General features: G+C 54.6%; 69 protein-coding genes, 4 tRNA genes and 1 pseudogene. 4 read left to right on the forward strand and 70 right to left on the reverse strand.

All coding sequences use genetic code 11. From position 1 onward, the window contains the following. The 45 genes and pseudogenes from GCWU000341_RS10130 to GCWU000341_RS10350 all read right to left on the reverse strand — a co-directional run. Positions 1–279: helix-turn-helix domain-containing protein (locus GCWU000341_RS10130; RefSeq protein ID WP_009215894.1), on the reverse strand; the 279-nt coding region annotated here is incomplete at its 3' end. A 49-nt stretch (positions 280–328) separates the two neighbouring features. Further along, positions 329–679 carry an AAA family ATPase gene (locus tag GCWU000341_RS12770; RefSeq protein WP_207635071.1) on the reverse strand — a complete coding sequence of 117 codons (351 nt, stop codon included), beginning with the start codon at positions 677–679 and terminating at the stop codon, positions 329–331. Between the two features lie 10 nt (positions 680–689). Next, entirely contained in the window at positions 690–2,771 is a 2,082-nt protein-coding gene (locus GCWU000341_RS10135) for an AAA family ATPase (protein WP_050761994.1), read from the reverse strand. Positions 2,772–2,798: 27 nt separating this feature from the next. Continuing rightward, complete coding sequence (locus GCWU000341_RS10140) at positions 2,799–6,518, reverse strand: sacsin N-terminal ATP-binding-like domain-containing protein (RefSeq protein WP_009215897.1); 3,720 nt, start codon at positions 6,516–6,518, stop codon at positions 2,799–2,801. A 14-nt stretch (positions 6,519–6,532) separates the two neighbouring features. Next, positions 6,533–10,105 (reverse strand): SNF2-related protein, encoded by a 3,573-nt coding sequence (locus tag GCWU000341_RS10145; RefSeq protein ID WP_040654224.1) that lies wholly within the window; start codon positions 10,103–10,105, stop codon positions 6,533–6,535. Between the two features lie 13 nt (positions 10,106–10,118). Continuing rightward, on the reverse strand, positions 10,119–12,071 hold the full coding sequence (locus GCWU000341_RS10150; RefSeq protein ID WP_155812833.1) for a hypothetical protein: 1,953 nt from the start codon (positions 12,069–12,071) through the stop codon (positions 10,119–10,121). Between the two features lie 41 nt (positions 12,072–12,112). Beyond that, positions 12,113–14,635 carry a BREX-1 system phosphatase PglZ type A gene (pglZ, locus tag GCWU000341_RS10155; protein ID WP_009215900.1) on the reverse strand — a complete coding sequence of 841 codons (2,523 nt, stop codon included), beginning with the start codon at positions 14,633–14,635 and terminating at the stop codon, positions 12,113–12,115. A 22-nt stretch (positions 14,636–14,657) separates the two neighbouring features. Beyond that, positions 14,658–15,131, reverse strand: a complete 474-nt coding sequence (locus tag GCWU000341_RS10160) for a hypothetical protein (protein ID WP_009215901.1) — start codon at positions 15,129–15,131, stop codon at positions 14,658–14,660. 210 nt (positions 15,132–15,341) lie between these two features. After that, positions 15,342–15,905 (reverse strand): annotated as a pseudogene (locus tag GCWU000341_RS10165) (IS256 family transposase); the annotation flags it as partial. Between the two features lie 104 nt (positions 15,906–16,009). After that, positions 16,010–16,246, reverse strand: coding sequence for a DUF6462 family protein (locus GCWU000341_RS10170; RefSeq protein WP_009215904.1), 237 nt, complete (start codon positions 16,244–16,246; stop codon positions 16,010–16,012). Further along, the gene (locus GCWU000341_RS10175; RefSeq protein ID WP_009215905.1) at positions 16,236–16,559 is read right to left on the reverse strand and encodes a DUF6462 family protein; all 324 of its coding nucleotides are present in this window, start codon (positions 16,557–16,559) and stop codon (positions 16,236–16,238) included. The genes GCWU000341_RS10170 and GCWU000341_RS10175 overlap by 11 nt, the downstream gene beginning before the upstream one ends. Positions 16,560–17,008: 449 nt before the next feature. After that, on the reverse strand, positions 17,009–18,979 hold the full coding sequence (gene lysS / locus GCWU000341_RS10180; RefSeq protein WP_009215907.1) for a lysine--tRNA ligase: 1,971 nt from the start codon (positions 18,977–18,979) through the stop codon (positions 17,009–17,011). A gap of 14 nt (positions 18,980–18,993) precedes the next feature. Further along, on the reverse strand, positions 18,994–19,482 hold the full coding sequence (gene greA, locus GCWU000341_RS10185; protein ID WP_009215908.1) for a transcription elongation factor GreA: 489 nt from the start codon (positions 19,480–19,482) through the stop codon (positions 18,994–18,996). A 664-nt stretch (positions 19,483–20,146) separates the two neighbouring features. Next, positions 20,147–20,950 carry a hypothetical protein gene (locus GCWU000341_RS12775; protein WP_009215911.1) on the reverse strand — a complete coding sequence of 268 codons (804 nt, stop codon included), beginning with the start codon at positions 20,948–20,950 and terminating at the stop codon, positions 20,147–20,149. Between the two features lie 29 nt (positions 20,951–20,979). Continuing rightward, a complete protein-coding gene (locus tag GCWU000341_RS10195; protein ID WP_009215912.1) occupies positions 20,980–21,798 on the reverse strand; it encodes a metal ABC transporter permease in 819 nt (272 codons plus the stop codon). After that, positions 21,798–22,502 carry a metal ABC transporter ATP-binding protein gene (locus GCWU000341_RS10200; protein WP_009215913.1) on the reverse strand — a complete coding sequence of 235 codons (705 nt, stop codon included), beginning with the start codon at positions 22,500–22,502 and terminating at the stop codon, positions 21,798–21,800. Before GCWU000341_RS10200 ends, GCWU000341_RS10195 begins: the two co-directional genes overlap by 1 nt. A 1-nt stretch (position 22,503) precedes the next feature. Further along, the gene (locus tag GCWU000341_RS10205) at positions 22,504–23,619 is read right to left on the reverse strand and encodes a metal ABC transporter substrate-binding protein (RefSeq protein WP_009215914.1); all 1,116 of its coding nucleotides are present in this window, start codon (positions 23,617–23,619) and stop codon (positions 22,504–22,506) included. Between the two features lie 65 nt (positions 23,620–23,684). Further along, entirely contained in the window at positions 23,685–24,098 is a 414-nt protein-coding gene (locus GCWU000341_RS10210) for a Fur family transcriptional regulator (protein ID WP_009215915.1), read from the reverse strand. A gap of 214 nt (positions 24,099–24,312) precedes the next feature. Next, positions 24,313–26,961, reverse strand: a complete 2,649-nt coding sequence (alaS, locus tag GCWU000341_RS10215; protein WP_009215917.1) for an alanine--tRNA ligase — start codon at positions 26,959–26,961, stop codon at positions 24,313–24,315. Positions 26,962–27,028: 67 nt separating this feature from the next. Next, positions 27,029–27,574, reverse strand: a complete 546-nt coding sequence (locus GCWU000341_RS10220; protein WP_009215918.1) for a lysozyme inhibitor LprI family protein — start codon at positions 27,572–27,574, stop codon at positions 27,029–27,031. A gap of 55 nt (positions 27,575–27,629) precedes the next feature. Further along, on the reverse strand, positions 27,630–28,343 hold the full coding sequence (locus GCWU000341_RS10225; RefSeq protein WP_009215919.1) for an ABC transporter ATP-binding protein: 714 nt from the start codon (positions 28,341–28,343) through the stop codon (positions 27,630–27,632). A gap of 10 nt (positions 28,344–28,353) precedes the next feature. After that, on the reverse strand, positions 28,354–29,112 hold the full coding sequence (locus GCWU000341_RS10230; protein ID WP_009215920.1) for an ABC transporter ATP-binding protein: 759 nt from the start codon (positions 29,110–29,112) through the stop codon (positions 28,354–28,356). A gap of 1 nt (position 29,113) precedes the next feature. After that, positions 29,114–30,190 carry a branched-chain amino acid ABC transporter permease gene (locus GCWU000341_RS10235; protein ID WP_009215921.1) on the reverse strand — a complete coding sequence of 359 codons (1,077 nt, stop codon included), beginning with the start codon at positions 30,188–30,190 and terminating at the stop codon, positions 29,114–29,116. 9 nt (positions 30,191–30,199) lie between these two features. Beyond that, a complete protein-coding gene (locus GCWU000341_RS10240) occupies positions 30,200–31,081 on the reverse strand; it encodes a branched-chain amino acid ABC transporter permease (RefSeq protein ID WP_196794843.1) in 882 nt (293 codons plus the stop codon). Positions 31,082–31,206: 125 nt separating this feature from the next. Continuing rightward, positions 31,207–32,388, reverse strand: coding sequence for an ABC transporter substrate-binding protein (locus GCWU000341_RS10245; protein WP_040654234.1), 1,182 nt, complete (start codon positions 32,386–32,388; stop codon positions 31,207–31,209). A 232-nt stretch (positions 32,389–32,620) separates the two neighbouring features. Beyond that, on the reverse strand, positions 32,621–33,646 hold the full coding sequence (locus tag GCWU000341_RS10250; protein ID WP_040654236.1) for an NAD(P)H-dependent glycerol-3-phosphate dehydrogenase: 1,026 nt from the start codon (positions 33,644–33,646) through the stop codon (positions 32,621–32,623). Positions 33,647–33,671: 25 nt separating this feature from the next. Then, positions 33,672–34,328, reverse strand: a complete 657-nt coding sequence (gene plsY, locus GCWU000341_RS10255) for a glycerol-3-phosphate 1-O-acyltransferase PlsY (RefSeq protein WP_009215925.1) — start codon at positions 34,326–34,328, stop codon at positions 33,672–33,674. Continuing rightward, positions 34,325–35,650, reverse strand: a complete 1,326-nt coding sequence (der, locus tag GCWU000341_RS10260; protein ID WP_009215926.1) for a ribosome biogenesis GTPase Der — start codon at positions 35,648–35,650, stop codon at positions 34,325–34,327. The genes plsY and der overlap by 4 nt, the downstream gene beginning before the upstream one ends. Before the next feature lie 286 nt (positions 35,651–35,936). Further along, entirely contained in the window at positions 35,937–39,470 is a 3,534-nt protein-coding gene (gene nifJ / locus GCWU000341_RS10265; RefSeq protein WP_009215928.1) for a pyruvate:ferredoxin (flavodoxin) oxidoreductase, read from the reverse strand. 208 nt (positions 39,471–39,678) lie between these two features. Beyond that, positions 39,679–41,742, reverse strand: coding sequence for a VanW family protein (locus tag GCWU000341_RS10270; RefSeq protein WP_081443193.1), 2,064 nt, complete (start codon positions 41,740–41,742; stop codon positions 39,679–39,681). Positions 41,743–41,883: 141 nt separating this feature from the next. Continuing rightward, entirely contained in the window at positions 41,884–44,304 is a 2,421-nt protein-coding gene (leuS, locus tag GCWU000341_RS10275) for a leucine--tRNA ligase (RefSeq protein WP_009215932.1), read from the reverse strand. A gap of 85 nt (positions 44,305–44,389) precedes the next feature. Then, positions 44,390–46,288, reverse strand: coding sequence for an excinuclease ABC subunit UvrC (gene uvrC, locus GCWU000341_RS10280; RefSeq protein WP_009215933.1), 1,899 nt, complete (start codon positions 46,286–46,288; stop codon positions 44,390–44,392). 84 nt (positions 46,289–46,372) lie between these two features. Next, positions 46,373–47,737 carry a putative glycoside hydrolase gene (locus GCWU000341_RS10285; RefSeq protein ID WP_242651673.1) on the reverse strand — a complete coding sequence of 455 codons (1,365 nt, stop codon included), beginning with the start codon at positions 47,735–47,737 and terminating at the stop codon, positions 46,373–46,375. A 250-nt stretch (positions 47,738–47,987) separates the two neighbouring features. Next, positions 47,988–49,208, reverse strand: coding sequence for an FprA family A-type flavoprotein (locus GCWU000341_RS10290; RefSeq protein ID WP_040654192.1), 1,221 nt, complete (start codon positions 49,206–49,208; stop codon positions 47,988–47,990). Between the two features lie 6 nt (positions 49,209–49,214). Beyond that, positions 49,215–49,379, reverse strand: coding sequence for a rubredoxin (rd, locus tag GCWU000341_RS10295; protein WP_009215936.1), 165 nt, complete (start codon positions 49,377–49,379; stop codon positions 49,215–49,217). A 251-nt stretch (positions 49,380–49,630) separates the two neighbouring features. Further along, positions 49,631–49,813 (reverse strand): 50S ribosomal protein L32, encoded by a 183-nt coding sequence (rpmF, locus tag GCWU000341_RS10300; protein WP_009215937.1) that lies wholly within the window; start codon positions 49,811–49,813, stop codon positions 49,631–49,633. 147 nt (positions 49,814–49,960) lie between these two features. Continuing rightward, complete coding sequence (locus GCWU000341_RS10305; protein ID WP_009215938.1) at positions 49,961–51,157, reverse strand: acetate/propionate family kinase; 1,197 nt, start codon at positions 51,155–51,157, stop codon at positions 49,961–49,963. A 30-nt stretch (positions 51,158–51,187) separates the two neighbouring features. Next, positions 51,188–52,192 carry a phosphate acetyltransferase gene (gene pta, locus GCWU000341_RS10310; RefSeq protein WP_036600188.1) on the reverse strand — a complete coding sequence of 335 codons (1,005 nt, stop codon included), beginning with the start codon at positions 52,190–52,192 and terminating at the stop codon, positions 51,188–51,190. A gap of 34 nt (positions 52,193–52,226) precedes the next feature. Next, positions 52,227–52,559 (reverse strand): cyclic-di-AMP receptor, encoded by a 333-nt coding sequence (locus tag GCWU000341_RS10315; protein WP_009215940.1) that lies wholly within the window; start codon positions 52,557–52,559, stop codon positions 52,227–52,229. A 422-nt stretch (positions 52,560–52,981) separates the two neighbouring features. Next, entirely contained in the window at positions 52,982–54,133 is a 1,152-nt protein-coding gene (locus GCWU000341_RS10325) for a tRNA(Met) cytidine acetate ligase (RefSeq protein ID WP_009215942.1), read from the reverse strand. A 9-nt stretch (positions 54,134–54,142) separates the two neighbouring features. Continuing rightward, on the reverse strand, positions 54,143–54,940 hold the full coding sequence (locus GCWU000341_RS10330; RefSeq protein WP_009215943.1) for an MBL fold metallo-hydrolase: 798 nt from the start codon (positions 54,938–54,940) through the stop codon (positions 54,143–54,145). After that, entirely contained in the window at positions 54,882–55,490 is a 609-nt protein-coding gene (gene coaE / locus GCWU000341_RS10335; RefSeq protein ID WP_009215944.1) for a dephospho-CoA kinase, read from the reverse strand. The genes GCWU000341_RS10330 and coaE overlap by 59 nt, the downstream gene beginning before the upstream one ends. Then, a complete protein-coding gene (locus tag GCWU000341_RS10340; RefSeq protein ID WP_009215945.1) occupies positions 55,484–55,795 on the reverse strand; it encodes a hypothetical protein in 312 nt (103 codons plus the stop codon). The genes coaE and GCWU000341_RS10340 overlap by 7 nt, the downstream gene beginning before the upstream one ends. Positions 55,796–55,813: 18 nt before the next feature. Beyond that, positions 55,814–58,417 (reverse strand): DNA polymerase I, encoded by a 2,604-nt coding sequence (gene polA / locus GCWU000341_RS10345; protein ID WP_009215946.1) that lies wholly within the window; start codon positions 58,415–58,417, stop codon positions 55,814–55,816. Between the two features lie 14 nt (positions 58,418–58,431). Then, on the reverse strand, positions 58,432–58,821 hold the full coding sequence (locus tag GCWU000341_RS10350; RefSeq protein WP_009215947.1) for an anti-sigma factor family protein: 390 nt from the start codon (positions 58,819–58,821) through the stop codon (positions 58,432–58,434). Positions 58,822–58,890: 69 nt separating this feature from the next. Between GCWU000341_RS10350 and GCWU000341_RS10355 the strand changes: the two genes are divergently transcribed. Continuing rightward, positions 58,891–58,969 (forward strand) — tRNA-Leu (locus tag GCWU000341_RS10355). 49 nt (positions 58,970–59,018) lie between these two features. On the opposite strand, the gene upp is transcribed toward GCWU000341_RS10355, so the two are convergent. The 9 genes from upp to GCWU000341_RS10400 form a co-directional block, all read right to left on the reverse strand. After that, complete coding sequence (upp, locus tag GCWU000341_RS10360) at positions 59,019–59,660, reverse strand: uracil phosphoribosyltransferase (RefSeq protein ID WP_009215948.1); 642 nt, start codon at positions 59,658–59,660, stop codon at positions 59,019–59,021. 74 nt (positions 59,661–59,734) lie between these two features. Next, on the reverse strand, positions 59,735–60,568 hold the full coding sequence (locus tag GCWU000341_RS10365; protein WP_009215949.1) for a hypothetical protein: 834 nt from the start codon (positions 60,566–60,568) through the stop codon (positions 59,735–59,737). Beyond that, positions 60,565–61,263, reverse strand: coding sequence for a UDP-N-acetylglucosamine pyrophosphorylase (locus GCWU000341_RS10370; protein ID WP_009215950.1), 699 nt, complete (start codon positions 61,261–61,263; stop codon positions 60,565–60,567). Before GCWU000341_RS10370 ends, GCWU000341_RS10365 begins: the two co-directional genes overlap by 4 nt. A 24-nt stretch (positions 61,264–61,287) precedes the next feature. Continuing rightward, positions 61,288–63,222, reverse strand: coding sequence for a DNA topoisomerase (locus tag GCWU000341_RS10375; protein ID WP_009215951.1), 1,935 nt, complete (start codon positions 63,220–63,222; stop codon positions 61,288–61,290). Continuing rightward, entirely contained in the window at positions 63,219–64,283 is a 1,065-nt protein-coding gene (locus tag GCWU000341_RS10380; RefSeq protein WP_009215952.1) for an aldose epimerase family protein, read from the reverse strand. Before GCWU000341_RS10380 ends, GCWU000341_RS10375 begins: the two co-directional genes overlap by 4 nt. Further along, complete coding sequence (locus tag GCWU000341_RS10385) at positions 64,280–65,632, reverse strand: HlyD family secretion protein (protein WP_009215953.1); 1,353 nt, start codon at positions 65,630–65,632, stop codon at positions 64,280–64,282. Before GCWU000341_RS10385 ends, GCWU000341_RS10380 begins: the two co-directional genes overlap by 4 nt. Before the next feature lies 1 nt (position 65,633). Further along, complete coding sequence (locus GCWU000341_RS10390) at positions 65,634–67,985, reverse strand: ABC transporter permease (RefSeq protein WP_009215954.1); 2,352 nt, start codon at positions 67,983–67,985, stop codon at positions 65,634–65,636. A 3-nt stretch (positions 67,986–67,988) separates the two neighbouring features. Beyond that, positions 67,989–68,723 (reverse strand): ABC transporter ATP-binding protein, encoded by a 735-nt coding sequence (locus GCWU000341_RS10395; RefSeq protein ID WP_155812835.1) that lies wholly within the window; start codon positions 68,721–68,723, stop codon positions 67,989–67,991. A 159-nt stretch (positions 68,724–68,882) separates the two neighbouring features. After that, positions 68,883–69,407, reverse strand: coding sequence for an NUDIX hydrolase (locus GCWU000341_RS10400; RefSeq protein ID WP_009215957.1), 525 nt, complete (start codon positions 69,405–69,407; stop codon positions 68,883–68,885). 787 nt (positions 69,408–70,194) lie between these two features. Between GCWU000341_RS10400 and GCWU000341_RS10405 the strand changes: the two genes are divergently transcribed. After that, complete coding sequence (locus GCWU000341_RS10405) at positions 70,195–70,623, forward strand: hypothetical protein (protein ID WP_009215960.1); 429 nt, start codon at positions 70,195–70,197, stop codon at positions 70,621–70,623. Positions 70,624–70,637: 14 nt separating this feature from the next. On the opposite strand, the gene GCWU000341_RS10410 is transcribed toward GCWU000341_RS10405, so the two are convergent. The 7 genes from GCWU000341_RS10410 to GCWU000341_RS10440 form a co-directional block, all read right to left on the reverse strand. Then, positions 70,638–71,939 (reverse strand): UvrD-helicase domain-containing protein, encoded by a 1,302-nt coding sequence (locus tag GCWU000341_RS10410; protein WP_009215961.1) that lies wholly within the window; start codon positions 71,937–71,939, stop codon positions 70,638–70,640. Positions 71,940–71,992: 53 nt separating this feature from the next. After that, positions 71,993–72,934: a DNA-directed RNA polymerase subunit alpha gene (locus tag GCWU000341_RS10415; protein ID WP_009215962.1), complete on the reverse strand. Its 942-nt coding sequence runs from the start codon at positions 72,932–72,934 to the stop codon at positions 71,993–71,995. Between the two features lie 212 nt (positions 72,935–73,146). Further along, positions 73,147–73,413, reverse strand: a complete 267-nt coding sequence (locus tag GCWU000341_RS10420) for a helix-turn-helix domain-containing protein (RefSeq protein WP_009215963.1) — start codon at positions 73,411–73,413, stop codon at positions 73,147–73,149. A 168-nt stretch (positions 73,414–73,581) separates the two neighbouring features. Then, positions 73,582–73,654, reverse strand: a tRNA-Thr gene (locus GCWU000341_RS10425). 26 nt (positions 73,655–73,680) lie between these two features. Next, positions 73,681–73,763, reverse strand: a tRNA-Leu gene (locus GCWU000341_RS10430). 45 nt (positions 73,764–73,808) lie between these two features. Beyond that, on the reverse strand, positions 73,809–75,275 hold the full coding sequence (locus GCWU000341_RS10435) for an aminotransferase class I/II-fold pyridoxal phosphate-dependent enzyme (RefSeq protein ID WP_009215964.1): 1,467 nt from the start codon (positions 75,273–75,275) through the stop codon (positions 73,809–73,811). Beyond that, on the reverse strand, positions 75,241–75,702 hold the full coding sequence (locus GCWU000341_RS10440) for a winged helix-turn-helix transcriptional regulator (protein WP_081443194.1): 462 nt from the start codon (positions 75,700–75,702) through the stop codon (positions 75,241–75,243). The genes GCWU000341_RS10435 and GCWU000341_RS10440 overlap by 35 nt, the downstream gene beginning before the upstream one ends. 156 nt (positions 75,703–75,858) lie before the next feature. On the opposite strand from GCWU000341_RS10440, the gene GCWU000341_RS10445 reads away from it, so the two are divergent. Next, complete coding sequence (locus GCWU000341_RS10445; RefSeq protein ID WP_009215966.1) at positions 75,859–76,656, forward strand: amidohydrolase family protein; 798 nt, start codon at positions 75,859–75,861, stop codon at positions 76,654–76,656. Here the strand turns inward: GCWU000341_RS10445 and GCWU000341_RS10450 are convergent. Next, positions 76,634–78,310, reverse strand: a complete 1,677-nt coding sequence (locus tag GCWU000341_RS10450) for a M3 family oligoendopeptidase (RefSeq protein ID WP_040654254.1) — start codon at positions 78,308–78,310, stop codon at positions 76,634–76,636. The genes GCWU000341_RS10445 and GCWU000341_RS10450 overlap by 23 nt on opposite strands. 175 nt (positions 78,311–78,485) lie before the next feature. Here GCWU000341_RS10450 and GCWU000341_RS10455 point away from each other — a divergent pair, with 175 nt between their 5' ends. Continuing rightward, a complete protein-coding gene (locus GCWU000341_RS10455; RefSeq protein ID WP_155812837.1) occupies positions 78,486–79,253 on the forward strand; it encodes a hypothetical protein in 768 nt (255 codons plus the stop codon). 229 nt (positions 79,254–79,482) lie between these two features. On the opposite strand, the gene GCWU000341_RS10460 is transcribed toward GCWU000341_RS10455, so the two are convergent. From GCWU000341_RS10460 to GCWU000341_RS10495, 8 genes are all read right to left on the reverse strand, one after another. After that, positions 79,483–80,880: a trypsin-like peptidase domain-containing protein gene (locus GCWU000341_RS10460; protein WP_155812853.1), complete on the reverse strand. Its 1,398-nt coding sequence runs from the start codon at positions 80,878–80,880 to the stop codon at positions 79,483–79,485. 320 nt (positions 80,881–81,200) lie between these two features. Next, a complete protein-coding gene (locus tag GCWU000341_RS10465; RefSeq protein WP_040654196.1) occupies positions 81,201–82,901 on the reverse strand; it encodes an alpha-glucosidase in 1,701 nt (566 codons plus the stop codon). A gap of 15 nt (positions 82,902–82,916) precedes the next feature. Further along, positions 82,917–84,608, reverse strand: coding sequence for an alpha-glucosidase (locus tag GCWU000341_RS10470; RefSeq protein ID WP_009215972.1), 1,692 nt, complete (start codon positions 84,606–84,608; stop codon positions 82,917–82,919). A 43-nt stretch (positions 84,609–84,651) separates the two neighbouring features. Beyond that, complete coding sequence (locus GCWU000341_RS10475) at positions 84,652–85,755, reverse strand: LacI family DNA-binding transcriptional regulator (protein ID WP_196794844.1); 1,104 nt, start codon at positions 85,753–85,755, stop codon at positions 84,652–84,654. Between the two features lie 285 nt (positions 85,756–86,040). Then, positions 86,041–86,910, reverse strand: a complete 870-nt coding sequence (locus GCWU000341_RS10480) for a carbohydrate ABC transporter permease (RefSeq protein ID WP_009215974.1) — start codon at positions 86,908–86,910, stop codon at positions 86,041–86,043. Beyond that, entirely contained in the window at positions 86,910–87,956 is a 1,047-nt protein-coding gene (locus tag GCWU000341_RS10485; RefSeq protein ID WP_009215975.1) for a carbohydrate ABC transporter permease, read from the reverse strand. Before GCWU000341_RS10485 ends, GCWU000341_RS10480 begins: the two co-directional genes overlap by 1 nt. 92 nt (positions 87,957–88,048) lie before the next feature. After that, positions 88,049–89,422, reverse strand: coding sequence for an ABC transporter substrate-binding protein (locus GCWU000341_RS10490; RefSeq protein ID WP_040654198.1), 1,374 nt, complete (start codon positions 89,420–89,422; stop codon positions 88,049–88,051). A 419-nt stretch (positions 89,423–89,841) separates the two neighbouring features. Beyond that, positions 89,842–89,915: transfer RNA gene (locus tag GCWU000341_RS10495), tRNA-Asp, on the reverse strand. Between the last annotated feature and the right edge of the window lie 128 nt (positions 89,916–90,043).

Here is a 90,043-nt window from a genome sequence, read left to right on the forward strand (position 1 = left end):
GCACTTGCCGCAGACAGAGCAGTAACGAACCCGCGCTTTTTCCGGTGAACATGCCTTGCAGACGCCGGAAATCCGGCATCCCTTGCGGTTGATGCAGTCATTGAACGGCCTGCCGTAGGCTCCGCTTTTCTTAAATACCAGGTGAGAGCGGACCTCTTTCGAGACGGTGGAGCAGTCCTTACCGATCCTCTCGCCGATGCCCTTGAAGGAATTCCCCTCCTTGAGACCAGCCTCGATCAAGAGCCGATCATCAAGGGTAAGCTGCTTATATTTAGTCATGGATCCTCCTGTTCTGGTCGGAGCAACAGGTGGTGGACCAAGACCTCCATTATAATACTTTTTCAGAAGAATTAACTTCCATCCCATTCTTCGGAAGAATTAAGTTCCACCTTTCAGATTTCCAGGTGGAACTTCGAATAGCAATTAACATAAAGATATTCGCAAGCTCCAGGATCCCATTTCCATTGCCGTCCACCCGGTTGACCAGCTGGCGGATGTTGTCTGTCAGAACACCAACATTCTCCGGATATTCTGCCTTCAGCCAGGCAATGGTATCCGCAAAGACACGACCACGTCCAATCGGCGGCAGCTGATTCGGATCTCCGATCAGAATCAGACGCTGTACACTGTTCCAGTTGATCGCCCGGAGAAGTGTCGCAAACAGATTCAGGTCGATCATGGAACACTCATCAACAATGATCATCAACAATGATAGTGTTGACATCCTGGCTGAGCTTTCCCCCGGATCTCTTCAGAGTGAAATTGTTATTGATCCATCCGTTGGAAGCCAGGAAAGAGTGGATTGTAGTAGAACGCTCACCGGTCTGTGTTTTGATGCGTTCAGCAGCTTTGCCTGTCGGGGCCATAAGAAGAAAACCTGTGCTCTCTCCATGGACACGCTTGATATTTTCCACAATAGCCCGGATAACCGTGGTCTTGCCGGTGCCCGCCGCACCAGAAAGAACGCAGAGAGGTTTGGTGAAAATCTTCATACAGATTTCGGCCTGTTTGTCCAGAATCGCCTCATACTGTCGTCCTGCCTTGGATATCAACTTTGAATCCTTCTTCTTCAGGCGCTCCTTAAACTTCTCTGCACTGATTGCCCGTTTCAGGACAATATCCGGCCGATCCGTCAAAGCTTTGAAGGCGTCTTCAATGCACCGCTCATCTTCATAGACGGACCGCAAATACAGATACAGCGTATTATTCTCATCACGACGCAAATATAGAGCTTCTTCCAGTACCTCTGTCTCTATATCAAAATTTTTCAGCTTGTAGGTATATCTTTTCCACTCCGGCATCCGATCCAGTCGATGATTAACAGACTCCAGAATGGTCGCTGTCTTTCCAAAAGAATGTGCTGCGATGCGGTTCAGCTCATCCACGCAAAAAGCGCGGAGACGCTCGGTTGAGCCCTCATCCAGCAGGTTATCCAGTCCAAAGTCTGGCGATGCCAGAATACCGTTATCGATCTTATAAAACGGTATGACATCATCGACATCATAGCCCTGGTACTGTTCAAAAATGATATACGGATCTGCCAGTATTTCTTCGAGAGAAACTGTGATTGATACGTTTTCCCTGTCCTCACTGAGGATAGCCTGCATCTGGCCTGCCGTAAGAGCAAATCTCGGCAGGATATCAAGTAAAAGCTTCTGTTCAGGCTCCTCTCGCAGTTTATATTCCCGGCGGATCTTCTTCAGCTCTGCTGCAGGTAATGCCTGTCCCCATACGTCATCGCGTTCTCCAACCAGCAAATCACATACCTGGTCCCGAAACGCTTTCATATCACTTTCATTTGTAAGGCGCAGATATGTGGCTTCAATGCTGCCAAGTCCAAGGTTTTCCAGCACAGAAGCAAATCCGGGATACGGCCCACGGGCAATCCATAACTCATTAAGGACGCTGCCCAGCCAGTCGCGGCGCAGCTTCCAGTTTTCTGTGGTGTCTCCTATCTCTATCAGCACTTCAACTGCGTTTACCAGCTGATTTACGATCTCTATAGCATCATCGTCCGTGATCTCCCTGGATCCGTACTTAAACGGTGCCCTGTGCAGCGGCTTGATAACCAGCCTCTCCAGAACATCTTCATTATCCATGTATTTCCAATAGGGGATACAAAACCCCTCATCTGGGTATGCTGAAGTAACCGCCTTCTGCCATACGATGCCGCCGGCATATTTCTTCCGTATTTCTTCAGAGATATTCTGGTAATAATGAAAATCTCCCATCTTCTTCAGCCGGGAAATACCAGCAACCACATAATTGTTTTCTTCATTTTCCGAGAAGGGATTGCTGTAACCGGCATAATAAAAGACCAGGGATTTTCCCTCTTCAAACTGAGCAAAGTACTGCTCTGCCTTCCGGCTTCGCTCTTCATAATCATATTTCTGAGCTGTCCCGGACTTATTCAGGACATCATCGCTGTACATGAATTCATAGCACCAGGTACACGCTGTAGATGGCGGCAGTGTAAGCAGCGCAGGGTCTGCATCTCCCTTTCCCCACCAGCTTGGAGGATCAATCTGAATCTGAATGGTATCTTTGCCAAAAGCATTCACACTGCATCCGCACGCAGCCTTACAGGGATGAGAAGAGCATGCCTCTCCGGCATGTTTCGTCTCATAGTCCAGATCCCTGTTTTCTGCAATCAATGTTCCGGGATAAGAATACTGCCCTACACAGTATGTATTGCCGCAAGGGTTCTTACAGATATGACCGTTCCACCCATCGCTATGCCATGCAAGGCGCAGGCTCATATGCATTGCCATGCCACCATCTCCTCCGAAAATGTATTATCAAATCAAAGTCAGAAAACCCTTTTTAAACGCATCCGGAAGTGGAAATTTCTTCTCTCCTGCTTTTGGGAAACTAACACCCATATAAGGGCCGTCTATGTAAGTAATCACACCGTCTCCAAATGCCTTATGACGGACTTTTGCGCCAACTTGCGGCTTTGACTGCGATGCTGGTTTCTGACCATTTGTTATATTGCTTCTCTCCTCCTGTCGCGGAGGCTGCGGAACCATTGGCTTCCGCTCCGGCAGGGGCCTTTCAACAGGTCTTTCCCGCCTCTGGTCGTCTCTCCTGTGATCAACGATATATACCTGTTTTCTCTCACGCTGCGGATGAGCCAAGGGGCCAGTAACATTCTCCCGAATCTGAGATACAGGCTTTGCTACCGGTTCCGGATCTTCCTGACCGGGAATCCCATACTGCTCTAGGAGAGAAAGTATTTCTTTCACCTCCGCCAGATGCGTCTGGGTAAAGTGAACCGTAGCGTCAGAAGAAAGCTCGATTTCATAATCTTCTGCCGGCGTTCCGATGTCGATATTCCGAAGTGCTCTTGTCATTTCTTCCTTGAACTTCTCTTTGCTTCCATCGCGGAACTGCTTATATCGCGAAGAACAGTTTTTGCAGAGGCAGAGGTTCAGCTGCGGCATCTCGATCCCGTAATTCGCAATTTCGGTCACATCCACATACGGTGCTGCCTTTTTGCACATCTGACAAATCTGTGTATCGCTCTCATTCACATACATACCCAGCGTATAAGCACGAATTGTTTTCGGCGACTTGCTGGTTCTGATCTGCCGGAGCACTTTCTGATAGCGTACCGGATCTGCACAGAAGAATTCCTGACGAACATGCTCGATTAAGCTGTCCAAATTTCGCACCCTGCGCTGAGGAAACTCTTCCGACTGCCAGGCATTCGGATCAAATGTCCCTCTGTCATCCTCATCTTCCGTAGGCTGAATCCTGCCAATATCTGAAATATCAAATCCGAGTTCTTTAGCCAGCTGACGGAACATGATCGTCTTATCACGCCGGTCCAGGGCGCCGACCATTTCAAAAGTATCCGCCTTGGCATCTGCCTCTTTCTCCACAAAGCCAAGAACTGCAAAAGCTTCCTTCTTATTCGGCAGCTCACTATAAATCTCTTCATCCAGGTCATAGCGAGATATCTGCGAGGGCCGATGCAATTCCCCATTTTTATCAAACAGCCAGTCATTATAGCTCAGTCTCCATAAAAAGCTGGCATTTTCATGGCTATCATAGGGATTATTCTTCCGCTTCCTGACAACGCCGCTCAGTTTTCCGCTGATAGAAAGCAACAGTTTCATCAGTTCTGCAGACTTTCTCTTAGCCAACTCCTCCTTGGGATGATATTCAATATACTCAATATTCTCATCCAAGCCATCGATTTGCATGTTCGGACAGAATTCACCCAGCGCTCTCCAGTAACCATCACCAGTTCCGCTGTAGTCCGCCCGCTCTCCCTCGATCACCGGCGTAGTGATCAATCCAAGCTTCTTCAGTTTCGACAGGGATATTCCATGGTCCTCATAAAACTCCCGGTCTATCTGATAATGGTCGAAATTATATGGATCCCCATCCTCCATAATCGGCCTGTCGTTTTCTTCGTCATAATCCACTTCATATGCTTCACATACCGGCGCATAGTAGGTCAGGAGGTCTATGCCCTCATCGGAGGTATCTACATATACGGCATGGGGGAAAGCAAAGGAATTATTCCCGTCTTCTGTCTTGATCTTGATGATATAAGCATTCCGCAGAAGAGCCATAACTTCTGCCGTATTCCCAGATTCTTCGATCAGATCCAGAAGCTGCTGGATGTCTTCAATATATTCCCGTTCAAAGTGAGCATCGTCTTCGAAATGAATCTTCTCATCATCGCCCTGAATATACTTTTTAATGATCTTTTCTTTGACGAACTGATAGTTATCAAATTCTGCGATCTGAAAACCATCCTTGAAAAGAGACTCATAGTCCTGCGCCACCTTCGTACTGACAATGGAAGAAGGCCGAAGGGTACGATACCGGCTGGAGGCATTCAGATATACGGATAACGCATTCTCTTCATATGTCGGCACCAGATCATTTTCTGCATTCAAAATCACAGGCGCCTTGCGAAGATGCGGCCAGGCTTTTGGCAGGCAGGCTCGAATGGCCAGTTCATATGCTCCACCTCTGGTATAGGTCAAATTGGACCGATACAAGCTTTCTCGATAGTCGGAAAGGAAACTATACAGAGCTTTCAGGGATTCCAGATACATCTCCGAAGTAGAAATGCTCTGCACCGGCAGTTTCCCAAGTTCGATTGCCCAGTGAGATAAGTCGAAGGTCCGGATGCAGAGATCATCCCGGAGCCAGGAAAAATACTCGGTAAAGTTCCTTTCTCTCTCATTGTTAAAGGCAACAAAATGATCCACTGCATAGAATGATTCCTTCCAAAGGACGGAATCCTTTAAATCGGCCATCTGAAAAGGAACAGAAATAGCCAGTTCATTTTTATTGCGATAGTCTCCGAGGCGGTCAGGTAAGATGCTTTCCTCCGAAAACACCTTTGTAATCTTATCCTTCAGCCCCCTGATTGTCCCATTCTTTGCTTCATCCTGAAAGGCAGAAAGAACGACGCGGCGCAGAAACACCTGAGTGATCAGGTTTCTTTTTGCAAGATCCATCATCGATTCTGCAATCAAATCTCCCAGCCTGCCAAACAGACTGTCATTGAAGGTGGACGGCGTCATCAGTTTTTCTCGGGAAACAGCTGTCTCGAAGCTGCCATGAATCAGGAACGGCAGATCTGTCATATCCCGTGTAGGAAAGTACACCCACACCGGTGTATGCTCCATCTCATTGATATTCCTTGCCTGAACATTCAACCTGTATGCGACCGCCACCTCTGCGGACTTCATATCAGGATGGTCAAATACCTTTTTGTAGCGGAGATAACGGGAAATCTCTTCTTTTCCATCACTTTCGGATCCGATAATCCTGCAGGTCAGGAGCTGATCATCTCCATTTGCATGGCTCAGCGTAATGTGGACGTATTTCCCGTTTTCTTTATTGATCCAGTACAGGTTACGTATATAGGTCAGAAACAGCAGAATCTCGCCGGACAAGCTGTTTAGTTTGTCCAGGACATCCTTACCGCTGACGGCAACCAGCTCTCCTTTTTCATTGCGTTTCTTGAACGGGATGACGATTTTTGTCAGGTGCTGCGTATTGGCAAATGGAAGATATTTCGTTCCATCTCCGTCCGGATAAGCCAGGGTGCTCTTCAAACCCTGAAAGTCCCAGTGGCTGTCATTTTCCACAGGAAGCAGATAATTCTTGATGATAAAGGCTTCTTCATCCGAATAAATCTCCGGCTGATAGGTGTATTTGAAAACAGATTTAAAGCCCATGCCGAATCTTCCGATGGTCTGAGCATCGTTTCTGTCTTTTGTTCCCATCAGCATAGATGACACACCACGCACATCATCTTCATCGAAAGGATCCCCATTATGATAGAAAACGAGCTGATCCTTATAGAATTCAATGACGACCTTTGTCGCTTTTTCATCCTCTGCATTCTGCAAAAGTTCATAGACAAAATGATTGCTGTCCGAATAGTGCCCGGCCAGAAGAGCCTCATATTTCTGGGGCTCTCTGGTTAGTGCTTTCCACTCATCCTGATTCGTCGCATAGATCTTCTGATAATCTATTCTGCCCATTCTCCTGCCGCTCCTTAATCGACGTGAAGAACTCCTCTGACAAGAAGGTTGGTATGGATATCCACCTTTGCCACGGTCTCATCGACTTTTTTAGTCTGTGCATTGTACTTCTTTGTGATATTCTCCAGCTGGGCGATCCTCATTCGCTTGATCTTATCATCTGTAGCAGATTCGACCTGCCCGCGGACAATCGCTTCCTGCTGATGGAAGGAGTGTGCCAGCTGCTCCTTCCTGTATTCACACTCATCCCGAACATCTGCGGAATACTGCTCCTTAGAATCCTGCCAGCGCTTATAATGCAGGTCATCCATCTGGTCCCAGCTACTTTGATGAGTACCGTCATCCTCGTAATACTCGGATGCATACTGGATGAAATTCAGGATATTCTTCTCCACAGCAGGATTGCTGCTTACTGCTACCAGACGGATATCCGGCCGCAGGCCAACATATCTCCATGCATAGATCAGGAATTCATAATCTCCCGGTTCCACTTCCGGATCCGCAATCCGAACTGCAAGGTCGCAGGGGAAATTCCTGCTTTCATAAGCGGCCGCCTGTGCGACAAACGGATGCATCTGTGTGAAAAATGTCACATCCCGGTTGTCCTTCGCATACTGGCTTTCAAACGTCACGGAAAGTACAGGTTTATCCGATTTCAGATAAGCCTTCCAAAGCTTCGTAGCATGGTTATTTGTAGAAAGCGGCATCTTCATCAGGTCATCCAGCAGAAGCTGACGCTTATCGGCAGCCAGCCGGAGTGTCTTTCCATCCTGCTTTCCTCTCAGGTATTCTCCCTGTCCGAGGTAGTCATCCATGAAGATGTTCAAGAGTTCATTGAGACTCTGCGGATTGATCCAGGCATTTTCTGCATCCTGGACATCCTTATCCATCATGTATTTCGACAGATCAAATCCATACAGAGACTTCTCTTCCTGTTCCAGGCGATGCAGCTCCTGTACCTTCATGACTTCGTTATCCGCCATCTGCTCGATCTTCATCTGACGTTCTTCGTCCGTCAGCTCCGGATCAAACATAATCTTGAAAATCTGGTCACTGATATCACCAAGGATTTCAGAACAGTCACCGATACTGGCTTCAAAAACGCCGATCTTTGACAGACACCGGTCATAGATAACCGCATCGATGGTCCCCTGCGTAATCATGTTATAGATCTTCACGGTATCGCTCTTCTGTCCGCGACGATCGATTCTGCCGATTCTCTGCTCAATCCGCATCGGGTTCCAGGGCAGGTCATAGTTGATCATCGTGTCACAGAACTGATAGTCAAGACCTTCACAACCCACTTCACTAAAGAACAGAACATCGACAGCATTCACGTTATCCCGGTCCAGAAGGAACCTCTGGCGAAGCTTATAGCGTTCCTCATCCGGTACAGAACCATCCACCTGGCCCACACGGATTCCCTGCGCAGTCAGCTTTTCCCGAAGATAGGAAAGCGTATGCCGGAAAGAACTGAAAATGATGACACGGTTATTATCCGTCGTCTGCTTCTCCTGAATCACTTCCAACATCCGGTCGAATTTCGGGTCATCCTTGGGAAGATCTCCGGAAAGCTTATCAATCTCGTCTGCCAGTTCAAACAGGGAGTTTTCCTCGTCACTGTTCAGTTCAAAATCATATTCGTAAAGCTCTCCATCTTCCTGAATCTGTGAAAGGCGGCGCTTTACAATATCATTCATAAACGGTGCAAGACCGTAGATGCAGCTAGCAGCCTGCCGCATAATAGTGCACATCATAAACCGCACACTGCGGCTACCATGAAGCTGTGCCAGCGCTGTGCTTTCAAATTCGATCAGTGCATCATAAAGATCCCTTTGTACGCCGTTGAACGGCACCTCTACCGTTTGTGTTCTTCGGATACAGAAGTCTTCAATGTCCTTCCGCCTTGTACGGTTGATCATCGTATGGAAGGAATGCAGGCCCTCTATCTTCCCGATCATCTCGATCCGTTCATCACGTGTGACCTCTGTCCTGTCCAGGAAGGTAAAGATCTTCTCAAACTCAGGATTGTGCTGAATGACGTTCCTTCCCCATGTCGTGCTAAGAATATTCGCTATCTCGGCCTTCCCTGCTTCCTGCCATCCTTCCTCCTGGTTCCGGACAATCCGGAGGAGATTGTTGATGAACGCATTGGGTTCAGACATGGTTTTGAAGGTATCTTTATCAATAATCACATCCGGACGAAGCAGGTTCAGCAGGGTATACAGGTCATTGTTGCTGTTCTGCAGCGGCGTTGCCGTCAGGAAAACTACAGCATCCGCATTTCTGCAGAAAAGTTCCACTCCACGATAAGCCCAGGTATTGGCGTTCCGGATGTTATGGGCCTCATCCACGATGACCAGGTCAAAGTGCGGAAGCGGGTCCAGTTCAGATAAACCGATATCCTTGTGTTTTTTGCCGGATCTGGATCCCCTGCCCATGATGGAATCCTCTCCAAACAGGGAGTACGGAATAATTGTTTTGCTGTGCCGCTCCGGCCACTCACCATCACGGTCTGTCTCAGAAATACACTCGGCAAGCATTCTACCGTCCAGCTGGGTAAAGTCTTCGTCGAAGCGCTTCATTTCCAGCTGCCACTTGCGCTCAGCGACCAGCGGTCTTGGGCAGATAACAAGTACAGAGGTAAGACTCGACCTTGCCTCCAGTTCCTTCAAAATCAGTCCGGCTTCGATTGTTTTACCAACACCGACATCATCCGCCACAAGGACACGCGGGCTGTCTGCCTGGATCATCCGGAGCGCCGGCCGGAACTGATATGGAACAAAATCGATTCTGGCAGAGTTCAGAGAATACAGATTCGAAGAGCCGGGGTTATGTATCTGATAAGCAGTCAGAGCAGACCGAACCTTCGGAAGGGATAAATATTTATGCTCTTCCTTAGCATTCTGAAGCTGGATCTGCTCCTTGTAATAAGACTGCACTTTTCCATTGACCAGTACAGAATACTTGTTTCCGCTGACTCCGATCACTGCGCCGATCACTGACGGATCACTGACGAGGACAACAATGCTTCCAACAGCGATTCCTTCCGGCTGCCCGACAGAGGCAGGGCTCTCTGCAGCAGGCGCGGCTTCCTTCACAGGTTCTTTCGCCGGAGTTGCATGGATATCCTTATCTTCTTCTACGTCAAAGATAAAGTTCTCCATATCCCTGGTGTCTTTCATGCTGGCATCAAAAGCCTGCATGAGGGCAATGATGACATTCACATCATCAATCACCTTGGCTTTACTGATATCGTTCGGCGTAATATGAGCCCAGGTATTCCTGATCTCCTGCATGGTCCTGATATTGCCCCGCTCTTTGTTATTGATAAAGAAGGTGCTTGTTATCACGAACCAGTTTCTGTCCAGCACGCGAAGAAGGGCTGCAAGATCCAGCCCTTTGATCTCGTGAATATCATTCCGAAGTACAGTCTCCCGCTGAAGCGGGCTCAGGTTGTTGAACACCAGATCCTGCCACCAGTCATCAGTGATCTTGGGCAGCTTCTTCTCAAGCCACCCTCCAATCTGCTGGTTCAGCCGGAACATGTACTCATTCATCTTACTGATGATATAGGAAGTATCCATATCTTTATCCATTCTATTTCAAGATTTGTAAGTATTCATGAAGCTTCTTTTCATAAACTGATGTTTCATAGTGGTTTGCCTTCTTGTCTATCCATCTTCCAATAAACTTCCCACGCGATGTAAGCGTATCAATAATTGAAAGTACAGAAACAATTACAAATGCTATAAGGAAGAGCGATTTCGGTGTGGAAGACAACGATCGAAATAGTCCAATTATACACAGTACAGCAATAACAACAAAGGCAATGACTACAGGTATTCTTCTTGTCTTTATGAACTGATTCTTCTTATCACTTGCATATGTATGAGCTTTTTCTTTTGCGTCTGTTATCTTTTGCTTTTTATCTTCTTCTGCTTTGTTCCTATATATTCTTCGGATTTCTGTTTCTGTATCGCCTATTAATTTCTGTTTTTGCCTTTGTTGAAGCTTTTCTATATACTTATCGTCAATACTCTCGACAGTGGGAAAATATTCAATCCAAAGCTCTCTTTGGGTCACTCGATCGGCTCTTAGCAACACAGCCTCTTCTTTTGTAATCTTTCCTTCGTTTTCCAATTGACCTAAAATGACTCTGCACTTTTCAATTATTTCCGGTGCTGGTTGCATTGCAGTATATGAATTGGTTAACAATTGTCTTTCTGGTATATCCGCCCTGACTTCCCCGCCTTTAACCCATGCTATGGCAGATAAGTCAAAGGACGTTATTACCGGCATTACTCTGTCACCGCCGAAATTCTCTCGGTAAAAACTATTAAACGCATTCGTAAAATCCACATTTGTTGTCACAAAAATAGCCTTGCATTTTTCTATTTCTCGACTTACCACCCCGTTTCGTATTCTGTGAATTGCTAGTGCAGATGTAACATCGGATCTCAAATTATCATCTGTATAATGCCTTGTATGACCTCTAACATAGTCCATGGCTTCAACTTCCGATATGTCGATGCTATCCAAATCAACACATCCATCCTCTTTAGTCGCGTATCCCGGCGTATTACATAGTTTTATTCCAAACTGTTCTTCTAACGTGTTAACAAAAGTCTTTTTTATTCGAGTAACACCGTCAAAATCGTATCCTTTACTGTCCAAACCTTCTAACGTACGGGAAGACCGTTGTTCGCCAATCAACGAATGCTGATAAGCGGTTAGAATAGACAGCATTTCTCTCTCGTTTTGTTCAAAGAAGAAAAACTTAGCACCTTGTTTTTTCAGAAGCATGTGAAGGGTAATTGCAGAATCTGTCTCCTGTTCGCTCTGATACCCAAGCAGCTGAAGTAAAATAGGAGTGTCATAGTATATATCTGTGTTTTTATACGATGCGGCTTTAATGTTTGCATTATCCACCTGAAGATAGATAGCGGATCTCAAAAAGTAACCTTTTGTTAAATCAAGAAATACAGTATATTCAATACTTTCCTTTCTCTTTTGTTCAAAAATATATTGTGCTATAAAATAATTAATTTCATCATGGTTTAATGAAATTGTTTCCGCTTCAAGTGTATCGAACCCCACTTGTAAGGCAAAAACAGAAAAAAACTCTTGAAGAAACGCTATGCATTGCTCCTTTGAAATAATTCGCGTTCTCTTACAATGATTTTTCAAGTATTCGAAAAGACTCTCTCCTATTCTGTCGATCTTCTCCGCGCATTCCTTCTTTCTTAGAGTGAATCTCTCAACCTGCTCATCTAAAGACTTTGTTAACCTATATTCGCGGTTCTTTTTATCGAAGTGAACTTTATCTCTTGATAAGATCTTTGCAATAACAGATTCCGGGATGTCTACATATCCAAAATCATGTCGAATAATATTGGTAACTTTTTGAATATCAATGTTTTCGTTAGGAGATGTAGTCTGTGCTACAGCATAATGAATAAACGGTGTGATGAGATCTATCATATCCTTTCTTCTGGAAGACCAAAAAGCTTCAAGAAGTACTGTACCTGTTAATGCTGATTGATTCTGCATATATCTAACCGCCTCTTTAACAATTCCTGATTAATATCTTGTCACATTTCTGCAATATCGATTGTGAATTTGTACTTCTGGTGGATCTGAGATTCATCATCCATATCCGCCAGCACAAGATAATAGTCCTGACCGGTCCGGTACTTCCCACTTCTTAGCGTGAACTTCTCCGTAATCAGGCGCTTACTTGCCTCTTTATCCCGGATATTGGCGATGATCGGTACATCAAAAGATATCTTCTTTCCGGTCTCATCCACAAAGAAGGCTACCAATTTTCTCGGTTTATCCTTGTCTGTTACCGGCGTCATCTGCATGAAATCCAGTTTGAATTCGGTGTTCGTAATTCTGGAGATGAAGGAACTGATCTCCACGTTCACATAGCCGGTATCCTGCTTTCCTTTTGCCGTAATAACTTTCACCACCGGAACGATCATCTCCTGCAGGGAAGAACCGCCATGAACATAGTTCATACCTCCAGCCTGTTTCTTGATAATATCCGTTCCCATGGGGGTCGTGACAAAGATACGGTTAAAAGCACTGAGGTAAGCCAGGGATCTGCTGATAAGAGCATCATTCTGATACTCACTGTTGGAGAGCAAATACCTGTAATTGGTCTTAGGAATATCTGACTTATCAATGGAGATCTTATCGCTCTCCGTCAGCTTATCCCGCTTATAAATAAATCCATGGTCCGAAGTCACCAGGAACCTTGTGGCAGATACATAGCCTGTGAGCCGGTGGATCAGCGTCTGGATCTCCTTGACTGCCTCTTCGCAGGCATTGAAGGCTTCATTTTCGGATCTTCCGCCTTCCCCTCTCTGGTCGATCTGGTTCTGATAAACATAAACCACATCCTTATCCTGTAGGAGATCCCGGATTTCGCTCTGTTTTGCTGTCATCAGGCGGTCAAAGTCCACACAGATAGAGCGCGGAATCTGGCTCTGCAGGATCTTCTGCCGATCTAATGTGCTATTGCCGCACTTCATTCCATCCACTGTAATATTCAGTTCTGCATCCACCTGAATATCTTTATTTGGCAGCAACGATGCCATACCAAGCGTAGTTTCTGAAGGAAGAACACTCAACATATGGTTCATGCGGACCGTGCACTTTTCATCTAACTCCAGGTTTTCGAACAGTTCCCGACCACATTCATAACGCATACCATCGGAGATGATAACGATCACACGGCCTTCTCTTCCATCCTCTCTCATGAACGGACGGACAAAGTCCGCATAGAACTGCTCCTGCCTTCTTCCTGCATAGTCCTTATAAGCTTCATCCGTAAGAATCTGATTCCACTTAAAGGAGAAATCTGTCAGGAATTTGTTGGTATAGATATTTTCGACCAGATCCCGGAGCTTTTCTGTCTCCACCGTCATGCCAACCGCATCCATGTAGTAATAAAATTTGCGATAGTTCCGGTCGATCTGATAGGTGTTTTCGGTATAGTCCTGGACAACCTCCGTAAGCGTGGGCTTGAAGGAGTGCAGCGACACTCCCTTTAACACATGCCACGCATGATAGATCATCTTGTAGCGTTCGCCGTACCGTTCATTATAGTGATAGCAGGGCTTTATCCGCTCTTCACAGATCTGCGGGATGGAAAGGCCGGCAATCTTTTCATCCAACATGCCGTCTTCAATCTTTGCGATCATCCAGCTCAGCAGGTTTTCATCAAAATCAGGCAGCGCATCACACTCCAGGATATCCTCCAGGCGGATCTGTCGGATCATGGTGGGAGCCTTCAGTTCTGCGGAAACTTTCTCGGCAAACCCATCATAGAAAGCCTTGCTCTCATCGTTATTCATCAGGTTCTTAACGAATACGACTGCATCATTCTGTCTGGCGGAAAGGAACGTTTTCCACCCTTTCGGGATATTCCCGCCCGTGACGGTATCCATATAGGTCACGATCATCGTGCAAAGGAGCTCGGATATGGTCGGTGTCAGATCCTTATATCCCAGATTCTTCTCGCAGAGATCCCAAAAGATCCGGTCAAGTCTCTGACTTTCCATTCTCTTCAGAATGGTGTTATCCTCTGCCCCTGCAAGGACAGTCTTTTTCAGAAGTTCATCAAAACTCAACGTCTTCACGCCGGCAAGGACGCACAGCATGCCAAGATGCAGCCTTTCCTTCGTAATATCCTCGATGGAAAGCTTCCGGAATTTATCGATATTACCGCTGGTCCAGAATTTCCGGAAGCGCTTGACCTCGTCCTGGCACTCCGTGGGAATTCCGAGTTCTCCCATGATCTGCACCAATTTGTCGGAGTAAAAATGCTGCGAATAATAGAAAATATCCGCCAGGAAATTCTCCCTGTCATCCGGACGGGAAAATGGTGCATAGAGCAGGTAATTACCCTCCGGATCCCGCTCTTCAATCTGAAGCTTTGTCTCAAACCAGTTGGATTCTGTGACGATCCAGAGCTTTATGCCTTCTGCCAGCGCAAAATCATGGATATTCTCCTCATATGAGCCATCATCGTCATACCAGAAAACGAGTTTCCTTCCCATTCCGGTAAGCATGGCATTCAGTTTTTCCTGTATTTCTGTCAGATCCATTCCGTCAACCTCTTTCAGGCTTTTAAATCTTTGCCAACAGGTCTATCGTCTGCTTCTTCTTTCCTTCCGTCGAAACCTCCACGCCCTGGAACAGCTGATAGTTCTTCTTCACGCCATCATCCAAATCCATCGGAATCCGCTGCAGTGCAATATGGGATAAGGCCTGATAATACGGACGCAGCTCGTTCAGCTGTTTCACATACTTATCCTTCTTTCTGATCTCCCGTGCCCGTTCCGTCGCGCTGGTAGTCGTGGAAATAATGTACTCCGAATTCTGCAGGGAATTCTGGATTGCCGCCTGTGCATTATGCAGGTACACTGAACGGATCAGGCCAACGGTGTCCGGTGTGTAGCGATGGATATAGATCAGCGCCTTAAATCCATTCTGCTTGCCAGAATCAAAGAGCCAGTAGATTGGACGCTTGCCGGATCCCGTAACAGAATAGGTGTTGCAATGATCCTTGTAGAAATCATTCAGGAAATAATTCCGGATCACTGCTCGCGGTGTATCGCCTTTGTTTCCAAGTGCATCTGCGATGAACTTCAGGTTCTCCTCCAGTGTCTCCTCTCCATAGACGACGCGTATGAAATCAATAAACCTGGCTACAATATCATCCTTGAAATACTCTTCGTAGTCAAGTCCAAATTTGTGTGTAAATTGCCTTCAGGTAAAACTGTTGATAACTACGCTGCCAGGAGCGCCGCCTGTACCATAGGCGATCATCAGCGCCTTTGAAACAACGCGGCTGTTCTCTCGTACCTTGAAATACGTGGCATCGACCGTGAGGAATGGATAATTTCCCTCGATCGGCCGGTTCCGGAATGTCTCGACTTCCTGATCGAGATCCTTGCAGACAGCGGACACGGCAGATTTGGAGATCGATGTGCCGCAGAGTGTTTCTACGACCCTTGCGACTTTTCTTGTAGAGACACCGCTTACGACCATTTCCACCATGGAGGCGACCAGAGCGGCCTCGCTGCGGGAGTAGTTCTCGAAGACCATTGTATGGAACAGTTGGTTCCGATGCCTCGGTACGTTCAGTGTGATCGTTCCGATTCGTGTCTTGAGATCTCTGCTCCGGAACCCGTTCCGGCTGTCTGTACGGACGTCTGAACGCTCGTATGGGGCGGCTCGGAGCTGCTCCTGCGATTCGATCTTAAGGATCGAATTCAGGCTGTCCTGAAGGAGGATCCGGAAAGCGTCCTCGCGGTCGACGGAAAGTAACTGTAGAATTTCGTCCTGATTCAATGTAATATTGAGTCGAGCCATTGGTTCTCCTTTCGGTACTATGTTGAATGTTGCGATTCTCATTATACCTAAAGGCTGAGCCGCTGGCTCTTTTGAATTATCGAATTTACACCATTATATGGGCATTACCGGTTCTCCCTTCTGTACTGATCTCTTAAATACGCATCAAATAAATCCCTCCGGACCCGATAGGTAGTTTCGATCTTATAAAGAGCTCCTGCTTCCCTCGCCATGCGAAGAATCACCTTTTCCGTCAGTCCGTAATACTCATATCCCGATCTCAGATCGAAGAACTGTTTCTGTGCAAAGCGAATGTCGGTTTCATCCAATCGATCTGAAATCTTCCATAAATTACCCTTCATCCTTCGCCTGCTCCCAGCGGTTTCTCACCTTACGAACCTGCCCTTGGGTGAGAGGCTCCTGCCGGAACTTCTCCAGATAGGCATCAAAGATATCCCGGTTGATGAGGACAACCCCATCGAAGCGGTAGATCGCCCCGCACTCATCAGCCAGCTTCAGAAGTTTCCTGTGCTGCAGGCTGTAGACTATCTCGCATTCCCTCCAGGTCAGGAATTTCTTCTTCAGCCGCCCTGCCTCCGCCTTGATATCTGTCCTTCGTTCCAGATCGTAATACTCATCCGTCATCAGTTCCTCACCAATCCTGGTCTTACTCATTGCACTTCTCCTTTCGCTTTGGATTTGTGGTATCCCTTGTCTTGGATTCTGTAGTTAACAGTTACTTCGGGGCCATCTCGCATCAAAGATGCTCGATGTCGCGCTGGTCTACGCTCCGCTTCGGTCCGCGCAGAACCGATGTCCACTGGACATCGTGCGCCGCGCTATCATCTGTGCCCATAAAGCATCTCGCCATGCAAGCATGGCTCCCTGCTTTCTGTGCCCATCTGACCCCGCTCGTAGTTCCGCGCAAAAAAGGCACTTTCTTCAGAATCTCTTCTAAAGAAAGTGCCTCAATGGGTACTATATGATTTCTGTCTTGCTACATGTCAGAATCTGTAATTTTTTATCAAAAACTGCGGATTCGTTGCAACCATGTTGCAATTCATGTCCGGGAATTTATCTGGGTCTGCAACTTGTTACACAAATCCAAGTACTTTTCGGCCGGATCAGTACAGCTTCGCGCCTGCCGGGATGTGGTTGTCCACCATCAGAAGGTGAAGCTCTTCTTCATCGCTGTCCTTCTTGTTATTGACAGCGGAGAGAAGCATTCCGCAGGAATCGATGCCCATCATCTTTCTCGGAGGGAGATTGGTGATGGCGATCAAGGTCTTTCCAACCAGCTCTTCCGGCTCATAATAAGCATGAATTCCGGAAAGAATGATTCGGTCGGTGCCAGTTCCGTCGTCCAGAACGAACTTCAAGAGCTTCTTTGACTTCGGAACTGCCCCGCAGGCCTTGACCTTAACAGCTCTGAAATCAGACTTACTGAAGGTATCGAAGTCTACTTCTTCCTCAAACAAAGGCTCGATCTTCACATTAGAGAAGTCGATCTTGTCATTCGGGGTGAAGAATCCGTTATTATCAGATGCTGCTTCCTCGTCCTTTTTGTCCTCATGTACTTGAGTGTTATCCTTGGACAAGCTCTTGAGTGTCGGGAAGAGAAGCACATCGCGGATCGCAGGCGTATCCGTGAAGAGCATGACCAGACGATCGATGCCGTAGCCGATCCCGCCTGTGGGGGGCATGCCGATCTCCATCGCATGGAGGAAATCCTCATCCGTGTGGTTGGCCTCTTCATCACCGGCGGCAGCCAGCGCATCCTGTGCCAGAAAGCGCTCCCTTTGGTCGATCGGGTCGTTCAGCTCGGAATAGGCATTGCACATCTCTCTGCCGTAGATATAGAGCTCAAAGCGCTCGACCTTCGAGGGATCCTCTGGCTTTCTCTTTGTGAGCGGAGAGATTTCGACCGGGTGATCCATGATGAAGGTGGGCTGGATGAGCTTCTCCTCGCAGAACTCCTCAAAGAAAAGATTCTCGATATCCCCGATTCCGTGGCGCTCCTCAAAGGGAATATTTCTCTCCTTTGCAAGTCTTCTGGCCTCCACCAGCTCCTTTATCTCATCAAAATCAATGCCGGTGGCCTCCTTCACCGCCTCTGTCATCGTGAGTCTCTGAAAGGGTTTTCCGAGATCGATCTCCGTCCCCTGGTAGGAGATAAGGCTTGTCCCGCAGACCTTCTCTGCGATATGACGGAAGAGAGATTCCGTAAGCTCCATCATTCCGTTATAGTCGGTATAGGCCTGATAGAGCTCCATCAGCGTAAACTCCGGATTATGGCGGGTATCGAGTCCCTCGTTTCGAAAGACTCTCCCGATCTCGAAAACCCGCTCCAGTCCGCCGATAATGAGACGTTTCAGGTAGAGCTCAAGAGAGATCCGAAGCTTCACATCCTCGTCCAGCGCATTGTAATGCGTCTCAAAGGGTCTTGCGGCCGCTCCGCCCGCATTGTCCACAAGCATGGGAGTCTCGACCTCGATAAAATCCCGGTCCGCGAGAAAGCTGCGGATCTCATGGATGATCCGGGAGCGCTTCACGAATACCGCTCGGCTGTCCTCGTTCATGATGAGATCCACATAGCGCTGACGGTAACGGACATCCGTGTCCTGCAGGCCGTGGAATTTCTCCGGCAGCGGATAGAGGGACTTGGAGAGGAGCGTGAGCTTTTCCGCATGAATGCTGATCTCCCCCATTTTCGTGGTGAAGGCAAAGCCCTCCACGCCGATCAGATCACCGATGTCCAGCTTTTTAAAGCCGCGGTACCTGTCCTCCCCGAGGGAGTCCCTCGTGACATAGACCTGTATCTTCCCCTCCCGGTCCTGGAGATGCAAAAAGCTCGCCTTTCCCATGACTCTCTTCGAGAGGATGCGCCCCGCCACGGAGACCGTCTTCCCTTCAAAGGCTTCCGGGTGTTCCCGGATCTCCAGAGAATGCTCCCTCTGGTCGAATTTTGTGATCAAAAAGGGGTCCTCTCCCGCTCCCTGAAGCTCCGAAAGCTTGTCGCGGCGAGCCCTTAAGATATGATTCATATCCACCGGCTCCGCGCCCTGCCCTTTTAATTCCTTCTGCTTCTCTCCCATCTCCCCTCCTGTCTTCAGTCCTCCAGATTTGCCTTTTCCACGCTGAGGACAGTGAATTGAAGGACACCATTCTGCGTCTCTACCTCCACGGTATCCCCCTCCCTGTGATGGAGGAGCGCCTTCCCCACCGGGGATTCATTGGAAATCTTCCCCTGCAGCGAATTCGCCTCCGTGGATCCGACGATGGTATATTCCACCTCCTCGTCGAATTCCTTATCGAGAAGCTTCACATGGCAGCCGATATTGATACTGCCCTCTTCCGTGTCGTCCACGACCTCCGCATTTTTCAAAAGCAGCTCGAGCTGCACGATGCGCTCCTCGATCTCCCGCTGCTCATCCTTTGCCGCATCGTATTCCGCATTTTCAGAGAGATCTCCCTGTTCTCTTGCTTCCTTGATCTTTCCCGCGATCTCCTGCCGGCGATTCACCTTTAAATCATGGAGCTCCGCCTCATACTTGTTGAGACCGGCCCTCGTCAGTAAATTTTTCTTCCCCTCAGCCACGTCGATTAGTCCTTTCGATCCTTTTCCCTATTGAACTTTTTTCTGTTGATCTTTGATCTGTTTCCGAAATCCCCGGAAAAAGTCCGCTTCCGTTCTGTCCTTGTTCCTCGCTGATATCATAAAACAGGCGAGAGCATACTCTGCCGGGCGGATAAAACGGCAGACAAAGCGGTATCACTTTTGCCTCACAGCGCTTGTCCCGCCAGATGCCGGAACGGACGCTCGTGCAAACACGGCGTCCATTCTGTCGCCCGGCGGGGACTTATACAGTAAAAGCCCGGCTTCCAGGTTTCTGGAAGCCGAACGGAATCAGGAGCTTTTTACAGTAAAAGTATTCTACCCATCTCCGCAGGCTTTGTCAACTGCCGGGCGGGCGAAGAAGCCTGCTTTCAGACAGATTCCAGCTGTCCGGCGAAGAAGTCTGCTTTCAGGCAGATTCCAGCTGTCCGGCAATGAAGTCTGCTTTCAGACAGATTCCAGCTGCCCAGCGAAGAAGCCTGCTTTCAGGCAGATTCAAAGTGTCCATAAGTGCTTTTCTCGGAGAAATGCTTCTTCCATGAAGCCAGGTTCCGAACAGGGAAGTCTGCCTTCTGACAGGCCTGACAGACTCGGAGCGATCCTTCTGTGCCGGTGACATCAGGATCAGGGTGCGAAGAAGACTTTCTCAGTCTGTCACAGTATCCAAGCCGACCTCCGGTAGCTCTGTGAGCTCAAGTGCCTCTATATAGTATATCTTCTGCGTCGCATTCTCCGTGAGATAAAAGGTTCCCTCCCGGAGGATACCCTTCACCCGGATCCAGGATTTTTCGGAGCGGAGCTTCGAGAGATCCTGATCGGATTTGAATTCGAAATTCACATAGCCCCCGGTGCAGTAGGGACAGCTCGGGCCGCGGCGTCCCACCAGGGTATAACCGCCAAAATCCATGTAATAGCCCTCGATCTCCACCGTCTTTCCGTCATAGTCCTTGAAATTCGTATAGAAGTCGTTGATCTGCGTCGCGTAGTGGTGATCACCGATCCGGATATCGATCTTCCCCGGGTCAAAACTTTTTCTGTCCTTTTCGATGTCATAGGGATACTCGTCCCGCGGATAAACCTCTCCGTTCGCCCCGATCGAGGTCTCGATCGTCGGGACCGGAGGAAGGCTCGCGCCGTCATTTCCCGCTGCCTTGGAAGTCTCGATCGACTCTCCGGATGCCGCCGCGCTCTCCGCCCGGGAGGCGTCCAGGCTCGACTGCTCCTTCGCTTCCAAAGAGTCCAGCTCCGCGGCCATCGATGCGGCCTCCTTTTCTGAAACAGCGCCCTCTGAGGAAGCTGCGGCCTCCGAGATCGACTTCCGGGAGGGGGCGGCCCCCGGTACCGTTCGGACGTCACTGCTCTTTTTGCAGCCGCTCAGCGCTGAAAGGGCGAATGCGGTCAAAAAAACAAGAAGACAGCTGCGCCGAAACGGCGCTCCGCTTTTCTCCATTTCCACTTCTCCTTTCCGTCTCCCTCTGTCTACTTCCTCTCCCGCAGCATTTCCACCGCGGAGAAGAAAAAGAAGAGGAGGATGTCAATCACAACGATGGACGCCCCGGTCGGAATCGAGTAGAGGTAGGACAGAATAATTCCCACGAGAAAGCCCGAAAGCGAGAAGAGTGCCGACATCAAAACCGTCCAGCGAAAGGTCCTGCAGATCCTCATCGCCGTGAGAGAAGGAAAGACGATGAGGCTTGAGATCAGGAGAGTTCCCATCATCCGCATTCCGAGTACGATCGTCACCGCCGTGAGCAGCGCGATAACCATGTTGTAGAGCCGGGTATTGGTTCCGCTCGCTTTTGCAAAGCTTTCATCGAAGGTCACGGCGAAGATCCTGGGATAAAAAAGAAGGTAGAGGAGCAGTACGATGATGCTGAGCACCACGGAGAGCTCCACATCGGAGGGGCTCATGGCGAGGATGCTTCCGAACATATAGTTGCACACATCGGTATTCATCCCCGTCGTGAGAGAGATCGTCATGACGCCGACAGCGAGTGCGCCGCTGCAAAGAAGTGCCGTCGCGGCATCCCCCTTGATCTTTGCATTCTCTTCCAGCTGCAAAAGAAAAAAGGCGGCGATCACGCAGACCGGGATGGACAGCGACATCGGCGCAAGATTCAGGGCATAGGCGATGGCGAGAGCCGCAAATCCCACATGGGACAGTCCGTCCCCGATCATGGAATAGCGCTTCAGCACAAGGCTCGTCCCAAGGAGGGACGCGCAGAGCGAGACGAGGCAGCCCACGATGAGCGCCCGCACGAGAAAGGGGTAGGACAGCATCTCCAGCAGTGTTTTCATTACTCTCCTCCCTTCAAAAATCCTTTCCCGAGCTCTGTCTCGAGATACTCCTCCCTGCCTCCGAAGAAGAGCTGCTTATGGGCGAGGTGCAGGACCTTGTTCGCATAGGGAAGCGCCTGCCTTACGTCATGAGAGACCATGATGATCGTGATGTGGAGCTTTCGGTTCAGCTCCCTCACGAGCTCATAGAGCTCCAGCTGAGCCCTCGGGTCAAGACCGGAAACCGGCTCATCCAAGATCAATAGCTTGCTGGTCGCACAGAGCGCTCTCGCAAGAAGCGTCCTCTGCTGCTGTCCTCCCGAAAGATTCCGGTAGCAATGCTTCCGGAGTCCTGTGATCTTCAAATACTCCATCGCCTGCTCCGCCCTCTCCCTCTCCTTTCTTCGGTAAAAGGGGAAGAAGGAGAGACGGTTCAGGCAGCCGGAGAGGACGACCTCCCACACGCTCGCAGGAAAGTCCCGCTGGGTCTGCGTCTGCTGCGGGAGGCATCCGATCTCCGAATTCGAAAGTCCGTCCCCGAATAAGATCTGTCCGCCGGAGGGCTTTTTCAGGCCGAGAAGGCCCTTTAAAAGAGTGCTTTTTCCGGCTCCGTTTTCTCCGACGACGCAAAGGTAGTCGCCGTCGGAAAGCTCGAAGCTCACACCCGAAAGAACCATTCTTCCCTCATAGGAAAAGCTTACATCTTTCAGGGAGATCAGACTCATCTTAGTTTAATGCCTCCTTCAGCGCTGGCACATTCTTCTCCATAAGATCCACATAGGTCACGCCGGCCTTGAAATCCTCGTCCGTGACATTGTGAATCGCGTTCAAGAGCTCCTTCTTCGCACCGGTATCCTTGCAGATCGCGTCCGCCATCTGCTCATTGCTGAGCTCAATGTGGAAGACCACGGGGATCTGATCCTCCTTCACCTTGTCCTGGAGGAAGGCGATGGTCTTCGCGGAAGGCTGTGTATCCGTTGAGCAGCCCGGGAAAGCGGCGTAATAGCTGAGCCCATATTCCTTACAGAAGTAGGTAAAGGGGAAGCGGTCTGCAACGATGATCTCCTTCCGCTTTCCGCTGTTCACAACGTCCCGGAACTCCTGATCCAGCTTCTTGAGCTTTCCGATATAGTCCTCGGCGTTCTTCGAAAAGCTCTCCTTCTTCTCCGGATCCAGCTTCTCCATCGTCTCCGCGAGCTTCTCTACGATCTTTTCCGCATTCACGGGAGAGGTCCAGACATGCTCATCCATCTCTGGGCCCTCTTCCTCCTCGGACTCCGCCTCTTCGGAAGCGCTCTTCTCCGAAGCGGACTCCCCTTCCGAAGCGGCGCTCTTCTTCGCGGCAGGCTCCTCTTCCTCCTTCTCCGGCTCCATGCCCTCGGAGTGTCCCTCCTCGATCAGATCCACCGCGTCCATGAGCTTAAAGATCGTCATATTCTTCGTATCCATGGACTTCAGCATGCCGGCGACCCACTCGTCGGAGTCCCCGCCGACATAGAGAAAGAGATCGCTCTTTTGAATCTTTATGATATCCTCCGGCGTCGGCTCATAGCTGTGGCTCTCCGCCCCCGGCTTTAAGAGCATCGTGATATCCGCCTGATCCTTTGCGATCGCCCGGACGAAATCATACTCCGGGAAATTGGTACAGACGATATTCAGGCGTTTTCCGCCCTCCGCCTTCTCCGTTTCCGCCTTCTCCGATTCCTTCGGAGCCTCCGTCTTCTCCGGGGAGCTCTCCTTCTTCGCCTCCGTGCTTTGTGTTCCGCCCTGGGTGCAGGCTGAGAGCAGAGCCGCTCCGGAGCATGCGATAACAAATGCAGACAGCAATTTCTTCAGCTTCATCTTGACCTCTTTCTTGAAAATATCAGCTCCTTCGATGCTCCCGCTAAAATCCCGGGAAAGGAAGCCTAATCCCGGCAGTCCCCGCAGATCCCGTAGAAGACCGTGCGCATCGGATTCCAGGAAAAGCCATGCCGGCTGAGAAGATGCTCTTCGATCAGCTCCATCTCCCCGCAGTGAAGGTGGATCAGCTTCCCGCATTTCTCGCACTTACAGTGAAAGCAGCTGCCGCTCTCCCCCCTCCCGCCTCCGACGTACTCGAAGCAGGCCGGGCTATTCTGATCGATCACATACTTCTTTACAAGACCCGCATCGATCATGCGCTCGAGCTGCCTGTATATGGTGCTCGTCCCGATGGGCCTTCCCTGCTCCCGAAAATGGGCGCAGATATCCGCCGCCGTCATATGCTTTCCCGGGACTGACTCCAAATAGGCGTCGATCTCCGCTCTTTGCTGGGTCTTATATCTTGTCTTTTCGCTCATGGCTCACCTTTGGATTTGAAAACCATTTTCATATTCTAGCACGATTCCGTAAGAAGTCAAGGGAATCCGAAGAGCCGGCTCCGGATCCATCCGGCAGCAGCTTTGGATCTGGTGCCGGATGCATAAAGGCACAGCCAAGATCTCTCATGGCTGTGCCAAAATCAATATTAGCTTCGCTAAAATCAGTATCTCAGGGCCGGGCAAAAGATGGCTCCTAGGCCTTCAGCTGCTCCTTCGCAATTTCCCGGGCCTTCTCCAGAGCCTCCGGGATTCTGCTCGTATCCTTTCCGCCGGCCTGCGCCATATTCGGGCGTCCGCCCCCGCCTCCGCCGAGGATCGGGGCCACAGCCCGGATCAGTGCCCCGGCATCCGCGCCCTTCTTCACAGCCGAGTCCGCGGCAGTTGCCATGAGGCAGGGCTTTCCCCCCTTGTCCGACGCCAGGACGATAAACGCATCGGGATAGCGCTCCTTCAGCTGGTCTCCGAGCTCACGGAGAGAATTCCCGTCGGCGCCCTCCAGCGCCTTTGCGAGGAAGCTGACTCCGGAGATCTCTTCGACCGAAAGCTCTCCCATAGACTCCTTTGCAAGCTTCGCTCTGAGGCTCTCCGCCTCGGCCCGGCTGTCCTTTAACTCCTTTTCCAGGGCCAGGATTCTCTCCGAAAGATGCTTCGGCTCGGTCTTCAGAAGCTTTGCCGCCTCCCGGAGAAGCTCCTCCTCCTCCGAAAAATATGCCATGAGGTTTTCCGAGGTGAGCGCTTCGATCCTCCGGACACCGGAGGCGATCCCCTGCTCGGAGAGGATCTTTAAGCCCTGGATCTCCGCGGTGTTTGCGACATGCGTCCCGCCGCAGAGCTCCTTTGAGAAGTCGCCGACGGAGACCACGCGGACCCTGTCTCCGTATTTCTCTCCGAAAAGCGCGACCGCACCGGATTTCTTCGCGTCCTCCAGGCTCATCTCCTCCGTCTTCACCGGGGTGAGCTTCGAAATCTCCCGGTTCACGATCTCTTCGACCTTCCGGATCTCCTCCTCCGTCAGAGCTTCAAAATGGGTAAAATCAAAGCGAAGGCGCTTGTCGTCGTAGTAAGCTCCGGCCTGCTCGACATGATTTCCCAGCACCTCCCGAAGCGCCTCATGGAGAAGGTGTGTAGCCGTGTGATTTCTCGCGGTCCTCTCCCGGCGTATAGGATCGACCCGGAGCTCCGCTTCCTCTCCCGCCTTGAGCATTCCGGAGCGCATGGTACCAATCTCAGCGATCTTCCCCCCCTGGAGATGAATCGTCTCCTCGACGGTGAAGTCTCCCTCTCCTCCCAAAATCGATCCCGTGTCTCCCACCTGTCCGCCCATCGTCGCGTAGAAGGGGGTCCTCTCCGTGAGAACCGCTCCTCTCTCCCCGTCCGTCAGGACATCCACGATTTCATCCTCCCCATCCTCCGGGGCGAGGCGCACAAGCGCGGTGATTTTCGATCGCTCCGTGAGGCTGTGATAGCCTGTAAACTCTGTCCGGAGCTTCGGGTCAAGCCTTTGATAGATATCGTCTCTCCCCATATAATTCGTGGATTTCCGGGCGGCCCTTGCGGTCTCCCGCTGCAGCCGCATCGCCTTCTGGAAGCCCTCCTCATCGATGCTCTGCCCCTTGTCCGAGAGAATCTCCCTCGTAAGATCCGGCGGAAAGCCGAAGGTATCATAGAGGCGGAAGGCGTCCTCACCGGACAGAACCTTCTCCCCCCTCTTCTTCATCTCTTCCTGAAGCTCTGAGAGAATCTCCAGCCCCTTGTCGATCGTATTCTGGAATCTCTCCTCCTCCTGCTCGATGACGCGGAGAATCATCTCCCTCTTCTCCTCGAGCTCCGGATAACCGTCCTTTGAGAGCTCGATCACCTTCTGAGAGAGCGCGGCCATGAAGCGGCCCTTGAGTCCGAGGATCTTTCCGTGTCGGGCGGCCCGCCGAAGCAGTCTCCGGAAGACATAGCCCCGTCCCTCATTGGAGGGCAGGATCCCGTCGGAGGCCATGAAGGTACAGCTCTTCACATGGTCCGCGATGATGCGGAAGGAGACATCCTTTTCCGGATCCTCCTCGTAGCGGCAGTGCGCGAGCGCTCCGATCTCCTCCATCATCGCCCGGTTCGTATCGACATCAAAGAGGGAGAGCACGTCCTGACAGACGACCGCAAGCCGCTCCAGTCCCATGCCCGTATCGATGTTTTTATGCTCAAGCTCGGTATAGACGCCGTGTCCGTCATTATTGAACTGAGAAAAGACGATGTTCCAGACCTCCATAAAGCGGTCTCCCTCGCCTCCCATGACATCCTCCGGTCCCGTGCCGTATTTTTCCCCGCGGTCATAGTAGATCTCCGAGCAGGGGCCGCAGGGGCCCGCTCCGTGCTCCCAGAAATTATCCTCTTTTCCGAAGCGGTAGATGCGCTCCGGGGCGATGCCGATCTCCTCCTTCCAGATCCGGAAGGCCTCGTCGTCATCCAGATAGACGGAGGGATAGAGCCGGTCCGCCGGTATCCCCACCCTCTCCGTCAGAAACTCCCAGGCCCAGTGAATCGCTTCCTCCTTAAAGTAATCTCCAAAGGAGAAATTGCCCAGCATCTCAAAGAAGGTGCCGTGCCTCGCGGTTTTCCCGATATTCTCGATATCCCCTGTGCGGATGCATTTCTGACAGGTAGTGACCCGCTTCCTGGGCGGGATCTCCTGCCCCGTGAAGTAGGGCTTCAGGGGGGCCATGCCGGAATTGATCAGAAGGAGGCTTTTATCATTGTGGGGGACCAGAGAAAAGCTCTTCATCCTGAGGTGCTGCTTCTCCTCAAAAAATTCAAGAAACATCCGCCTCAGCTCATTGACGCCGTATTTTTGCATTTCCCAATCTTCCTTTCCATAGACATTCCATGGGGATTATACTTTTCCGGGAGATCCTGCGCAAGCCCTAGTCTGAAAGCTTGTCCAAAATCTCATAGCAGCGCTCCCGCGTGAGCTCCGTGTACTTCTTCAGGTAGTCGATATTCTCGGTGCTCCCGCTCTTTTTCTCGCTGAGCTCCTTCTTTGCATCCTGCGCGCGCTCGAGGAGGAAGCGGCTCTGCTCGATCTGGAAGTCCTCCCTCTCCTTGCCGTAGAGCTCTCCGGAGACATCGGAGGCAATCTGCCGCATCTTGGCGTCCCAGATTTCGGAGATCCTCTGCCTCCTCTCCCGGAGGGATGTCCCTCCCTTTTGGGAGAGAAGCTCCTCCGTCTCCCGATCCAGCTCAAAGAGCTCCCGCTGAAAGCGCTTCTTCGGGCTCTCGCGGGGATCGGACTCCCTCGTCTCCTCCCCCGAAAGCATCAGCGGTGCCGTCCCCTCCTCGCCCTGCCTCCCCTGTGCCCCTCTCTCGTCGTAGCGGCGGAGCTGCTCTCTGAGATAAAGGCGGAAGAAAAGACTCGACAGCACGCAGAATATCATTAAAAGCACGATTCCGACCGCCGCTTTCCTGTTCAAGCATCCTCCCTTCCGCTCCCCGGGAAAAGCATCCGAAAAAACGATCCGGAAAAACTCACTCCGAGAGATAAGCTGCCTTTACCCTCTCATCCCGGAGAAGCTCCGACGCCTTCCCCTCGATCGTGATCCTCCCCGTCTCGAGCACATAGGCGCGGTCTGCGATCGAGAGCGCCTTTGCGGCATTTTGCTCGACGAGAAGCACCGTCACCCCGGAAGCGTGGATCTTCTCTATGATCGAAAAGATCTCATTGACATAGATCGGGGAAAGGCCCATCGAGGGCTCATCCATAACGAGCATCTCCGGCTTTGACATGAGTGCCCTTCCCATCGCGAGCATCTGCTGCTCCCCGCCGGAGAGCGTCCCCGCCATCTGCTGCTTTCGCTCGAGAAGCCTCGGAAAATGCTGATAGATCATCGAAAGACTCTCCTCGATCTCGGATTTCTTCTTCCTTGTATAGGCGCCAAGCATCAGATTCTGATAGACGCTGAGGCTCGAAAAGACGCGCCTCCCCTCGGGGACGTGGGCAAGTCCCTGCCGAACGAGCGTATAGCCCGGGGCCCTCGTGATCTCCTTTCCCTTGTAGAGCACCCTTCCTCCCCGGGACGGGATCAGTCCCGTAATGGTCTGAAGCGTGCTCGTCTTTCCCGCGCCGTTTGCGCCGATCAGGCTGACGATCTCGCCCCTGTTCACATGGAAGGAAATCCCCTTCAGCGCCTGAATCACGCCGTAGCAAAGCTCCAGATTCTCCACCTCCAAAATCGCGCTCATCTCTCCTCCTTCATTCCCCAAGATATGCCTTCACAACCTCGGGGTCGTGGAGAACCTCCGCGGTCTCTCCCTGCTTCAGAACCTGCCCGAAATTCAGGACGGTCAGACGGTCGCAGATGCCGCTCACGAGCTTCATGTCGTGCTCGATCAAAAGGATGGTCATGTCGAAGCGGTCCCGCACGAGACGGATCGTCCCCATAAGCTCCTCCGTCTCATTGGGATTCATGCCCGCGGCGGGCTCATCCAGAAGCAGAAGCTTCGGCCCCGTCGCAAGCGCCCTTGCGATCTCGAGCTTTCTCTGCTTCCCGTAGGGGAGATTTCCCGCACGGCAGTCCGAAACCTCCGAGAGCTCAAAGACGGAGAGAAGCTCCTCCGCTCTTTTGTCCATCTCCTTCTCCTGCCTGAAGTAGCGCGGCGTATGAAGAACAGCGTCCAGGAGGGAATAGGGAAAATGATGGTAAAAGCCCGCCTTGACATTATCGAGCACGCTGAGCTGATGGAAGAGCCGGATATTCTGGAAGGTCCTCGCGATGCCCCTTTGATTGATCTCGACACAGCTCTTTCCGGCGATGTTCTCGCCGTCCAGGAGGATTCTGCCGCTCTCCGGACGGTAGACACCGGTCAGAAGGTTGAAAATCGTGGTTTTCCCCGCGCCGTTTGGCCCGATCAGGCCATAGAGCTCCCTTTTCTCGATCTCGATATGAAAATCATCCACGGCCTTCAGTCCCCCGAAGGAGATGCCGAGCGCCTCTGCCTTTAAAACCGCCATATCAGGAGACCTCCCTTCCGTCCTTCCCCCTCCCGCGAAGCCGGAGAAGAAGCTCCCTCCGGAAGGAAAGAAAGCTTGGAGAAGAGGTGAAAAGCATCATGAGAATCAGGACAACCGCATAGATCAGCATGCGGTAGTCGTTCAGGGAGCGGAGGAGCTCCGGAAGCAGGGTCAGGAGCACGGCGGCAATGACAGAGCCCCGCATGTTTCCGATCCCGCCGAGGACCACAAAGACGAGAATCATGATGGACTGATTGTAGCCGAAGTTCTTCGGAAGAGCCTGCAGGGAGCTCAGATTATGGGCATAGAGCACCCCCGCCGCGCCGGCGATAGCCGCGGAAATCGTGAAGGCAAGAAGCTTAAGCCGCGCGGCATCGAGACCGATGGATTCCGCGGCGATTCGATTGTCCCGGACCGCCGCAATGGCCCGGCCGGTCCTGGAATTCATGAGCCGGAGCACAAGAAAAAGCGAGAGGAGGAGCAGGATGATCCCGACCGTAAAATTCGAAAGCTTCGGGGTCCCGGTGATCCCCTGCGCTCCCTTAATGATGATCCTCCCGCCGCCTGCAAGCTTAAGCGCAGCTCCATCCTTCAGGGAAAAGTGTGCCCCCCTCTCGTCCACGCCGAAGTAGAGGGCATTGATCAGGTTTTTGATGATCTCCCCGAAGGCGAGCGTCACGATCGCGAGGTAGTCTCCCTTCAGGCGGAGCACCGGGATTCCGATCAGAAAACCGAATACCGCCGCAGAAAGCGCGCCGATCACGATCGCAAGGAAAAGGCAGAGCCCGTTTGGAAGCCCCTGTCCCTTCATCAGCATCGAAAAGCTCGCCGAGCTGAAGGCCCCGATGCACATGAAGCCCGCGTGCCCGAGGGAGAGCTCCCCGGAGATCCCGACCACAAGATTCAGGCTCAGCGCCATGATGGAATAGATGCAAAGGGGCACCAAAAGTCCCTTAAAGAGGGAGCCCGCCGCGCCGCTTCTCAAAAAAAGCTCCGCCGCGAGATAGGCAGCGAGAATCATGGCATAGCTCGCCATATCGCTCTGAAAGATCTTTTTTCTTCGACCGTTTCCGTTCATCGCTGCACCCTACACCTTCTCCGTGATCTTCTTCCCCAGGATTCCGCTGGGCTTCACAAGAAGCACCAGGATGAGGACGGAAAACACAATCGCATCGGAAAGCTTGGAGGAAATATAGGCCTTCGAGAGATTCTCCAAAATCCCCAGAATCACTCCACCGAGAAAGGCCCCGGGTATGGAACCGATCCCCCCCAGCACCGCGGCGACAAAGGCCTTGATTCCGGGCATCGCCCCTGTCGTCGGTGTCAGGCTGGGATAGGCGGAGCAAAGGAGGATGCCCGCCACTGCGGCGAGGGCCGAGCCGATCGCAAAGGTCATCGCGATCGTCGCATTGACATTGACGCCCATGAGCGTGGCTGCCCCCTTGTCCTCGGAGACCGCGAGCATCGCCTGTCCCGCCTTCGTGCGGTGGACAAAGAGGAGAAGTCCCGCCGCGACGATAAGTCCCGTCAGTATCGTCGCTATGGTCTCTCCCGGAATCGTGAGCGCGCCTCCGGCAAGATGCAGAGGCTTAATCGGGATAAAAGACTGGAAGCTCTTCGGATTCGCGCCAAAGATAAGGAGGGCGAGATTTTGCAGGAGGTAGGAGACGCCGATCGCCGTGATCAAAACGGCGAGAGAATTCGCCCCGCGAAGCGGCTTATAGGCGATCCGCTCCGTCAGAATACCCGTGAGCGTACAGACGATGACGGCGAGAAGCGCCGAGGCCGGAATCGGAAGGCCGAGGCTGTTGAACGCGATAAACGCTGTATAGGCTCCCAGCATAAGGATGTCGCCGTGCGCAAAATTCAGCATCTTCGCGATGCCGTACACCATCGTATAGCCGAGTGCGATGATGGCATAGACCGCTCCCAGGCTGATGCCGTTCAGCAAATAAGAAAAAAAACTCATCATGGATACGTCCCCCTCCGATGCACTCTGCCGCGCCCCCGGAGCGGGGCAGAGTCTGAAAAAAAGGGCAGCCACTTAGCAGCCCTTTTCTCCCTTTTCATAAATCCGCAAAAACTATGCCTTTTTTATTCCGCAGAGACATAGCTTCCGTTTTCGACCCGCACAGCCTTCGGCTCCTTATCCACATCCCCCTCCGCGCTCCAGCGCATTCCGGATCCCGTGAGCCCGTCGAGCTGGATCTCCGTCATCCCCTTCTCCAGCCCGTCGCCGATCTCGGAGACAGACAGGGAGGGCTTTAAATCCTCCTTCTCCGCCGCCGCCTTGATGGCATAGACCGCGTCATAGGCGTCTGCCGCAAACTGAATCGGCGTATCTCCGTACTGCGCCTCATAGCTTTTTACGAAATTCTTTGTCCGCTCATCCTCCGCGTCCGCCGAATACGGAGTGAGGAGCATCAGTCCCTCCGCGAGGGAGCTGTCAAAATTCTCGACATCCAGAAGTCCGTCCATCCCGTCGCAGCCGAAGAAAATCGGCTTGTAGCCCATGGTATTCGCCTGCTTCAGCACGAGAGCCGCCTCGGTATAGTAGAAGGGCAGGAAGACGAGATCCGCACCGGCATCCCTCAATTTCTGGAGCTGCGTGGAAAAATCCTTGTTGGAGTCCGCCGTGAACTGCTGATCCTCCGTGAGCTCTATTCCCTGCTTTTTGGCCTCCTCCACAAAGGCATCGCGGATGCCGGAGGAGTAGACATCAGAGGAATCATAGAGGACGCCGACCTTCTTCCCCAGCTTATGCTCTCCGATATACTGTGCGGACTTCGTGCCCTGCGCCGGATCCGAAAAGCAAACCCGGAAGACATTCTTCGGCGCCGTGCATTCCACCGCGGAACCGGTCGGAGTCAGAACAAAGAGATTATCGGCCTCCGCCTCGCTGCCGACCGCGATCGTGGGGGCAGAAGTCGTCGGTCCCACCAGGACCTGCATGCCCCAGTCCTTTAAGCTGTTGAAAGCATTGACCGCCTTCTCCTGATCATGCTCATCATCGGCCTTCTTGAATTCAATCTGATAGCCGTTGATCCCGCCCTTTTCATTGATTTCCTTCACCGCGAGCTCCGCGCCGTTTGCAACGGCATTGCCGTAGACGGCCGCCCCGCCGCTGAGAGGTCCCTCTGCACCGATCTTCCACTTCGCGCTTCCGCCCGCCGCCTTCTCCGAAGCTGTGCTCTCGGACTTTGCGCCGGAAGAAGCGCAGGCCGTGAGCGACAGAAGCATCGCCGCCGCAAGAAGCATACTGCTCTGCTTTTTCATACTCTCTATCCCTCCGCTTATCTCCCGCATCCCTCCCCGGGATGCCGCTTCTTCGCCGGGGCGTAAAGAGCCGCCCCGCTTAAGTCTTAAGGTATTATAACAAAGCGGCGGGCCCTGTCAATTCTTTTTATAACCAAATATGAATTTATATTGAATATATATAACTTTCAGGAATATCAGCTATTTTTCGGAGCCTCGTCCATCGTCGAAAAAAGGCGAAGACCAAGCTTTCCTATATACTGTCCTCCAGGCGGATCGAATAGGAGACACCATGGCTCTCTGCCCGGCGGTCCCGGAGCATGAGCTCGCGGACGGCGAGCTTTGGGGCCTTCCCCTGGAATAAAACCGCGTTGACCTCCCCGACGATGGGAAGCCTGACTTCATATTTCTTCCCCAGCTCCTCCCCCGCCCTCGCGGCGTAAACTCCCTCCACGACCTGTCCGACCTCCCGCATGGCCTCCTCGGCGGAGGCCCCCCTTCCGATCAGGATGCCGGCCCTTCGGTTCCTGGAATGCATGGAAGCGCAGGTGACGATGAGATCCCCGATGCCGGAGAGCCCCGCAAAGGTCTCCAGCTTACAGCCCATCCTGACGCCGAGACGGGCGATCTCCGCAATTCCCCTTGTGATGAGAGCGGCCTTCGTATTATCGCCGTAGCCAAGTCCGTCCGCGATGCCCGCGGCGAGAGCTATGACATTCTTCAGTGCGGCCCCGATCTCGATGCCCAGCATGTCGGAGTTCAGGTAGACGCGGAAGCTTTCATTCATAAAGGCATCCTGTATCCTCTTTGCGCTCTCCTCGGAATGGGCGCCGACGACGATGGTGGTCGGAAGAAAACGGGAGACCTCCTCCGCGTGAGAGGGGCCGGAGAGCACCGCCGCATCCGCCGCGGGAATCTCGCTCTCGACGACCTCCGTCATGGTGAGAAGCGTCCCCTCCTCGATCCCCTTCGAGGCGACGACGATGAGCTGCCCCTCCCTCACGAAGGGGGCCATGGCCTTCGAGAGAGAGCGCACGGCGATGGAGGGGACTGCGAGAAGCAGAAGCTCATTCTCCGTAACCGCCTCCCTGAGATCCGTTCCCGGGCGGATCTCCTCCGGGAGTATGACCCCCGGCAGATTCCTGTGGCGCCGCAGACTCCGAAGGGACTCCGCCTCTGAAATAGAGCGTGTCCAGAGCGTGATTTCATGATGATTCCGGGACAGATTGACGGCGAGGGCGGTCCCCCAGGTTCCGGCTCCGATTACCGCGATCTTCATGCTCTCCTCCTTCAAAATATCCTCTTTATCCGTCCTGTTTTTTCTTTTCTCCGATCTTGTTTTCCGTGCCGTTTAAAAGCCTTCCTATATTGGAGCGATGCTGGAAGACGCAGAGGCCCGATATCAGAAAGCTGAGGATGCAGCATTCCCTATAGATCGCGGAACTCATGGGGAGAAAGCCTGTCTTCCCAAAGAAAAGCACAGAAAGGAAGAAGCAGGAGGCCGCGATCATGGAGCCAAGGCTCACATAATGCGTGAGCATCACGATCAGGATAAAAAGGGCGAGCAAAAGGAGCGCGAGCCTCCAGTCAAAGGCGAGAAGCAGCGCCCCCGTGCAGGCGACTCCCTTCCCCCCCTTGATCCCGGGGAGCAGCGGATAGTTGTGCCCCAGCACCGCTCCAATCCCCGCAAAGAGGGTGATGAGGCTCTGCATATCCTCCGTCTCCGGCTTCCAGTAAAGACTCAGGAAAAAAATCGGAAGGACCGTCTTCGCGATATCCATGAGCAGTACCGTCGCCCCGGCCTTCTTCCCGAGTGTGCGGAGAACATTGGTGCTGCCGGGATTTCCGGAGCCCGCATGGTAGATGTCGACGCCGTGGAGCTTCGCGTAGAGATAGCCGCTCGGAAGATTTCCGAAGAGATATCCGACGAGGAGACAGATCAGCATTCTCACAGGGCTCATTCCTTTTCCCCCCTCTCCCGGATGATAAAGCGAAGCGGCGTTCCGCGAAAACCGAAGGCCTCCCGGATCCGGTTTTCGAGATACCTTGTGTAGGAAAAATGCATGAGCTCCCGGTCATTGACGAAGATCACAAAGCTTGGCGGTCTGACGGAAACCTGCGTGATATAGAAAAGACGGAGGCGCTTTCCCTTGTCGGAGGGCGGCTGCTTCATCGCCGCCGCCTTCATCAGGATCTCATTTAAGAGTCCCGTCTTCACGCGGAGCATCTGGTTTTGGTGCACCATGTCGATGAGCGGGAAGAGCTTTGTGAGTCTCTGCCCGGTTTTCGCGGAGAGAAAGAGGTACTCCGCATAGTCCATATAGGACAGCTTTTCCCTCAGCTTCTTCGTAAAATCCCGCATCGTCCTGTCGTCCTTCTCCACCGCGTCCCACTTGTTCACGGCGATGATGACGCCCTTCCCGGACTCATGCGCGATGCCCGCGATATGGACATCCTGCTCGGTGATTCCCTCTATGGCATCGATCAGTACGACGCAGATATCGGCCCGGTCCACGGCGGAGACCGTGCGGATCACCGAGTATCTCTCGATCTCATCCGTCACTCTTCCCTTTCGCCGAAGCCCCGCGGTGTCGATGAAGATGTAGCGCTCTCCATCGTGGACGATCTCCGTGTCGATCGCATCTCTTGTGGTCCCCGCGATCTCGGAGACAATGACGCGGTTTTCCCCGAGGAGCTTATTGATCATAGAGCTCTTCCCCACATTCGGCTTTCCGATGAGGGCGACCCGGATCCGATCATCCTCCGCTTCCTCCTCCAGACCCTTCGGGAAATGCTTCAAAAGCTCATCCAGCAGATCGCCGAGCCCCAGCTGATTCACGGAGGACACACCGAAGGGATCCCCGAGCCCCAGCTGATAGAACTCATAGATCTCATTCCCCAGCTTCTGGAAGGAATCCACCTTGTTCACACAGAGCACAATCGGCTTATGGGATTTCCGGAGCAGCTCCGCGACCGCATAGTCCGCGTCCGTCACACCGCTTCGCACATCGACGACAAAGAGGATGACATCGGCCGTCTCGATCGCAAGCTCTGCCTGTGATCTCATCTGGCTGAGAAGAACGTCCCGGGAGTCCGGTTCGATCCCCCCCGTGTCCACCAGGGTAAAGGGATGGTTCAGCCACTCACAGTCTGCATAGATCCGATCCCTCGTCACCCCCGGTGTGTCCTTTACGATAGAAATCTGTTTCCCCGCAATTACATTAAAGAGAGTCGATTTTCCGACATTCGGTCTCCCTACAACCGCCACGATTACCTTTCTCATTCCTTACTCCCCGTCAAGTCCCGCCCTATGGCGCAGTGCTCCCCTTCCCTTCTCTCCCTCTGCGAAGCATTTCACACAGCTTTCAGGCAGTCTGTCTCTTGATCGACACAGGCTTTTCTCAAGAGGGAGGCGGCGTTTCCTCAGCTTCTCCCCTCTTTAGGGAATGCGAAAAGCCGAAAAAGGGAGGCGATGACAGCCTCATCGCCTCCCTAGTGTAGCATCTTTTTTCGCTTCTGAAAAGCCGCGCTCCGCCGCCCCAAATTTCGGGACGGCCTATAAGCTTAGCTTAATTGTTGTAGAGCTCGGCGAGCTTTCTCAGGTGCTCGTAGCGCTCCCTCGCCTCCTTCTCGTTCTTCTCGTCCAGAGCAGCCGCTCTCTCCGGATTCTTCAGAGAAAGGGAAAGATAACGGACCTCGCCCTTCAGGAAGTCCTGATAGCCCTCGTACTTCGGCTCCTTGGAGTCGAGGCTGAACTTCTTCTCCGCGAGCGGATTAAAGCGGAAGTTGTTCCAGTAGCCGGCCTCCACCGCGAGCTTCTCCTCGGTCTGCGCCTTTGCCATCCCCTTCTTGATGCCGTGGTTGATGCAGGGAGAGTAGGCGATGATGAGGGAGGGACCCGGATAGGCCTCCGCCTCCGAGAGCGCCTTCACGGTCTGTGCCATATCGGCGCCCATCGCGATATGCGCGACATAGACATAGCCGTAGGACATCGCAATCCCCGCGAGATCCTTCTTCTTCGTATCCTTGCCTCCCGCGGCAAACTGCGCCACCGCACCGGTAGGCGTCGCCTTGGAGGACTGTCCGCCCGTATTAGAGTAGACCTCCGTGTCAAAGACCATGACATTGATATCCTTCCCGCTTGCGAGCACATGATCCAGTCCGCCGAAGCCGATATCATAGGCCCAGCCGTCTCCGCCGAAGATCCACTGGCTCTTCTTCGCGAGGAAATCCCGGTTCTTCAGAAGATCCGATGCGATCTCATCCGTCCTCCCGGCCAGAGCACTGAGGAGACGGTCCGTCGCATTTCCATTCGTCGCACCGACGGAGAAGGTATCGAGGTAGTCCTTCGCGGCGGCCTTCACGGCCTCATCTCCGTCCCTCTCCAGGAGTCTCTCGACCTGCTTTTTCAGCCGGTCGCGGATCGCATTCTGCGCAAGCAGCATGCCATAGCCAAACTCCGCGTTATCCTCGAAGAGGGAGTTGTCCCAGGCCGGTCCCTGCCCTCTCGCATTCACTGTATACGGCGTCGAGGGAGAGGAATTGCCCCAGATGGAGGAGCAGCCCGTCGCATTGGAGATGTACATCCTCTCTCCGAAGAGCTGGGTGATGAGCTTTGCGTACGGCGTCTCGCCGCAGCCGGGGCAGGCGCCGGAGAACTCGAAGAGCGGCTTCTTGAACTGAGAGCCCTTGACCGTATTTTCCTTGAACTTCGCAATGACATCCGCCTTCTCGGGCAGCTTGACCGCATAGTCGAAATAGCCCTGCTTCCCGAGATTTTCCGCGATCGGCGTCATGGTGAGCGCCTTCTGTCCCTTCATACCCGGGCATACATTCGCGCAGGAGCCGCAGCCGACGCAGTCCATGACGGAGACCTTGATGCCGAATTTATAGGCGGGCATGCCGGTCATCGGCTTTGTCACATCCCCCTCCGGCGCCTTGGAAGCCTCTTCCTCAGTATAGGCGAAGGGGCGGATCGCCGCATGCGGGCAGACGTAGGAGCAGAAGTTACACTGGATACAGTTGTCCGGGTTCCAGCTCGGAACATTGACCGCAATCCCCCGCTTCTCGTAGGCCGCGGTTCCGGAGGGCGTCGAGCCGTCCGCATAGGGCAGGAAGGCGGAGACAGGCAGGCTGTTCCCCTCCTGCGCGGAGACTGCGTTCTGGATATTGTTTACAAAGTCCAGCACATCCTTCGCGCCCTCGGTCTTATTCTTGAACTCGAGGCCCTCGTCCCCGCAGTTCTTCCAGTCCTCCGGCACGGGGATCTCCTCAAAGGCATTGGCCCCGGCGTCGATCGCAGCCCAGTTTTTCTTTACGACGTCCTCTCCCTTTCTGCCGTAGGTCTTCTGCGCGGCGTCCTTCATGAGCTGGTTCGCATGCTCCTTCGGGATAATTCCGGTCAGGGTGAAGAAGGCGGACTGGAGGATCGTATTGATCCTCGTCGGCCCCATGCCGGTCTCGATTCCGATCTTCACGCCGTCGATGATGTAGAAGCGGATATGATGCTCTGCCATATACTTCTTCACCTGCCCGGGAAGATGCTCTGCGACCTCATCCTTGCTCCAGCTGCAGTTTAAGAGGAAGGTTCCCCCGTCCACAAGCTCCTGCACCATGTTGAACTTCGTCATATAAGCCGGATTGTGGCAGGCGACGAAATTCGCCCTGTGGATGAGATAGGTGGACTTGATCGGAGACTTTCCGAAGCGGAGATGGGACATCGTGACGCCCCCGGACTTCTTCGAGTCATAGTCGAAGTAGGCCTGCGCATACATATCCGTATTGTCTCCGATGATCTTGATGGAGTTCTTGTTCGCTCCGACCGTGCCGTCCGCACCGAGTCCCCAGAACTTACAGTTGACCGTGCCCTCCGGAGTGGTGACGAGGGAGGGGCCGGTCGGAAGGGAGAGGTGGGTCACATCATCGTTGATGCCGATCGTGAACCTCTTCTTCTCCGTATTCCGGAAGACGGCGACGATCTGGTTCGGCGTCGTATCCTTGGAGCCGAGGCCGTAGCGCCCGGACAGAACCTTCACAGAGGAGAAGGCGCTTCCGGCCAGAGCGGCCACCACATCGAGATAGAGCGGCTCTCCGATGGAGCCCGGCTCCTTCGTGCGGTCGAGGACGCTGATGGTCTTCACGCTCTTGGGAAGAGCGGAAAGGAAGGCCTCCGTCGAGAAGGGACGGTAGAGTCTCACCTTCACGACGCCGAGCTTCGCGTTCTCCGTCTTCTTCAGATAATCAATGGTCTCCTCAATGGTGTCATTGACGGAGCCCATCGCGACGATGACATGCTCCGCGTCCGGCGCGCCGTAGTAATTGAAAAGCTTATAGTCCGTGCCGATCTTCGCGTTGACCTTGTCCATATACTCCTGGACGATCGCGGGCATGGCATCATAATAAGGATTGGAGGCCTCCCTCGCCTGGAAGAAGATATCCGGATTCTGCGCGGAGCCTCTCTCCACCGGATGATTCGGGTTGAGAGCATTCTTTCGGAAGGCATCAATAGCGTCCCAGTCCACCATGTCCTTCAGGTCCTCGTAGTCCCACTGCTCGATCTTCTGAATCTCGTGGGAAGTCCGGAAGCCGTCGAAGAAATTGATAAAGGGAAGGCGTCCCTTCAGCGCCGCAAGATGCGCGACCGGAGTCAGATCCATAACCTCCTGGACGGAAGACTCACAGAGCATCGCGGCACCGGTCTGACGACATGCCATGACATCGGAGTGATCCCCGAAAATGGAGAGCGCGTGACTTGCGACGGCACGGGCAGAAACATCGAAGACACCGGGCAGCTGCTCTCCCGCGATCTTGTAGATGTCCGGAATCATCAGAAGAAGACCCTGAGACGCGGTGAAGGTGGTGGTCAGAGCTCCGGCCGCCAGAGCCCCATGCACGGCGCCGGCCGCACCGGCCTCGGACTGCATCTCCGTCACCGAAACCGTCTCCCCGAGGATGTTCTCTCTGCCCTCGGTCGCCCACTCATCGACATGCTCCGGCATGACGGATGAGGGCGTAATCGGAAAGATTGCCGCCACTTCAGAGAATGCATAAGAAGCATGCGCAGCAGCCTGGTTTCCATCCATAGTTTTCATTTTTCTTGCCATAAAAATCCCTCCTGGAAAATGAACGGTATTTTGGATGCGTTACCCCTATGAAAACCCCTTTTTTCCGGGGATATCATACCGAAATTCAGTATAGCATTCTCCCTATGAATTGCAAAGAAATTCAAAGGCGTATCCGATTTTATACAAAAATCCACCCTCCGCCAAAGGGCGGGGAGTGGATCTTCTTTTACGGGAAAGAGGCGGCTTCTCAGGCCGGCGGGCCGTCACTTATGATGCTGTCCGAGCTGGACGATCCCACTGTGGGGCCGTCGTTCGAAATGATATCCGAGCCGGGACCGACCGTCCCCTTGTTGTCGGATTTCGTCTCCGCCTTGCTCTCGGACTTTGTCTCCTTTCCCTCCTTGCTCTCTTTGCTCTCCTTCTCGCCCTGCTGGGTCTGCTTCTTGCTCTCCTTATCATCCTGCTGGCTTGTCTTCTCGGAAGCGGAGCTCTCGGAGCTGCTCGGACTCTCTGACGCGCCCTGGCTCCCGGAGGAGGCCTTCGCGGCACTGCCCGCGTACTGCTTGGGCGGATGCCCCTTATAGGTGACGGAGTGATCCTTCACCTTCTCCGTCTTTCCATCCTTTGTGATGATTTTATAGGCCTGCCATTCGGAGCCGGCGGTTCCCTTGCTCTCCGAGCCCTGATCCGGCGTGATGATCTGGGGGTTCGGGACCGGGAGATCCTTCAGCTTCTCCGAGGTAAGCTCCCAGCTGACGCCGTCCGGGAGGACGGGAATGCCGTAGACCTGCACCGTAACCTTCTGATCGGAATACGAGGCACGGATCCCTATCGCGTGCCTTGAGCCATTCACAAAGCGGTAGTCCGGTCCCGGCCAGGAAACCGTCGCATCCATTCCGGGGGTGACATAGTTCGGGGCAAAGGTGTGTGATCTCCGATAGGTGGTAGTGAGTCCGGAGCGAAAGACCGCATTATAGAGCGTCGTGGAAACCTGACAGATGCCTCCTCCGACCTCCTCCACGACCTCTCCCGCATTGTAGGCGGGAGCGCCGCCGTAGCCCTTCTCCTCGGTCCTCTGCCCGACCGTTCCGTTGAAGGAAAACTCCTGCCCGGGCTTTACGATCGTTCCGTTCACCGTCTGCGCCGCAAGCTTGATATTCTTATTCCGGACCGCGTTTGCAGTGGTCTTTGTGGTATAGCTCCCGATGATCTTATACTTATCCTTGATGGAGGAGAGCGATGCCGGAACCGTCTCCCCGTCCGCGTCGACCGCCTCGGAAAAAGCCTTCCGTTCGATGGCATCCATAAGCTTCGCTGCGGTGCTCTGTGCATTCACGGAATAGCCGTCCACCGTGCCGCCAAAGACAAATTCTCCGCTGTTTGCATCATAGGAGACGATATCTCCGTTCTCCGGCGCCATATTCCATACGAGCGCGAGCTGATTCATATAGTCCGTGATCCGGGCGCTGAAATCCGGAAGCTGGAGAACGTAGTCCGCACTCGGAGCGCTGCTCGACTCGGAGCTCTCCTCCGTGCTGCCCTTCTTCTTTTTCTTCGCCTTCTTTGTCTCCTCCGTGCTGCTCTCCGAAGAGCTCTCCTCGTTTTTCTTCGTATAATCCTCGAAAATCTGAGCGACAAAGCTAGAGATATTCTCCTCGATGAGATCCGGAACCAGGAACTGTGTCTTGTCCGGCTGGATCGTGATGCCGGAGAGAGAATCCTTGACCTTCACGACCTCCTCCGTACCCTCATTATCCGCGCCGGTCTCTCCGGCGGAGGCCGCTGTCGTGGTCTCCGACGGCAGGGCGGGCATGGTGAAGGATTTCAAATTCGGATTGGAATTCTTTACGACGAGCCCCCAGCTGTAGGATTTCTTCAGGGTATCCTCCACCTGCTCCTTCGTCATCCCCTTCATGTTGAGAAGCTCCGCATTGGGAGAGAAGGCGCTGTAGTCCAGGTAGAGGTCCTCGTGGATGATATTCGGGTCAAAGGCGGTCGTCTCCGCCGTCGTACTCTCCCTCTTCCCCGCGTGAGAGAAAAGTCCCCGGAAGAGAACGCCCGCGACGCAGAAGACGAGGATCGCGGCGAGGGCTCCCAGAATCATCGGGCCCTTTCCTCCCCCCTCGGATCCCCTCCTTGCGGACAGCTTCCTCCTCTGCGCGGAATCGTAGGTCTTGGTATGCCTTCTCGTCCCTCCGCTGCTCTCTGAGTATGATGATGCCGGGGAATATCCGGATCCCGTTCTCCCTCTCGAGCTTCCCCTCGCCCTGGAGCTTCCCCTTCCGCTTCTGTCTCTGTCCAAACCGCTCATTCTGGCATCCCCTGTCCTGCTCTGTAAGCTCTATAAAATAGAAAGCACTGTATCCCGCAGTGCCTTCTATCTTAACATATCTTATGAAATTTGCTATCGTTATTTTAATTAAATCTTTATAACCCAAGGTAAGAAAAGATTTCAGTTTTGCACAACTAAATTGAGGATCTTGCCCGGGACATAAATTTCCTTTCGGACGGTGCCGCGGAGCCTGTCGCCGAGCGCCTCCTTTCCGAGGGAGATGATCGCCTCCCGGGTCTCATCGGCCGGGACGTGGATCACGAGCTTCGTCTTCCCGTTGATCTGGACCGGAATCTCCAGCTCCTCCGATTTCATGGCCTCCTCATCAAAGGCGGGCCAGCCCGCGGAAAAGACCGTGCCCTCTCCTCCGAGATCATGCCAGCACTCCTCCGCGATATGCGGGGCAAAGGGGGCGAGGAGAACGGAAAAAATGCGGAGCGTCTCCCGGTCGATGCCGCCCTCCCTCTTCGCAAGCTCGATGAGCGAGTTGTTGTGCTCCATAAAGCCGGAGACCACGGTATTCAGAGAGAAATTCTCAAATCTTTGCTCAATATCATGGACCAGCTGGTGTCGGATGCGAAGCATCTCCCTCGTGGGAGAGAGCTCACCCTCCCTGGACTCCTGGACCAGATTATAAAAGCGGTTCAGGAAGCGGTAGACACCGTCGATCCCCCTCTCATCCCACTCCGCATCCAGCTCCGGCGGCCCCACAAAGAGCTCATAGAGCCGAAGCGCATCACAGCCGTAATCCCTGACCAGAGCATCGGGGGAGACGACATTCCCCTTCGACTTCGACATCTTGATTCCGTTCTTTCCGGTGATCATCCCCTGATTGAAGAGCTTCCGGAAGGGTTCATCGAAGCCGATCACGCCGATATCATAGAGGAACTTCGTCCAAAAGCGCGAATAGAGAAGATGCAGAACAGCGTGCTCTACACCGCCGATATACATGTCCACCGGAAGGTAATGGTCCGCCTTTTCCCGGCTCACAAGCTCCTTGTCATTGTGGACATCCACGTAGCGGAGGAAATACCAGGAGGAGCCCGCCCACTGCGGCATCGTATTCGTCTCTCTCTTCGCCGGGCCGCCGCAGACGGGACAGCGGCAGTTCACCCAATCCTCGATCGCGGCGAGCGGGGATTCCCCGGTTCCGGTCGGCTCATAATTTTCCACCTTCGGGAGCTCGAGCGGAAGCTCGGACAGCGGTACGGCGACATTGCCGCATTTTTCACAGTGCACGATCGGAATCGGCTCTCCCCAGTACCTCTGGCGGGAGAAAACCCAGTCGCGGAGCTTGTAGCTCACGGTCTTTTTTCCAAAGCCGAGCTTCTCGATGATATCCGCTGCCTCCTCCTTGAGCCGGGCGGACTCCATGCCGTTCCAATCTCCGGAATGGATCATCGTGCCGGACGCCTCGGTATAGGCCTCCTCCATATCCGGCGTCTCCTTCCCGTCCTTTGCGATGACCTGGACGATCGGGAGACCGAATTTCTTCGCAAAGGCGAAGTCTCTCGCGTCGTGGGCGGGGACACACATGATCGCGCCGGTCCCATGATCTGCGAGCACGTAGTCGGAGATCCAGATCGGAGTCCTCTCTCCATTCATGGGATTTAACGCATAGGAGCCAGTGAACTCTCCGGTCTTGTCCTTGTCGTTGACAGACATCCTCTCGACATTGGATTTGTTCGCCGCGCACTCGATATAGCGCTCCACGGCCTCTCTTCTGTCCTCCTTCGTGAGCGTCTTTACCAGCGGATGCTCCGGAGCGAGAACCAGGAAGGTCGCGCCGTAGAGCGTGTCCGGGCGAGTGGTGAAGACCTTGATCTTCTCCGATCTCCCCTCCGCCGGGAAGTCCACCTCGGCGCCATAGGATCTCCCGATCCACTCGGCCTGCATCTTCTTCACCTTCTCCGGCCAGTCCAGCTTGTCGAGATCCTCCAGAAGGCGGTCTGCATACTTTGTGATGCGAAGCATCCACTGCCGGAGATTCTTCTTCGTCACCGGTGTCCCGCATCTCTCGCACTTTCCGTCCACGACCTCTTCATTCGCAAGACCGGTCTTGCAGCTTGGGCACCAGTTGATCGGAAACTCCTTTTCATAGGCGAGACCGTGCTCAAACATCTTTACGAAGATCCACTGCGTCCACTTATAGAATTTCGGATCCGTGGTGCTGAGCTCCATGTCCCAGTCATAGAGCGCATTGATCTGCTTCAGCTGCCGCTTGATATTCTCGATATTTTTCTTCGTCGTGATCGCGGGATGGATGCCCATTTTGATCGCATAGTTTTCCGCGGGGAGTCCGAAGGCGTCCCAGCCCATCGGATGGATGACATACTTCCCCCGGATCAGCTGATACCTCGCCCAGGCATCGGAAATCACATAGCCCCTCCAGTGCCCCACATGGAGCCCGGAGCCGGAGGGATAGGGGAACATATCCAGACAGTAATACTTCTCCTTCCCTGTGTCCTTCGGATTGACGGGATGCTCCTCCCAGAACTTCTGCCACTTTTTTTCAATCGCTTCATGCTGATATTTGACCATTCTACACCTCGGCTTTTCTGTATGGCGGATGGAGCCGCCGCGCGGCATCTCATGTCCGTTTAGTATAATTCTTTTCTGCGCTTCGTCAAGCGGTGCTTTCTCCCCGAAAGAAGCGGTAGACGCGTTCTGCCGCGTGGATATCCATGGAGGGGCAGGCCGCAAGACTTTTTATGTCCGCGGTCTTGATGTGGTCGATGTCCTTAAATTCTTTCATCAGTGCCTTTTTCCGCACTGCTCCGATTCCGGGGATCTCATCCAGGAGGGAGCGGATCTGTGTTTTTTCCCGGAGGGAGCGGTGATATTCGATCGCGAAGCGGTGCACCTCGTCCTGGATCCTTGTGAGAAGGCGAAATACGTCCCCGCTCTCCGGAAGCGGAAGCTCTCTGCCCTGGTAGAGGAGCGCTCTCGTCCTGTGGTGCTCATCCTTCACCATTCCGCAGACTGTGATGCTGCTGATTCCGAGCTCCGAGAGCACCTCCTCGCAGACCGATACCTGCCCCTTTCCGCCGTCCATCAGAATCAGCTCGGGGAAGACGGAGAAGGAGCCGAGCGCATTATTTCTGCCCCGCTCGGCATTTTGCTCCATTTCGCGAAGTCCATGGGAGAAACGGCGCGTGAGCATCTCCCGCATGGAGGCATAGTCATCCGGCCCCTGCACGGAGCGGATCCGGAACTTCCGGTAATCGTTCGGCTTTGCCTTCCCGTCGATATAGACCACCATGGAGCCCACATTGAGGGCCCCGGAGGTATTCGAAATATCGTAGGATTCGATCCTCCGGGGCGGCTTCTCCATCTCGAGGAGCTTCTGGAGCGTGAGCACGGCCCGCCCCAGCTTCTTCTCCTCCTCCCGATACTTCTCCCGGTAGCGATTCATGAGGATGCCCGCGTTCATCACGGCGAGCTCCACAAGCTTCTCCTTCCCGCCGATCAGGGGCGTCCTGATATTGACCTTCCTCCCCTTCATTCCGGAGAGCCAGGCGGAGAGGAGCTCTGCCTCCGGGAGCTCTGTCTGTACGAAAATCTCTCTGGGAATAAAGGGTGTCCCGTTATAATACTGCTTCAGAAAGCCGGACAGAAGCTCCGCGTCGCTCTCCTCCGGATCGATGTCAATAAACTGGTGATCCCTTCCTATGATTTTTCCGTCCCGGACAAAGAAGATCTGGATCACGCAGTCGGAGCCTTCCCTCCGCATGCCGATGATGTCTCTGTCCTCCCCGTCGTATGCGGTGATCTTCTGGCGGCTCTGAACGGCCTCAATGGAGCGGATCAGATCCCGAAGCTCCATCGCGGTCTCGAAATCGAGATTGTCCGAGGCCCGGCTCATCCTGCGGGAGAGTTCCTTTACGATATCCTCGTACTTCCCGTTCATGAAGTCCAGTGCCCGGGAAACCTGGGCGAGATAGTCCTCCCTGCTCTGCCTTCCGATGCAGGGGCCGTCGCACTGATGCAGGTCATAATAGAGGCAGGGCCTCGGAAGACGCTTATCCTCCGTGAAGACCTTATTGCAGTTTCGGATGCGAAAGCTCTTCCGGAGAAGCTCGATCACCTCATTGACCTGCTCCATGGAGGCATAGGGGCCGAAGTAGCGGCTCCGGTCGTTCTTTCTCCTCCGCACCGCCCGCACCCTCGGAAAGAGCTCCCCCAGGCTGAAGGCGATATAGGGATAGTTTTTGTCATCCTTCAAAAGCGTATTGTAGCGCGGCTTGTACTCCTTGATGAGATTGGATTCCAGGATCAGAGCCTCGAGCTCCGAGTCCACGACAATGTACTCAAAGCGCTCCACAAGACTCACCATCTGCTGAATCTTCACGGATTTCCGATAGGACTTCTGAAAGTATTGTTTGACGCGGTTTTTCAGGACCTTCGCCTTCCCGACATAGATGATCTCGTCCTTCGGTCCATGCATCAAATAAACTCCCGGCAGAGCCGGGAGTTTTTTAAGTTCCTCCGGGATATTAAAATCAGTTTTCTTTTCCGCCGGCATCCCTTCCCTCCCACTGTCCGAAAGCCCGCCTGCATTCTCAGCTCCTCTTCCAAAGGAAAAGGAAAGAAAAGATCCGACGCTCTCCTATGGGGACGAGGAGGATTCCTTTCCGGAGCTCCCCGAGGGCAGGAGAGCGGCATCCCTGCTCTCCTGCTCCGCCTTCTGAGAGGCTTCGACGCTCTCCTCCTCTCTCTTCCCCTCCTCCTTGGATCGAAAGGCATTCCAGTCATAATTGTTCGCCGCGTTCCAGATCAGCCATTCCTCATAGCCGCTGTCATAGACCGCCTGAATCTGCTGGCGGATCTGCTGCGGGCCGTAGTTGATGTAATGCTGCAAATAGGAGGCCGTGAAGCCCTGGAGCCAGGGGCGGATCGAGGCCTGGTACTGGCCCTGGCTGTAGTCGAGCTGCAGGTCCTTCCGCGACGCCGCGAGCGCTCCCCGGATCGTCTTATAGGGCTCCATATCCGGGTAGGCTATCCCGAAATTGCCGTTTCCGTAGTGAGAGGGATAGATCATCGGAGACATGTAGTCGACCCCGGTGGCCATCAGGGAATAATCCTGTCCCACCGAAATCGTGTCGACATAGGAGCCGATAATCGTCCCGAAGACATCCGCGGACATGAAGACATTCTTTTTCGCCATGCGGTCCGAGATGAACTGGACAAATTCCATTATGATCTGCGTCTTGTCGAGGCCCTGCGTATCCTCTTCGGAGTAGACGACCTCGTTCATGCCCTTCTCCGTGCAGAAGCGGACGTAATCGAACTGAATCTCGTCGAAGCCGCTGTCTGCGCAGGCATCCGCGATCTGGGCGATATACTCCCAGTACTCCCTCTTATAGGGATTGACCCAGCTCATCCCGGAATTATCCCGGAAGACGGATCCGTCCGCCTTTTGGTTCATCCACTCCGGCTTCACCCCTCCGAGATAGGGATCCCGGAAGGTCACAAGTCTCGCAATCGCATAGATTCCGTGCTCGTGGAGCTTGGAAAGAAGCCCGGGCAGGTCGGAAATCGTATTGACCGTCGCCCCCAGCTCCTTCGCAAGAGGAGCATCCAGCTGAGCGGCGATCCGCCCGTGATCATTTTTAATGTCGATGACCACCGCGTTCAGCTCGGTCTGATCCATGTGGGAAATGATCTCGTCCATCCGTCCGGAGCCCGCCGTATTGTCTGTCAGGTAAATCCCCTTGACCAGGACCCTCTTCTTGCTGACCTTCTTCTTTTTCCAGATCAGCGCCTCCTGTGCGGCAGCTTCCGATTCCGCCCTCCTGGATTCCTCGATGGACTGCTGGCTCACGGACTCCGCATAGAGGGATTCCGCGGCAAGCTCGGACTCATACTCCTTCAGCTCGGCTGATTTATTGACATTGTAGACGAGCGGCCCCTGCCCCCGGCAGGCGAAAAGTACAAGACAGGAAATCAGAAGGAGCATAAGAAGTCGTTTCATCTTTGCTCTCCAGAGGAAAAGCGGCGCGCTTCTCACTGCGCTGACCCGCTGCCCCATAAAAATGGAAACTCAGGCTAGAATTCCGATAATCGACAGCTGTATTATACCACTTTCCGCCTGATAAGCAATCTTTTATGGGACAAGCCCCCATTTCCATCGAAAAAAGGGACCCATGCGGAAATCCCCTGCTCTGCACCCAGGAAGGCATAACCGCATCGGTCCCCTCGCCGCTTCGCTTTATTCGCGGCTCTCAGTCTTTTTTCTCTTCCTTCAAGGAAGAAGCGATGGCATCTGCGAGCTTCTCCATCGCCTCCTCGGAAAAGGCGGCGGAACGAATCGTGAGAAGATCTCCCACATATTCGATCCCCTTCATGCTGTCAAAATATTCCTTCATGAGCCTTCCGCTCTGCGGGGCCCAGGAGCCGTTCTCGATGAGAGAGACCTTCTTATTCTGGACAGAAAGAGCCTTCATATCCAGAAGGAGATCCTCCATCTTCGGGAAAAGGCCATTGTTGTAGGTCGTCCCGGCAAATACCAGATTTGTAACACGGAAGCACTCCGAAATGCAGAAGGACTGCTCCGTCTTTGAGACATCAAAGGCGCGGATATTCCGGATCCCCCGTTCTCCGAGCCGCATGCACAGGCTGTTGACCGCGGAATCCGTATTTCCATAGACCGAGTTATAGAAGAATGTGACGCCTCTCTCCTCTGCCTCATAGCGGGACCAGCTGTCATAGAGACCCAGAATGAAGCTAAGATCCTCCTCCTTCCTCCAGACCGGCCCGTGCAGAGGACAGAGCATACGGATCGAAAGCTTCGCGGCCTTCTTCATCGCGTTCTGTGTCTGCGCGCCGTACTTTCCGACGATATTCGTATAATATCTTCTCGCGTCATCCACAAAGTCCTTTGCGCGGCAGTCGAGTTCATCCGCGAAGAGGTTCCCGTTGTTGCAGCCGAAGACGCCGAAGGCATCCGCGGTGAAGAGGATCTTCTCCGTCTCGTCATATGTGAACATGACCTCCGGCCAGTGCACCATCGGAGCGAAATAGAAGCTGAGCTTATGTTTTCCGAGGGAGAGCTCGTCCCCCTCCTTCACCAAGAGCCTTCTCTCCTCCGGAAGAGCATAGAAAAACTGCTCTATCATCTGGAAGGTCTTTGCATTGGATACGACGAGTGCGGAGGGATACCTCCGGAGCACCTCATCGATCAGGGCGCAGTGGTCCGGCTCCATATGGTTGACGATGAGATAGTCGAGCTTCCTCCCGGAGAGGGCGTATTCCACATTTTCAAAGTACTGGCGCCCGACGGTCTGATCGCAGCTGTCGAGAAGCGCAGTCTTCTCATCCAGGATGAGATAGGAATTGTAGCTTATGCCGCGGTCCAGGGGAAAGAGGTTCTCGAAGAGATGAAGCCTCCTGTCCTCCACGCCGACATAGACGATGTCATCTGTTACATTTCTGGTCGAATGCATTTTGAATCACCCCTCAGACGGTTCAAACTGATCCTTACCCACGCCGCAGAGCGGACAGACGAAGTCCTCGGGGACGTCCTCCCATGATGTTCCCGCGGCGACGCCGGAATCCGGCTCTCCCTTTTCAGGATCATAGATATAACCGCAGACTGTACATACATACTTTGTCATGACATACTCCTTTCTATTGATAGACTCATCGGCCTCTCAGCCGAACCGGAATCATGATACCATCATACGCAGTACGCGTCCAGTGCGTTTCCCCCCGCTTCCTTGTTTTTATCCAAAAACAGCAGATTGCCGAAGATCCCGCGCAAAATCTCCTGCGGATCTTGTGTAAAGGAGCTCTTCCGGCAATATACGGAAACGGCGATGAAAAAGAGCCCCGGATCTCCGGGGCTCTGAGAAATTCCAGGGTAGGATCAATCCTCCACCTTTATGATCTCACGCTTATTGTAAGAACCGCAGGCCTTGCAGACTCTGTGAGGCATATGCAGAGCGCCGCACTTTGAGCACTTCACAAGATTCACCGCGCCCATCTTCCAGTTCGCTCTTCTGGAATCTCTGCGAGCCTTGGACGATTTATTCTTGGGACAAATCGACATTGATTCACACCTCCTTCGTCTTAGTCTTTGGACGGTTCGAACTGTCCTATGCAATGATCCCGCAGGATCCGCGCATAGGTTACACTTTACACTATGGAGGGGAAAAATGCAAGCGAAAAATCATCCCATGCTTCCACTCCTCCCGGCTTATCCCAGGACAAGGCGCTTGGTATCCCTCGCGATCGCAAGCTCCTCGTTGGTCGGGATCAGGAAGATCTTCACCCTGGAATCGTCGGAGGAAATCAGCCTTTCCTCTCCCCTGACATTATTTCTCTCATCGTCGATCTTTGCTCCCAGATAGCCCAGGTACTCCTCGACGATGCGCTTTCTCGCGTTCTTGTCGTTCTCCCCGACACCGGCCGTAAAGGAGATCGCATCCACGCCGTTCATCGCCGCCGCATATGCGCCGATATACTTCGCCACGCGATAGCGGAAGGCCTCGAGCGCGACCTTCGCCATATGATTTCCCTCTGCCGCCGCCTTCTCGACATCCCGGAAATCCGAGGAGACCCCGCTCATCCCGAGGATGCCGGACTTTTTGTTCAGGATGTTCAGCACCTCGTCCGCGGTCTTATGCTCGTGGTTTGCGATAAACTGAATGACAGCGCCGTCGACATCTCCGGATCGGGTCCCCATAATGAGACCCTCAAGCGGGGTAAGGCCCATAGAGGTGTCGATCGCCTTCCCGCCGATGGAGGCGGAGATGCTGGCCCCATTTCCGAGGTGGCATACGATCACCCTGGCCTTCTCCGGGTCCAGCTTTCCGAAGCGGATGGTCTCTCCGGAGACATAGGCGTGGCTCGTACCGTGAAAGCCGTAGCGGCGGATGCCGTACTTCTCGTAGTATTCCGTCGGAATCGCGTAGTAATACGCCTTCTCCGGGAGGCTCATGCCGAAGGTCGTGTCAAAGACGGCGATGTTCTTCTTCCCCGGAACGACCTTTTCACAGGCCTCGATCCCCATGAGATTCGCCGGATTGTGAAGCGGCCCCAGGTCGAAGCACTCGCGGATCACCTTCTTCACCTCGGGTGTCACGACGCAGGACTGCGTGAACTTATTCGCCCCGTGCAGAACCCTGTGCCCGATTGCGTCGATCTCGTCGACGGAGCCGACGACACCATGCTCCCCGGTCAGCTCATTAAATACCAGCTTCACGGCGACGGAGTGATCCGGCATCGGGGTTTCGATCACGACATCCTCCCGATCCGGGACCTTGTGCGTAAGCTTCGAGCCCTCGATGCCGATTCGCTCACAGAGTCCCTTTGCCGTCACAGTCTCCCGTTCCATATCGATAAGCTGATACTTGAGGGAAGAAGAGCCACAGTTAATTACCAGAATTTTCATTACGTTTCTCCTAAAAAAGATATCGTTTCCTTAATCAAAGAGCTGACACTGTACCGAGGTGATTGCGACGACGCCGACGATGTCATCCGCGCTGCAGCCGCGGGAGAGATCGTTCACCGGTCTTGCGATCCCCTGCGTCATGGGGCCGTAGGCCTCCGCCTTTCCGAGCCTCTGGACGAGCTTATAGCCGATATTTCCGGCGTCAAGATTCGGGAAGATGAGGGTGTTTGCGTGCCCTGCGACCTCGGAGGACGGAGCCTTCAGGGCGGCGACAGCGGGGACCAGCGCGGCATCCAGCTGCAGCTCCCCGTCCAGGGCGAGCTCCGGCCTCTCCTCCTTTGCGATCCGAACCGCTTCCTGAACCTTCGTGACATCATCGTGCTTCGCGGAGCCCTTGGTCGAGTAGGAGAGCATCGCGACCTTCGGCTCCTTTCCGATCAGGAAGCGGAAGGAATCCGCGGAGGCCTCCGCGATCGCCGCGAGCTCCTCCGATGTCGGATTCTGGTTGAGCCCGCAGTCGGAAAAGACAAAGCTGCCGTTCTCCCCGTAGGGACAGTCCGGAACATTCATGACAAAGAAGGCGGACACCAGCTTTGTCCCGGGCTTTGTCTTCAGAATCTGAAGCGCGGGACGGAGTGTGTCGGCCGTGGAATGGCAGGCCCCGGAGACCAGGCCGTCCGCATCTCCCATCTTCACCATCATCATGCCGAAGTAGGTATTCGATTCTGTGAGAAGCTTCCTCGCCTCCTCCTCACTCATCCCCTTCTTCTTCCGAAGCTCCGTCAGCGTTTCGACATAGCTCTCCAGCTTTTCGCTCTTTTTGGGGTCCACGATCCGCGCCCCCTCGAGCTTGTCTCCCAGAGCCGCCGCGTCCGCACGGATCTTCTCCTCATTTCCGAGAAGAATGAGCTTTGCGAAACCCTCCCTAAGGATCCTGTCCGCCGCATCCAGAGTCCTCCGGTCCTCGGACTCCGGGAGGACAATCGTCTTCAAGCTGCCCCTCGCCTTTTCCTTCACATCATCAATAAAAGCCATCCCCATTCTCCTTTCCTAAAAGCAGAACACCCTCTTAATACTTCTCAAAGCGGTCCAGCGGGAGGACCATGATCGTCGCGCCGCCGATCTCCACGTTCATCGGCATCGTCGTGTAGCTGACCATGGAGCTCCCCGAAATATAGGGCATATTGACGGTGATATTCTGTCTCTTCCCGCACTGCTTTTTGATGATCTCTATGCAGGAATCCACCCGCTCATCCTCGAGGGCGATCATGAGCGTCGTATTCCCCTTCCGGAGAAAGCCTCCCGTCGTGGAGAGTCTGGTCACGGAGAAATGCTCCTTCATGAGCGCACCGGTCACATCATCCTCATTGTCATTTCGGACAATCGCATAGATCAGTTTCATTTCGATAGTCCCCCTTTCCGCAGTCCGGCCTCCCCGGCGCGGCAAAGTCCCGGTTTTTCGCCGGGCGCGGTTTTAAAAAATAAAAAATAAGTTTGCGGGGCCCCTCCCCCGCTTCCTGCTCATGTCGGGGCGCGCCCCAAGCTCTGCCGCCCTGCTTTCTGCAAGCAGCCCGCAGGGCGGAGAGTTCTTTGCTCTGCGCATTATGATTCCCGGATTGCTCCGCGCTCTGCGCTCCCGCAATCCGCCCCTTCATTCGCACTCCGCGGGGCCCCTCCCCCGCTTCCTGCTCATGCCGGGGCGCGCCTCAAGCTCTGCCGCTCTGCCCTCTGCAAGCAGCCCGCAGGGCGGCAGAGCTTGGGCGCTGTAATCATATTGTACACTAGTTTCTGTGGAATTTCTACATTGCGGAGGAGTATTTGGGCTTATCTTCGGACGAGAAGCAGTTTTTGCCGCAGTTCTTCCGGGGCATCCGGATAAATCTGCCGGTAAAGGGAAGCGCCGAGGAGGTCTGTCCGCATCGAAAAGTTCTCTCCGAGGAAGGCGTCCCGCCGAAGGGCTCTCCCGGGTGAGACTAAAGGAGGTCTTTTGAGGGCGCCGAGCATTTCCCTCCCCTCCTCGCTCACAGAGAGGATGCGGAGGAAGGGCGCATAGCCTCTCTCCCTCTCTCTTTGGTACTCCTCCGATCGGATGTCGAGAAGGATGTGGAGGAGAGCCCGGGAGATCCTGCTCCAGGTGTAATTCTTCCCCTTTGCCCTTTCGATCCGCTCCCGAAAACGAAGTCTCTCTCCGGCTCTCTCCAAAATGCGGGCGGAGAGCTCCCCGGAGACATCCTGAAATTCTGTGAGCGGGATCTTGGAATGGCGGAGCAGAAGGAGGCGGTAGGAGAGCATCTCCGAGAGCATGTCAAGCTCCGCGTAGCAGCGGTGTCCGCAGTCCCTTCCGCAGCTTTCCATGATATCCTCCCGGATCGAATGCGCGCTCCGAAAGCGCATATTTCTGGGAATCAGACGGAAAGGAAAGGGATTTCCGAGGCTTTTCAGAGCCTTCAGATATTCCAGCCCGAGGAGGTCATTCGGAGAGAGGGCGAGGGAAAGCCCCGGAAGGAATTCGGACAGGGCCTTCTCCCTCGCGCGGGGAAAGCTCTGCCCCTTTCGGAGACCATCTCTCAACCGGGCGGAAAATGCTGTCCCCTCCCGATCCTCCCGGAGCAAAAAGGATGCGATCTCCTCCAGTCTCTCTCTCCTTCCGCTCTCCGAGCCAAAGACAAGCTCATCGACGATGCCGCAGTCCGACAGCATCGAGATCCCGCTCCGCGCGAAATCCTCCGCGGAGGATACGGAAAAGCAGAGCGGCATCTGAAGAAGGAGGTCGACGCCGCCGAGGACCGCCTTTTCCGCCCGCTCGTACTTCGAAAAAAAGGCGGGCTCCCCCCGCTGTACGAAGTCCCCCGACATCACGGCGATCACATAGTCTGCGCCGCATTCCTCCTTCGCTGTTCTGAGAAGATAGCGGTGTCCCTCGTGAAAGGGATTAAACTCCGCCACAACTCCGATCACTTTCTTCCCCCGGAACATCTTCTCTCCCTAAAACTCTATGATTTCGGAGACCGCATGTCTCTTCGCGACACTGATGGAAAGCCCCTCGGAGCGGTTCCCGCTCTCCGATCGGTCGATCACCTCCCGCACCGTCCGAAGGGCAAGCTCCGGAAGATTGTTCTCCTCCGAGAGATGCCCGAGAAAGATATGCTTTAGTCCGGGATGCAGGATGGTATCGATGAGCTTCCCGGAGATCTCGTTGGAGAGATGTCCTTTGTCCGAAAGAATCCTCCGCTTAAGGGGAAGGGGATAGGGTCCGTCCGCGAGCATCCTCGGATCATGATTTGCTTCGATCAGGACAGCGTCCAGATCTCTGAGATGCCCGCAGATGTAATCGTCGAAATGTCCCAGATCCGTCGTCACCGCCGCGCATTTCTCCCCCGATCGGACGCGGTAGGCGACGGGGTCCGCCGCGTCGTGGTCGATGGAGAAGGGGAGAATCTCCAGGGAAGCGATCCGGATGCTCTGGTCCGGCAGGATCGGATGGAGAAGGCCGCGGTCGAAGTCGCCGAGGCTCTTCGAGAGCAGTGTCTCCCGAAGCGTTGCCAGGGTCCCGTAGATCGGAATTCCGTACCTCCTGGAGATCGTCCCGACCGCTCGGATATGGTCGATATGCTCATGCGTCAGGAAGATCCCGTTGATATCCGAAAGAGAAAGGGAGAGCGCGGAGAGCCCCTCCGTAATCGCCTTCTGCGTGACGCCGACATCGATCAGAATATGCGTCTCCTCATCTCCGATATAGCTTGCATTCCCGCTCGAGCCGCTTGCAATGCTCGTAAATCTCATCCCTTGTTTCCTCTTCCGATCCCGAATTATCCAGCGTCCAATCCGAAAGTCTCCGGTATTCCTCATCACTTCTCTGGCTGTCGATGATCCGCTCCGCGTAGGTTCTGCTGTAGCCCCTTCCCTCCCGGAGGCGGGAGATCCGGACCTCCCGCTCTGCATAGACAAACCAAACCTCTGTACAGGCGCGGAGAAAATGCTCCTCCGGAAGCGCCGTCTCCACCGCGAGGCTCTCCCCCCTCTCCCGGGAAAGGAGCATCCTCCGCTCGACCTCCTGCCAGACGGCGGGATGTACGATCCCCTCGACCTCTTTTCGAAGCGCCATATCCCCGTAGATCCGCTCCGCAAGCTTCCTTTTATCGATTCCCTCTCCGGATGCCGTCCCGATATCCGGAAGGAGACGGAGCAGGGCATGAAAAACCGGATTTCCCCTCTGATAAAGGTCTCCTGCGACCTCATCCGTGCGAAGGCCGCATACGGAGAAGTCCCGCTCCAGGATGGTGAGCACCGTGGATTTTCCGCTCCCGACGCCCCCGATCACGGCGATCAGCATCCCCCCTCCTCTCCCGGCCCCGCGCTGTCAAAATATCCGGCCTTCTGCTCGTTCAGCCACTGCCGCGCTCTCTCAAGGCCCTCCTCCGAGAACGAAAAACGCTCCCTTTTCTTCCGGCTCTCCTCCGTGTGCTCAAAGGCATAGGGCTCCGGCCAGACGGTTGCGAGAAGCTCGCTCCTCTCCTCCCCGTCCTCTCCCGAGGCGCTCTTCTCCAGGCGATAGCGCATCCCCTCCGAGGAGCCCGTGAAGCAGCTCTTTTTCAAAAAGCCGATGTGCATGATATCCTCTGCCGTGATTTCTTTCAAAAGGACCTCCCCGCTCTCTCAGTGCGCTTCTTCCCAGTTCCTTCCGCGCTTTGCGTCCGCAATCAGCGGAACCCGGAGCTTTGCGGCGTTTTGCATCGAAAGGATGAGGAGCTCCTCCACCTGATCCGCCTCCTTCTCGGGCGTCTCCAATAAAAGCTCATCGTGGACCTGCAGCACAATGCGGGCCCGGAAGGCTCCCGCCTTTAAGGCGCGGGAAACCTCGTTCATCGCCTTCTTCATGATATCCGCCGCGCTCCCCTGGATCGGCGAATTCATCGCAACTCTCTCCCCGAAGCTCCTCCTCGCAAAATTCGAGGAACTGATATCCGGCACGGGGCGCTTCCTGCCGAAGATCGTCCGGACATAGCCCTGCTTCCTCGCAAGCTCCACCTCCCCGTCCAGGAATTTCTTCACGCCGGGATAGGTCTCAAAATATCTCTCGATATACTCCTTCGCCTCCTGCCTGGAGATGCTCAGACCCTCGGAGAGCCCGAAGGCGGAGATCCCGTAGACGATCCCGAAATTCACGGCCTTCGCGTTTCGCCGAAGCTGCGGCGTAACCTCGGAGAGCGGAACATGGAAGACCTCGGAGGCCGTCACCGCATGGATATCGTCCGCATTCTGATAGGCGCGGATCAGCTTTTCATCCCCGCTCAGTGCCGCGAGGATGCGAAGCTCCACCTGGGAATAGTCGGCATCGATGAAGATCGAGCCCTCCTTCGGGATGAAGACTCTCCGGAAGCGCCGCCCCATCTCCGTCCGGATCGGGATGTTCTGAAGATTCGGATCCGTCGAGGAGATCCGTCCGGTCGCAGTCACCATCTGATTGAAGTGCCCGTGGATACGCCCGTCCTCCCGGATCCAGGAGAGAAGCCCCTCTGCATAGGTGGAATTCAGCTTGCTGTAGGTGCGGTACTCCAGGATATCCGATGCAAGCTGGTTCTCCTCGGAGAGCTTCTCCAGGACATCCGCCGCTGTGGAATATCCCGTCTTCGTCTTCCTCCCCCCGGGGAGCCCCAGCTTTTCAAAGAGGATCTGCCCGAGCTGCTGCGGGGAATTCAGATTAAACTCCTCCCCCGCCTCCCGGTAGATTCTCTCCCGGATCTCCCCGATCTTCTCCCGGAGCTCCGCACCATAGGAGAGGAGGGCCTCCCGGTCGACGAGAATCCCGCTCTCCTCCATCTCGTGCAGGGTGAAGACCAGGGGGAGCTCGATCTCACGGTAGAGCTCCCTCTCCTTCTTATCGAGCCGGGAGAGAAGCTTCTTCCCGCTGAGAAGGGAGAGGAAGGCGCGGTACTTTCCCGGCCTCTCCGAATCCCCGAGCTCCTTCTCAGAGGGGAGGAGGAGCCCGAGATAATCCCTCGATAGGTCATCATAGTCATAGCTGTCCTTTAAGGGATTCAGGAGATAGGCCGCAAGGGACAGGTCCTGCCAGTTCCCCTTCTCGGATATTTCGGTCCGGGAGAGCTGCTCCTTTAAGGACAGGGTATAGAGCAGGGTCTTTTCGGAAAGCGCATTCAGCTTCTCCCCGAAGGGGAAGCCGTGAAAGCGGTAGAGCCGGTCCTTCGAGAGGGCAAAGTAGAGGACCTCCTCATCCTCCTCTCTCGCTAGGAAAAAGCCGGCTGAGGCGGCATTCTCCGCATCCGAAAAGACGATCCCGAAGAGGTAGGGATCCGTCACATCCCGGCATTCCGGAAGGGAGAGCGTCCCCTCTCCCTCCCCCTTTGAGAGCAGTCCCTCGTCAAAGCGCTTCACGAGGGATTTAAACTCCAGTCTTCTGACCATCGCAAGGGATTCCTCGTTAAAGAGATTCTCCACCCGGGCATCCCGGAAGTCAAAGTCGATCGGAACCTCCAAAAAGATCGTCGCGAGAGTCTTTGAGAGTCTGGCGGAGTCCCAGTGCTCGAGAAGCTCCTGCCCCGCCCGGGGCTTCCTCGGGACCTTGAAATCCTCCTCCAGCGCGTGCTCCTTCGCATTCTCTATCGTATGATAATGCTGTATGATCCACTCCGCCGTCTTCGGCCCCATGCCCGGCACACCGGGGATATTGTCCGAGCTGTCCCCCATCAGCGCCTTCAGATCGATGAACTCCTCCGGACTCACCTTCCACTCTGCCCTGACATCCTCCGGGAAATAGCTCAGTATCTCCGTCTGTCCGCGGCTCGTCTTCGGCAGACTGATCTTGATGCGGGTATCCGCGAGCTGGAGGAGATCCCTGTCGCCGGACACGATGACGACTTCTTTCCCCTCCTTCTGCATGCGCTTTGCGATCGTACCCAGGATATCATCCGCCTCATATCCCTCCTTTTTCAGAATCGGGATATGCATGCTCGAGAGCAGCTCCTGCATCAGCGGCACCTGCTCCCTGAGCTCCTCCGGCATCGCCTTCCTCGTGCCCTTATATTCCGGAAAGAGCTTATGGCGAAAGGTCGGCGCGGGCAGATCGAAGGCCACCGCGAGGTGATCCGCCTCCTCCAGCTCCAGCTCCTTCAAAAGGATATTCAAAAAGCCGTATACGGCATTCGTATGCTTCCCCTCGGAGTTTGTGAGCTCCGGGATGCCGTAGAATGCGCGGGACAGGATACTGTGCCCATCGATCAATAAAAGTCTGTTCTCTGACATGGAACCTCCAGGCTCTAAACGAAAAAAAAGAGGCAGGATAATACAGGATATCGGAGCTCAATGCCGTGTTTTTGCAAAAGGATCCTCCCCAGGAGAAGCAATGCCAGAACAAGGCTCCAAAAGACCGCGGTATCCGCCGCGTAGCGCCCTGTCGTGAGCATGGACAGGCGGATCAGATGGAAACGGGACTGCTCCAGACTCTTCCGAAAGGCCCGGTCCAGATTCAGATCATCGTCCTCATTCTCCAGCTTTTCCACGCCGGTGTACACCATATGCGTGATCTTAAGCTCCTCCATACACTCCGGGCAGTCCTCAAGATGGGAGAGAAAATCCCGCAGCGTGCGCTCATCCAGATCCCTGTTCAGATAATCATACATGCACTTTCTCGCCTCGAGACAGTTCATCCCATCGCCTCCCGGAGTACTTGCAAAATATCCCAAAGTATGCTAATTTAATTCCGCTGTTTTCAGCGGGCCGCCATGGCGGAATGGCAGACGCACTTGACTCAAAATCAAGCGGGAAACCGTGCCGGTTCAAGTCCGGCTGGCGGCATGGAGAGCGATCGGAGTAATGACCGCTCTCTTTTTTCTTCCCATTTTGCCTACTTTGTGCCGAAGATCCGGTCCCCCGCATCCCCGAGTCCCGGGCAGATATAGGCATTTTCATTGAGACAGCGGTCCAGATTTCCCACATAGATCTGGACGTCGGGATGAGCCAGAGAGAGCGCCTTGATCCCCTCCGGCGCCGCGATGATGCACACGAACTTGATCTTCCGGCCGCCGTGCCTCTTGATCTGTGTGATCGCGTCGATCCCGGAGCCTCCGGTCGCAAGCATCGGATCGCAGACCACAATGGTCCTCTCCTCTATGGGATTCGGGAGCTTACAGAAATACTCCACGGGCTTATGCGTCTTCTCATCCCGGTAGAGGCCGATATGCCCGATTTTCGCCGAGGGCACCAGGGCCGTGAGCCCGGACACCATGCCGAGCCCTGCCCTGAGGATCGGAACCACCGCGAGCTTCCTTCCGGCGATCACCTTTGTTTCCGTCTTCTCGATCGGCGTCTCCACCTCCACGCTCTTCATCGGAAGATCGGAGAGCGCGACGAAGCCCATCAGCATCGCGATCTCCTCGACCAGCTGGCGGAATTCATTGGTACCCGTCCTTTTATCCCGCAGAATCGAAATCTTATGCGTGATCAGAGGATGATCCAGCACATATACATTTTCAGGAAAGCCATCCATTTAAAAAACGCCTCCTCTTCCAAGCTCCTTCTCCTCTTCCGCTCCTCGGATTTTCACATCCGCGGAAATCCCCTCTACTTCGTCTCCGGCTCAAAGCGGATCAGTACATAGCCGCCGAGCTTCTCCGGCAGCGGGACGGAGAAAATGATGTTCCCCTTCATCGTATAGAAGAAGCTCTCCGTCTTCGGATCCCCCGAAAAGGCCTGCTTCGAAAAAAGCGAAATGTAGTAGGAGCGGTCCTTGGAATGCAGGTAGTTCAGGATCTCTCCGCTCTCCGACGCATTCTTCTCTTCGAAAAGCAGATCCTTTCCCAGCACATATTCCGCAGCGGTCTCCGGCTGGAGGAAGTCCTTTAGGTGAACGGACTCTCCCGTCTTTAAATCTACGGTATCCGCAAAAAAGATTTTCGTCTTTCCGTTTAAGAGCCCGCTGTAGATCACGCCGAGACGGCTCCGGTCCAGTGTGTTCTGCCTGCAGGAAAGCTCCAGCTTGTCCTTTGTCGCATCGATCGGATAGGCCTTCACAAAGCTGTCCACATGACTTTTTAAAAGTGCGTTGACCTTATCCTGCTGCGCGCTGTCCTCCATGCCGGAGAGGACGGGATACTGCAGCTTCACCCCGTCGGAGAGGCTCTCCGTCTGCATCGAAAGCTCATAGCCTCCCTGCTCTGCCCTGCTCTTTTCCGCGGCGATTCCCTCTGCCCTCTCCGGCGCGCTGCTGCTGCTCTCCGCCCTCTCTTCCCTGTCTGATTCGTCTCCCGGCTGCACGGTCTGCACCGCGGCCGGACTGCTGTGGATGCTCTTCATCGCGTCCGTATCCGTCTTTCTCGTCATCCTCATAAAAATCAGTGCGCCGCCGAGCACCACTGCCGCTGCCGCCGCCGCTCCCGCAACTACCCGATTGTTCATATCTCCCTATGTCCTTTCTCTCCTGTTCTTTTCCGCGCGATCTCTCCCTCACGCTTATAGATGGAGTCGGCATCCACTGTCCCTCGCACGGAGCTCAGAGGATAGATGTTCGTATTCTTTCCGATGCAGCAGCCCGGGTTCAGGACAGAGCCGCAGCCCACCTCCACAAAGTCCGAGAGTATGGCCCCGAGCTTCTTGAGTCCTGTCTCAATCTCCCCGTCCTCCGCATGCACAAAGACCGGTCTTCTGTCCGATTTTACATTGGAGGTCAGAGAGGCAGCTCCCATATGGGAGCGATAACCCAAGATCGAGTCGCCGATATAATTGTAATGCGGAACCTGCACAGAGTCAAAAAGGATCGAATTTTTCAGCTCACAGCTGTTCCCGATCACACAGCCTCTCCCGACGAGGACGCTTCCCCTTAAGAAGGCGCAGTGCCGAACCTCGGTCTCCGGGCCGATCAGGATGTGGTCCGAAAGAAAGGCAGAATCATAGACTCTTGCGCTCCGGTGAATCCAGACGGTCGGGCTTCGCTCCTCATACTCCGAGGGAGGGAGCTCCCTGCCTATCCTCTCGATAAAGGCGGAGAGCTCCGGAAGCGCCTCCCAGGGATAGCGCTTCCCCTCAAAAAGCTCCGCCGCCTGAGTATAGCGGAGCTCGAACATTTTTTCAATCCGAAGGTCATCCTTCTTCACTTTGCTTTCCTCCCTCTTTCCGCTTTAAAGGCGCATTGCCTTTACCGCATTTGTCTTCGACCGGACGAAGCGGTCGAGCTTCGCCATATACTCCTCCTCCGTGATCTTCCCCTCCGCCACATAGGAGAGTCCCTTCTCCCAGGATGCCGTGAGCTCGGGATTCAGAAGCTGCCGGATCGAGGCCCGAAGCGCCGCTGTGACAAGCTCCCCGAGCTCTGTCGGAAAGAGAAGCTGCGTCTTTTTCTGAAGCTTAAGATATCCGATCCTCTCGAGCTTTGTGAGGATCGCCGCCCGGGTGGCCGAGGTCCCGATGCCGGATCCCCGGATCTGCGCCCGGAGCTCCTCATCCTCAATCAGATTCCCCGCGTTCTCCATCGCAAGGATCATGCTCCCGGAGCTGTAGCGCTTTGGGGGCGAGGTCTCTCCCTCCTTCAGCGTAAGGCTCCGAAGGACGAGCTTTTGCCCCTTTCGAAGCTCCTCTCCAAAAGCCTTCCCCTCTCCGCTCTCCTTCCCCTCTCTCTCCTTCTCCTCTCCGTCCCCGAGGATCCTGAGATAGCCGGGCTCCCGGAGCGAGCGGGAATTTGCATAGAAGCTCTCCCCGGCACATTCGATCCGAAGGGAAAGCCTGTCGTAAATTGCGGGCGGATAGAAGATCGAGAGAAATCTCCTGACGATAAGATCATAGATCCTCCGGCTGATGGGAGAAAGGGCCGAAAGCTCCCTGAGACCCTGCCCTGTGGGGATGAGGGCATAATGATCACTGATCTTTTTATCATCCGTATAGCGGCTCTTTTCGATCCTTTGATACTGATTCCCCGCGAGGATCTCCTCCGCATACTTTTTGCAGGGCGGATAGGAGAGAAGCCCCCTCAGATTCTTTTCTATCTCCCGCGCGACCGCGGAGGAGAGCACTCTCGCATCGGTCCTGGGATAGGTCGTGAGCCTCTTCTCGTAGAGCTCCTGCACCGCGGAGAGCGTCCCGTCGGGATCGATCTTCAGGATGCGCGCGCAGTCATTCTGAAGCTCCGCGAGATTATAGAGGAAGGGGGGATTCTTCGTCTCCTTCTTTTTTTCGACAGAGCGAAGGACCGCCTCTCTCGGAAGGGGGGAAAAGGAGGCCGCGAACTCCTCCGCGCGTTCCTTTCGGAGAAAACCGCTCCCCTTATAGAGCTCCGTCATCCGATAGCGCTCCGAGTCCTCCCGGCCCCGAAACTCCGCCTTCAGAATCTCTCCTCCCTCTGCCTCTGTCCCAAAGTCCCCGAGAAGCTTATAAAAGATGGTCTTTTGAAAGCTCCGGATCTCCTCCTCCCTCCTCACGAGCATGCCCAGCACGCAGCTCATGACCCTCCCGGCGGATACCACCGTATTCTTCTTCCGCCCGAGCCTCCTGGAGATCTCCTTTCCGTAGCGGAGGGTTAAGACGCGGGAGAAGTTGATCCCCATAAGATAATCCTCCTTCGCCCGGGAAAAGGCAGCGGCGGAGAGACAGTCATAGTCCGATTCCGGGCGGGCCTCCCGTATCCCCCTCAGGATCTCCGCCTTCGTCTGAGAGTCGATCCAGACCCTTCTCCTCTCCTTGTCCTTGACGCCGGCCTCCCTCTCCACCAGGCGGTAGATATACTCTCCCTCTCTCCCGGAGTCCGTACAGACATAAATCCGTTTGACATCCTCCCTCTTTAGGAGGGAGGAGACGATCTCAAACTGCTTCCGCACGCTCCCGATCACCTCATACTTGAATTCCTTCGGGATGAAGGGAAGACTGTCAAAGCGCCACTGCCGGAGCTTCTCATCGTATTTTTCGGGATAGGACATCGTGACCAGATGCCCCACGCACCAGGTCAGGATATAGTTTTCCGTCTCCAGATAGCCGTCCCGCCCGGAGCCCTTTGGCTTAAGCTCCAGAGCCTCCGCGAACTGCCTCGCGACGGAGGGCTTTTCTGTGATAAAAAGCTCCTTCATTTTCTCCTCTCCAGCGTAAAGCGGTAGCTGCTGACACTCTCCCAGCGCTCTCCTCCCCGCAGAATGGGACTTAGGAAACTCCTTTGGTTCACGCTGTCCGGATAATACTGCGTCTCAAAGCAAAAGCCCGATCTTCTGCCGTAGTCCTTCCCGCCCTTTCCGATTCCTTTCGCGTCCATGGAGTTTGCGCTGTAGAACTGAAGGCCCGGAAGGTCAGTGCGAAGCTCCAAGCCGATCCCGGATTCCTCCGAACGGGCCCGGGCGGCGAGTCTCTCCTCCCTCCCGCTGCCCCTTAAGCAAAAGTTCTGATCATAGCCCCCGGATATGCGAAGAGGCGGGAAATCCGCCTCAATCCGCTCTGATATCCGTCTTTCCTCCCGAAAGTCCAGCGCTGTCCCGTCCAATGGCGCGATCTCCCCGGTGGGGATGGAGGAAGAGTCGGTCGGCGTATAGCAGTCCGCAAAGATCTGCACATACTGCCCTCCGATACTGCCGCTCCCCTCTCCATTCAGATTAAAATAGGCGTGGTTTGTCGGATTGAGCACCGTATCCCGGTCTGAGATCCCGAGATAACGGATGGACAGAAGATCGTCCTCAGAGAGCGTATAAGAGACGGAGAGCTCCAGGGACGCGGGATAGCCCTGGTCGCCGTCCGGGGAATGGAGGGAAAAGCAGACGGAATTTTCCTCCCGGGGAAGCTCCGCCCTCCAGAACCTCCGCCCGTAGTAATCCGGGCCGGAGTGAAGGTTGAAGTCTCCCCCGGCGTTCCGCCCGAGGGAATACTGAATCCCGTTCAGGGAAAAGCCCGCTCCTCCGACCCGGTTTGCATTCCGGCCGATAATCTCCCCCATATGCCCCGGGTTTTCGGGAAGATGCTCCGCTCCTCCGACTCCGAGGAGGATGTCGCGAAATTCTCCCTCCCGGTCCCGAACTCTCATGCCGTGCCAGATCGCGCCATAGTCCAGAAAGGACGCCTCTGTGCCCCTCCCGTTTCGAAGAAGATAGCGGAAGACCTCCCTTCCATCCGGAAGTCTCCCAAAGGAATCCCTTTTTACCGTCATTTCTCCGTTCCTTTCCCTTTCTCTTTTTCTCCCTGGCTCTTCTGCTTCCCCCGAAGCCTCACACCGTCCCGGATGCCCTTTGCTCCGGCATCCCGGATCAGCTCCTCGCCCTCCTCGATGCCGCTCTCAATGACGGCATTTCCTCCCGCCTCATAGGAGAGGCTCAGCTCCCTTTTCTGCGCTCTTCCGGACTGAAGGACATAGGCAAAGTGCTTCTCATTTTCCTCGAATACCGCCTCCGCGGGGATCGTTAAGACATTCTTTCCCTCGTAGCTTCGAAGGCGAAGCGTGAGGCCGTAGCCGTCCCTCCCGGAGAGCGCGGAGCTGTCCTTTAGAGAGACCCTCAGCTCCACACGGTACTCATCGCTTCCGAGAGCGGACACGCCCTTCTCCGCATAGCCCCGGATCTCCGCGATTTCTCCCTCGAAGTGCTCCTCGCTCCCCCTGAGCTTCAGCTTCACATCGACCGGATCTCCGATCTGAAGGAGGGGGGCGACGGAGGAGAGGACCTTCGCACTGACATACGCTTCCCCGCTTCCCTTGATCCGCACCGCCTCCTGTCCCGCGGAGATCACCGAGAGATCCCGGATGGGAAGGGCGGTGATGATCCCCGCGCGGTTCGCCCGGACACTGGCCTTCCCGATCTTCTCATCGAGCTGAGAAAGGGCCGCGTTCAAGGCGTCAATCTTGGACTGGAGCGCCGCCCGGTCCGCGCCGTAGAACTGCTCATTCAGCTTTTTCCCGCTGATTCCCTGCTTTTCGAGCTCCCGGAGGGACTGACTGCTCCTCTCATAGCGCGCCCTCGCCGTCTCCGCATCGCTCTTTGCCTTCTCATAGGCGGCCCTGGCCTTCTCCCGGTCCGCTTCGGAGATATCGCCGCTCTGAAAAAGGCTCTCCGCCGCCCGGTAGTCCTTCTCCAAAGCCGAGAGCGCCGCGTCCGCGGATTCCAGCTGGGATTTCAGATTCCCGATGTACTCCTCCGGGGAGGCCGTCATGAGAGGATCCAGCTCCGCCTTTTGGAGCTGTGCCTCGAGGGACGAAAGCTCCGCTCTCTGCTGATCCCTTTGGTAGATATAATCCGTTTCGTCCAGCTGAAAAAGCTCCGTTCCGGGAGAGACCTCCTGTCCCTCGGAGACAAGCACTGCCTTGACCGGGGCGGAGAGCTCCGAGATCACGGAATAACTGTCTCCGAAGGAGAGCGTCCCGTCCTCCGTGATGTAATCCTCCACATCCCTTCTCTCCGCCCGGACTGTTTCCACCTCCTTCGGCAGTGTGCGGAAGAAGATGACGAGGACAAGGAGCAGGAGAAGCGGCAGGAGAAAAAGCCATTTTCTGTTTTTTTTCAGCATATCATTCCCTCTCTTTCAGAGCTTCTGTGAGCGCGGTTTTCAGGATCAGGCGAACAGAGCTTCGCCAGGAATAGAGACTGATCAGGAGGCAGAAGAAGGCGGAGCTCAGACTCGGCATGAGGTAAAAGTGAAAGCTGATGGAGTAGGAGCTCGACTGCATGCTGAGCTCGAGAAGCCTCCGGAGCATATAATTTCCGGGAAGCCCCAGGATAAGGCCCAGGAGAAGGAGGAGAAGCTGCTCGATGAAAAGCATCCTCCCAAGCTCCCCTCTGCTGGATCCCATGAGGCGAAGCGTCACAAGCTCAAGCCTCCTCTCCCGGATATTGATCATGCTGATCTGATAGATGAGGATTCCCGCCGCGAGAAAGGACATGAAGGCAAAGGCATTCATCATGATGGAAGTGCTCTTAAGCATTCTCTCGTAGCTCTCCCGGACCTCCTGCATGTCCGCGACCCAGCGGAGTCTCTTCGCTCCTCTGACGCTCTCTCTCAGCCTTTCCCTCTCCCCGGGGGCCGCCTTCAGGAGGAGCTTATTTGCCATGCCGTCTATCCCGAGCACATCCGGAAAGGCTGAGAGCGCGAGATAGGCTCCGCTTCCGAATTCCTCCGATACGACCTCTGTCACGAGGACTTTCCTCCTTCCGCCGCGGACACCGGAAAGTTCCAGCTCCACCCGCTCTCCGGCGGATGCATGCAGCTTTTTCGCCAGACTTTCACTCAATATCACGCCGTTTTTCGGGGGAGAGAGATGTCTCCCCGAGCGATCGAGGATGCGGCGAAGAGAAGAGCCCGGATTTAAACCCGTGACGATGCTGTACTCCTTCCGGGAGCCCTTGTAGAAGACGGCCGGAAGCTGAGATATGGCCTCTGAGACCCTGGCGTCGGAAAGCTCCTCCCCCGCTCCCGCCACTCTCTCCGGACTCTGGTAGTCCCATAGCTCCATCTGAATATCATAGCTCTCCGTCCCCACAAACTCCGTGTCCAGCATGTGCTTCAGCACCTCCGGAAAGGAAAAAAGCGCAGAAGAGAGCGAGAAGGAAAAGGCGACCGCCAGCACGATGAGGGAAGAGCGGAAGGGATTTCGCAGCATGGAACGGGCAGCCAGGCGGTCGAAAAGTGTCGGAAGCATGCGTTCCAGACCTGCCATACGGAATACCCTCTGCTTCCCCCCGCTCTGCTGGCGCATCGCCGCGGCGGGACTGATGCGGAGGATCTCCTTTACGCCGAAAAAGACCGCGAGCACCGCCGCCCCGGAGGCAAGAAGCAGGGAAAAGATTCTGGAGGAGAGGATGTCCCGGTATTTTGGCTCCGGGAGGTTGAAATACTGGCAGTAGATCGAAAAGATGTAGCGGCCGAAAAAGCCCGCAAAGAAGCTCCCCAGCAGGGCGCCGAAAAAGCCGATCCCGAGTCCCAGGAAAAGATAGGACGAGATCAGCTCCCGATCGCTTAATCCCAGAGCCTTCATCCCTCCGATCAGCATGCGCTCCCGCTCCAGCATCTTTCGAAGGACGATATAGAGCATAAAAACAGAGATCATAAGAAAGATAAGGGGGATCAGCGTGCCCGTGCCCTCGAGCTCCTCTAACTCCTCCTGTACCCTGTTGTTGCTGCTTTGATCTTTCCTCTCGAGGATGCTCTGAAGCCCGTAGGGAGCGAGTCTCTCCTCGAGCTCATGGCGGATATCCTGAAAATCTATCCCCGGCTCCAGGCGGAAGGAAAGCTCCGTCAGATTCTCTGTCCCCAGGAGCTTCTGCATATCCGACTTTTCGATCATCGCGATATCATAGCTGGAGCCGTCCGGGACCATGGAGCCGCTGGGCGGAACCGAATAAATGTAGTCCGGCTGCCGGAAGCTCCCGCGGTAGCTGTAGCTGTGACTTTTCCCCTCGACAAGGAGGCGGAGCTCCGTCCCCCGAGAGTAATGATAGCTGTCCTCCATCCTCTCTCCGAGGAGGATCTCCCCCTCCTCCGGGGCTCCCGCCGAGAACTCCGGGAGATTCTCCCTGTCCTCCCTGTCATAAGAGAGGAGGTGAACAGAGACGATCTTTCCCTCCTTCTCCGAGAGATCGGAAATCAAGCGGAAATCCCCCGCGATCCTGCCGGAGGCCTCCGCTATGCCGGGGATGTCCTCCAGCCCCATAAGCTCCGCCTCTCCGATCCCGGTGACAGTGGCAAAGACCTCGCCGAAGCAGCTGTCCCGATAGTAATCCGAGATCTGATCCTCCAGATTCTGAAAGACATCGAAAAAGGAGACCAGCACGAAAATCCCGAGCGCAATGATGAGGAGCGCGCCGAGCAGGGAGGAGCGGTTTTTCAGAGCGAGCCGAAATACATTTTTTCGAAAACTTCTCATCGCCTACCACTCAATCTCTTCCGGCGGGAGCGGAGAGGCATTCCCCTCCTCCCGCTCGATCAACCCGTCCTTAAAGTAAATGACCCGATCCGCCATCTTCGCAATATTCGCATTGTGCGTGATCAGTACAACCGGCTTTTGATAGCTTCTCGAAAAGTCATAGATCAGGCGGAGAACCTGGATGCCGGTCTTGGAATCCAGCGCCCCTGTCGGCTCATCGCAGAGCAGAATATCCGGATTCTTGCAAAGCGCCCTCGCGATCGCGATCCGCTGCTGCTCTCCGCCGGAGAGACGATTCGGAAAATGGGAGGACCGGTCCGAGAGCCCGACCTCTTTGAGGAGCTCCTCCGCCCCGATCGGATGCTCGGAGAGTTCCCCGGCAAGCTGAATATTCTCAAGCGCTGTAAGACCCGGAAGAAGATTATAAAACTGAAAGACAAAGCCGACATGCTTCCTCCGGTAAAGGGTCAGAGCATCCTGGTCCGACCAGTCGAGCGCCTTCTCCCGGTAGTAGACCTCACCGGAGCTCGCGGTCTCCGTCCCCCCGAGAATATTCATCATCGTGCTCTTTCCGGAGCCGGAGGGACCCAGAATAACGATGAGCTCCCTGCCGTAGACTGAGAGGGAAACGCCCCGAAGTGCCGTGAGCGTAAGTTCTCCCAGACGATATTCCTTCTTGATCTCTCTCGCGCGGAGCACGGGGATCCCGCGCTCCTCCCTCTCTCTGATTTCCGTCATGCCCCTCCTGTTTTCCAAAATGAATCTCCGGGCCGGAAGTTCCGGCGCCATTTTTATACCGAAAAAGTCGAGCTTTCTCCCGCCGCAAGCAACAGTACATGAGAAATTTTCAATAATATCCGTATAAACGCAGGCCGGAAGCAGCAGCGCATCCGCATATCAGCGCAAGCTTTCCGCATCTCCGATCGGGATTCGCTTTCCGTCCAGCGCGGCCTCCTTCAGCCCTCCTCTCCCATCGTAGCGAAGCTTCAGGGAGAAAAAGGGATGCTCCTCTGAGAGAAGCCGCAGAAAGATCCTGTCTCCCTCCCAGAGCGGAAGCTCCGAAAGCTTTTCGATCGGCACCCATTCCAGCACGCCTTCCTCACAGTCTGTCAGCTCTCCGTGAAAAAGGGAAGCCGTGTATAAAAACATATATTCCGTGACGCCGTCCCCGGAGAGAAAGGTCACGATGCCGCGGAGCCGATACTGATCCAGACAGTATCCGGTCTCCTCCCGGACCTCCCGGAGCAGGCATTCCTCCGGACTCTCGTCCTTCTCGAAGTGCCCGCCCACGCCGATCCATTTTCCCGCGTTGACATCCTCCTTCTTCCGCACCCGGTGGAGCATCAGATAGCTTCCGTCCCGCTCGATATAGCAAAGCGTGCTGAGCACGCCGTCCGCAAATCTTCTCTCCTCTTTTCTCATAAAGTTCCCTTTCAAAGCGAGGGGAAGGCCGAGCCCTCCTCCGGAAGAAAGTACCCTACCGCTTCCGCCCTGCCCGTGCTATACTCTCCTCATGCGGTGCCGGCAGACATCTGCATTTCATTCCGCCCGGCCGCTTTGTTCTGTGTCGGGCGGACAAACGGCAGAAAGGGCGGCAGCTTGATAGCTCTATGCCGATGTCGTCCCGCCAGATTGTCAAATGCCATTGCAGGGCGGAACAGTGAGCATAAGTCTTATGCGGTATTCGCATTCCGGACCTGCCGCCCAGCCGCTTTGTCTGTCCGCACACAGGCCGTCTGCCGCCCCGGCGTTTAGCGATTTGGTCTTTTAAAATCGCTTATGCGCCGCTGGCTGCGGCAGTCGGAGTGAGAACGTCCTGTGTCGGGCAGACGAACGGCAGAAAGGGCGGCGGCTCTATAGCTCTATGCCGATGCCGTCCCGCCAGATTGTTAAATGCCATCGCAGGGCGAAACAATGAGCATAAGTCTTACGCGGTATTCGCTGCTGCCGCAGCTCCTATACCGCTGACAGGTATTCGCATTCCACGCTGCAAAAAGCAGCAGCGCTTCATGCTCATACCTGTTGTCCCGTCAAATAGTCAAATGCTCCTGCAAGCAAGCTTGCCTCGCATTTGACTGCTTGACGGAGACTTATGCAGTATAATCGATTTCTCAGTCAACGTCCATAGCAGTGAACTATAGTAGAGAACTGTAGTAAAAAACTGTAGTAGAAATCTGCAATAGAGAACCATAGTGAAAAGGAGTTCCTGATGAATTACCGCATCATGCATGAGACGGAGCGTTCTCTCCGCCTTCGTCTCCGTTATGCTCCCCTCGGAGAGTCCGAGGAAGCACTGCTTCGCTTCCGGCTTCAAAAGCTGCCCTCCGTGCGCTCTGTCTCCTTCTTTCGGCAGACCGGAGGCATCCTGATCTCCTTTTCCGGAGGAAGGGAAGAGATTCTCTCTCTCCTTCTCCGCGGGGAGGAGGAAGAGCTGCGCCGCTCCGCGCGCTGTCTGGATTTCCTCACGAATCTTTTAGAGAAGAATGCTCCCGAAAAGAAGGAAGCAGTCCTGTCCCCCAGTCTTAAAAAGCGGCTCCGCTCGGAGATTATCACAGAAGCCTTCATCGATCTCCTGCTCCCGATGCCGATCAGCATGGCCTACCATGTTTTCAAGTTTCTGGAGCTGGAAAGGATGTGAGAAGCCTCCTCTGCCTAAGGACTTCCGAGCTCTTCGATCCTGTAGGAAGAGCAGGGAAACCAGACCCGCTTCCCGGGTCCGAGCAAAAAGATAAGCGCATGCTTCGCCCGCGTGGCCGCGACATATTCCAGCCTTGTGAGCTTATCCTCTCTGCTCCCTTTCTCATCGGCCTCTCCCTCTGCTCTCTTCCGCTCTTTTCCTCCTCCCGGGAAGGCCCGTTCCCTCTCCCCGCGGATTTTTCCTTCGCCGGTCACGATCACGACATTGGCATTTAAGCCCTTTGAGCAGCGGGCCTCCAGTACGGGGATCCCCGTCCTCTCACAGGACGAAAGAGCTCTCCGGAAAAGCTGAGTTCGGCTCCGGTCCGGACAGAGCACGAGATAATCCTTCTCCCGGAGGGCCGGATACTTTTTGTCGAGGTGTTCCATGAGCTCCTTTAAGAGAGCGGCTTCGGAGAGCTCCTCTTCCCGCTTCCTTCCCTCCTTCTCAGAGGGCGGAGATCCCGGATAGCGGTAGATCCCGGTCAAAGAAAAGCTCCTTCCCCCCGGGATCTGGCAAGAGTGCATCTCCAGGTGATCCTTCATTTTCTCCCGGAAATTCTCATTGACCCAGGAGACGATCTCTCCGTTTGCCCGATAGTTGTCCAGGAGCACGATCACGCTGGCATTCCTCTGCCTCTCCATCCGCTTCCTCATCTCCCAAAAGGCGCTGAGTCCCCCCTCACCCGACTGAAAGATCATCTGTCTCGGGTCCCCGACCATAAAAAGCGAATTTTTCCGAAGTCTTCCTCTCCGGTCAGAGGCCAGCGTAAGGAGAAGCCTCTGCTGCACGCGGTCCAGATCCTGTAGCTCATCCGCATAAATCTTCCGAAACCGTCTCCGAAGTCTTTCCATGAGCTCCGGTCTTTCGCGGAGAAGCTCCAGGACCCGGCCGGGGAGCTCACGGCGGGCCGGAATATCCTCCTCGGTATAGGTCTCCAGCACCCAGCGGCAGAACGAGTAGATCGTCTGAATCCTGATCTCGGAGAGCTTCTGCCTGCTTTTTTGCAGGAGGGCATTGCCCCTGGATTCTCCGTTCAGCTCCCGGTAGAGATGCTTTCGGATCTTCCTTCGAAACTCCCGGACGGCCTCCCTCGTGAAGGCGAGGAGAAGGAAGGAGGAGAGCTTCTCTCCCGCCTTGATCTGCGAAAGAATCCTCCGGGAAAGAAGCGTCGTCTTCCCGATGCCCGGCCCCGCGATGATGAGAAGGTTGTCCTCCGCATTTTGGATGTAATCCCTCTTCTGCTGCTCGCTCCAGCTCTCCTTCGGTCTCTCCATCCCCTCCTCCCGAATAAGAAAGCGGGAGGAATCCAGGATTCCCCTCGCCGCTTTTACTCCACCTTAGACGCAAGACTGAGTCCCATGCTCTCCAGCTTATTCAGAATCTCATCCAGTGATTTCCTGCCCATATTCCGCACCTTCATAAGGTCGTCCATCGTCTTCTCACAGAGATCCTCTACCGTGTTGATGCCGGCCCGCTTTAAGCAGTTATAGGAGCGCACACTGAGTTCAAGCTCATCGATGCTCTTGTTCATCTCGTCCTGGACATCCTCGACCGCTGTATTCCCCGGCAGAAACGGCTCCTTCACCGTATTGTCCATGTCGATGAAAAGCTGCAGATGCGTCTGCATGATCTTCGCCGCGAGAGAAACCGCATCGTCCGGCGCCAGCGTCCCGTTCGTCATGACATCGAGGACCAGCCTCTCGCTTCGGCCAAGATCCTTTACGGAGACATTGACCTTTGTGACCGGCGTATAGACCGCATCCACTGCGATGACTCCGATCGGAAGCTCGCTGTGGTCCCGCGTATTCGCGCCGTCATAGCCTCTCCCCTTTGTGATCTTCATCTCCATGTAGAGCTTCGCATCCTTCCCGGAGAGCGTCGCGATGACCTGCTCCGGATTGACGATCTCAATCTCCGAGCTCACCCGGATATCCGCTGCCCGGATAACGCCCTCTCCGGCGTAGTCGATATAGGCCATCACCGCCTCATCACTGGACGAGGTATTCCGCACGGCCAGCTTCTTCAGGTTCATGATGATCTCCGAGACATCCTCCTTCACTCCCGCGATAGAAGAAAACTCGTGATAGACACTCTCTACCTTCACCTCACTGATTGCCGCGCCGGGCATGGAGGAGAGCAGGATTCTCCGAAGAGAGTTGCCAAGCACGGTCGCCTCACCCTTTACCAGGGGCGCACACGAAAATCTTCCAAATCTTTTGTCTTCAGAAAGCTCAATGACCTCCAACTCCGGTTTCCTGTAATTTTCCATCTACTTAACTCCTGATTCCTTCCTTTTAATCCCCGATCTCCGTCGGGGAAGGCCCGCGGCTTTCAGCGGTCCCTGACAATCCTCTGCTTCGGAACCGCGATTGAGAGAATCCACCGCGCTGCCTCGGGCTTTTGGCGCATTATTCTGATTTCTCCCGCCGACTTTGAATATTATCCGCTATTATACATAGTTCTGTCAATATATGCATTTGTTTAGGCAGCCATTCCCCCGCCCTCCAATCCCTTCGCCCTGCCGCTGCTTCGGACGAGAATTTCCTCCATTGGAACCGAAAGAAGGAGACTCAGGGCATAGAGATTCTCAAGGCTCGGAAGCGTCCTCCCCTGCTGCCAGCGGTAGACCGCCTGAGGCTCCAGGAATCCCATAAAATCGGCGATATCGCGCACCCGGATTCCCCTCTCCCTTCGAAGCTTTGCAATGTTCCGTCCGGTCGCTTTCACATCAATCCGTGGATATTCCATCTTCGTTTCCCTCCTCTCAGAAAATATTTTCCTATCTTAATCTATCATACTCGAATCAAGCCAGTTTTTGTCCCTTATTTTTTTCTTAATTCCTCATAAGCTTCTTATAATAATTCATGAAAACAGAAGACAGCTCCGAGGTCCTAAAACCAGGGAGCTGCCAAGCAAAGCTGATGACGGGAATCGGACCCGTGACCTCCGCACTACCAATGCGACGCACTACCGACTGTGCTACATCAGCGCTTCTGAGTTTTCAAAAACTCAAAATGCAGAAGATGGGAGTTGAACCCACACGAGTGTTAGCTCACACGGACCTGAACCGTGCGCGTCTGCCATTCCGCCACTTCTGCGAACTTGGATATGATAGCATGGAAAAAAAATGCTGTCAATGGCTTTTATTGACAGACAAAGATCTCTCCGCTCTCCTCTCCGGATTCCGAAAAGCGGAGCCTATCCCCTGTCTCCGCCTCCCGAAGGATCCACCGGAGAAGCTCCTCCGTGATTCGCTCCCCCGGGGCGAGGACGGGGATCCCCGGCGGGTATGCATAGAGATATTCCCCGGAGATCTCTCCCAGGGAGCTCCCGATCGGAATGAGTCTGTGCGCTCTCTCCGCAGCTTCCCCGAGAGAAAGCGCAGACTCCGGGATGGGAAAAGCGCTCCCATAGAAGACACTCTCCCTCCCTTTCAAAAAAGGAGGAGCTATGTTCCTCTCGCGGAGAGAGAGCTCCCGATCCAGTGTCTTCATCGCATCGGAAAGACGCCGATAGGCCTCCTCCGGATCGAGCGGACTCGTCATCGCAAGGCAGTTTCTCCCAAGGCTCATCTCCGTCTCGATCGAAAAGCGCTCCCGGAGCGCTTCCGAAAGCACCGCACCGCTCATCCCCCGCTCTTTGCAGTGCAGTAAAAGCTTTCCCGGGTCCCGGTCAAAAAAGTGCCCCCCTCTCCTTCCCTTCAAAATAGAAAAATTTTGAAGCCCGGCGAGCTCCCTCTCGAAGGCGGCGAGGCAGCTTCCCCAGTGGGAAAAAAGCTCCTCTCCCCGGGAGAGAAGAAGCTCCGTGCAGCTGTCCAGAGAGAAGAGCAGCGGATAGGAGGGAGAGGAGCTCTCGAAGACCGCAAGGCGCCTCCCGACCTCCCTTTCCGATACAAGTTTGCTCTTCCAGTGCAGCCAGGCGGTCTGTGTGAGGCTTGGGAGCGTCTTATGGACGCTTTGCACGCAAAGATCCGCGCCGAGCTGGATCGCGGAACGCGGAAAAAAGCTCTTTCCTTCCCTCTCCAGCCCAAAATGCGCCCCGTGTGCTTCATCCACATAGAGAGGAACTCCCCTCTCGTGGCAAAGTGCGGCGATCGACTCGATATCCGAGACGATGCCCTCATAGCTTGGACTTGTCAGGATGAAAGCCCTGCTTTTCGGATAGCGCCGGAGAAGACGCTCCGCCTCCTCCGCCCGGACGCTCCCGAAGATCCCGAACTCCTCCTCCCAGTCCGGAAGGAGCCAATGCACCTTCAGGTTCCGAAGCTGTGCGGCATGATAGACGGAGCGGTGGCAGTTTCTCGCCGCGACCACCTCATCCCCCGGCCTTGTCATCGCGAAGATCCCCGCGAGATTTCCGCAGCTGCTCCCATTTACGAGATACCAGGTCCGCCCCGCTCCGTAGAGCTCTGCGCTCCGGCGCATCGCCCTGAGAAGCATCCCCGAGGCGTCGTGCAGATCATCCGTCTCCGGAAGCTCCGTCAGATCCACAGCATAGGGAAGGCCGTTATCAAAGAGCGCCGTCCTCTTATGCCCCGGCATGTGGAAGGGATAGCGCCCCTTCGAAAGATATGCCTCAATCTCCCTCTGCAATTCGCTCTTTCTCACCATCTCTCCGTTTCTCATCCCCGGAAGGCTGCGGAGAAGTCCCCCTCTCCGAGCCCATGGGAATCGTTGAGAGCTCCACTCCCTCCCCGGAAGCTTCTTCCCCTGCTGCGCTCTGAAGGCTCCTTCCGAAATCGCAAAGCGCGGAAAAGACGGCGGAAATCCCCCTTCCCTGATCCGTCAGGAAATATTCCACCGCGGGAGGCTTTCCGGGCCAGACATTTCTTCGGATAATTCCGAGCTCCTCCAGATCCCGAAGCTCCCTGCTGAGTGTCCTCGCACTGATCTCCCCGACTCTTCTTTGCATCTCGTTAAAGCGGAGCGGACCGCTTCTCCAAAGCTGCCACGCGATCCGAAGTCTCCACCTTCCGGATAAAACCCTGAGACCGAGCTCCATCGGACAGGAATCTTCTGCAGAGAGCGACACTGCCATTTCTTTTCCCTTCCTCAAAGGCAACTGTCGGAATGCTCCGCCCGGGACAAGCTTTTGACAGCTGCTAACCAAAATGTGCGTACTTGCTTCCCTCCGAAAAGGATGCTAGCTTCTCCTTGTTTCCTTTTCCCAGCTAAGTTCTGAAAGGAGAAAAGCATGATTATCGACAGTCACGAGCATGTCATTCTGCCGGCGGAGTCACAGCTTGAAAAGCTGAAGAGGGCGTCCGTGGACAAGGCCGTTCTCTTCTACACCACTCCTCATCCCGAGAAAGCAAAAAGCTATGGAGAATGGAAGGAGGAGATGGCAAAGCTCTTTCGGATTCTCGCCGGAGAAAACACGGAAAAGAGCAATTCCGAGAGAATCCACAGAGGAAATCAGGAGCTCCTCCGCTCCATCCGCGCCTTCCCCGAGCATTTCACCGGCTTCGGAGGGGTTCCGCTCGGACTCAGTCTCACGGAAACCGGAAGCTGGATCGAGGAGGAGATCCTCAGAAACGGCTTACGGGGGATAGGCGAGTACACGCCGGGCTCAGAGGAGCAGATCCGGCAGCTCGAGACCGTATTCCAGGCTCTGCAGGACCTCCCGGAGCTTCCGGTCTGGGTGCACTGCTTCCATCCTGTCACATCCTCCGGCCTTAAAATCCTGATAGAGCTCCATCAGAAATACCCGTCCGTCCCTCTCATTTTCGGTCACAGCGGCGGCTGGAACTGGCAGATGCTCCTGGAATATGCAAAAAGTGCAAAGAAAGCCTATATCGATACCTCGGCATCCTTCTCCTCTCTCGTTCTGAAAATGCTTCTCTCCGAACTTCCGGAGCGCTGCCTCTTCAGCTCCGATGCCCCCTACGGAGAGCCCCTTCTCTGCCGGCGGGGGATCGAATTCGCGAGTCCCGAAAAGTGGATCGCAGAGCGGGTGCTCGGGGAAAACATCAGAGAGCTTCTCTCTCTCTGATCCCCCTTGCGATATCCCTAAGGCAGCCCTCCTCAAAGGGATTTCTGAGACCGGCATCCCGAATCAGAACATCGAAAAAGTCGGAGGCCCCAGCCCTGCAGAGCTTCAGATAGCTCTCCCAGGCGGACTTCCAGTCCCTGTCCATCCAGTTTTTGTACTGAAGCGCGTCCGTCCCCGCGATGCAGTAGTCAATATAGTAGAAGGGGCTGTCATAGATATGATGCTGCTTTTGCCAAAAGCCCCCTTCCTCAAAGTAGGGATTCCCGCTGTAGTCAAGGTGCGGCTTATAGCGCCTCTCCAGATCCCTCCAAACTCTCCTTCTTTCCTTCGGAGAAAGTCCCGGGTCCTCGTAGACGATATTCTGGAACTCGTCCACCATCACTCCGTAGGGAAGAAAGCTGAGAGTCGCCTCAAGATGCATCCGAAGATAATCCTCCGCCCTCTCTCCAAAGAGAAGCGGCATCCAGGGCTCCGTGAAGAACTCCATGGACATCGAATGCGTCTCTGCGGTCTCCATCGTGAGGTCATTGTGCTCCCGGATCGGAAGATCCGCCGTGAGATAGCCCTGGAAGGCGTGCCCGCACTCATGCGTGATCACATCCGCATCCCCGGAGCTCCCATTGAAATTCGCAAAGATAAAGGGGACGCGGTAATCCGCAAGCATTGTCATATAGCCGCCGGTCCTCTTATTCTTCCGCCCGAGGACATCGAAAAGCTCCATCTCACACATGGTATTCATAAAACGCGCGGTCTCCGGCGAGAGCTCATCGTACATCCTCTTCCCCGCGGCAAGGATCTCCTCCGCTGTCCCGACCGGTCTGGGATTTCCGTTCGGAAAATAGATCCCCTCATCGATATAATTAAGCCTCGAAAGCCCGAGCCTCTCCCGCCGCCTTTCGTGCAGAAGCTCCGCGAGGGGCACGATCTCCTGCTCGACCTGCTTTCGGAAGGAACGGATCTCAGAGGGGCCGTAGCAGTTTCGGTTCATCCTGGCATAGCCGAGCGGAAGGAAATTCCCATGCCCCATCATCCGCCCCTGCTTCGTCCGGTTTAGAACCAATTTTTCATAGAAATCGTCCAGCTCTTCCCTGTGCTCCGAGAAAAAGGCCGTATATTTCTTCCAGGCTCTCTCCCGGACAGAGCGGTCCGGGCTCGTGAGATAGGGCTGCATGAGAGAGAGATTCAGCTTCTCTCCCTCCCAGTCGATCTTCGCGGTGGCGAGCAGCTTATTGTACGCTGTGGAGAGCGCGTTCTCCTCCTGCATGAGCGGAATCAGCTTCTCATCCATTGCCTCCATCGCGAGGGAAATGTTTTTAAAGGCCACTCTCCCGATCCTTTCCTCCAGGTAGGGGCGAAAGCGCGAGAAATAGAGCTTTTTCTGATATTCCACGACGAGATTCTGAAAGATCGGCATATTCCGGTCGTAATGCTTCTGCTCCTCCGAATAATACTCATCCGTCATATCGATGTCATTTCGGATCATCGCAAGATTCATCTCTGTGAGCACGTGGTTGCTGAGCCTGTAGTACTCCCTGTGGATCTCGAACTGCTCCTCCCCGGAGACCGCTCTCTCCATCCGCTCCATCAGGGAGTAAAAATCCTGCTTCAGCTTCTGAAAATCAATCCTCTCGTAAGGGATCTCTGAAAATTTCATCCTGCCTCCTTTTTTATGAGCTTCCGCCGCCAGGCGGGGACTCGTATCGTAAATCTTAATTTTTTCTCCTTGATTCCGCGGCAGCTTCCGGGATATCATGGTCTTTGTCACAACTTTTTTTCTTGACACGCTAATCTTATAGGGAAATGCGGAAAATGTCAAAATGGGAGGATTTATGAAAAAAGGAAAACTTTTGATTCTTTCACTCAGCGCAGTTTTACTTCTCTCCGCCTGCGGCGGGACGAAGGCCGCGGAAAGCAAGAGCGAAAAGCAGACAACGGAGGCAGAAAGCAAGGAAGCAGGCGGAAAGGACAAAGACAAAAAGGAGAGCTCAGGGGACGAGAAGAAAGAGTCCTCTTCTTCCAAGGATGAGAAGGGAGATTCGAAGGACAGCGGAAAGAATGAAAAGATCCGCGGAAAGCTGGATGGAAAGAGCTATGTCAACGAAAATCTCGGCATACGCTACACGCTCCCGGACGGCTGGTCCTTTGCGACAGAGGAGCAGCTGCAGCAGATGAACGGAGCGATCAGCGATACGGTCGACGACGAGACTCTCGCAAAGTCCCTGGAGAACGGCTCTGTCTTCGTTGAGCTCTACGCGGCAAACGCCGAGCTTTCGGATTCCATCAATATAACCATACAGAATGCGGGCATCGCCTTTGGTGTCGCAGGGAACGCCGAGGCCGCGATCGACGCCTCCATCGTCGTGGAGCAGAAGCTCTTTGAGCAGCAGGGCTTTACCGATGTCTCCGTCAAAAAGGGAGAGGGAAGCTTCGCCGGAAAGAGCATGAGCTGCATTGATGCCGTACTCGGAAAGGACGGGCTTACGCTCTATGAAAAGCAGTTTATCCTGAAGCAGGGGAACTATGCCGTGACCATCACAGCGAGCTCTGCCAATGAAAACCGGACAGAGGAGCTCATGAAGGCCTTTACCGAGAACTGATTCTCCTCTGTTCTATCTAAAAGGGACCGCCGCTTTTTTGCGGCGGTCCTTTTTCCGGCCTCTTTCCATCCGGTCTTCTTCTCTCTCCGGCTGAGTTCGCGTCTTCTCATGAGGCATGCTGTTCTGTTCTCTGTCCCTTCCGTTATCTGTCTCTTCTGCCGTCCCGCTTTAGCGAGGGACAGCTGGAGAGCTCAGGACAGCCGGAGCGGAAAAAGTCCTGCATCACCGCTCAGCCTCTTTCGAAGTATTTCCTAAACTCCTGGAGGATCTCATCCTCACTGTCTCTCTGGGCGCTCTGTCCCTGCTGCTCCTCCTTCTGCCGTGCGGAGCTCTTCTGTTTTTCCGACTTCGGAGCGGCACTCAGTGTGATCGTGAGCTCCTTCTCCTCGTACTTCCCGTTCCCGGAGAGCCTCTGGACGGTGAGCTTTACACTCTCCCCCGCCTTATAGCGGGCGAGGAGGGAGCTGAGATCATCGAGGCTTTCGACGCTCTGTCCGTCGAAGCTTGTGATGATATCCTTTTCCTGAAGCCCCGCATCCGCGGCCTTTGACTCCTCCGTGATCTTATAGACGTAGATCCCCTCCGGCATGCCGTAGGCGTTTGCCGTCTGACTGTCCACCGTCTTTGCCTGGATTCCGAGATAGCCTCTGTCCTCCTGGGAGACCTTTGACCTTGTGGTCTTCGTGGAGAGCTCGTTTACGATGTTCTCCGCCTTCTTGCTCGGGATGGAATATCCCATTCCCTCGACCTTTGTATCGGAGTACTTCGCCACATTGATGCCGATGACCTGGCCGCTCATATTCAGGAGAGCACCGCCGGAATTTCCCGGATTGATCGCGGCATCGGTCTGGATGAGCCCGCTCTCGGTGCCGTTCTCCGTCTCAATCTCCCGATCCTTCGCGGATACGATTCCGGTCGTCACAGACTGCCCGTAGCCGAGCGCATTTCCGATCGCGACGACCTGATCTCCGACCTGAAGGCTGTCGGAATCCCCGAACTCCGCGACCTTGATCTTTTCCAGGGTCTCCTTGGAGAGATCGGAGAGCTTTATGGCGATGACAGCCAGATCCGCGCTGCTGTCCTCCCCCTTGATCTCCGCGTCCGCGCTTTTTCCATCGACGAACTGTACGCTCAGGGAGCTGGAATTCTCCACCACATGGTGATTTGTCACGACGAGGAGCTCCGTATCGTTCTTTCCGATGATGACGCCCGATCCGCTCGCCGCGGTCTCCCCGCTCTGCTCTCCTCCTCCGAAGATCGAATAGCCATTTTGCTTATACTGCATCATATTGGTGATGGATACGACGGAGGGCATCGCGGATTTCACGATGGATGAAACCGACTCCGCACTCTCCCCGCTCTCCGTCTTTTCGCTTTTATTCAAGGGGATTGAGCTGCCTTTCTCCGCTCCCTTCAAAAGAGTGTCCGCCTGGGACGCGGAACTCTCTGCAGCCGTCTCTCTGGAAATGCCCCGGCCCGCGAGAACGTTTACCCCGACCATCGCGCCTCCCGCCACCGTCCCGAAGACCAGCGCGCTGGCGAGAAGCCCGGCCACCTGTCCTTTTCTTCCTCTTCCTTCTCTTCTTAACTCTCTTTTATCCTCTCTTCTTTCTTCTCTCTCTTCCATATCTTCCATGCTTTACCTCCTCTATATCGGCTCCCGGTTCCGGTATCCCCTCCCCGGAAAGCTCTTATCTTCTTATCCTGACAAGGAAAAGGATAGCAGGAAAATGTGGCAGAAAAATGTTGAAAGCGTGATGATTCTGTGTCCTCTCGAATCATCACGCTCTCTTATTACATGCTTTTTTTACATGCTTTTTACATGCTTTTATGCGCTCTTAGTGTTTCGCTCTCTTTAAAAAGCGGCTCGTCCTGTCGCCCTTCTCTCTTACCATGGCTCCGGATTCCTCATCCTCGCCCAAGGCTCATAAAAAGTACGGCTCTGATTCAGGAAAGCCCAGTTTTTCCGGGCTCGGAGACCGCGAGGATCAGTGCCTGATAGCCCTCCAGTCTGATCCTCCGGCCCCGGATCTCGCTCTGATCCACATTGGACAAAAGCACGGCCCTGACATCCACAGGGAGCTCGATCTCCCTCTCCTCTTTTCGGAAATTCCCGAGCACCAGAAGGCAGTTCTTCTCCCCTCTTCGGTAGAACGCCATGAGGCGGCTCTCCTCCTGCATGAACGGCTCAAAGTCCCCGTAGACGATACTGTCCTTATATTCCGGATCGCTACGAAGCGCGATGAGCTTCCTGTAGTAGCGGAGCACGGAGTCCGGGTCCCTCTCCTCCGCCTCGACATTGATCTCCTTATAGTTCGGATTTAGAGGGAGCCAGGGCTTCCCCTTTGTAAAGCCCGCATTCTCCCCGTCACTCCACTGCATCGGCGTCCTCGCATTGTCCCGGGAAAAGCGGTTCACCGAGCGAAGCGCCTCCTCCTCGGAGAGCCCGGCCTGAAGTGAAATCTGATACTCGTCGAGCGTAGAAATATCGTCGACCTCCTCGATGGAATGGAGCTTTATATTTTCCATTCCGATCTCCTGCCCCTGGTAGAGGAAGGGAAGCCCCCGGAGCATGAGTTGCATCGTCCCGAGGAACTTCTTACTCCGCTTACTGAGCTCCTCCGGGGGGATATAGCGGCTCACTCCCCTCGGCTCATCGTGATTTTCTATGATCGTGGAGATGAAGCCGATATCCCCTACCAGTCTCTGCGTCTCAAAGCAGGCGTCCCGGTAATCGTCCGGCGTGATCTGTCTGCAGTCATACCAGCCCTTCCCGGACCTTCCGAAGATGTTGGAGCGGAAGTCGAACATGGAGGAGAAATAGCCGTCCGGGCCGATGAACTCCGGAATCTGCTCCTCTGTCTCATTGAAGACCTCCCCCACGGTAAAGGCCCCGTGCGGGCGGAACGTGCGGTCCCGCATCTCCCGGAGAAAGTCCCCGATTCCCTTCGCCGCATAGATCATATTCGTGCAGGAGGCCATGCCGTCCTCCCGGTCCGGCGGGAAATCATGGCCGCGGAGCGGGAAGACCTTTTTGATATTTAAGATGGCGTCGATGCGAAAGCCCGCGATCCCCTTATCCAGCCACCAGTTGATCATACGGTAGATCTCTTCCCGAAGCTTCGGATTCTCCCAGTTTAAATCCGGCTGCTTTTTGTGAAAGAGATGGAGATAGTAGCGATCGCTCCCCGGGATCTTCTCCCAGGCGGAGCCGCCGAAGTAGGAGCGCCAGTTGTTCGGCTCATGCCCGTCTACCCCCTCCTCGAAGAAAAAGTAATCCGCGTAGGGGCCGTCCGGATCCGCGATGGCCTTCTGAAACCAGCTATGCTCATCGGAGCAATGATTCACCACAAGGTCCAGCACGATCGCGATATCCCGCTTCTTCGCTTCCCGGATCAGCTCATCCATATCCTCATTGCTTCCAAAGCGGGGATCGATCCTGTAGTAATCTGCGATATCATAGCCCTGATCCGCAAGAGGCGAGAGATAGCAGGGGGAAATCCAGACGATCCCGATGCCGAGCTCTCTGAGATAGTCGAGCTTCTCTATAATTCCCCGGAGATCCCCGATCCCATTTCCCTTGGTATCGAGAAAGCTCTTCGGATAGATCTGATAGGCGACCTTCTGCTGCCACCATTCTTTTTTCATTATCATAATTCCCTTCTAAGCATCATGACAGACGCCGCTTCTATTCTCCAGCACATAGGCTTCATAGGGCGCGAGGCGGCCGCCTTGCGGCGATCTCCCCTCCATATTGTGGATGAGGAGCTCTCCCGCGAGAAACCTCTCCTCCGGAAGATACTCCCTCTCCCTCTCCGAAAAATTCGCGGCCACCAGAAGCTCCCGATCCGGAAGATACCTCCGATAGACGAAGAGCTCCGGATCCTCCGGGAGCAAAAGCTCAAAATGCCCGTAGACGATGAGCTCTGAACTGTGGCGAAGTGAGATCAGCTTCTGATAGTAATAAAAGACTGAGTCCGAGCGGCTGAGCTCCTCCTCCGCATTGATCTCCCGGTAGTTCGGATTGACGGGGATCCAGGGCTTTCCGCTCGTAAAGCCCGCATTTTCCTCCGCGCTCCACTGCATCGGCGTCCTCGCATTATCCCGGCTCTTTGCGGCGATCATGGGAAGGAGCTTCGAGCCCTCCAGCTTAAGCTTCTCCGTGAGCTCCGAATAGGCGTTGACGGATTCCAGATCCTTGAACTCCTCCGGGCTTTTAAAGGGGTAGTTGCTCATGGCAAGCTCCTCCCCCTGATAGATATAGGGCGTGCCCTGCATCATATGGAGGATGGTCGCGATGCACTTTGCCGATCTCTCGCGGTATTCCGCGCTGTCATTTCCGAGCCGGGAGACGATGCGCGGCTGATCGTGATTACAGAGGAAGAGGCTGTTCCAGGCCACGCCGTCCAGGCCGAGCTGCCACTTCGCGAGATTCTTCTTTAAGGGGAGGAGGGGCATTTTCTCCGTGCTCCACTTAAAGCCGTAGTCTCTGTTTCCATCCAGGCTCACATGCTCAAACTGAAAGACCATGTTTAACTCCGAGCCGTCGCTGTTCGCGTATTTCTTTGCCTCCTCCAGGGTGACTCCGGCTGTCTCTCCGACCGTCATGAGCTCATGGCGGGACAGGACTCTCCGGTTCATCTCCTTAAGGTACTCGTGGACATGGGGCCCGTTTGCGCAGATTCCCGGATCTCCGTATAGGCCGCCTCTGAGCGGGGCGTCCGGAAGGCCCTCCGGCTTTGAGATCAGAGAGATGACATCCATCCGGAAGCCGTCGATTCCCTTTTCGCACCAGCGCTCCATCATCGAAAAGACCTCATCCCGGACCTTCGGATTTTCCCAGTTGAGATCGGGCTGCTTTTTCGAGAAAAGGTGCAGATAGTACTGTCCCCTTCCCTCGTCATACTGCCAGGCGGAGCCGGAGAAGCAGGAGCCCCAGTTGTTCGGCTCGTGTCCCGATACCGGATCCCTCCAGAGATAGAAGTCGCTCTTTTCGTTCTCTCTGTCCCTCCGGCTCTCGATAAACCAGCGGTGCTCATCCGAGGTATGATTTACGACGAGGTCCATCACGATCTTAATCCCCTTCTCGTGGGCCTCGGAGAGGAGGGCTTCAAAGTCCTCCATCGTGCCGAATTCCTTCATGATCTTCTCGTAATCCGAGATATCATAGCCATTGTCATCGTTCGGTGACTGATAGATCGGAGAAAGCCAGATCACATCGATTCCGAGCTTTTTCAGATAATCCAGCTTTGAGCGAATCCCGTTGAGATCCCCGATCCCGTCCCCGTCGCTGTCGCAGAAGCTCCGGGGATAGATCTGATAGACCACACTTTCCTTCCACCACGTTTTCTTCATTCTCTTCTCCCTGCTATGATTTTACACGCCTATATCACAGCACTTATGCAAAGGCCGACTTCTTCGAAGGGCCCGGTTCTTCACCGAAATACGGATTTCCCCCGCGGTCCTCCACGGTCTCTCTCTCCATGATGCATACCGGAAGGCGGATATCTCTCCTCGGGAGCTCCCTCTCCCTTTCTCTCCGGAGGAGCCGAAGGAGCTCCCGCACCGCCCTCGTCCCTTTCTCTCTCATATCCTGACAGACCGTGGTCAGAGCCGGTCGATAACGCTCTCCCTCGCGAATCCCGTCAAAGCCCGCGATGGAGAGCTCATCGGGCACGGAAATCCCCCTGTCCCGGCAGAAGCCCAGAAACTCCAGCGCGAGGAGATCCGAGGTCAGAAAGAGCGCGGTGCAGCCAAAGAAATTTTTCTGCTGCAGCTTCATAAACTGCTCCCTCCTCCTTTTCGGATTCCGGCTTAGATCGAGGGCCCAGCACTCCTCCGGCCTCTGCCCCCATTCCTCATAGGCGGCCAGGTAGCCGAGATAGCGCGCACTGTCGATAAACTGCGGATCGAAATGATCCCTCCCCTCCTCCCGGGAGAGAAAGCCGATCCTTCGATGCCCCCTCTGGAGGAGGTAGGAGGTCATCTCCTTCCCCCCCTCGTAGTCGCAGAGCCCCACATTGACGAAGTCCCGATCCCCCTCCTGAAAGCAGGTATCGATCGTCACGATGGGGACATCCAGCTGCTCTCTCAGCGTATAATAGCCCTGCCTCTTGCATCCAAGGACGATGACGCCCTCCACATTCCAGGCCAGCGCCATCTTCCGGCACTCCTCCATATCGGGATTGCTGTAGAGCATCAGGAAATATCCCTTCCTCTGCACCTCGGTCTCCACGGCCGCGATGACCGAGGAGACGAAGGGATCCTGGACGATGCTGGTCCGCCTCTCGTTCTGGTAGGCGAGAACCAGTGCGATCAGGCAGGAGCCCCGGCTGGCCATGAGCCTCGCCCCCATATTGGAGACATAGCGCTGCTCCTCCAGGATCCGCCGCACCTTTTCAAAGGTCTCTCCGGAGACCCGATCCCGTCTCCCGTGAATCACATTGGCGACGGTGGACGGGCTTACCTTCGCCAATTTCGCGATATCCTTGATACTGTGCAAGCTCTTCCTCCAAAATCTCCTTATTTTTTTACGCTGCAGCGTATCGCGGCGGGGCAGAGAGCGTGTTTCAATCACTGTATCTCGAAGGGACAGTGCCGTGAACTCTTTCCGCATCCTGAGAGAAGCCGGCTGCTGCCTCACGGCTGCAGCCGGTTTCAAGTCCCGGGCTCTGAAGAAGCGAAGCAGTGCATGGGACAGATCCCCTTATTGGCACTGCAGGGCTCCGGGGCAGCAGCCGATCTTCGCAGCGGCAGAGCACTGCGAAGTTTCAAAGCGCTGCCGGTATCAGCCCTTGACCGCGCCCTCTACCATGCCGCTCATGATCTGCTTCTGACCGATCAAAAAGACGATAATCATGGGGAGCATCGCGAGAAGCGCCGCACCGAGAATCAGATTCCACTGCCTCACATAGGAGCCCACAAAGGCCTGCACCGCCACGGGAAGCGTCTTCACCTTTCCGTTCTGCCCGAGCATCAGGGAGGGAAGAAGGTAGTCGTTCCAGAGCCACATCCCGTTTAAGATGGTCAATGTCGTAATGACCGGCCGAAGGAGCGGGAAAATGATCCGGAAGAAGGTCCCCTCCGGGGAGCAGCCGTCGATCGCGGCCGCCTCCTCGAGCTCATAGGGGACACCCTTGATAAAGCCCGTCAGGATGAAGACCGTCATGGCTCCTCCGAAGCCGCAGTAGGCGAAGATCAGCCCGGGCACGGACTGGAGCATATTGATCCCCACGAATTTTCCGACATCCCGGAAGGTCGCGATCAGGGGAAGCATGACGACCTGGAAGGGAATGATCATGGATGCGATAAAGATCATATAGATCGCGATCGCCCAGCCCCTCTTATGATTCCTGCTGATGACCCAGGCCGCCATACTGCCAAAGAGGATCAAAAGCACGAGGGAGGCGACGGTTATCACCGCCGAGGTGCCAAAGGCATACCAGAAGCGGAAGTTCGAGTTGTTGATGACAGCATTCAGATTCTCCGTGAGCTGGGAAAAGGATGCGCCGTGCATCCCCACCGGGTCCTGCACGATATCCGTCTGCTTCTTGAAGGAGTTCACCAGCACAAGGTAAAAGGGAGAGAGCACATAGAGCGCTATGAGAACGCCGATCACAAAAAGTATGGCCCTCTTGGAGCGTCTTGTCGTCTTCATCACATTTCCACCTCCCTGCTGTTGGAGATCCTCACCTGAATCAGGGAAATCACCGCCAGGATGAGGAAGAAAAGCACCGCCTTCGCCTGCGCCACCGCATAGCTGTTCTTCGCGATCGCGGTATTATAGATATTTAAAGCGAGCATCTGCGTGCCGTTTGAGAGATAGGCCCCCATAAAATTCGGGACCGATCCCGCACCGTTCGTCAAAGCCATGTTCACATCAAACTGCTTGAAGGCCGCGGTCAGCGTGAGGAAGGTACAGATCGTGATCGTAGACGCGATCATCGGAAGCTTCACCTTGAAAAGCGTCTCCACCGCGTTCGCGCCGTCGATCTGCGCGGCCTCCAGGACATCTCCCGGAATCTGCGTGAGCCCGGTCACATAGATCAGCATGATATAGCCCGCGCTCTGCCAAAGATAGGCCACGATGATCGCCGCCATGGCCCCGTTTGTCTTCGCGAGGAGAGAGACGCCGCCGGTGAATTTGATGAAGACATTGTTGAAGACAAACTGCCAGATATAGCCGAGCACGATGCCTCCGATCAGGTTCGGAAGAAAGTACGCGGCCCGGAAGAAGCCGATGCCCCTCAGCTTCTGAGAGCAGAGAAGGGCGAGCAGAAAGCCGATCAGATTGACCAAAATCACATTCAGAAGCACAAAGAGGAAGGTGATCATAACCGACCAGAGGAAGGCCGGATCCCGGAACATGCTCTGATAGTTCGAAAATCCCACGAACTTCTTAAATCCGATCCCGGTCCAGTCCGTAAAGGAATAGCCGATCCCGAGGATCAGAGGGATGATCACCGTCACAAAGAAGGTAAAAAGAAGCGGAAAGAGAAAGATAAAATAGACGATCCTCCGGTGATGCCTCTGGCTGGGAAAGGAATAAAGCCCGAGGAGGGAGATGAGTATCCCCGCCGTCAGCATGGCTCCTCTCCCGCGAAAAGTGCTTCCCATGAAGTCCATGGCCAGCGAAGCCGCAAAAAGGAGGATTCCGAAAAGGATCAGAACTCCCGAAGGCACTCCGGATCTTGCTGATTTCATACATAACCCCCTTACGGAAAAGTGAGAAAAAGGAGCGGACAGAGGAAGGGAGGAGCGGCAGAAGCCGCCCCTCCTCCACAGCTTTCTGCTCCTCAGGAAGCGTAATACTGCGCACAGACCTGCGACATGGTATCGGTAAAGGCCTTGGCATCCTTGATATTCCCCTGCGCATAGTCCTGATAGACTACGCCGAGCGCATTCTGCGCAATGCCGTCCTTATTTCCGAGCCAGTGCCAGCCGGAGGTCTTCTCCGCCTTCTGGTAGTCCACGATGGTCTGGGCAAACGGATCCTCCGCGACGAAGCTGCAGGACTTGAACGGGCTGATGAAGCCGGCCTTATTCACGAGGATGTCCTGTCCCTTCTCCCCTGCGACCCAGTTTAAGAACTTCTTCGCCTCTTCGGCATTGTCATTCTTGAATACAGACCACCAGGAGGGAGAATTCGTGAGGATGGTATCCTGCCCTTCCTCAAAGGCATAGGGGATCATTCCCACCTTGAACTTCCCGGCCTTCTCATAGGCGTCCTTATCGTCCGTCGTCATCGTCGCCCCGATCCAGGAGCCCTGCGTCACGAACGCGTACTTTCCGGAGGAGAAGTTCAGAATCTGCTGATCATAGGTCCCGGAAACAAGGAGATTCGGATCGGAATACTTATTGAAAAGCCCCACCATCTCCGCATACTTCTCGAAGCGATCGCTGTCGAGCTTTCCGCCGTCCTTCAGGAGATCAAAATACTTCGAGTCGTCTCTCTTCAGTCCCTCATCCTCATAGACGCCGAAGAGATGATTCCCCGTAGACCAGTAGAGATTCGTCGCCTCCGCGCAGTAGCCGATGACGGCATCCAGGCCGAGCTCCGACTTCTTCGAATCCAGAGTCTCAAAGGCCTTCTTCATGGACTCCGGCCCGGTGATGCTCTTCGGATCGATGCCGGCCTTCTCCAGGATGTCCGCATTATAGGCAAGGCCGATCGCCTCCACCGTGTAGGGGAAGCCGTAGATCTTCCCGTCCTTATACTTATAAGCGGCATCTGTATCCGAAACCCAGGGCTGATCGCTCAGATCCTCCAAAAGGTCCTGTCCGCACCAATTCTCAAAGTCCGGATCGGCACCGTTTACAAAGATATCCGGCATGTTTCCGGCCTGATAATAGCCCTTCAGGGTTCCCTGAATATTGATGCCGCCTCCCATGGACTCGATATTGACCTTTACTCCGGTCTCCTCCTCGTACTTTGCGGCGAGCTCCTTCAGCGCGGCGTCAACCTCGATCTTTCCGTTTACAAGGCGAAGCTCCTTGCCTCCCTTTCCATCGGCCTTGCTCTCCTTGCCGTCCGCCTTGCTCTCGCCTGCGGACTCATCCGTCTTTGCCGCGCTGCTTCCCGCGGAATCGCTCTGAGAAGAGCCGCAGGCAGCCAATGCGGAAGCCGCCATAAGGGCAGCCAGGGCGATGGACAGTGATCTTTTTTTCATAGTACCTTCCCTCCAAAAATATACTTTCAACCCCTGTTTCCAAGCCGAAATCATCGGCGATGTCTCAATAATAGCAGTGAGATCGGTCTTTTGCAAGTACAATTTCTACATTTCACACAGTAAATCTAAATTAAAAGCTTTATTTTTTCAAAGTGTTTGCCAACACCTGCATAAGATTAAAGACGAAGCTCATAGAAAAGGAGAGAAGGACCCGGCTTGGCAGACAGATGTCTTCGCAGATGTCAGGCACTGAACGTTTTCAGAGCCCGGGGAGACAGAGCCTTCCTGAACGGAGAAAGGGAGAGTGCGGCTGACAGACAGCAAAACGGGCCGAAGGACAGATTCTTCCGAATCTGCCCTTCGGCCCGTTTCACAAAAGAAGGTTTTGCAAGAAAACAAGTAAGTTGGCATCTCCTGCACGACCCGGATCGGAATCGAACCGACGACCTCCGCCGTGACAGGGCGGCGCTCTAACCATCTGAGCCACCGGGCCATTCACAGTCCCCTGTGAAGGCTCGTGCCTTCAAAACCGCAGATTGCAATCCGTTTTGACATCTCTCCGACTATGGATAAGCCCTCGACCGATTAGTAGCTGTCAGCTGCATGCTTTGCAGCACTTCC

The organism is Oribacterium sp. oral taxon 078 str. F0262 (assembly GCF_000160135.1).
GTDB lineage: Bacteria > Bacillota > Clostridia > Lachnospirales > Lachnospiraceae > Oribacterium.

What these genes read in the sequence shown, in the direction of transcription:
- upp (WP_009215948.1), bottom strand. Translation starts at nt 59,660, where the DNA reads ATGGATGGCTTTCCTGAAAATGTATATGTGCTGGATCATCCTCTGATC.
- GCWU000341_RS10140 (WP_009215897.1), bottom strand. Translation starts at nt 6,518, where the DNA reads ATGGGCAGAATAGATTATCAGAAGATCTATGCGACGAATCAGGATGAG.
- lysS (WP_009215907.1), bottom strand. Translation starts at nt 18,979, where the DNA reads ATGGGAGAGAAGCAGAAGGAATTAAAAGGGCAGGGCGCGGAGCCGGTG.
- GCWU000341_RS10420 (WP_009215963.1), bottom strand. Translation starts at nt 73,413, where the DNA reads ATGGAATATCCACGGATTGATGTGAAAGCGACCGGACGGAACATTGCA.
- GCWU000341_RS10470 (WP_009215972.1), bottom strand. Translation starts at nt 84,608, where the DNA reads ATGAAGAAAACGTGGTGGAAGGAAAGTGTGGTCTATCAGATCTATCCC.
- GCWU000341_RS10150 (WP_155812833.1), bottom strand. Translation starts at nt 12,071, where the DNA reads ATGCAGAATCAATCAGCATTAACAGGTACAGTACTTCTTGAAGCTTTT.
- der (WP_009215926.1), bottom strand. Translation starts at nt 35,650, where the DNA reads ATGAGAAAGGTAATCGTGGCGGTTGTAGGGAGACCGAATGTCGGAAAA.
- GCWU000341_RS10240 (WP_196794843.1), bottom strand. Translation starts at nt 31,081, where the DNA reads ATGAGTTTTTTTTCTTATTTGCTGAACGGCATCAGCCTGGGAGCGGTC.
- GCWU000341_RS10455 (WP_155812837.1), top strand. Translation starts at nt 78,486, where the DNA reads ATGAAAAAAGGAAAACTTTTGATTCTTTCACTCAGCGCAGTTTTACTT.
- GCWU000341_RS10440 (WP_081443194.1), bottom strand. Translation starts at nt 75,702, where the DNA reads ATGGCAGTGTCGCTCTCTGCAGAAGATTCCTGTCCGATGGAGCTCGGT.
- GCWU000341_RS10395 (WP_155812835.1), bottom strand. Translation starts at nt 68,723, where the DNA reads ATGACGGAAATCAGAGAGAGGGAGGAGCGCGGGATCCCCGTGCTCCGC.
- GCWU000341_RS10350 (WP_009215947.1), bottom strand. Translation starts at nt 58,821, where the DNA reads ATGAACTGTCTCGAGGCGAGAAAGTGCATGTATGATTATCTGAACAGG.
- GCWU000341_RS10230 (WP_009215920.1), bottom strand. Translation starts at nt 29,112, where the DNA reads ATGGCGGTTTTAAAGGCAGAGGCGCTCGGCATCTCCTTCGGGGGACTG.
- GCWU000341_RS10480 (WP_009215974.1), bottom strand. Translation starts at nt 86,910, where the DNA reads ATGAAGACGACAAGACGCTCCAAGAGGGCCATACTTTTTGTGATCGGC.
- GCWU000341_RS10235 (WP_009215921.1), bottom strand. Translation starts at nt 30,190, where the DNA reads ATGAACGGAAACGGTCGAAGAAAAAAGATCTTTCAGAGCGATATGGCG.
- GCWU000341_RS10145 (WP_040654224.1), bottom strand. Translation starts at nt 10,105, where the DNA reads ATGGATACTTCCTATATCATCAGTAAGATGAATGAGTACATGTTCCGG.
- pta (WP_036600188.1), bottom strand. Translation starts at nt 52,192, where the DNA reads ATGGCTTTTATTGATGATGTGAAGGAAAAGGCGAGGGGCAGCTTGAAG.
- GCWU000341_RS10375 (WP_009215951.1), bottom strand. Translation starts at nt 63,222, where the DNA reads ATGAAGGAGCTTTTTATCACAGAAAAGCCCTCCGTCGCGAGGCAGTTC.
- GCWU000341_RS10175 (WP_009215905.1), bottom strand. Translation starts at nt 16,559, where the DNA reads ATGAGTAAGACCAGGATTGGTGAGGAACTGATGACGGATGAGTATTAC.
- GCWU000341_RS12770 (WP_207635071.1), bottom strand. Translation starts at nt 679, where the DNA reads ATGATCGACCTGAATCTGTTTGCGACACTTCTCCGGGCGATCAACTGG.
- plsY (WP_009215925.1), bottom strand. Translation starts at nt 34,328, where the DNA reads ATGAGCCCTGTGAGAATGCTGATCTGTCTCCTCGTCGGATATCTCTTC.
- GCWU000341_RS10445 (WP_009215966.1), top strand. Translation starts at nt 75,859, where the DNA reads ATGATTATCGACAGTCACGAGCATGTCATTCTGCCGGCGGAGTCACAG.
- rpmF (WP_009215937.1), bottom strand. Translation starts at nt 49,813, where the DNA reads ATGTCGATTTGTCCCAAGAATAAATCGTCCAAGGCTCGCAGAGATTCC.
- GCWU000341_RS10225 (WP_009215919.1), bottom strand. Translation starts at nt 28,343, where the DNA reads ATGAGCGCGATTTTGGAGGTGGAGAATCTGGAGCTTTGCTACGGCGTG.
- GCWU000341_RS10405 (WP_009215960.1), top strand. Translation starts at nt 70,195, where the DNA reads ATGAATTACCGCATCATGCATGAGACGGAGCGTTCTCTCCGCCTTCGT.
- pglZ (WP_009215900.1), bottom strand. Translation starts at nt 14,635, where the DNA reads ATGGATCTGACAGAAATACAGGAAAAACTGAATGCCATGCTTACCGGA.
- GCWU000341_RS10270 (WP_081443193.1), bottom strand. Translation starts at nt 41,742, where the DNA reads ATGAGCGGTTTGGACAGAGACAGAAGCGGAAGGGGAAGCTCCAGGGCG.
- GCWU000341_RS10305 (WP_009215938.1), bottom strand. Translation starts at nt 51,157, where the DNA reads ATGAAAATTCTGGTAATTAACTGTGGCTCTTCTTCCCTCAAGTATCAG.
- GCWU000341_RS10330 (WP_009215943.1), bottom strand. Translation starts at nt 54,940, where the DNA reads ATGAGATTTACGAGCATTGCAAGCGGCTCGAGCGGGAATGCAAGCTAT.
- GCWU000341_RS10380 (WP_009215952.1), bottom strand. Translation starts at nt 64,283, where the DNA reads ATGACGGTAAAAAGGGATTCCTTTGGGAGACTTCCGGATGGAAGGGAG.
- GCWU000341_RS10400 (WP_009215957.1), bottom strand. Translation starts at nt 69,407, where the DNA reads ATGAGAAAAGAGGAGAGAAGATTTGCGGACGGCGTGCTCAGCACGCTT.
- GCWU000341_RS10170 (WP_009215904.1), bottom strand. Translation starts at nt 16,246, where the DNA reads ATGAAGGGTAATTTATGGAAGATTTCAGATCGATTGGATGAAACCGAC.
- GCWU000341_RS10245 (WP_040654234.1), bottom strand. Translation starts at nt 32,388, where the DNA reads ATGAAAAAGCAGAGCAGTATGCTTCTTGCGGCGGCGATGCTTCTGTCG.
- GCWU000341_RS10210 (WP_009215915.1), bottom strand. Translation starts at nt 24,098, where the DNA reads ATGAGCGAAAAGACAAGATATAAGACCCAGCAAAGAGCGGAGATCGAC.
- GCWU000341_RS12775 (WP_009215911.1), bottom strand. Translation starts at nt 20,950, where the DNA reads ATGGAGAAAAGCGGAGCGCCGTTTCGGCGCAGCTGTCTTCTTGTTTTT.
- GCWU000341_RS10250 (WP_040654236.1), bottom strand. Translation starts at nt 33,646, where the DNA reads ATGAAGATCGCGGTAATCGGAGCCGGAACCTGGGGGACCGCCCTCGCC.
- GCWU000341_RS10135 (WP_050761994.1), bottom strand. Translation starts at nt 2,771, where the DNA reads ATGGCAATGCATATGAGCCTGCGCCTTGCATGGCATAGCGATGGGTGG.
- GCWU000341_RS10200 (WP_009215913.1), bottom strand. Translation starts at nt 22,502, where the DNA reads ATGAGTCTGATCTCCCTGAAAGATGTAAGCTTTTCCTATGAGGGAAGA.
- GCWU000341_RS10315 (WP_009215940.1), bottom strand. Translation starts at nt 52,559, where the DNA reads ATGAAACTGATCTATGCGATTGTCCGAAATGACAATGAGGATGATGTG.
- GCWU000341_RS10415 (WP_009215962.1), bottom strand. Translation starts at nt 72,934, where the DNA reads ATGGAAAATTACAGGAAACCGGAGTTGGAGGTCATTGAGCTTTCTGAA.
- GCWU000341_RS10490 (WP_040654198.1), bottom strand. Translation starts at nt 89,422, where the DNA reads ATGAAAAAAAGATCACTGTCCATCGCCCTGGCTGCCCTTATGGCGGCT.
- GCWU000341_RS10325 (WP_009215942.1), bottom strand. Translation starts at nt 54,133, where the DNA reads ATGTTCCGGGGGAAGAAAGTGATCGGAGTTGTGGCGGAGTTTAATCCC.
- GCWU000341_RS10435 (WP_009215964.1), bottom strand. Translation starts at nt 75,275, where the DNA reads ATGGTGAGAAAGAGCGAATTGCAGAGGGAGATTGAGGCATATCTTTCG.
- GCWU000341_RS10390 (WP_009215954.1), bottom strand. Translation starts at nt 67,985, where the DNA reads ATGAGAAGTTTTCGAAAAAATGTATTTCGGCTCGCTCTGAAAAACCGC.
- coaE (WP_009215944.1), bottom strand. Translation starts at nt 55,490, where the DNA reads ATGCTGATCGCCGTGATCGGGGGCGTCGGGAGCGGAAAATCCACGGTG.
- GCWU000341_RS10450 (WP_040654254.1), bottom strand. Translation starts at nt 78,310, where the DNA reads ATGAAATTTTCAGAGATCCCTTACGAGAGGATTGATTTTCAGAAGCTG.
- GCWU000341_RS10365 (WP_009215949.1), bottom strand. Translation starts at nt 60,568, where the DNA reads ATGAACAATCGGGTAGTTGCGGGAGCGGCGGCGGCAGCGGCAGTGGTG.
- GCWU000341_RS10460 (WP_155812853.1), bottom strand. Translation starts at nt 80,880, where the DNA reads ATGGAAGAGAGAGAAGAAAGAAGAGAGGATAAAAGAGAGTTAAGAAGA.
- GCWU000341_RS10385 (WP_009215953.1), bottom strand. Translation starts at nt 65,632, where the DNA reads ATGCTGAAAAAAAACAGAAAATGGCTTTTTCTCCTGCCGCTTCTCCTG.
- GCWU000341_RS10195 (WP_009215912.1), bottom strand. Translation starts at nt 21,798, where the DNA reads ATGAAAACACTGCTGGAGATGCTGTCCTACCCCTTTCTCGTGCGGGCG.
- leuS (WP_009215932.1), bottom strand. Translation starts at nt 44,304, where the DNA reads ATGGTCAAATATCAGCATGAAGCGATTGAAAAAAAGTGGCAGAAGTTC.
- rd (WP_009215936.1), bottom strand. Translation starts at nt 49,379, where the DNA reads ATGACAAAGTATGTATGTACAGTCTGCGGTTATATCTATGATCCTGAA.
- GCWU000341_RS10410 (WP_009215961.1), bottom strand. Translation starts at nt 71,939, where the DNA reads ATGGAGAGACCGAAGGAGAGCTGGAGCGAGCAGCAGAAGAGGGATTAC.
- polA (WP_009215946.1), bottom strand. Translation starts at nt 58,417, where the DNA reads ATGTCAGAGAACAGACTTTTATTGATCGATGGGCACAGTATCCTGTCC.
- alaS (WP_009215917.1), bottom strand. Translation starts at nt 26,961, where the DNA reads ATGCAAAAATACGGCGTCAATGAGCTGAGGCGGATGTTTCTTGAATTT.
- GCWU000341_RS10485 (WP_009215975.1), bottom strand. Translation starts at nt 87,956, where the DNA reads ATGAAATCAGCAAGATCCGGAGTGCCTTCGGGAGTTCTGATCCTTTTC.
- uvrC (WP_009215933.1), bottom strand. Translation starts at nt 46,288, where the DNA reads ATGCCGGCGGAAAAGAAAACTGATTTTAATATCCCGGAGGAACTTAAA.
- GCWU000341_RS10465 (WP_040654196.1), bottom strand. Translation starts at nt 82,901, where the DNA reads ATGAAAAAAGAATGGTGGCAGCAGAAGGTCGCCTATCAGATCTATCCG.
- GCWU000341_RS10290 (WP_040654192.1), bottom strand. Translation starts at nt 49,208, where the DNA reads ATGCATTCGACCAGAAATGTAACAGATGACATCGTCTATGTCGGCGTG.
- GCWU000341_RS10205 (WP_009215914.1), bottom strand. Translation starts at nt 23,619, where the DNA reads ATGAAGCTGAAGAAATTGCTGTCTGCATTTGTTATCGCATGCTCCGGA.
- nifJ (WP_009215928.1), bottom strand. Translation starts at nt 39,470, where the DNA reads ATGGCAAGAAAAATGAAAACTATGGATGGAAACCAGGCTGCTGCGCAT.
- GCWU000341_RS10285 (WP_242651673.1), bottom strand. Translation starts at nt 47,737, where the DNA reads ATGAAACGACTTCTTATGCTCCTTCTGATTTCCTGTCTTGTACTTTTC.